97 protein-coding genes and 3 tRNA genes (1 of these 100 running past the window's edge) are annotated in these 115343 nt (G+C 70.2%); 44 read left to right on the top strand and 56 right to left on the bottom strand.

Annotated features, from left to right (window positions below; translation table 11 throughout):
• From ACRWK8_RS13465 to ACRWK8_RS13450, 4 genes are all read right to left on the bottom strand, one after another.
• Positions 1-735 carry the 5' portion of an LVIVD repeat-containing protein gene (locus ACRWK8_RS13465; RefSeq protein ID WP_378735149.1) on the bottom strand. Its footprint begins 630 nt before the window's first position, so the window shows 735 of its 1365 coding nt (coding positions 1-735); it begins with the start codon at positions 733-735; its stop codon lies off the left edge, out of view.
• 94 nt (positions 736-829) lie between these two features.
• Positions 830-2248: an LVIVD repeat-containing protein gene (locus ACRWK8_RS13460; protein ID WP_431870561.1), complete on the bottom strand. Its 1419-nt coding sequence runs from the start codon at positions 2246-2248 to the stop codon at positions 830-832.
• A 139-nt stretch (positions 2249-2387) separates the two neighbouring features.
• Complete coding sequence (locus ACRWK8_RS13455; RefSeq protein WP_431870559.1) at positions 2388-3797, bottom strand: LVIVD repeat-containing protein; 1410 nt, start codon at positions 3795-3797, stop codon at positions 2388-2390.
• A 186-nt stretch (positions 3798-3983) separates the two neighbouring features.
• Positions 3984-5339, bottom strand: a complete 1356-nt coding sequence (locus ACRWK8_RS13450) for an LVIVD repeat-containing protein (protein WP_431870557.1) — start codon at positions 5337-5339, stop codon at positions 3984-3986.
• A gap of 252 nt (positions 5340-5591) precedes the next feature.
• Between ACRWK8_RS13450 and ACRWK8_RS13445 the strand changes: the two genes are divergently transcribed.
• Entirely contained in the window at positions 5592-6302 is a 711-nt protein-coding gene (locus ACRWK8_RS13445; RefSeq protein ID WP_378735157.1) for a DUF305 domain-containing protein, read from the top strand.
• Between the two features lie 113 nt (positions 6303-6415).
• Here ACRWK8_RS13445 and clpX read toward each other — a convergent pair whose 3' ends face one another.
• From clpX to ACRWK8_RS13420, 5 genes are all read right to left on the bottom strand, one after another.
• The gene (gene clpX, locus ACRWK8_RS13440) at positions 6416-7699 is read right to left on the bottom strand and encodes an ATP-dependent Clp protease ATP-binding subunit ClpX (RefSeq protein WP_378735160.1); all 1284 of its coding nucleotides are present in this window, start codon (positions 7697-7699) and stop codon (positions 6416-6418) included.
• Between the two features lie 293 nt (positions 7700-7992).
• Entirely contained in the window at positions 7993-8649 is a 657-nt protein-coding gene (locus ACRWK8_RS13435) for an ATP-dependent Clp protease proteolytic subunit (RefSeq protein ID WP_017545193.1), read from the bottom strand.
• 58 nt (positions 8650-8707) lie between these two features.
• Positions 8708-9256 carry a ClpP family protease gene (locus ACRWK8_RS13430; protein WP_082206236.1) on the bottom strand — a complete coding sequence of 183 codons (549 nt, stop codon included), beginning with the start codon at positions 9254-9256 and terminating at the stop codon, positions 8708-8710.
• A gap of 316 nt (positions 9257-9572) precedes the next feature.
• A complete protein-coding gene (tig, locus tag ACRWK8_RS13425; RefSeq protein ID WP_378735162.1) occupies positions 9573-11015 on the bottom strand; it encodes a trigger factor in 1443 nt (480 codons plus the stop codon).
• 227 nt (positions 11016-11242) lie between these two features.
• Positions 11243-11317: transfer RNA gene (locus ACRWK8_RS13420), tRNA-Pro, on the bottom strand.
• Positions 11318-11434: 117 nt separating this feature from the next.
• On the opposite strand from ACRWK8_RS13420, the gene ACRWK8_RS13415 reads away from it, so the two are divergent.
• A tRNA-Gly gene (locus ACRWK8_RS13415) sits at positions 11435-11508 on the top strand.
• Between the two features lie 118 nt (positions 11509-11626).
• On the opposite strand, the gene ACRWK8_RS13410 is transcribed toward ACRWK8_RS13415, so the two are convergent.
• Complete coding sequence (locus tag ACRWK8_RS13410; protein WP_431870554.1) at positions 11627-11917, bottom strand: hypothetical protein; 291 nt, start codon at positions 11915-11917, stop codon at positions 11627-11629.
• A gap of 215 nt (positions 11918-12132) precedes the next feature.
• Here ACRWK8_RS13410 and ACRWK8_RS13405 point away from each other — a divergent pair, with 215 nt between their 5' ends.
• Positions 12133-12636, top strand: a complete 504-nt coding sequence (locus ACRWK8_RS13405) for an adenylyltransferase/cytidyltransferase family protein (protein WP_378735166.1) — start codon at positions 12133-12135, stop codon at positions 12634-12636.
• Positions 12637-12751: 115 nt separating this feature from the next.
• Positions 12752-14614: an ABC transporter ATP-binding protein gene (locus ACRWK8_RS13400; RefSeq protein WP_378735168.1), complete on the top strand. Its 1863-nt coding sequence runs from the start codon at positions 12752-12754 to the stop codon at positions 14612-14614.
• A 45-nt stretch (positions 14615-14659) separates the two neighbouring features.
• Here the strand turns inward: ACRWK8_RS13400 and ACRWK8_RS13395 are convergent, their stop codons facing one another.
• The 10 genes from ACRWK8_RS13395 to ACRWK8_RS13350 all read right to left on the bottom strand — a co-directional run bounded on the left by ACRWK8_RS13395 (position 14660) and on the right by ACRWK8_RS13350 (position 22979).
• Positions 14660-15202: a (2Fe-2S) ferredoxin domain-containing protein gene (locus tag ACRWK8_RS13395; RefSeq protein ID WP_378735171.1), complete on the bottom strand. Its 543-nt coding sequence runs from the start codon at positions 15200-15202 to the stop codon at positions 14660-14662.
• Positions 15203-15222: 20 nt separating this feature from the next.
• A complete protein-coding gene (locus ACRWK8_RS13390; RefSeq protein WP_431870551.1) occupies positions 15223-16089 on the bottom strand; it encodes a peptidoglycan DD-metalloendopeptidase family protein in 867 nt (288 codons plus the stop codon).
• Between the two features lie 54 nt (positions 16090-16143).
• Entirely contained in the window at positions 16144-16356 is a 213-nt protein-coding gene (locus ACRWK8_RS13385) for an antitoxin (RefSeq protein ID WP_378735175.1), read from the bottom strand.
• Between the two features lie 77 nt (positions 16357-16433).
• The gene (gene mgtE / locus ACRWK8_RS13380) at positions 16434-17771 is read right to left on the bottom strand and encodes a magnesium transporter (protein ID WP_378735177.1); all 1338 of its coding nucleotides are present in this window, start codon (positions 17769-17771) and stop codon (positions 16434-16436) included.
• 271 nt (positions 17772-18042) lie between these two features.
• Positions 18043-19146 carry a PP2C family protein-serine/threonine phosphatase gene (locus ACRWK8_RS13375; RefSeq protein WP_378735179.1) on the bottom strand — a complete coding sequence of 368 codons (1104 nt, stop codon included), beginning with the start codon at positions 19144-19146 and terminating at the stop codon, positions 18043-18045.
• Between the two features lie 619 nt (positions 19147-19765).
• The gene (locus ACRWK8_RS13370; RefSeq protein ID WP_378735181.1) at positions 19766-20233 is read right to left on the bottom strand and encodes a ribose-5-phosphate isomerase; all 468 of its coding nucleotides are present in this window, start codon (positions 20231-20233) and stop codon (positions 19766-19768) included.
• Positions 20234-20334: 101 nt separating this feature from the next.
• Positions 20335-20481, bottom strand: coding sequence for a hypothetical protein (locus tag ACRWK8_RS13365; RefSeq protein ID WP_378735183.1), 147 nt, complete (start codon positions 20479-20481; stop codon positions 20335-20337).
• 126 nt (positions 20482-20607) lie between these two features.
• Positions 20608-22029 carry an aldehyde dehydrogenase family protein gene (locus tag ACRWK8_RS13360; protein WP_431870547.1) on the bottom strand — a complete coding sequence of 474 codons (1422 nt, stop codon included), beginning with the start codon at positions 22027-22029 and terminating at the stop codon, positions 20608-20610.
• A 139-nt stretch (positions 22030-22168) separates the two neighbouring features.
• On the bottom strand, positions 22169-22324 hold the full coding sequence (locus tag ACRWK8_RS13355; RefSeq protein WP_378735187.1) for a hypothetical protein: 156 nt from the start codon (positions 22322-22324) through the stop codon (positions 22169-22171).
• A 19-nt stretch (positions 22325-22343) separates the two neighbouring features.
• Positions 22344-22979, bottom strand: a complete 636-nt coding sequence (locus ACRWK8_RS13350) for a mycothiol-dependent nitroreductase Rv2466c family protein (RefSeq protein ID WP_431870545.1) — start codon at positions 22977-22979, stop codon at positions 22344-22346.
• Between the two features lie 262 nt (positions 22980-23241).
• Between ACRWK8_RS13350 and pepN the strand changes: the two genes are divergently transcribed.
• The gene (gene pepN / locus ACRWK8_RS13345) at positions 23242-25785 is read left to right on the top strand and encodes an aminopeptidase N (RefSeq protein WP_431870543.1); all 2544 of its coding nucleotides are present in this window, start codon (positions 23242-23244) and stop codon (positions 25783-25785) included.
• A gap of 101 nt (positions 25786-25886) precedes the next feature.
• Here pepN and malQ read toward each other — a convergent pair whose 3' ends face one another.
• Positions 25887-27920 carry a 4-alpha-glucanotransferase gene (malQ, locus tag ACRWK8_RS13340; RefSeq protein WP_378735193.1) on the bottom strand — a complete coding sequence of 678 codons (2034 nt, stop codon included), beginning with the start codon at positions 27918-27920 and terminating at the stop codon, positions 25887-25889.
• A 201-nt stretch (positions 27921-28121) separates the two neighbouring features.
• Between malQ and ACRWK8_RS13335 the strand changes: the two genes are divergently transcribed.
• Positions 28122-29504 (top strand): MFS transporter, encoded by a 1383-nt coding sequence (locus ACRWK8_RS13335; protein WP_431870541.1) that lies wholly within the window; start codon positions 28122-28124, stop codon positions 29502-29504.
• On the opposite strand, the gene ACRWK8_RS13330 is transcribed toward ACRWK8_RS13335, so the two are convergent.
• Positions 29401-30840, bottom strand: coding sequence for an amidase (locus tag ACRWK8_RS13330; RefSeq protein ID WP_431870539.1), 1440 nt, complete (start codon positions 30838-30840; stop codon positions 29401-29403). The genes ACRWK8_RS13335 and ACRWK8_RS13330 overlap by 104 nt on opposite strands.
• 210 nt (positions 30841-31050) lie before the next feature.
• Between ACRWK8_RS13330 and ACRWK8_RS13325 the strand changes: the two genes are divergently transcribed.
• Both ACRWK8_RS13325 and ilvD read left to right on the top strand, forming a co-directional pair.
• Entirely contained in the window at positions 31051-31836 is a 786-nt protein-coding gene (locus ACRWK8_RS13325) for a nuclease-related domain-containing protein (RefSeq protein WP_378735389.1), read from the top strand.
• A gap of 231 nt (positions 31837-32067) precedes the next feature.
• Positions 32068-33930, top strand: coding sequence for a dihydroxy-acid dehydratase (gene ilvD / locus ACRWK8_RS13320; protein ID WP_431870537.1), 1863 nt, complete (start codon positions 32068-32070; stop codon positions 33928-33930).
• A 10-nt stretch (positions 33931-33940) separates the two neighbouring features.
• Here the strand turns inward: ilvD and ACRWK8_RS13315 are convergent, their stop codons facing one another.
• Entirely contained in the window at positions 33941-34147 is a 207-nt protein-coding gene (locus ACRWK8_RS13315; protein ID WP_378735201.1) for an FmdB family zinc ribbon protein, read from the bottom strand.
• A gap of 149 nt (positions 34148-34296) precedes the next feature.
• On the bottom strand, positions 34297-34797 hold the full coding sequence (locus ACRWK8_RS13310; protein WP_378735391.1) for an HNH endonuclease: 501 nt from the start codon (positions 34795-34797) through the stop codon (positions 34297-34299).
• A 378-nt stretch (positions 34798-35175) separates the two neighbouring features.
• On the opposite strand from ACRWK8_RS13310, the gene ACRWK8_RS13305 reads away from it, so the two are divergent.
• Together ACRWK8_RS13305 and ACRWK8_RS13300 are read left to right on the top strand one after the other, a co-directional pair.
• A complete protein-coding gene (locus tag ACRWK8_RS13305; protein ID WP_431870535.1) occupies positions 35176-37269 on the top strand; it encodes a prolyl oligopeptidase family serine peptidase in 2094 nt (697 codons plus the stop codon).
• A 167-nt stretch (positions 37270-37436) separates the two neighbouring features.
• The gene (locus ACRWK8_RS13300; protein ID WP_378735205.1) at positions 37437-37871 is read left to right on the top strand and encodes an acyl-CoA thioesterase; all 435 of its coding nucleotides are present in this window, start codon (positions 37437-37439) and stop codon (positions 37869-37871) included.
• Between the two features lie 9 nt (positions 37872-37880).
• Here ACRWK8_RS13300 and ACRWK8_RS13295 read toward each other — a convergent pair whose 3' ends face one another.
• The 8 genes from ACRWK8_RS13295 to cobT form a co-directional block, all read right to left on the bottom strand.
• Positions 37881-38432, bottom strand: a complete 552-nt coding sequence (locus ACRWK8_RS13295) for a globin (RefSeq protein ID WP_378735206.1) — start codon at positions 38430-38432, stop codon at positions 37881-37883.
• A 128-nt stretch (positions 38433-38560) separates the two neighbouring features.
• Entirely contained in the window at positions 38561-40225 is a 1665-nt protein-coding gene (ettA, locus tag ACRWK8_RS13290) for an energy-dependent translational throttle protein EttA (RefSeq protein ID WP_378735208.1), read from the bottom strand.
• A 212-nt stretch (positions 40226-40437) separates the two neighbouring features.
• Positions 40438-41646, bottom strand: coding sequence for a DUF4192 domain-containing protein (locus ACRWK8_RS13285; protein WP_431870532.1), 1209 nt, complete (start codon positions 41644-41646; stop codon positions 40438-40440).
• A 96-nt stretch (positions 41647-41742) separates the two neighbouring features.
• Positions 41743-43098, bottom strand: a complete 1356-nt coding sequence (locus ACRWK8_RS13280) for a GGDEF domain-containing protein (RefSeq protein ID WP_431870530.1) — start codon at positions 43096-43098, stop codon at positions 41743-41745.
• 609 nt (positions 43099-43707) lie between these two features.
• Positions 43708-46704, bottom strand: coding sequence for a YfjP family GTPase (locus tag ACRWK8_RS13275; protein WP_431870528.1), 2997 nt, complete (start codon positions 46702-46704; stop codon positions 43708-43710).
• Positions 46701-48593 carry a dynamin family protein gene (locus ACRWK8_RS13270; protein ID WP_378735217.1) on the bottom strand — a complete coding sequence of 631 codons (1893 nt, stop codon included), beginning with the start codon at positions 48591-48593 and terminating at the stop codon, positions 46701-46703. The genes ACRWK8_RS13275 and ACRWK8_RS13270 overlap by 4 nt, the downstream gene beginning before the upstream one ends.
• A gap of 72 nt (positions 48594-48665) precedes the next feature.
• Positions 48666-49946 carry a uroporphyrinogen-III C-methyltransferase gene (gene cobA / locus ACRWK8_RS13265; protein WP_378735219.1) on the bottom strand — a complete coding sequence of 427 codons (1281 nt, stop codon included), beginning with the start codon at positions 49944-49946 and terminating at the stop codon, positions 48666-48668.
• A 327-nt stretch (positions 49947-50273) separates the two neighbouring features.
• Positions 50274-52811, bottom strand: coding sequence for a nicotinate-nucleotide--dimethylbenzimidazole phosphoribosyltransferase (cobT, locus tag ACRWK8_RS13260; protein ID WP_431870526.1), 2538 nt, complete (start codon positions 52809-52811; stop codon positions 50274-50276).
• Positions 52812-53437: 626 nt separating this feature from the next.
• Between cobT and ACRWK8_RS13255 the strand changes: the two genes are divergently transcribed.
• Positions 53438-54571, top strand: a complete 1134-nt coding sequence (locus ACRWK8_RS13255) for a peptidoglycan recognition protein family protein (RefSeq protein ID WP_431870524.1) — start codon at positions 53438-53440, stop codon at positions 54569-54571.
• A 148-nt stretch (positions 54572-54719) separates the two neighbouring features.
• Positions 54720-55295 (top strand): GNAT family N-acetyltransferase, encoded by a 576-nt coding sequence (locus ACRWK8_RS13250; RefSeq protein WP_378735225.1) that lies wholly within the window; start codon positions 54720-54722, stop codon positions 55293-55295.
• A 194-nt stretch (positions 55296-55489) separates the two neighbouring features.
• Here the strand turns inward: ACRWK8_RS13250 and ACRWK8_RS13245 are convergent, their stop codons facing one another.
• On the bottom strand, positions 55490-55777 hold the full coding sequence (locus ACRWK8_RS13245; protein WP_378735227.1) for a DUF6504 family protein: 288 nt from the start codon (positions 55775-55777) through the stop codon (positions 55490-55492).
• 341 nt (positions 55778-56118) lie between these two features.
• On the opposite strand from ACRWK8_RS13245, the gene ACRWK8_RS13240 reads away from it, so the two are divergent.
• The gene (locus tag ACRWK8_RS13240) at positions 56119-58380 is read left to right on the top strand and encodes a serine/threonine-protein kinase (RefSeq protein WP_431870521.1); all 2262 of its coding nucleotides are present in this window, start codon (positions 56119-56121) and stop codon (positions 58378-58380) included.
• 71 nt (positions 58381-58451) lie between these two features.
• The gene (locus ACRWK8_RS13235; protein WP_431870519.1) at positions 58452-59417 is read left to right on the top strand and encodes a quinone oxidoreductase family protein; all 966 of its coding nucleotides are present in this window, start codon (positions 58452-58454) and stop codon (positions 59415-59417) included.
• A 135-nt stretch (positions 59418-59552) separates the two neighbouring features.
• Here ACRWK8_RS13235 and ACRWK8_RS13230 read toward each other — a convergent pair whose 3' ends face one another.
• The 3 genes from ACRWK8_RS13230 to ACRWK8_RS13220 form a co-directional block, all read right to left on the bottom strand.
• Positions 59553-60641 (bottom strand): SPFH domain-containing protein, encoded by a 1089-nt coding sequence (locus ACRWK8_RS13230; RefSeq protein WP_431870517.1) that lies wholly within the window; start codon positions 60639-60641, stop codon positions 59553-59555.
• A 96-nt stretch (positions 60642-60737) separates the two neighbouring features.
• The gene (locus ACRWK8_RS13225; RefSeq protein WP_378735235.1) at positions 60738-61220 is read right to left on the bottom strand and encodes an NfeD family protein; all 483 of its coding nucleotides are present in this window, start codon (positions 61218-61220) and stop codon (positions 60738-60740) included.
• Between the two features lie 163 nt (positions 61221-61383).
• The gene (locus ACRWK8_RS13220) at positions 61384-64260 is read right to left on the bottom strand and encodes a penicillin acylase family protein (protein WP_431870566.1); all 2877 of its coding nucleotides are present in this window, start codon (positions 64258-64260) and stop codon (positions 61384-61386) included.
• Between the two features lie 317 nt (positions 64261-64577).
• Here ACRWK8_RS13220 and ACRWK8_RS13215 point away from each other — a divergent pair, with 317 nt between their 5' ends.
• Positions 64578-65087, top strand: a complete 510-nt coding sequence (locus ACRWK8_RS13215; protein WP_431870515.1) for a hypothetical protein — start codon at positions 64578-64580, stop codon at positions 65085-65087.
• 528 nt (positions 65088-65615) lie between these two features.
• Positions 65616-65691, top strand: a tRNA-Arg gene (locus ACRWK8_RS13210).
• A 765-nt stretch (positions 65692-66456) separates the two neighbouring features.
• Here the strand turns inward: ACRWK8_RS13210 and ACRWK8_RS13205 are convergent.
• The 4 genes from ACRWK8_RS13205 to ACRWK8_RS13190 all read right to left on the bottom strand — a co-directional run bounded on the left by ACRWK8_RS13205 (position 66457) and on the right by ACRWK8_RS13190 (position 70791).
• The gene (locus ACRWK8_RS13205) at positions 66457-66687 is read right to left on the bottom strand and encodes a hypothetical protein (RefSeq protein WP_431870564.1); all 231 of its coding nucleotides are present in this window, start codon (positions 66685-66687) and stop codon (positions 66457-66459) included.
• A 1135-nt stretch (positions 66688-67822) separates the two neighbouring features.
• The gene (locus tag ACRWK8_RS13200; protein ID WP_431870513.1) at positions 67823-68320 is read right to left on the bottom strand and encodes a hypothetical protein; all 498 of its coding nucleotides are present in this window, start codon (positions 68318-68320) and stop codon (positions 67823-67825) included.
• A 1379-nt stretch (positions 68321-69699) separates the two neighbouring features.
• Positions 69700-70245, bottom strand: a complete 546-nt coding sequence (locus ACRWK8_RS13195) for a hypothetical protein (protein ID WP_431870511.1) — start codon at positions 70243-70245, stop codon at positions 69700-69702.
• A 267-nt stretch (positions 70246-70512) separates the two neighbouring features.
• Positions 70513-70791 carry a hypothetical protein gene (locus tag ACRWK8_RS13190; RefSeq protein ID WP_431870509.1) on the bottom strand — a complete coding sequence of 93 codons (279 nt, stop codon included), beginning with the start codon at positions 70789-70791 and terminating at the stop codon, positions 70513-70515.
• 215 nt (positions 70792-71006) lie between these two features.
• On the opposite strand from ACRWK8_RS13190, the gene ACRWK8_RS13185 reads away from it, so the two are divergent.
• The 3 genes from ACRWK8_RS13185 to ACRWK8_RS13175 are packed head-to-tail and all read left to right on the top strand — an operon-like array spanning position 71007 to position 73356.
• On the top strand, positions 71007-71579 hold the full coding sequence (locus ACRWK8_RS13185; protein WP_431870507.1) for a copper resistance CopC family protein: 573 nt from the start codon (positions 71007-71009) through the stop codon (positions 71577-71579).
• The gene (locus ACRWK8_RS13180; RefSeq protein ID WP_431870505.1) at positions 71576-72136 is read left to right on the top strand and encodes a copper chaperone PCu(A)C; all 561 of its coding nucleotides are present in this window, start codon (positions 71576-71578) and stop codon (positions 72134-72136) included. The genes ACRWK8_RS13185 and ACRWK8_RS13180 overlap by 4 nt, the downstream gene beginning before the upstream one ends.
• Positions 72136-73356: a Dyp-type peroxidase gene (locus ACRWK8_RS13175; RefSeq protein WP_431870503.1), complete on the top strand. Its 1221-nt coding sequence runs from the start codon at positions 72136-72138 to the stop codon at positions 73354-73356. Before ACRWK8_RS13180 ends, ACRWK8_RS13175 begins: the two co-directional genes overlap by 1 nt.
• 191 nt (positions 73357-73547) lie before the next feature.
• Here ACRWK8_RS13175 and ACRWK8_RS13170 read toward each other — a convergent pair whose 3' ends face one another.
• Positions 73548-74480: a DUF2797 domain-containing protein gene (locus ACRWK8_RS13170; protein WP_431870501.1), complete on the bottom strand. Its 933-nt coding sequence runs from the start codon at positions 74478-74480 to the stop codon at positions 73548-73550.
• 329 nt (positions 74481-74809) lie between these two features.
• Entirely contained in the window at positions 74810-75655 is an 846-nt protein-coding gene (locus ACRWK8_RS13165) for a universal stress protein (RefSeq protein WP_431870499.1), read from the bottom strand.
• 410 nt (positions 75656-76065) lie between these two features.
• On the opposite strand from ACRWK8_RS13165, the gene ACRWK8_RS13160 reads away from it, so the two are divergent.
• Both ACRWK8_RS13160 and ACRWK8_RS13155 read left to right on the top strand, forming a co-directional pair.
• Positions 76066-76485 carry an Hsp20/alpha crystallin family protein gene (locus ACRWK8_RS13160; RefSeq protein ID WP_378735273.1) on the top strand — a complete coding sequence of 140 codons (420 nt, stop codon included), beginning with the start codon at positions 76066-76068 and terminating at the stop codon, positions 76483-76485.
• Between the two features lie 65 nt (positions 76486-76550).
• Positions 76551-78917 (top strand): glycoside hydrolase family 65 protein, encoded by a 2367-nt coding sequence (locus ACRWK8_RS13155; protein ID WP_431870497.1) that lies wholly within the window; start codon positions 76551-76553, stop codon positions 78915-78917.
• A 78-nt stretch (positions 78918-78995) separates the two neighbouring features.
• Here ACRWK8_RS13155 and ACRWK8_RS13150 read toward each other — a convergent pair whose 3' ends face one another.
• Positions 78996-80030, bottom strand: coding sequence for a universal stress protein (locus tag ACRWK8_RS13150; protein WP_431870495.1), 1035 nt, complete (start codon positions 80028-80030; stop codon positions 78996-78998).
• A 312-nt stretch (positions 80031-80342) separates the two neighbouring features.
• On the opposite strand from ACRWK8_RS13150, the gene ACRWK8_RS13145 reads away from it, so the two are divergent.
• The 3 genes from ACRWK8_RS13145 (at position 80343) to ACRWK8_RS13135 (ending at position 82867) form a co-directional block, all read left to right on the top strand.
• Positions 80343-81023, top strand: a complete 681-nt coding sequence (locus tag ACRWK8_RS13145) for a pyridoxamine 5'-phosphate oxidase family protein (RefSeq protein WP_431870493.1) — start codon at positions 80343-80345, stop codon at positions 81021-81023.
• A gap of 162 nt (positions 81024-81185) precedes the next feature.
• Positions 81186-81857: a response regulator transcription factor gene (locus ACRWK8_RS13140; RefSeq protein ID WP_431870491.1), complete on the top strand. Its 672-nt coding sequence runs from the start codon at positions 81186-81188 to the stop codon at positions 81855-81857.
• A gap of 110 nt (positions 81858-81967) precedes the next feature.
• Positions 81968-82867: a universal stress protein gene (locus ACRWK8_RS13135; protein WP_431870489.1), complete on the top strand. Its 900-nt coding sequence runs from the start codon at positions 81968-81970 to the stop codon at positions 82865-82867.
• Positions 82868-82951: 84 nt separating this feature from the next.
• Here ACRWK8_RS13135 and ACRWK8_RS13130 read toward each other — a convergent pair whose 3' ends face one another.
• Both ACRWK8_RS13130 and ACRWK8_RS13125 read right to left on the bottom strand, forming a co-directional pair.
• A complete protein-coding gene (locus ACRWK8_RS13130) occupies positions 82952-83707 on the bottom strand; it encodes an HAD family hydrolase (protein ID WP_431870487.1) in 756 nt (251 codons plus the stop codon).
• Between the two features lie 84 nt (positions 83708-83791).
• Positions 83792-84802, bottom strand: a complete 1011-nt coding sequence (locus ACRWK8_RS13125; protein WP_431870485.1) for a zinc-dependent alcohol dehydrogenase family protein — start codon at positions 84800-84802, stop codon at positions 83792-83794.
• A 145-nt stretch (positions 84803-84947) separates the two neighbouring features.
• On the opposite strand from ACRWK8_RS13125, the gene ACRWK8_RS13120 reads away from it, so the two are divergent.
• Positions 84948-85802 carry a universal stress protein gene (locus ACRWK8_RS13120; protein ID WP_431870483.1) on the top strand — a complete coding sequence of 285 codons (855 nt, stop codon included), beginning with the start codon at positions 84948-84950 and terminating at the stop codon, positions 85800-85802.
• A 119-nt stretch (positions 85803-85921) separates the two neighbouring features.
• On the opposite strand, the gene ACRWK8_RS13115 is transcribed toward ACRWK8_RS13120, so the two are convergent.
• A complete protein-coding gene (locus ACRWK8_RS13115; protein ID WP_431870481.1) occupies positions 85922-86854 on the bottom strand; it encodes a universal stress protein in 933 nt (310 codons plus the stop codon).
• Between the two features lie 447 nt (positions 86855-87301).
• On the opposite strand from ACRWK8_RS13115, the gene ACRWK8_RS13110 reads away from it, so the two are divergent.
• From ACRWK8_RS13110 to ACRWK8_RS13095, 4 genes are read left to right on the top strand one after another with little or no spacing between them, the layout of a single operon-like run.
• Positions 87302-87688 carry a universal stress protein gene (locus ACRWK8_RS13110; RefSeq protein ID WP_431870479.1) on the top strand — a complete coding sequence of 129 codons (387 nt, stop codon included), beginning with the start codon at positions 87302-87304 and terminating at the stop codon, positions 87686-87688.
• A 31-nt stretch (positions 87689-87719) separates the two neighbouring features.
• A complete protein-coding gene (locus tag ACRWK8_RS13105) occupies positions 87720-88730 on the top strand; it encodes a Bug family tripartite tricarboxylate transporter substrate binding protein (RefSeq protein ID WP_431870477.1) in 1011 nt (336 codons plus the stop codon).
• A 25-nt stretch (positions 88731-88755) separates the two neighbouring features.
• Positions 88756-89301 carry a tripartite tricarboxylate transporter TctB family protein gene (locus ACRWK8_RS13100; RefSeq protein ID WP_378735297.1) on the top strand — a complete coding sequence of 182 codons (546 nt, stop codon included), beginning with the start codon at positions 88756-88758 and terminating at the stop codon, positions 89299-89301.
• Between the two features lies 1 nt (position 89302).
• A complete protein-coding gene (locus ACRWK8_RS13095) occupies positions 89303-90859 on the top strand; it encodes a tripartite tricarboxylate transporter permease (RefSeq protein ID WP_431870474.1) in 1557 nt (518 codons plus the stop codon).
• A gap of 74 nt (positions 90860-90933) precedes the next feature.
• Here ACRWK8_RS13095 and acnA read toward each other — a convergent pair whose 3' ends face one another.
• A complete protein-coding gene (gene acnA, locus ACRWK8_RS13090; RefSeq protein WP_431870472.1) occupies positions 90934-93690 on the bottom strand; it encodes an aconitate hydratase AcnA in 2757 nt (918 codons plus the stop codon).
• Positions 93691-93771: 81 nt separating this feature from the next.
• Here acnA and ACRWK8_RS13085 point away from each other — a divergent pair, with 81 nt between their 5' ends.
• Both ACRWK8_RS13085 and ACRWK8_RS13080 read left to right on the top strand, forming a co-directional pair.
• The gene (locus tag ACRWK8_RS13085; protein WP_378735303.1) at positions 93772-94452 is read left to right on the top strand and encodes a GntR family transcriptional regulator; all 681 of its coding nucleotides are present in this window, start codon (positions 93772-93774) and stop codon (positions 94450-94452) included.
• Positions 94453-94674: 222 nt separating this feature from the next.
• Positions 94675-94869 carry a hypothetical protein gene (locus tag ACRWK8_RS13080; protein WP_378735305.1) on the top strand — a complete coding sequence of 65 codons (195 nt, stop codon included), beginning with the start codon at positions 94675-94677 and terminating at the stop codon, positions 94867-94869.
• Between the two features lie 320 nt (positions 94870-95189).
• Here ACRWK8_RS13080 and ACRWK8_RS13075 read toward each other — a convergent pair whose 3' ends face one another.
• The 4 genes from ACRWK8_RS13075 to ACRWK8_RS13060 form a co-directional block, all read right to left on the bottom strand.
• Positions 95190-96011 carry a hypothetical protein gene (locus ACRWK8_RS13075; RefSeq protein ID WP_431870470.1) on the bottom strand — a complete coding sequence of 274 codons (822 nt, stop codon included), beginning with the start codon at positions 96009-96011 and terminating at the stop codon, positions 95190-95192.
• 29 nt (positions 96012-96040) lie between these two features.
• A complete protein-coding gene (locus ACRWK8_RS13070; protein WP_431870468.1) occupies positions 96041-97801 on the bottom strand; it encodes an alpha/beta hydrolase in 1761 nt (586 codons plus the stop codon).
• Between the two features lie 26 nt (positions 97802-97827).
• Positions 97828-98160, bottom strand: a complete 333-nt coding sequence (locus ACRWK8_RS13065) for a hypothetical protein (RefSeq protein WP_431870466.1) — start codon at positions 98158-98160, stop codon at positions 97828-97830.
• 735 nt (positions 98161-98895) lie between these two features.
• Positions 98896-99165 carry a hypothetical protein gene (locus tag ACRWK8_RS13060; protein ID WP_431870464.1) on the bottom strand — a complete coding sequence of 90 codons (270 nt, stop codon included), beginning with the start codon at positions 99163-99165 and terminating at the stop codon, positions 98896-98898.
• 196 nt (positions 99166-99361) lie between these two features.
• Here ACRWK8_RS13060 and ACRWK8_RS13055 point away from each other — a divergent pair, with 196 nt between their 5' ends.
• Positions 99362-100390: a helix-turn-helix transcriptional regulator gene (locus tag ACRWK8_RS13055; RefSeq protein WP_378735309.1), complete on the top strand. Its 1029-nt coding sequence runs from the start codon at positions 99362-99364 to the stop codon at positions 100388-100390.
• Between the two features lie 19 nt (positions 100391-100409).
• Here the strand turns inward: ACRWK8_RS13055 and ACRWK8_RS13050 are convergent, their stop codons facing one another.
• Positions 100410-101231: an AfsR/SARP family transcriptional regulator gene (locus ACRWK8_RS13050; protein ID WP_378735311.1), complete on the bottom strand. Its 822-nt coding sequence runs from the start codon at positions 101229-101231 to the stop codon at positions 100410-100412.
• Between the two features lie 31 nt (positions 101232-101262).
• Positions 101263-101403 carry a hypothetical protein gene (locus ACRWK8_RS13045; RefSeq protein ID WP_378735313.1) on the bottom strand — a complete coding sequence of 47 codons (141 nt, stop codon included), beginning with the start codon at positions 101401-101403 and terminating at the stop codon, positions 101263-101265.
• A gap of 676 nt (positions 101404-102079) precedes the next feature.
• On the opposite strand from ACRWK8_RS13045, the gene ACRWK8_RS13040 reads away from it, so the two are divergent.
• From ACRWK8_RS13040 to ACRWK8_RS12995, 10 genes are all read left to right on the top strand, one after another.
• Complete coding sequence (locus tag ACRWK8_RS13040; RefSeq protein ID WP_378735315.1) at positions 102080-103402, top strand: AMP-binding protein; 1323 nt, start codon at positions 102080-102082, stop codon at positions 103400-103402.
• Positions 103403-103407: 5 nt separating this feature from the next.
• Positions 103408-103668: a phosphopantetheine-binding protein gene (locus tag ACRWK8_RS13035; RefSeq protein WP_378735317.1), complete on the top strand. Its 261-nt coding sequence runs from the start codon at positions 103408-103410 to the stop codon at positions 103666-103668.
• Positions 103669-103711: 43 nt separating this feature from the next.
• Positions 103712-104089 (top strand): ectoine synthase, encoded by a 378-nt coding sequence (locus ACRWK8_RS13030; RefSeq protein ID WP_378735319.1) that lies wholly within the window; start codon positions 103712-103714, stop codon positions 104087-104089.
• Positions 104090-104104: 15 nt separating this feature from the next.
• Positions 104105-105268 (top strand): acyl-CoA dehydrogenase family protein, encoded by a 1164-nt coding sequence (locus tag ACRWK8_RS13025; RefSeq protein WP_378735396.1) that lies wholly within the window; start codon positions 104105-104107, stop codon positions 105266-105268.
• 13 nt (positions 105269-105281) lie between these two features.
• Positions 105282-105968, top strand: coding sequence for a transglutaminase-like domain-containing protein (locus tag ACRWK8_RS13020; protein WP_378735323.1), 687 nt, complete (start codon positions 105282-105284; stop codon positions 105966-105968).
• 11 nt (positions 105969-105979) lie between these two features.
• Positions 105980-106939: a pseudouridine-5'-phosphate glycosidase gene (locus ACRWK8_RS13015; RefSeq protein ID WP_378735325.1), complete on the top strand. Its 960-nt coding sequence runs from the start codon at positions 105980-105982 to the stop codon at positions 106937-106939.
• Positions 106936-107625 carry an HAD family hydrolase gene (locus ACRWK8_RS13010; protein WP_431870460.1) on the top strand — a complete coding sequence of 230 codons (690 nt, stop codon included), beginning with the start codon at positions 106936-106938 and terminating at the stop codon, positions 107623-107625. Before ACRWK8_RS13015 ends, ACRWK8_RS13010 begins: the two co-directional genes overlap by 4 nt.
• On the top strand, positions 107622-109016 hold the full coding sequence (locus ACRWK8_RS13005) for an MFS transporter (protein ID WP_431870458.1): 1395 nt from the start codon (positions 107622-107624) through the stop codon (positions 109014-109016). Before ACRWK8_RS13010 ends, ACRWK8_RS13005 begins: the two co-directional genes overlap by 4 nt.
• Complete coding sequence (locus ACRWK8_RS13000) at positions 109013-109753, top strand: hypothetical protein (RefSeq protein WP_378735331.1); 741 nt, start codon at positions 109013-109015, stop codon at positions 109751-109753. The genes ACRWK8_RS13005 and ACRWK8_RS13000 overlap by 4 nt, the downstream gene beginning before the upstream one ends.
• Before the next feature lie 186 nt (positions 109754-109939).
• Positions 109940-110827 carry a dihydrodipicolinate synthase family protein gene (locus ACRWK8_RS12995; protein WP_431870455.1) on the top strand — a complete coding sequence of 296 codons (888 nt, stop codon included), beginning with the start codon at positions 109940-109942 and terminating at the stop codon, positions 110825-110827.
• A gap of 229 nt (positions 110828-111056) precedes the next feature.
• On the opposite strand, the gene ACRWK8_RS12990 is transcribed toward ACRWK8_RS12995, so the two are convergent.
• Positions 111057-111833, bottom strand: a complete 777-nt coding sequence (locus ACRWK8_RS12990) for a MerR family transcriptional regulator (RefSeq protein WP_378735335.1) — start codon at positions 111831-111833, stop codon at positions 111057-111059.
• A gap of 145 nt (positions 111834-111978) precedes the next feature.
• Here ACRWK8_RS12990 and ACRWK8_RS12985 point away from each other — a divergent pair, with 145 nt between their 5' ends.
• Entirely contained in the window at positions 111979-112599 is a 621-nt protein-coding gene (locus tag ACRWK8_RS12985; protein WP_431870453.1) for a stage II sporulation protein M, read from the top strand.
• 15 nt (positions 112600-112614) lie between these two features.
• On the opposite strand, the gene ACRWK8_RS12980 is transcribed toward ACRWK8_RS12985, so the two are convergent.
• Both ACRWK8_RS12980 and ACRWK8_RS12975 read right to left on the bottom strand, forming a co-directional pair.
• On the bottom strand, positions 112615-113193 hold the full coding sequence (locus ACRWK8_RS12980) for an NADPH-dependent FMN reductase (protein ID WP_378735340.1): 579 nt from the start codon (positions 113191-113193) through the stop codon (positions 112615-112617).
• A 59-nt stretch (positions 113194-113252) separates the two neighbouring features.
• Complete coding sequence (locus ACRWK8_RS12975) at positions 113253-114218, bottom strand: TIGR03557 family F420-dependent LLM class oxidoreductase (protein WP_431870451.1); 966 nt, start codon at positions 114216-114218, stop codon at positions 113253-113255.
• A 148-nt stretch (positions 114219-114366) separates the two neighbouring features.
• Here ACRWK8_RS12975 and ACRWK8_RS12970 point away from each other — a divergent pair, with 148 nt between their 5' ends.
• Positions 114367-115221 (top strand): SDR family oxidoreductase, encoded by an 855-nt coding sequence (locus tag ACRWK8_RS12970; RefSeq protein ID WP_431870449.1) that lies wholly within the window; start codon positions 114367-114369, stop codon positions 115219-115221.
• Positions 115222-115343: the final 122 nt, after the last annotated feature.

Genomic DNA, 115343 nt, shown 5'->3' with positions numbered 1-115343 from the left:
CGCGGCGATGTCCTTGGACGGGAAGACCGTGATGTCGTGGCAGCCGGTGGTCGTGCGGTGGCCACCGTCCGGGAACAGCACCGGCTCGTTGACCAGGGACGCCTCCGAAGGAGCGTCCAGCGGCACCTCGATGATCCCGATCTTGTCGTGCGGCGGCTGGCAGTTGGGGAAGCTGGCCGAGGGCGAGTACGAGGACACGTACACGTACTCGCGCTCCGCGTCACCCGGCACGAGGGTCAGGGTGTGCGAGCCGCAGTCGGTGCGCACGGCCGAGACGTACTGCGGATTGGCCTTGTCCGAGATGTCGAAGATCCGGACGCCCTCGAACCCGTTCGGGTCGGTGACCGGGACGGAGGGGGCGCCGCACTCGTCGTTCGCGCGGGGGTAGTCCACAGCGAAGTACAGGAGGTCACCGCTGACCGCCACGTCGCCCTGGCCACCGGGGCACAGGACCTCCGAGACGATCGTCGGGGACTCGGGCTCGGAGATGTCGTAGATCACGAAGCCGTCGTAGTTGCCGCCGATGGCGTAGTCGCCGGTGAAGGCCAGGTCCGAGTTGGTGTTGCTGATCGCGTCGGGCTTGGGGACGTTCGCGACGTGCTCGACGTTGTCGCTGGAGATCTGGTCCGAGGGCGGGGTGTCCGCGTACGCGGCCGCCGGGCCGAGGAGCCCGGCGAACAGCGTCGCGGCCGCGGCGGTCGCGAGTGCGGCGACACGGCGCGAGGAGGAGCGCATGGGTCGGCCTTTCCTGGTGGGGGTTCGGGGATGGGTGACAGCACGCGGGGGTGCCGCGCGTGGCCCGCGCGGCACCCCGGTGCGTCGTGGCCGGTTACCGCCCGGGACGGTAGGCCGGCTGGGTCTGCGGGTTGAACTCCTCGTAGGTCACCCGTTCCGCCGCGCGCAGGCGCGGGTCGGTGAGCTTGAGGACGTCCAGGCCGCGACGCATGTCCGAGGAGTAGACGTGGCCGTTGTAGTAGTACGCGGACCAGGTGCTGCCGTTGTCGATGTCCGGGTCGATCCGGTCGTCGGGGTCGAAGTAGCCGATCTCGCGGGGGTTGCTGAGGTCGTTGAAGTCGATGATCGAGACGCCGCCCTGGTACCAGGACTGCACGAAGTAGTTCTTCCCCGGAACGGGGATGAGCGACCCGTTGTGCGCGACGCAGGTCTGCTGGTCGCCCTGGTGACGGTCGATCTTGAAGTAGCTCGCGAACTCGAGGCTGTGCCCGCCGTCGGCGGTCTCGTCCAGGGCGTAGATCGCGTTGGCGCCGCGCTCGGGACCGATCTCCTCGGTGCAGGTGGCCGCGCCACCGCCGCCGAGCTCGTCGGTGAACAGGACGGCCTCGGCGTCGTTGGTGAAGGTCGCGGAGTGCCAGAACGCGAAGTTCTCGTCCTGGACCACCTCGGTGACCACCGGCTCGATCGGGTCTGAGATGTCCATGATGATGCCGTCACCCATGCAGGCCCCGGCGGCGAGGTCCTTGGACGGGTAGACCGTGATGTCGTGGCAGCCCTCGGTGGGACGGAGCAGACCGGGCTGGTCGTGGTTGCCGCCGTCCGGGAACAGCACCGGCTCGTTGACGATCGCGGCCGACCCCGGGTCGTCCAGCGGGACCTCGATGATGGCGATCTTGTCGTGCGGCGGCTGGCAGTTCGGGAACGCGGCCGAGGGCGCGTAGGACGAGACGTAGACCAGCTCGGTCGAGGGGTCCGCGCCGGGCACGAGGGTCAGGGTGTGCGAGCCGCAGTCGGTGCGCACGGCCGAGACGTACTGCGGATTGGCCTTGTCCGAGATGTCGAAGATCCGGACGCCCTCGAACCCGTTCGGGTCGGTGACGGGCACCGCGGGGGCGCCGCACTCGTCGTTCGCGCGGGGGGAGTCCACCGCGAAGTACAGGAGGTCGCCGCTGACGGAGACGTCGCCCTGGCCGCCGGGGCACACCACCTCGGTGACGATCGTCGGGTCGGCGGGGTCCGCGACGTCGTAGATCACGAAGCCGTCGTAGTTGCCGCCGATGACGTAGTCACCGGTGAAGGCCAGGTCCGAGTTGGTGTTGCTGACCGCCGCCGGCTTGGGGACGTTGGCCAGGTGCTCGACGTTGTCGCTGGTGACGCTGTCGGAGGGCGGGGTGTCGGCGTACGCTGCCGCCGGGCCGAGGAGCCCGGCGAACAGGGTCGCCGCCGCGGTCAGCGCGACGGCCGTCGCACCGCGCGGGACGCGACCGGCCCGTGACGGGGGAGCTGCGGGCATGGTTTCTCCAGATCGGTTGGGGGACGGGGAGTGGAGGGGGCGGGACGCGGCGGGGCCGTGGCCGTCGAGCCACGGCCCCGTTCTCTCCCGTTTGCCCTGACTCCCCAGGAGGAGCCACCGGGAGAGGTCGTGGCCCGCGTCAGCGGCCCGGTCGGTAGCTCGGCTGCGACTGCGGGTTGAACTCGTCGTAGGTGACGCGAGCGGCGGAGCGCAGGCGGGGGTCGTCGAGTCGGATCACGTCGAGGCCGCGCGTGATGTCGGAGGAGTAGACGTAGCCGTTGTAGTAGTACGCCGACCACGAGCCGCCCAGGACGAGGTTGTCCTCGTCGATCGGGGCCCGGTCGAAGTAGCCGATCTCGCGGGGGTCGGTCGGGTCGTTGAAGTCGATCACCGAGACGCCGCCCTGGTACCACGACTGCACGAAGAAGTCCTGGCCCGGGACCGGGATCAGCGAACCGTTGTGCGCGACGCAGTTCTCGGTGTCGCTCTGGGTGCGCGGGATCTTGTAGTAGCTCTCGAAGTCGAGCTCGGGCGCGCCGTCCTCGCCGCCGATGGTGTAGATGGCGTTGGCGCCGCGCTCGACGCCGTAGTCCTCGGTGCAGATGGCGCCGCCACCGCCGCCGAGCTCGTCGGTGAAGATCACGGTGCCCGCGTCGTTGGTGAAGGTCGCGGAGTGCCAGAACGCGAAGTTCTCGTCCCGGACCACGTCGGTGACCACCGGCTCGATCGGGTCGGAGATGTCCATCAGGATGCCGTCACCCATGCAGGCCCCGGCGGCGAGGTCGATCTCCGGGTAGGCGGTGATGTCGTGGCAGCCCGTCGTGTTGCGGTTGCCGCCGTCCGGGAACAGCACCGGTTCGTTGACCAGCGCGGCCTCGGAGGGGTTGTCCACGGGGATCTCGATCACGGAGATCTTGTCGTGCGGCGGCTGGCAGTTGGGGAAGTTGGCCGAGGGCGAGTACGAGGACACGTACACGTAGTCGTGCTCGCCGTCCTTGCCGGGCACCAGGGTGTTGGTGTGCGAGCCGCAGTCGGTGGCCACGGCCGCGACGTAGGCGGGGTTGGCCTTGTCCGAGATGTCGAAGACGCGGATGCCCTCGAACCCGTTCGGGTCGGTGGTGGGGACCGAGGGGGCGCCGCACTCGTCGTTGGCGCGGGGGTAGTCCACGGAGAAGTACAGGAGGTCGCCGCTGACGGAGACGTCACCCTGGCCGCCGGGGCACAGGACCTCGGAGACGACCGTCGGGGACTCGGGCTCGGAGATGTCGTAGACGACGAAACCGTTGTAGTTGCCGCCGATCGCGTAGTCACCGGTGAAGGCCAGGTCGGTGTTGTAGTCACCCATGGCCTCGGACTTCGGGACGTTGGTCACGTGAGTGACGTTCGCGCTGGTCTCGGCGTCGCTCTCGAAGGGGATCTGGTCCGCCGAGGCGGCGGCCGGGCCGAGGAGGCCCAGGGTCAGGGCTGTGGCACCGACGAGAGCGAGGGCCGTGGAGCCACGACGGAACCGCGGGCGTCCTGAACGGGAGGGGACGGGGGACGACGCCATGCGTACTCCTGATTCCTAATGGAGCGAAACAGGAAGAACGTACACAGTTCAACATCAATATGTATAGAGGGAAACAAAAGAAACATGGTTGTTTACAGGGTGTCGAGCCGACCCGATCCCCCTACGCACCGTGTCGAGACCGGCCCGGTTCCGGGTGCGGCGGCCACCGCCGCCGCACCCGTCCGGTCAGCCGTTCGGGAGCTCCGGCTGCGACTGCGGGTTGAACTCGTCCAGCACCACGGACTCCGCCCCCTCGAACCGGGGGTCGGTGAGCTTGAGGACGTCCAGACCGCGCTGCATGTCGGACGAGTAGACGTGCCCGTTGTAGTAGTACGCGGACCAGGATCCGGCGGTGACCAGCTGCCCGGGGTCGAGCGGGCCACGGTCGAAGTGCCCCACCTCGACCGGCGCGTCGGGGTCGGTGAGGTCGATGACCGAGACCCCGCCCTGGTACCAGGACTGCACGAAGTAGTCCTCGCCGGGGACCGGGATCAGCGAACCGTTGTGGGCCACACAGTTCTCGGTATCGGTCTGGTGGCGAGGCAATTTGTAGTAACTCCGAAATTCCAGTTCAGGGCTCTCCCCCGACGTGTCCAACGAGTGGACGGCGTTGGCCCCGCGCTCGGGACCGATCCTCTCGTTGCAGGTCGCGGCGGAACCCGAGCCGAGTTCGTCGGTGAAGACCACGTTCCGCGCGTCGTTGGTGAAGGTCGCGGAGTGCCAGAAGGCGAAGTTCTCGTCCTGGACGCGCTCCACCACCTCCGGCCGGAGCGGGTCCGTGATGTCGAGCAGCAGGCCGTCGCCCAGGCAGGCCGCGGCGGCCAGGCCGCGCGCGGGGTAGGCGGTGATGTCGTGGCAGCCCGTGGTGCTGGTGTGGCCCCCGTCCGGGAACAGCACCGGCTCGCTGACCAGTGCGGCCTTCTCGGGGGCGTCGTGCGGCACCTCGATGACGCCGATCTTGTCGTGCGGCGGCTGGCAGTTCGGGAAGGCCTCCGACGGCGAGTACGAGGACACGTACACCACGTCGCTGCGCCCGTCCGCCCCCGGCACCAGGGTGTTGGTGTGCGAGCCGCAGTCGGTGGCCACAGCCGCGACGTACCTCGGGTTCGCCTTGTCCGAGATGTCGAAGATCCGTAGTCCCTCGAAGCCGCTTGGGTCCGTGGCCGGAACGGACGGCGCCCCGCACTCGTCGCTCGCGCGCGGGTAGTCCACCGAGAAGTACAGGAGGTCGCCGCTGACGGAGACGTCGCCCTGGCCGCCCGGACACACCACCTCGGAGACGATCGTGGGCGACGCCGGTTCGGAGATGTCGTAGACGACGAAGCCGTCGTAGTTGCCGCCGATCAGGTAGTCACCGGTGAAGGCCAGGTCGGAGTTGGGCGACCCGTCCAGCGCCTCGGGCTTGGGCACGTTGGCCAGGTGCACCACTCCCCCGCCGGTGCTCACGCCGTCGTCGGCGCTGGCGCCCGGAACCGTCATCCCGGCCGCCGCGACCACGGCGAGCGCGACCGCCCCGTGACGCCGTCCCGTTGCCGAAGCCATGCGGCCACCCCCCAAAACAACCCAAAGAAGTCATCTGACTACAATGGGTTGTACTATCCGCAGAGTGCACAAGCCAGGCGAAACGCCGAGAACGGACGCCTCGGGGAACCCGGCGTACGGACACGGCGCCGACGACACACCCGCGACACTGGACAAAACACCCTTCGAGTGAGTAGAAAACCCGCAGGACGTCGGGTCAGCCGACACCGGTGGGCGACCGCTCCACCGACCCCCACCCCTGGAGGAGACCTCGTGCGCCGCCTGGCACTCGCAGCCGGAACCGCCCTCGTGCTGCTCGGAGTCTCGGCCTGTTCCGGTGACGAGGGACAGCAGTCCGCCAACGTCATCGCCCCGGGCGCGCCCGGCGAGGCCTCGACGCCCGCCACGGCCGACCAGATCGCCGCACTGGCCGAGGAGCAGGGCCACAACGAAGCGGACGTGACCTATCTGGTGAAGATGATCGAGCACCACCGGCAGGCCCTGGAGATGACCGACCTGGTCGCGGACCGCTACGAGCGCGACGGCATCGAGCGCATCGCGGACCGCATCGCCGCCGCGCAGGGCCCCGAGATCACCGCCATGGAGAGCTGGCTGGAGGTGAACGTCTTCGGCCCCGCCCGGGAGAACCCCGCCCACCAGAACTTCTGCGGCCTGGAGGGTGACGGCACCCACCACTCCACCGACGACGACGTGGTCGCCTGCGACCTCCAGGTCGACCACGACGACATGGAGGGCATGGTCTCCGACGAGGACATGGAACGCCTGGCCGACGCCGACGGCGACGCGTTCGACCAGCTCTTCGTGGAGCTCATGACCGCCCACCACGAGGGCGCGGTCACCATGGCCGAGGAGGCCATGGCGGAGGGCAAGGACCAGGAGGTCCTGCGGATGGCCAACGACCTCATCGCCGAGCAGAACACCGAGATCGCCCGCATGGAGGGGGTCCTCGAAGGCGGAGGGTGACCGGTCCGCGCCGGACACGAGAAGGGGCGCCCTTCCCGCGGGAAGGGCGCCCCTGAGCTCACGGCGGCCGCGCCGCGCGGTCCCAGCCGCTCACGGCGGCGCGGACCCGCCGGTCAGGCCGACTTCTCCTGGCGGCCGTCCTCGTCCGCCTCCAGCTGGGCGCGCGGCACGATCGTCGGGTTCACGTGCTGCTCCACCGACTCACGGGTGATGATCACCTGGCCGACGTCCTCCCGGCTGGGCACCTCGTACATCACCGAGAGCAGGACCTCCTCGATGATGGCGCGCAGACCACGGGCACCGGTCCCCCGGATGATGCCCTGCTCCGCGATGGCCTCCAGGGCGTCCTGGGTGAACTCCAGCTCGACGTTGTCCAGCTCGAACAGCCGCTGGTACTGCTTGACCAGGGCGTTCCGGGGCTCGGTGAGGATCTGGATCAGCGCGGCCTTGTCCAGGTTGTGCACGCTGGTGATCACCGGCAGACGGCCGATGAACTCCGGGATCATCCCGAACTTGAGCAGGTCCTCCGGCATGACCTCGCCGAACAGCGCGGTCCCGGCCATCTCGCTCTTGGGCCGCAGCACGGCGTTGAAGCCCATGCCCTGCTGCCCCGTGCGGGACTCGATGATCTTCTCCAGCCCCGCGAAGGCGCCACCACAGATGAACAGCACGTTCGTGGTGTCGATCTGGATGAACTCCTGGTGCGGGTGCTTGCGGCCGCCCTGCGGGGGCACGCTCGCGGTGGTCCCCTCCAGGATCTTCAGCAGCGCCTGCTGGACGCCCTCACCGGAGACGTCGCGCGTGATCGACGGGTTCTCGCTCTTGCGGGCGACCTTGTCGACCTCGTCGATGTAGATGATGCCGGTCTCGGCCTTCTTGACGTCGTAGTCAGCGGCCTGGATCAGCTTCAGCAGGATGTTCTCGACGTCCTCGCCCACGTAGCCCGCCTCGGTGAGGGCGGTGGCGTCCGCGATGGCGAAGGGGACGTTGAGGATCTTCGCCAGGGTCTGCGCCAGCAGGGTCTTGCCCGAACCGGTGGGACCCAGCAGGAGGATGTTCGACTTGGCGATCTCGACGTCCTCGTCACCGGGACGGTCGGTCTCCGAACGCACTCTCTTGTAGTGGTTGTACACCGCCACGGAGAGGGCCTTCTTCGCCTGCTCCTGACCGATCACGTACGAGTCCAGGAAGTCGAAGATCTCCCGGGGCTTGGGAAGGGAGTCCCACGTGAGCTCGGTGGCGTCGGCGAGTTCCTCTTCGATGATCTCGTTGCACAGATCGATGCACTCATCGCAGATGTAGACGCCGGGGCCAGCGATGAGCTTCTTCACCTGCTTCTGGCTCTTACCGCAGAATGAGCACTTCAGCAGGTCCCCGCCGTCGCCGATGCGTGCCACCCAGCCACTCCTCAAAACTAAGGCCGCCCCGTTCCGGGCGTACTCGGCGCCGAACGGACGGAAGGACTCGACTCCCGTGTTCGTCCGCGACCGGCCAGCCACGAACGGGGCGATCTGTGCGTCGCTCTCCGCCAGACTAAGCGAAAAACCGGACCGGCTTCACCACCGGGCTGTCCCAGGCGGGTCAGAAACCGGACCGGTGAGTACTTCGTGGCGCCGGATTCCCCCCGGTGGGGCGCCGTTCGCTCTCGCGAGACGCCCCGGCCGGGAGGGAACGGCCGCCGTGGTCCCCGTTACTTCAGGGAGGCCTTGCGGTAGGGCAGGACGAAGTCGATGAGACCGTACTCCACGGCCTCCTCGGCGGTGAGGATCTTGTCCCGCTCGATGTCCTTCGAGACCTGCTCGTGGGAGCGACCCGTGTGCTTGGCCAGAGTGGTCTCCAGCTGCGTACGGATACGGGTGATCTCGTTGGCCTGGATCTCGATGTCGCTGGCCTGACCGTGCATACCCTCGGTCGCGGGCTGGTGGATCATCATCCGGGCGTTGGGCAGGGCACCACGCTTGCCCTTGGTGCCGCCCGCCAGCAGGATCGCGGCGGCCGACGCGGCCTGTCCGATGCACACCGTCTGGATGTCGGGGCGCACGAACTGCATGGTGTCGTAGATCGCCATGAGGGAGGTGAAGGAACCCCCCGGCGAGTTGATGTACATCTGGATGTCCCGCTCGGAGTCGAGCTGCTCAAGGGTGATGAGCTGGGCCATCAGATCGTTGGCCGAAGTGTCGTCGATCTGGACGCCGACGAAGATGATCCGCTCTTCGAAGAGCTTGTTGTACGGATTCATCTCCTTGACGCCGTACGACGTACGCTCCACGTAGGACGGCAGGACGTAGCGGCTCTGGGGAGCCATCGAGGCCGCGCCGCCGATGAGACTGGGGTTGAACTCGGTCATTTCACGCCTTCCACGCACTGCGCCGATTCATGGACTGGGCCAGGTCAGCTCAGGACTGTCAGCTGGTCACGTCGAGCGTGCCCTCGAGCACCTCGTCGATGAAGCCGTACTCCTTGGCCTCCTGAGCCGTGAACCAGCGGTCCCGGTCGGCGTCCTTCTCGATCTGTTCGACCGACTGCCCGGTGTGCTCGGAGATCTTCTGGATGAACATCTTCTTCACGTAGAGCAGCTGGTCAGCCAGGATCCGGATGTCGGAGGCGGTGCCCCCGATGCCACCGGACGGCTGGTGCATCATGACGCGGGTGTGCGGCAGCGCGTAACGCTTGCCGGGCGCACCGGCGCACAGGAGCATCTGGCCCATCGACGCGGCCATACCGATACCCACGGTGCGCACGTCGTTGGGGATGTACTGCATGACGTCGTAGATCGCCATACCCGCCGTCACGGAACCACCCGGCGAGTTGATGTACATCGTGATGTCCCGCTGGCGGTCCTCCGCGGACAGCAGCAGGAGCTCACCGACGAGGCGGTTGGCGATGTCATCGTCGACCTGCTGGCCGAGGAACACGATTCGCTGGCGCAACAGGCGCTGAGGCGTCTGCTCAATAAAAGGGGAAAGCTGCTGATCCGACGTACGAGCGTCGAATCGCTGGGACTCATCAAAGGTCGGCGGCACTCTCGTCACCTGCTCCGGAATCGAAACGGTTGCGATACAGCGACACTAACGCCGACAGACGCCAGGCTCGTCCGGATACCGTCCCTGTTCGCTTTGAGCGCAGGGTGGGGCCGGTCGGGAACACACCCTTTCTCCTGACAGCGAACACCGTGCCGGGAGCGGAAGGGAAAGGGCCCCGACCGTCCCGTAACGGGTCGGCCAGGGCCCCTGGGAGCCATGGTGCCTCGCGGCGCCGTGAAGCCTCGGACTACTTGGAGTCGGCCTTGTCGGCGTCCTCGTCGGCCTCGGCCTTCTCCTCGGCCTGGTCGGCCTCGGTGACCTCGGCGGAGGCAGCGGCGGCGGCCCTGACGGCCTCGGCCAGGGCCTGGTCGTCGGTGGCCTCGACGATCTCCTGCTCGACGACGTTGCCGTCCTCGTCGGTCACCTTGGCACCGGCCAGGACGACGTCCATGGCCTTGCCGCGGACGACCTCGGTGAAGGCGACGCGGATCTGGTTCGACTCGACCAGGTGCTGGGCCAGCTGGTCCGGGCTGACGCCCATGCGCTGGGCCTGCTCGAACACGTACTGGCTGAGCTCACCCTGGTCGGCGCTGAGGTCCTCCTGGAGGGCCAGCTGGTCGAGGATGAAACCGGCCTTGACCGCCGAGTTGGCGCCGGTCTTCAGCTCCTCCTCGAACTCCTCCTCGGTCTTCTCCTGCGACTCGAGGTAGGCCTCCTTGGTCAGACCGCTCTGGGCGAGCTGCTGCTCGAGGCTCTGGCGACGGCGGGTGATCTCCTCGTCGACGACCGCGTCGGGCAGCGGGATCTCGACGGACTCGATCAGCTTCTCCAGCGCCTTGTCACGGGCGGCGGACAGCTGCTGCATCCGACGGACGTCGGCCATGCGCTTGCGCACGTCCTCACGCAGCTCGTCGATGGTGTCGAACTCGGAGGCCAGCTGGGCGAACTCGTCGTCCAGCTCGGGCAGCTCCTTCACCTTCACCGAGTGCACGGTGACGGTGACGTCCGCCTCCTTGCCCTCGTGCTCACCACCGACGAGGGTGGTCTTGAAGGTGGCCTCGCCACCGGACTCCATGCCGCGCAGGGTCTCGTCGAGGCCCTCCAGCATGGTGTTGGTGCCGACCTCGTAGGAGTAGCCGCTGACGGCGACGTCCTCGAGCTTCTCACCGTCGATGGCGGCGACCAGGTCGATGGAGAGGTGGTCACCGTCCTCGACGGGACGGTCGGCGCCAACGAGGGTGGAGAAGCGCTCGCGCAGGGTGCCGATCTGCTCGTCGACCTGCTCGTCGGTGACGGTCGCGTTGTCGACGGTCACCTCGATGCCCTTGTAGTCCTTCACCTCGAACTTGGGTCGGATGTCGACCTCGGCGGTGAAGGCGAGCTCGTCGTTGTCCTCCAGCTTGGTGACCTCCACGTCGGGCTGGCCGAGCGCGAAGATCTCCTCCTTCTGGATGGCTTCGTTGTAGAGCTCCGGAACGGCGTGGTTGACCGCTTCGCTGATCACCGCGCCACGGCCGACGTAGCGGTCGATCAGACGCGCCGGTGCCTTGCCCGGGCGGAAGCCCTTGATCCGAACCTGCTTGGCGAGCGACTTGTAGGTCACGTCGAAAGCGTGCTCGAGCTCCTCGAAGGGCACCTCGATGGTCAGCTTGACCCGGGTCGGGCTGAGCTCCTCGACATCGGTCTTCACGGGGCGGTACTCCTAGGTTTGCCGGCTGGTGTCCGCGTCGGCCCGCAGGCGCACCACACGAACGGCGAATGCACGCGCGCACCCCCGGTCGGTGATGACCACGTTCCTCGGGGTGCCCTGCGACGGGCTGGGACTTACAGTTTCCTGCTGATCGCACCAAGTCTAGGGCAGACAGACAGGGGGCCACGGCGCTCGGCCCGGAGGCCGAACCGCCGTGGACGGTTTCGTCGGGGTGGCGGGATTCGAACCCGCGGCCTCATGCTCCCAAAGCATGCGCGCTAACCAAGCTGCGCTACACCCCGTCACCCGGCGCGGACACACCTCACCGAAAACGGGTGTGCGACCAACGCCCCAGAGACTGTACTCTTGTCTCCGTCGGCTCCACGAGTCTAGAGGAAACTCAGGGGCTCCGATGCCACGCGGGCGTAGTTCAATGGTAGAACCCCAGCCTTCCAAGCTGGTCATGCGAGTTCGATTCTCGTCGCCCGCTCCACTCGAAGCGAGCTGCGTGCCTGACGGCACCAGCTCGTTTCGTCGTCCCACCCGGGGAGCGACCCCCGCACCACCCGAAACGAACCGTGCGCCTGACAGCACCCGTTCGCTTCGCCGTCTCACCCCGGAACGATCCGCTCGGCCACGGTGAGGCGGAAGTGGAAGTCGCTCGTGGCCCCGTCCACGTTCACCAGGTACTCGTCGGGCGAGATCCGGTAGGCCTGTCGGTCCCGCTCCGACCACGGATGCCCCGGAGCGTGCGCCGAGGTCAGACGCAGCGCCTCCGCCCTGGCCTCCTCCCGGGTCGCGAACTCGGTGTCACGTCGCCCGTCGAACGACGGCGGGACCAGGCCCCAGCGCTGGCGGTCACCGCTCCCCCGGATCTCCTCGATCAGCACCACCCAGGACATGGACACCTCTTCCTCTCGACGCGGATTCCGGTGATGGGACTCACCTCCGCCCCCGGGGGTTCCCGGTGACGTGGCGCACACCGTCAGAACTCGGTTCGGTTTCACCGGCCCACGAGGCGGAATACCGAGCTCGAACGGGTACGTTGACCTTTCGGGCGGACCCGTCGGCGCGACCTGGAACGGGCGCCACTCGGGTTCGGTGGAACGGGGGCCAGATGACGGACACGGACGGCACGGGCGAGCAGGCGACGCCGCTCCGCCTGCTGTGGTTCCAACGACCGGAGCCGCCGGAGCGGCCGGTCGTCGTGACCGGTGTCTTCGACGTCCTGCACGTCGGGCACGTGCGCTTCCTCCAGTCCATCGCCGCCCGCGGCCTCCCCCTCGTCGTGGGGATCGAGTCCGACGAGCGCGTCCGGGCCTGGAAGGGCCCCGGACGCCCGGTCAATCCCGACGCGGAACGGTCCGAGACCATCGCCGCCCTGGGCTGTGTGGCCGGATCGTTCGTGATCGAGGGCCCGCCCTCCGTGGCGGACTGGGCTGCCTACGCCGAACTGCTGCGCCCCCTCTCCCCCGCCGCCCTGGCCTTCACCGCCGGAGACCGCTACACCCAGGCCAAGATCCGGGGCGCCGACGCCCTGGGCGCGCAGACCTGGGAACTGCCGTTCACCCCCGGCCGGTCCACGACCGCCGCGCTCGGCCGCCTCGCCTCGTCCCTCTGACCGCCCCGCATTCCCGCGGACTCCCTCGGTCATCCCACACCGGACCAGGGAAGCAGCGCCCTCCCTCCGGCGTTGAGGCTTGGGTGGCGAGTGGCGAACGGAAACGAGGCTGCGGATGATGTCAGGGAGGCCCTCCTACAGGGCACTGGTCAACGACGGAAGCGCGCGGGGGCAGGAACTGCCCCCGGGGCTCACCAGGCGCGTGATGTCCTACGCGACACCGCACTGGCGGCAGATCCTGCTCTTCCTCGCGGTGACCGCGGTGGGCGCGGCCGTGGTGGTGGCCAACCCGCTGCTGCTGCGGGCCATCATCGACCAGGGCATCCTCCCGGGGAACACCTCCGTGGTGGTCTGGTTGGCGGTGGCGGCGGCGGTTCTGGCGCTCGTGGAGGGCGTCATCACCCTGACCGGCCGGTGGCTGTCCTCCAGGATCGGTGAGGGCGTCATCTACCTGCTGCGTACCCAGGTGTTCTCACACGTGCAGCGGATGCCGATCTCCTTCTTCACCCGGACCCAGACGGGCTCGCTGATCAGCCGCCTGAACACGGACGTGGTCGGCGCGCAGCGCGCCATCACCTCGGTGCTCCAGTCGGTGGTGTCCAACCTGATCAGCGTGGTGGCGGTGCTCATCACGATGCTGGCGCTCTCCTGGCAGGTGACCCTGCTGGCGCTGGTCCTGGTACCGCTGTTCATCGTCCCCGCGAAGCTGCTGGGCCGCCGGCTCGCGAACATCTCCCGTGACGCGATGGACAACAACGCGTCGATGAGCTCGCTGATGACCGAGCGCTTCAACGTGGGCGGCGCCATGCTGGTCAAGCTCTACGGCCGCCCCGACGAGGAGTCCCGCGCCTTCTCCGACCGGGCGGCGCGCGTGCGCGACCTCGGGGTGCGCCAGTCGGTGATCGGCGGTCTGCTGTTCACGATGCTGGCCACCATCACGGCGCTGGCCATGGCGATGGTCTACGGCGTGGGCGGAGTGCTCGCGGTGGACGGTTCGTTCGAAGTGGGCACCCTGGTGGCGCTGACCACCCTCCTGGCCAGGCTCTACGGTCCGATCACCACGCTGTCCAACGTGCACGTGGAGATCATGACGGCCCTGGTCTCCTTCGACCGGGTCTTCGAGGTGCTGGACCTGGAGCCGCAGATCAAGGAGAGCCCGGACGCGGAGCCGCTGCCCTCGGGGCCGCTGAGCGTCGAGTTCGACCGGGTGTCCTTCCGCTACCCGGGCGCCTCGGAGACGTCGGTGGCGTCCCTGGAACTGACCCCCCAGGCCGAGGCGGCCGACGACACCCAGGTGCTGAGCGAGGTGTCCTTCCGCGCCGAACCCGGCCAGATGGTGGCCCTGGTGGGCCCGTCCGGGGCAGGCAAGTCGACCCTGACGCACCTGGTCTCGCGCCTGTACGACCCGAGCGAGGGCGCGGTGCGGATCGGGGGGCTCGACCTCCGGGAGACCACCGGCGACTCCCTCAGGGAAGCCGTGGGAGTGGTGACGCAGGACGCGCAGCTCTTCCACGACACCGTGGGCGCCAACCTGCGCTACGCCCGGCCGGAGGCGACCGACGCGGAGCTGGAGGAGGCGCTGCGGATGGCGCGGTTGGGCGTGCTCCTGGAGCAGCTGCCCAACGGGCTCGACACGATGGTCGGGGACCGGGGGTACCGCCTCTCCGGCGGGGAGAAGCAGCGTCTGGCGATCGCTCGGCTGCTCTTGAAGGCGCCGTCCGTGGTGGTCCTGGACGAGGCCACCGCCCACCTGGACTCCGAGTCGGAGGCGGCTGTGCAGGAGGCGCTGGCGGTGGCTCTGGAGGGGCGCACCTCGCTGGTGATCGCGCACCGGCTGGCCACCGTCCGTGAGGCGGACCAGATCCTGGTGCTGGAGGACGGTCGCGTCCTGGAGCGCGGGACACACGAGGAGCTGCTGGAGGCGGGGGGCCTGTACACGGCGCTGTACCGCACCCAGTTCGCGTCCCAGTCGGGCTAGGGGTCGAGGGGCGGCTGCCATCGGGAGGAGTGCGTAGCCGCCCCCTCAGGCCTTCCCGGCCTTCTTCCCGGCCTTCTCCTTCTTTTTCTTTTCGGCCTTCTTCGCCCGCTTCTTGTCCTTCTTGGCCTTCTTGCTCTTCTTCTCCTTCTGGACGGATCCGGGACCGGGCTCCCCCGACTTCGCCCGCTTCTTCGCCTTCTTCGATTTCTTCGGCTTCTTGGCGTCCTTGGAGGTGACGTGCTCCTCCAGCGCGGCGGGGAGCGGGGCGATTCCGGGACCGCCGTCGAAGATCCAGTCGTCGAGCTCCTCCAGGAGGCGGTCCTCGGTCATCCGCCCCAGCCAGACCGGTCGCCCACCGGCGGCGCGGCCCTCATGCGAGGGCTGGACCACGACGACGTTGGCCTCGAAGCAGATGTCGAGGCACTTGCTGGTGCGGACCGGGACACGGCGGGCGGCATGGTCGTCGATGGCGCTGAGGCGGGCGAGCTGCGCCTTGTGGTCGACACCGGGCACCTTCTTGCGCGTGCCGCAGCAGCAGCCCCGGCAGACCGTGAGCTTGCAGGGCGCACCGTCGATCGCGCTCACCACACCTCCTCGTTAGGCTTGCCTTACCTCAGTCCAGGATATTCCGCCGCGGCACCGACCCGACCAGGTGGTACGTACTCGGGACCGGCCACCTCCACCGGCCGCCAGGTCTCCGGAAGCCCCTCGAACTCCGGGTCCCCCGCCTTCCAGCCGCGCCGCCAGACCATGGGCAGCCCGGCCGCGAAGAGCGGGTGCGACAGGTCCATCAACTGCACCCGTACCTGCGGTTCGGTGCAGGCGCCCGAGTTCCCGCACGCGGCGATCGGCTGGCCGGACGCCACCCTCTCCCCCGGGGCCACCGTGACGGAGCCCCGCCGCAGATGACCGAGGAGCACGTGAGCGTCCCCGACGTCGATGACCACGTGGTTGCCGATCAACCCCGAGGGGCCGCGTAGCTCGCGCAGGGTGTTCTCGACGACGGAGCCGAGCAGCCACGGCCAGGAGTTGCGGCTGCGGTGGTCCCGCTGGCGGTCGTGCACCCGGACGACGGTGCCCCCGGCGGGCGCGTAGACGGGCGCGCCGAAGGCCGGAAACTCCTCCGGGGGGCGGCTGAGCGGTCGCCACCCGATGTCCGGCCGTGTGCCGTCCTCGGCCACGAGGCCGAGGGCGTGGGTCTGCCCGTAGGCGTGTGTGCCCTGGCTCGGGACGGCGTCCACGGGGCTGGTCAGCGGCATCCAGCGGCCGCGCACCGGTGGGTCCAGCACGCGCGGGGCGCACTTCGGGGTGCCCAGCCGCAGGTGCACGGCGAGAGCCACCACCAGCAGCGTCCCGCCGACCCACCACGACAGGCCGAGGTACCCGGCCAGGAGCGCGGCCATCGCCGCCCACATCAGGGGCATGCGGATCCGGGCGAGCAGGACGGGGAGGGGGCGCGGAGCGGAGGAGGCCATGCCCCATTGTGAGGCAGCCGTCCCCGCTCCGTGCCACGGGACGGAGCTCCCCCGCTACTCCTGGCCCTTGTCCCTCTTGTTCTCCTGTGCGCGCTTGCGCAGGTAGTCGGTGGCGGCCCCGGCTCCCTTGTCGATCTTGTCGTCGTGGGACCCGCCGGTCGCCTTCTTCGCGGCGTCCGCCACCTTCCCGACGACCCCCTCGGCCTTGTCGGCGTGGTCGTTGACGGCCTTCTTGAGCCGGTCGAACGTTCCTCCGGTATCGGACATGGAATCCCCCTAGAGCGTTCTGCCTGGTGGTGCGATACCCGTTTCACGTGGACTTCAAGCGAAACGTCCGCACCGGGTCACAGCCCCAGCACCATACGCGCCACCGAGAAGTAGATGAGGAGTCCGGTGGCGTCCACGAGCGTCGCGACCATCGGTGAGGAGACCACGGCGGGGTCCACCCCCACCTTGCGGGCGAGCAGGGGCATGGCGGAGCCGATGATCGCCGCCCAGGTACAGATGGCGATCACCGAGAGGGCGACCACCACGGCGACGTCGAACCCGACCAGGAGCGACCCGATGGCCAGGGCGATCCCCGCGAGCATGACGCCCAGGAGCAGCCCGACCCTGCCCTCCTTCCAGATCACCGCCGGGAGGTCGCGCACCCGCACCTCACCGACCGCGAGGGCGCGCACGATCGCCGTCGCGGACTGGGCGCCCACGTTCCCGCCCGTGCCGATGAGCATCGGCACGAAGATCGCCAGGGCCGTGACCTCCTCCAGGGTGGCCTCGTAGGCCTGCATGACGTTGACGGTCAGGGTCGCGGCGACGATGAGCAGCATCAGCCACACCGAGCGGGCGCCGACCAGGCGCAGCACCCCGACGGACACGTAGTGGTCGTCGATGGGGCTGGCACCGGACTGGCGGGCCATGTCCTCGGAGTCGGCCGCCTCGATGACCTCCAGGGCGTCGTCGAAGGTGAAGAGGCCGACGAAGCGGTCCTCGGAGTCCACCACCGGGAGGGAGACCAGGTTGGCCTCCTGGATGAGCCGGGCGGCGTCCTCGACCGGTTCGCTCACGCCCACCCGGGGGGCCAGGACGTCCACCAGGTCCTTGAGGAGGCGGTCGTCGTCGCTGACGACGAGGTCGCTCAGGGTGATGGTGCCGACCAGGCGGCGGCCGTCGCTGACCACCGGCAGGGTGTAGATCGTCTCGGCGTCGGCTCCTTTGGCACGCACCACCTCCAGGGCGCGGCCCACGGTGAGGTCCCGGTGCAGGATGACCGTCTCCGGTGTCATGTACCGGCCGACCGAGTCCTCGGGGTAGCCCAGGAGCGCGGCGGTCATCTTGCGTTCGGCGGGGCTCAGCCCGGCGAGGGCCCGGGTGGCGATCTTGGCCGGGGCCTCCCCGATCAGACGGGCCCGGTCGTCCGGGTCCATCTCCTCCAGGATGTCGTGGAAGTCCGTGCCGCGCAGGCCGAGGAGGATGGCCTGCTGTTGGCCCGGGTCCAGTTCCTCGAAGACCTCCAGTTCCCGGTCCTTGTCCAGGAGGCGGAAGGGGATGATCGCCTCTCCGCTGGACATGCGGGCCAGTTCGTCCGCGATCTCGTGGGGCCGGTGTTCGGCCAACCAGAGCCTGATCCCGGTCAGGTCGTTGTTCTCGACCAGATCGATGAGTTCTTCAGCGCGCTCGTCCATGCGAAGCACCCCCTTGCGTCTCCATCGCCCGGCGGGCACGCCCGCGGGGCCGCGAAAATCCGGTGAGTCCGGGTCCTGGGGACCGGTCCGGCCCCTCGTCACTGGTGTGGTGGTCCGTGCGGGCGTCGGCGCCCAGGGGGCGGAGAGGGGCGGGCACGGAGGTCCGTGAACGGGTACGAAGACCTCGTACCGGGGTCGGGGAACATGTCGACCCTACCGTCAGGAAGGGCTCGTACGGCTCACACCCTGCCGGTGCCGGAGCCGGTTCGGGTCAGGTGCGCCAGAGGACCACGAGCGCGCAGTCGTCGTTCTTGTCCTTGCTGAGGGTGTCCACGACCTCGCTCGCGCCGGTGGCGAAACCCTGCGTGACCAGCGTGTCGGCGGCTCCCAGGAGACGGTCGATGCCCGCGTCGAGATCCTCTCCGGGGGTCTCGATGAGACCGTCGGTGCACAGCATGATCGCGTCCCCGGGACGGAGCTTGCCCGGGACTGAGGTGTACGTCATCTCGGGGATGACGCCCAGGACCACGCCCTTGGCCTCCGTCGTGCTCCACACACCGCCCCCGCTGTCGAAGTGCAGGGCGGGCGGGTGTCCGGCGGAGGTGACCTGGTACTCGCCGGTCTCGGTGTCCACACTGAGGTGGACGGCGGTCACGAACCCCTCACCGCCGCTGTTGCGCATGAGGTAGTCGTTGCAGTGGGCGAGGAAGTCGCCCGCGGGAACGGCGCCGATGAGTCCGCTGAACGCACCGGAGAGCATGAGGGCGCGGGTGCCGGCGTCCACGCCCTTGCCGGAGACGTCGACGACAGCGATGTCGAGCCGGTGCTCGCGGCGGATGGAGACGACGAAGTCACCGCCGAACGAGGAGCCGCCCGCCTGGCGCAGGACGGCGGTGCGCCCCCAACCCGAGGGGACCTGCGGGAGTTTGCCCTGGTCGCGCAGGCGGTCGCGGAGGTCCAGCAGCATCATCTCGCCGCTGAGGCCCTGGACGCCCAGGCGTTCGCGCACGCCGGACAGCAGGTAGGACATGACCGCGGTGACGCCGATGGTGACCACCAGGCCCGGGCCGACCTGGCCGAAGTCGAGCATGAAGGCCACGAACAGCAGGACGGCCACGACGACCCCGAGCAGGAAGGCGAGGCTCTTGCGCTTGAGCAGCAGCCCGCCGGCCAGGACGGTGAGGATGGTGGAGCTGGGCGGGAACCAGCCGGTGGGGCCCCAGACGGCGCCCACGCCGATGCCCACGGCGATGGCGACCAGGGTGATGAGGACGAGGCGATAGCGGAAGAGCACCTTGCGCCTGAGCACCGCGACGATGCGCTGCACGGTGGATCGCAGCAGTCGGGTGGCCCTGGCGGTCGGTGTGGGGTTCATTGATCCTCTAGGCTCGGCACGCCCGCTCACCGCGGGGGTCACTCCTGGTCGTGGTACGGCACACCGGTGCGTTCACGGTCGCGTCGGGGGCCGGGTCTGGGGTCGGCGGAGGGGGCGCTGTGTGGGGGCACGGCCCGGTTCGCGGAGGCTGGTTCCGCCGAGGGGCGGGCACCGATGGACGCGGACAACACGGTGTCTCGGACTACGATGGCCCGCCGCTGTGCACGAACTGTAGCGCTTGGGGTGCTGGCCTGGCACGTACGACCAGCGGCGATCCGCCCCATAACCCCGGGTTTGGGTTCCGCCTAAACCCGTGTGCGCGGGGTCGGACTCACGCACCCGTAGGGGAACTTCCCGGTGATTTCGGGAACTCACCCCTCTCTCGGACACGACTCGTGGGCCGGGTGTGTCCCGGACGCGGTCGCGCGCTTCACGAAGAACCCACACCGGACGGAGCGGGCCACTCCCGGACAAGGATCCCACAACGCCCCGACCAAGGACAGGTCCTCTGTCCCGAACCGGACACGGCCCCCGGGGCTCCCGAGACAGGTCCGCCCCCGCGTGCCGGGCACGCGGGGGCGGGCTGGCGGCCCCGCACGGAGGCGGGACCACGGACGGGTTACGGAAGCGGGGGCAGCTCGCCGGTGTGCTCGTAGTCGCTCAGCATGGCGATGCGACGGGTGTGCCGCTCCTCGTCGCTGTACGGCGTGGCGAGGAAGAGCTCCACGAACCGGGTCGCCTCCTCCAGGGAGTGCATCCGGCCACCGATGCCGAGCACGTTCGCGTCGTTGTGCTCACGCGCCAGCTTGGCGGTGTCCTCACTCCAGGCCAGGGCGGCGCGGACGCCGGTGACCTTGTTGGCCGCGATCTGCTCTCCGTTGCCGGAGCCGCCGATCACGATGCCCAGGGACCCCGGGTCCTTGGCGACGCCCTCGGCGGCGCGCAGGACGAACGGGGGGTAGTCGTCCACCGCGTCGTAGACGGCCGGACCGGCGTCGACGACCTCGTGGCCGTTCTCCTTCAACCAGGAGACGAGGTGTTCTTTGAGCTCGAAGCCCGCATGATCTGATCCAAGGTAAACACGCACGTCACCAGTGTGACACCTCCCGGGAACGAACGGCGCCGCGCCCCCGGACCGGTCGGAGTGACCGTCGGGGGCGCGGCGCGCGTCGTGTGGGTCGCGGGGGTTCAGGCCCCGGCGGCGGCCGCCGCCACGCTCAGACCGAGGGCGGCGAAGCCGGCCATCGACAGGATCGCGATCAGGTTGTACACGAGGATCGACTTGAGGTCCTTACCGAGAGGACCTGCCTTGGAGACCGCGGGCTTGTTGCTCAACTCACACCTCGATTGGGTTCGACCAGGGGATGACCAGTCGGAATCTTTCCACACGGCACAACGCGCGCGTCACCGGGTCCGATTCCGCCGGGGTGGGGCTCGCAGCGGTGAGTCCGGCCACAGGGATCACCTCTGCACGGCCTTGACCTCGCAGAACTCCACCAGTCCGGGCAGGCCCCACTCACGCCCGTTGCCGGAGCGCTTGTACCCGCCGAAGGGAGCGCGCGGGTTCAGGGCACCGCCGTTGAGCTCCACCTGACCTGCCCGCAGTCGGCGGGCGACCGCCAGCCCCTCGTCGGGGTCGGCGGCCCACACGGCGGCGCTGAGGCCGTAGACGGTGTCGTTGGCGATCCCCACCGCCTCCTCCACCGTGTCGTAGGGGATGAGGACGAGCACCGGACCGAAGATCTCCTCCTGGGCGATACGCATGTCGTTGCGCACGTCCGCGAAGACGGTCGGGCGGACGTAGTAGCCGGTGCCGGGCTCCTCGACGGGGTCGGAGCCCCCCACGACCAGACGGGCGCCCTCCGCGACGCCGAGGTCGACGTAGGAGCGGACCCGGTCCCGCTGCGCGGCGGAGACCAGCGGACCCAGGCGGGTGTCCCCGTCCGTGGGGTCACCCGGCACGTACCTGGCGGTGGAGGCGGCGGCCAGCTCGACGGCCTCCTCGTAGGAGTCGCGGTGCACGAGCATGCGGGTGAGGGCGTTGCAGCTCTGCCCGGTGTTGCGCATGACGTCCGCGACACCGCGCTTGACCGCCTTGGCGAGGTCGGCCCCGGGCAGGATGACGTTGGGCGACTTCCCGCCCAGTTCCAGGGCGACCCGCTTGACCGTCTCGGCGGCGACCTGGGACACCCGGGTCCCGGCCCTGGTGGAGCCGGTGAAGGAGACCATGTCCACCCGGGGGTGGGCGGCGATCGCCTCGCCCACCACCGGCCCCGTACCGGAGACGAGGTTGAACACGCCCGCGGGCAGCCCGGCCTCGTGCAGGACCTCGGTGAGCCAGTAGGCGCTGAGCGGCGCGACCTCGCTCGGCTTGAGGACCACGGTGTTGCCCGCGAGGAGGGCGGGGACGACCTTCAGGACGACCTGGTGGAGCGGGTAGTTCCACGGGGTGATGGCGCCGACCACGCCGACCGGCTCGTGCACCACCAGGGAGTTGTCGACCTCCTCGCCACCGAAGTAGCGCTCGCCGTGCTCCTCGACCAGGTCGATGTAGGTGCGGAACATCCGCGCGGGCAGCCCTGCCTGGACCTTGGTCGCGAAGGTCGCGGGCGCGCCCATGTCGGTGGTCAGCAGGCGTGCGACGTCGTCGAGCCGCGCGTCGAACAGCTCCAGCGCGCGGGCCAGGTGGGTGACGCGCTGGCCCGGGGTGAGCGCGGACCACGCGGGAAGGGCGGACGCGGCGGCCTCGACCGCGGCGTCGACGTCGGCGGTGGCACCCGCCGGAACGGTGTCGATGACCTGCTCGGTCGCCGGGTTGACCACGTCCAGGGCCTCGTCGGAGGCGGAGTCGCGCCAGGCGCCGTCGATGTAGAGGGATCGCATGGACCCCACTGTCGCAGAACGCGATTCGGGTTGGCCAGGGGCGGAGCGGCCCCGGAAACGGAGGCGGGCGGGCACCCGTGGTTCCACGGATACCCGCCCCGATCGGGCGCCGGGGGTCGGCCCCGGCGCGGCTCCCGGGTCAGCCCCAGTGCGGGGGGCGGTCGGCGATCAGCCGCGCCGAGGAGTCCTCGTCGCTGTCCCCCCACCCCTCGGAGCGTTCGTCGCTCGTGGTGTCGGGCAACAGGTCGAGGTCGTCGAGGAAGGTGGCGCGGCGGTCGTCGTCAGGCCCTGGCATGGGTTCTCCCGGTGAAGTGTCAGTCGAAGATGGGTGAGCGCGTACGGGTGCGCTTGAGCTCGAAGAACCCGTCGGTCCCGGCGACCAGGCGCACACCGTCCCACAGCTTCCCGGCGGCCTCGCCGCGCGGGATCGGGGAGACCACCGGGCCGAAGAAGGCCACGTCCTCCACCTGGATGACGGGTGTGCCGACGTCCTCTCCCACCAGCTTCATCGCCTCGCCGTGCGAGGCGCGCAGGGCCTCATCGTACGCGGTGGAGTCGGCGGCCTCGGCCAGGTCCTCGGGCAGACCGGCGTCGATCAGGGCCCCCCGGACGGTGTCCGTGTCCTTCGCCTCGTCACGGTCGTGGTAACGGGTGCCGAGCGCGGTGTAGAGGGCGCCCAGGACCTCGGGGCCGAAGCGCTGTTCGGCGGCGACGCACACGCGCACCGCACCCCAGGCACGGTCGAGGAACCACCGGTAGTCCTCGGGAAGGTCCCGGCCCTCGTTGAGCACGCTCAGGCTCATCACGTGCCAGCGCACGGTCACGGGTCGGACCTTCTCGACCTCCAGCAGCCAGCGGGAGGTGATCCAGGCCCAGGGGCACGCCGGGTCGAACCACATGTCGGCGTACACGTTCTCGCGCTCGCCCGCCTGCGCGGGGGTCTCGGTCATCGCTGCTCCTCGGCTGGGGCCTCTGGGCGCCTGTGGGCCGGGCCCGGGGGAAGGTGTTCTCCGTCGTCCGGGGCCCGAGTGACCGGACCCCGCCATGGATCGACAACCACGGTGATCGGTTGCGCATTCCACCCCCGCGCGTGACAGGATCGAACCGACTACAACGACCTCAGGCCCGACGGCCCACCCCAGCCGGCGGGCTCGACGCGGTCGACAGACGATTTCCGGCCGACGACGAAGACGGCCGTGGAGGGAGCGTGGCGTGGCAGGGAACCTGACACGGGACGAGGCCAAGGAGCGGGCCCGCATTCTCGGCGTGGAGTCCTACGCTGTGGAGCTGGACCTGACCACTGGTGCGGAGACCTTCCGGTCCAGCACCGTGGTGCGCTTCTCCAGTACGGAGCCGGGCGCGCGGACCTTCGTCGACCTCGCCGCGCCGAGAGTCCACAGCGCCGTGCTGAACGGGCGCGCGCTGGACGTGGCCGAGCTGTTCGACGGCGAACGGCTCACCCTGCCGGACCTGGCCGCCGAGAACGAACTCACGGTGGTCGCGGACGCGGCGTACATGCGCACCGGTGAGGGGCTGCACCGGTTCGTGGACCCGGTGGACGACTCCGTCTACCTGTACAGCCAGTTCGAGACGGCCGACGCGCACCGCATGTTCACGTGCTTCGACCAGCCCGACCTCAAGTCCACGTTCGAGCTCACCGTGTTCGCGCCGCCGTCGTGGGAGGTCGTCTCCAACAGCGCCCCCGACGTGGAGCGCGAGGCTGCGGGTGAGGAGCGGGTGCGCTGGCACTTCCCCGCCACCGAGGTGATGTCCACCTACATCACCGCGCTGATCGCCGGTCCCTACCACGTGGTCCGCGACGAGCACGACGGCATCCCGCTGGGCCTGTACTGCCGTGCCTCGCTCGCGGAGCACCTGGACTCCGAGGCGCTGTTCGAGGTCACCAAGCAGGGCTTCGACTTCTTCCACGGCCTGTTCGACCTGCGCTACCCGTTCGGCAAGTACGACCAGCTGTTCGTGCCCGAGTTCAACGCGGGCGCCATGGAGAACGCGGGCGCGGTCACGTTCCTGGAGGACTACGTCTTCCGCTCCCGCGTGACCGACGCACGCTACGAGCGCCGCGCCGAGACGATCCTGCACGAGATGGCGCACATGTGGTTCGGTGACCTCGTCACCATGCGCTGGTGGGACGACCTGTGGCTGAACGAGTCGTTCGCGACCTACGCGAGCGTGTACTGCCAGGTCAACGCCACCCAGTGGTCCGACGCCTGGACGACCTTCGCCAACGTGGAGAAGGCGTGGGCGCTGCGCCAGGACCAGCTGCCGTCCACGCACCCCATCGCCGCCGACATGGTCGACATCCAGGCGGTCGAGGTGAACTTCGACGGGATCACCTACGCCAAGGGCGCCTCGGTGCTCAAGCAGCTCGCCGCGTACGTGGGCGTGGACGCGTTCTTCGCGGGCGTGCGGGCCTACTTCAAGGAGAACGCGTTCGGCAACACCGAGCTGAGCGACCTCCTCAAGCACCTGGAGTCCGCCTCCGGCCGCGATCTGTCCGCCTGGTCTAAGGAGTGGCTGGAGACCACGGGCGTCAACACCATGCGCCCGGAGTTCGAGGTGGACGCGGACGGGAACTTCGCGTCGTTCGCGGTCCTCCAGGAGGCCGCCTCCGAGCACCCCACGCTCCGCTCGCACCGGCTGGCCGTGGGCCTGTACGACCGCACCGACGAGGGCATCGTGCGCCGCGAGCGCGTGGAGCTGGACGTCAGCGGCGCCCGTACCGAGGTCCCCGAGCTGGTCGGGAGGGCCCGGCCTGACCTGGTGCTCATCAACGACGACGACCTGACCTTCACCAAGATCCGCCTGGACGAGCGCTCCCTGCGCACGCTGGTGGAGGGCGCCGGTGAGATCCGCGAGTCGCTGCCGCGCGCGCTGGCGTTCAGCGCCGCCTGGGACATGACCCGCGACGGTGAGATGGCGGCCCGGGACTACGTGGCCCTGGTGGCCTCCGGGATCAGCGGCGTCAACGACGTCACGGTCGCCCAGACCCTGCTCCGCCAGGCCTCGGGCGCGCTCTTCAACTACGCCGACCCCGCGTGGCGCCCGGTCGGGTTCGAGCTGCTGGCCGACCGGCTGAGCGAGCTGCTGTCGGCCGCCGAGCCCGGCGGCGACCTCCAGCTGGCCTACGTCAACGCCCTGGCCGACGCCGCCGTGACCGACGCCCACCTGTCCCTGCTGCGGGGCCTGCTGGACGGCGCGATCACCGTGGACGGCCTGGAGGTCGACACCGACCTGCGCTGGACCCTGCTGCGCCGCTTGGTCGCCGCGGGGAAGGCGGGCGAGGCGGAGATCGCCGCCGAGCTGGAGGCCGACCCGACCGCCGCCGGTCAGCGCAACGCCGCCGGCGCCCGGGCCGCGATCCCCACGGCCGAGGCCAAGGAGACCGCCTGGGAGCGGATCGTGGGCGGGGACCTGGCCAACGCCGAGTTCCGTGCCACGCTGCTGGGCTTCACCGAGCCGCGCCAGGCGGAGCTGTACCGCCCCTACCTGGAGCGGTACTTCGCCCAGCTCGCCCCGGCCTGGGAGAAGTGGACGGGTGAGTTCGCGCAGACCTTCGCCGAGGTGGTCTACCCGAGCCAGCTGGTGGAGGAGGCGACCCTGGAGCGCACCGACGCCTACATCGCGGACAACTCCCCGGCCCCGGCGCTGCACCGCCTGCTGATCGAGGGGCGGGCCGGTGTGGAGCGCGCCCTGCGCGCCCGCGCCACGGACGTCGCCGCCGGTCGGAGCCGCTGACGACCACGGCGTACGCGACGGTGTGACGGCCCCCGGGGAACGCGTTCCCCGGGGGCCGTCCCGTGTCCTGCGGCGGGCTGGTTCCCGTGACCGTCTCCGGTCTACAGGCCCCGACCCTGGTGTCCGAGCGGACCCAGCGTGCGGCGGACGCGGGCGACCATCCTGGGGTCGGCCAGCAGCTCGTCGACCAGGACCGGCTCACCCTCGCCGCTGGTGAGCGGGATCCGCCAGTTCGGGTACTCGGTGCTCGTGCCCGGCTGGTTCTGCATCCGCCGCTCCCCGACCACGTCGGTGAGAGCCACGCCCAGCATCCGGGCCGGTGTCGCCGCCAGGTAGGCGTGCATCGCGGCGACTACTGAGGCCGGGTCGCCCACCGGATCGGCGTCCTCCTCCAACAACCCCAGGTACACCAGCAGCGCGCACCACTGGGCCACGCGGGCCTCGGAGGCGGTGCGCTCCTCGGCCACGGGCCGGTCGAGCAACCCGAGGCGGTCGCGCAGCTCCACGTGCTCGGCGGACAGGTACGAGGAGACCGGTGGCAGGTCGTGCGTGGCCACGGTGGCCAGGCAGTCCCTGCGCCATCTGTCGGGAGGGAGCGGTTCGCCGTCCCGGTCGTTCTCGAACCACAGCACGGAGGTTCCGAGGACGCCCCGGTCGGCGAGGTGGTCGCGGACCCAGGGCTCGACGGTGCCCAGGTCCTCGCCGACGATCACCGCGTCGGCGCGCCGGGCCTCCAGCACCAGCGTGCCCACCATGCCCTCGTGGTCGAAGCGGAGGTAGGTGCCCTGGTCGGCGGTGGCCCCCTCGGGGACGCACCACAGCCGGAACAGGCCCATGACGTGGTCCATCCGCAGGCCGCCCGCGTGCCGCAACCCCTGGGAGAGGATCTGGCGGAAGGGGCCGTAGCCCAGCTGGGCCAGGCGGGTCGGGTTCCAGGGGGGTTGCCCCCAGTCCTGTCCCCGCTGGTTGAACTCGTCCGGCGGGGCGCCCACGTGCAGGCCGTGGACGAGGGCGTCGCCGTACATCCACGCGTCCGCCCCGCCACCCTGCACGCCGATGGCGAGGTCGTGCACGATCCCCACGTCCATGCCGCTGTCCAGGGCGCTTCCCTGCGCCTGGCCGAGCTGTTCGTCCAGGATCCACTGGAGCCAGCGGTGGAACTCCACGCGCGGCCACAGCTCCAGGGCCTTCCGGCCGACCGTGAGCGAACCGACGTCGCGCAGTTCCGAGGGCCAGGTCCGGAAGTCGGAACCGTGCTCCTCGGCCAGCGCGGACCAGGTGGCGAACTCGACCAGGGGCTGCCCCTCGCGCTCCAGGTAGTGGCGGAGCGACTCCTCCCGGCCCGGTGCGCGCGCCACCTGGAAGAGGATCTCCAGCGCGGTGCGCTTGGCCTCCCAGACGGCGTCGCGGTCGAGGAGGTCGGCGGTGCGGCCCCGTTCACGCAGCGGCCGGGCCAGACGTTGGATGCCCTCGCGCTGGGACGGGTCCAGCCGCGCGTACTCGGGCACGTCCTCCACGCGCACGTAGAGGGGGCTGGCGTAGCGGCGGCTGACCGGCAGGTAGGGCGAGGGTTCGAGCGGTGTGTCGGGTTCGGTGGCGTGCACCGGGTTGATCAGGGTGAAGTCCGCGCCGAGGTCCCGGGCGCTCCATTCAGCGAGCTCGGAGAGGTCACGCAGGTCACCGGTGCCCCAGGAGGCCCGGGAGCGGACGCTGTAGATCTGGGCCATCAGCCCCCACAGGCGGGGGTTCTCCCGCAGCGCGGACGGATCGATCCGGTCGGGGACCACCAGCAGGGGCGCGTCGTGCTCGGTCCCCTGGTCGGTCACCCTCAGGGTGTGCACGCCCAGGGGCAGGCCGGGATCGAACGGCAGCAGCGCGCCGTCCGAGGTCTCCACGGAACTGCGGGCGCCTTCGGGCAGCACCAGGTCCGGTGCCTTGCCCTCGCGGACCACCACGGCGGGCGGCAACGGCCCGCGCCCCGGCGCCGCGTCGGGGTCGGTCGGATCCACCCCCAGGGCGGTCAGCACATGGCGGATCGTGTCAGGGCTGACGGGCACCCGTCTGCCCCGCCAGTCCTCGTACGCGGTCGCGACCCCGTGGCGCTCGGCCACCCGGCTCAGCTGAACGTCCCTCACAGACACCGATCATGCCCCACGGCGGCGCGCGTACACCGCAGGACGACCCGGCGTGGGCTCGGAACATGTGTCCCTTCCCCGTTCCTGGGCCGTGGCTCTACCTCCCCTTTCCCCTGGCTTTCCCCTGGCCCCGCGCGCACCCCCGGTCCGGGCGGGGAAACCCTTGGCGGAGTGCCCGGTGGGAGCTGCATAATCGAACACGTGCTCGCCAACTACCGACGGCTCTTCGCCGTGCCCCACGTCCTGTCCCTGTTGACCTGGTCCCTGGCCGCCCGGTTCTACACACCGGGACTGATGATCGCGGTCACCTTCCTCGTCCAGGGCTGGACCGGTTCCTACACCCTGGCCGGCCTGGTGGCGGGCGCGTTCACGCTGGGCATGGCGATGGTGGGGCCGTTGCGCGGGCGCATGGCCGACCGGGGCGACAGTGATCGCCTGGTGCTGGTGTGCGGTGTGGTGTTCACCGTCGGTCTGGTCACGCTGGCGCTGCTCCCCGCCTCGCTGTGGTGGGTCTCGATCCCTCTGGCTCTGGGCACCGGTCTGTTCGGCACCCCGGCCAACCAGATCGTGCGCGCGCTGTGGCCCCGGCTGACCACGGGTTCGGAGCGGCAGGCGATCTACGCGGCCGAGGCCACCACCCAGGAACTGGTCTTCGTCTTCTCACCGATCCTCACCGCCGGTGTGGTGGCGCTGGCCGGACCACGCTGGGCCCTGTTGCTTCTGGGAATTCTGGGGCTGATGGGCGCGGTGGGGTTCGCCCTGTCCCTGCGCCGCGCGGGCGTGACCGGCCCGGCCGAACCAGACCGTCCCGGGGCCGTCCCGCGGGACGCGGGCGACGGGGCCGACCGCACGGCCGCCCCGGCGGACCGCAGCCTGCTCTTCCACCCCGCGCTCTGCCTGCTGTTCGTGATGTGCGCGACGATCGTCTCCGGCGTGGTCGGCATGGACCTGGTCATCGTGGCCTGGGCCAACGAGCTGGAGGCCCCCCACTACGTGATGGTGCTGGCCTCGATCTGGGCACTGGGCTCCCTGGTGGGCGGTGCGGTGGCGGGCGCGCTCCGAGGCACGCCGAGGCTGCCGCTGCGCGCCTTCGGCGCCGCCCTGGGCATCGCGGTGCTGGTCCCCTTCCTGCCGCCGGTCAGCCACCTGCCGACCCCGCTGCTGATCACCCCGCTGCTCTTCGTCTCGGGCCTGGCGCTCGCACCCACCCTGGCCGCGGTGATGGGGCGTCTGGGCGACGCGGCCCCCGCCCACCGCAGAGCGGAGGCCTTCGGCTGGATGGCGACGGCCATGGGCATCGGCGCCGCGCTCGCGGGGCCGTTGACCGGTGCTCTGGTGGACACCAACGGGATCGCCGGAGGTGCGCTGGGCGCGACCGTGCTGGTGCTGGTGGCCGCCGTCCTCAGCCTGTTCCTGAGCCGGCTGTCGGGGTCCACCTCACCCGTCCCGGCGGAGCGGAGCGCCGCCCCGTCGGGCCCGGTCAGTCCGTCCAGCCCCCGGGAACCCGGTGTGCCCACGGACGGGCCCGCTCCAGCTGCGCCGACAGGGACAGCAGGGTCCCCTCACCGCCCATCCGCCCCGTGAGCATGGAGCCGATCGGCAGACCGCTCGGCGACCAGTGCAGCGGGACGCTCACCGAGGGCTGCCCGGTCACGTTGTAGATCGAGGTGAACGGGGTGAACTCGGTCATGAGCCGGAACTCCTCCTCCGGTCCGCCCGAGGTGAAGTGCCCGATCGGCACCGGCGGCCGGGCCAGGGTGGGGCTCAGGACGGCGTCGAAGCGTTCGGTGGCCGTGAGCATCGCTCGGGTGCCGCGCTGGAGGCGTGCGACGGCCCCCACGTGGTCGGGCACGGTGGTCTGGCGGGCGCGTTCGCGGAGCCACCGGTAGATCGGTGTGAGCTCGCCCTCGCGGGCCGGGTCGACGGGTGTGGCCGAGGCGATGGCCGCCCACAGGTACGGGAAGTCCTCGGCGAAGGCCCCTCCGAAGGCGGACTCGAAGGGGTTGTCGATCTCCTCGACCTCGTGGCCCAGCTCCAGGAGCAGCCGGGTGGTCTCCTCGTGGGCGGCGAGCACGTCGGGGTGGACGGGGATGCCCGTGGACCCGGTGTCGGAGTAGCGGGCGAGGCGCAGCCGTCCGGGTTCGCGCCGGGCGTGGTCGGCGAAGGTCTCGCCGGGGGGCAGAGGCGGAGCGGTGAACAGGTCGCCCGGGAGGTTGACCGCCATGGCGTCCAGCATCAGGGCGGCGTCCAGGACCGAGCGGGTGATCGGTCCCGCCGTGGACAGTCCGTTGAGGTCGGCGCGGTCGGGTCCGAGAGAGATCCGCCCCCGTGTGGGCTTGAGCCCGAAGAGGCCGCAGACACTCGCCGGAATGCGGATGGACCCGCCGCCGTCGCTGCCCTGGGCCACGGGCGCGAGCCCGGCGGCCACCGCCGCGGCGGCGCCCCCGCTGGAGCCGCCCGGTGAGCGGCTGGTGTCCCAGGGGTTGCGAGTGGGCGGGGCGACGGCGTTCTCGGTGTGGCACGTGGCGCCGAACTCGGGGGTGTTGGTCTTGCCGAGGAAGACCGCGCCCGCGTCGCGCAGCTGGGCGACCACCGCGGAATCGGTGGGGGCCACGAGGTCGGGGAAGGCGCGTGAGCCGAAGGTGACGAGGACACCGGCGACGGTGTCGAGGTCCTTGATGGGCAGGGGGACGCCGAGGAGCGGGGGCAGATCCTCCGGCGTGTCGCTCATGGCGCGTTTCTGCGCGTTTCGGGCCTGCTCCAGAGCCAATTCTTCAGTGACCGTTATATAGGCGCCATATCGGTCGTCCAACCTCCGAATCCGCTGGAGGTAGTGCTCAGCGATCTCAACAGGCGACAGTTCACGACTGCGGACCAACGCGGCGAGTCGGTGCGCGGGAAGTTCATGAATTCTGGTCATGGCACCCGAGGTTAACCGGGTAGGGCAACGGGCACCACGCCGAAGAACGGTACTTCTCCAGAGAGGTGGCGAAAGGTCAATCCTTCCCCGTTCCGGCGCCCCGGACACGCTTGGGCGCCAGAACACCAGGGAAGAAAAGTGTGAGAAGTCATGCACTAGGACTCGGATATGGATGGAACTAACCTGTCCGTCGTGGAATCGGCAACCAGAGTGAACGGTCGTAGCTCGTCGTCCGAAGGGTCGGAGCCCGAACGACCCGAGGCCCTCTTCTTCCCCAACCAACGCAAGGAAGGCGGCGCGGCCAGCACCAAGGCCCTCTACGGGGCCCTGAGGTCGAACGACTCCGTCCGCCGCTGGATCTTCCGGAGCGTTCCGGCGGGGGCCGTGGCGGGCGCCTTCGGCATGCTCACCGGGGACTGGAGGGTCGGCGTCACCCTCGGCCTCATCGTCCTGGTGGCGGTGATGGTCTGGAGCGCCCGTCGCGAGTCGGAGATCCCCCGCTGGCGCAAGCCCTCGGCCGCCCAGCGACGCACCGAGGCACAGCTCAAACTCATGAAGCAGCTCGGCTACCGCGTCCTCCACGCGCGCGCCGTCCCCGGCGGCAACGGCCAGATCGACCACTTCATCGTGGGTCGTCGCGGCGCGTTCGCCATCGACTCGGAGTCCTGGGACAAGCGGCTCCCGCTGCGCAACAAGCTGGAGAAGCTCTACCACGGCCGCTTCAGCAAGAACGAGCGGATCGACGAGGCCCTGGAGGAGGCCAAGCGCGCGGAGGAGCTCATCAGCAAGGAGCTCGGCCGCGACATCTCGGTGCGCGCCTCCCTGGCCATCTACGGTCCGGGCATGCCCTGGGACAGCCACCGGCTGCGGGGCGTGGACATCATCACCGGAACCAAGGTCCGCAAGTGGCTGCGCAGCGGGCGCGATCGTCTGAGCGAGACCGAGATCGAGGAGATCTATCAGGCCGCGAAGAAGGCCCTGCCGCCACGTTACTGACCCCGTCCCCCCTCGTCCGTCCCGGGCCCGGAGCCAGCCACACCGTCGTGGCCTCCGGGCCTCTCGCGTGTCCGGCCTCCGCCGACGACCCCGCGGGCAGGCCTCGAACCGGAGCCCCCACCTCGGTTAATCTCACCATCCGGGACTCCTGTCTCTTCCGGCGAGACCGAAGCTGTCCCTGGGGGGGACTACCATCGTGGGGAAACACCCGTAACGATGGGAGTGCACCCCATGCCAGCCCTACGCTCACGCACGGTCACCCACGGCAGGAACATGGCAGGTGCCCGCGCCCTCATGCGCGCCACCGGTGTGGAGCGCGAGGACTTCGGCAAGCCCATCGTGGCCGTGGCCAACAGCTTCACGGAGTTCGTGCCCGGACACGTGCACCTGCGCGAGGTCGCCGAGGTCGTCGCGAACGCCATCCGCCAGGCGGGCGGCGTGCCCCGCGAGTTCAACTCCATCGCCGTCGACGACGGTATCGCGATGGGCCACGGCGGCATGCTCTACTCGCTGCCCAGCCGCGAGCTGATCGCCGACTCCGTCGAGTACATGGTCAACGCGCACTGTGCCGACGCCCTCGTGTGCGTCTCCAACTGCGACAAGATCACCCCGGGCATGCTGCTCGCCGCGATGCGGCTGAACATCCCCACCGTGTTCGTCTCCGGCGGCCCCATGGAGGCCGGGAAGGTCACGGTGGTCGACGGCACCGCCACCACGGTCCGCAAGCTCGACCTCATCAACCCCATGATCGCGGCGGCGGACGAGAGCGTCTCCCAGGCCGAGCTGGACGAGATGGAGGAGAACGCCTGCCCCACCTGCGGCTCCTGCTCGGGGATGTTCACCGCCAACTCGATGAACTGCCTCACCGAGGCCATGGGGCTGGCCCTCCCCGGCAACGGCACGGTCCTGGCCACGCACACGGCGCGGCGGGCCCTCTACGAGGACGCCGGGCGCCTGGTCGTGGAGGCCGCCCAGCGCTACTACCGCGACGACGACGCCTCGGTGCTGCCGCTCTCCATCGCCACCCCCGCCGCCTTCGCCAACGCCATGGCGCTGGACGTCGCCATGGGCGGCTCCACCAACACGATCCTGCACCTGCTGGCCACCGCCACCGAGGCCGGTGTGGACTTCGGGCTCCCCGAGATCGACGCGATCTCCCGCCGCGTCCCGTGCCTGTGCAAGGTCGCGCCGAACACCGAGAAGTACCACATCGAGGACGTCCACCGGGCGGGCGGCATCCCCGGCATCCTGGGCGAGCTGGCCCGGGGCGGCCTGCTCGACACCTCGCTGCCCACCGTGCACGGCAAGACCGTGGGCGAGTTCCTTGCCGAGTGGGACATCACCTCCGAGACGGCGCTGCCCGAGGCCGTGGAGCTCTTCCACGCGGCCCCCGGCGGCGTGCGCACGACGAAGGCCTACTCGCAGAGCGTCCGATGGGACACCCTGGACGAGGACCGCGAGAAGGGCTGCATCCGCTCCGTGGAGCACGCCTACACCAAGGACGGCGGCCTGGCCGTGCTGTTCGGCAACCTCGCCCCCGACGGCGCGATCGTCAAGACCGCCGGTGTCGAGGAGGAGCTGTGGACCTTCTCCGGGCCCGCGAAGGTGTTCGAGTCGCAGGACGACGCCGTGGACGGCATCCTCAACAAGCAGATCGAGCCCGGTGACGTGGTCGTCATCCGCTACGAGGGCCCCAAGGGCGGCCCCGGGATGCAGGAGATGCTCTACCCGACCAGCTTCCTCAAGGGCCGCGGCCTGGGCAAGGCCTGCGCGCTCATCACCGACGGCCGCTTCTCCGGCGGCACCTCGGGACTGTCCATCGGCCACGCCTCACCCGAGGCGGCGGCGGGCGGCGACATCGCCCTGGTCGAGGACGGCGACACCATCAGCATCGACATCCCGAACCGGGGCATCGTCCTGGAGGTCTCCGAGGACGAGCTGAACGCGCGCCGGGAGCGCCTGCTCAAGGAGCTGGGCCGGTTCCGGCCGCGCGACCGCCAGCGCCCGGTGACCGCCGCGCTGCGCGCCTACGCGGCGATGGCCACCTCGGCCTCCACCGGCGCGGCGCGTGACGTCACCCAGATCGAGAGGTAGGGCCCCGGCCTCAGCCGCAGCAGCCGCCCCCGCAGCACCCTCCGCCACCGGAGGTGGCGGGGGCGGCGGCGCGTCCGCCCACCGCCACGGTGGACAGCAGGCGCACGGTGTCGTCATGCCCCCGGGGGCAGTCGGCGGGGGCGTCGGAGTCGGCCATGGGGCGGGAGAGCTCGAAGGTGTCGCCGCACTCGCGGCAGCGGAAGTCGTATCGGGGCATGGGACCCAGGATAAGCGGGGGCGGGGCCGTTCTCCAGCCCCCGGCGGGCGCCGTGCACGGGGGCGCCCCCGGCGAACCGACGAGGGGTCGGCTCCCCGGGGGCGTCGTCCGGGCCGGGTGGGACGCCCGGTTCCGACCCTTGTCGCCGCCTAGGCGGCCAGGTGTGCCATGTACGGTTCCCACTGGGGGTCGCCGTGCAGATCACCGTTGATCAACCGCCAGTGGGGGCCCTTCGGCACCTTCGGGGTGATGTGCAGTTCCCAGCCGATCTCGTCCAGGAACTTGTCCGCCTTCCGGTGGTTGCACGGCTTGCATGCCGCCACCACGTTCTCCCACACGTGCGCGCCACCGCGGCTCCGGGGGATGACGTGGTCGATCGTCTCCGCCTTCTTCCCGCAGTAACCGCAGGTGTGCCGGTCCCGCCGCATGAGCGCCACCCGGGTGAGGGGCACCCTCCGGCTGTAGGGGACGCTGATGTAGCGCCGAAGCCTGATCACCGACGGTACGTCGTAGGAGCGCGTCGCCGAGTGCAGCACCGCCCCCGCGCCGTCGTCGTGAACGACCTCCGCCTTCTCGCGCAGGACGAGCAGGATCGCTCTGCGCAGCGGCAGTGTCGTCAGTGGTTCAAAGCTGGCGTTGAGCAGCAGCACGTGGCGGCGGGCGGTGCCTGGACCACCCTCCCGGCTGCGTCGGGCGCTCATCGCGTCGCCCCGGCGGCCGCGTGCGACCGCCATGTCTCTTCCCCGGCCAGCCGATCAGCCAGCCAGGTGACCTCCCTGTGCACCGACCCGAGGATCGGTGTCTCCGTACGCCTTGCCACACGGACCTCCCGGTGGTTCCCGCCGAGTTGCGTCCCGCATTCAGTTTGCTTGTTCGGACCACTCCGGCGCCACCCCAATTTACGGCGGGCCGCCCAGAAAACGCCCGTTGTCGCTTTCTGGAACCCATTGTGCGTCCGGTGAACCCGGATTCATCCTCCCGCCGCGCCGAACACACACAGTGAGATACCGGTGGATAGGGTGCGAAGTATGCGCGAACTCCGCTATCCCCCGGCCACACGGCTGGACATCAACGAGACCCTCCACGGACACTCCGTCCACGACCCCTACCGGTGGCTGGAGGAAGCCGACTCCACGGACACCAAGGCGTGGTCCGACGCCCAGGACGACCTGTACGAGAAGCTGTCGAGCGACTACGTGACCCGCGACTGGTTCGCCGGGCAGGTGCGCTCGCTCATGGGCGCCGGACACGTGGGCACCCCCCTCTGGCGCGGCGAGCGGCTCTTCGTCACCCGGCGCGCACCCGGGCAGGAGCACGCCGTGCTCCACGTGCGGGACGGCGACGGCCCCGAACGCGTCCTGATCGACCCCGGAGCCCTGGACCCCTCCGGTCTGACCACCCTCGACGCCTGGCGCCCCTCCCCCGACGGCCGTCTGCTCGCCTACCAGCTCTCCGAGGGCGGCAACGAGGAGTCGTCGCTGCGCGTCGTCGACGTGGACTCCGGCGAGCTGGTCGACGGTCCCCTCGACCGCACGCGCTACAGCCCGGTGGCCTGGCTGCCGGACGCGTCGGCCTTCTACTACGTGCGCCGTCTCCCCCCGGAGGAGGTGCCGGAGGACGAGACCTCCTACCACCGCCGCGTCTACCTGCACCGCCTGGGCACCTCCGGAGACCAGGACGCCCTGGTCTTCGGGCAGGGCCGGGACAAGACCGAGTACTTCGGCGTGGACGTGAGCCAGGACGGCCGGTGGCTGGTCCTGACCTCCGTCCGGGGCACCTCGTCCGCGACCAACGCCTGGGTGGCCGACCTGGAGGAGGGCCCGCTGGAGAGCCCCCGGCTGGTCACCGTCCAGGAGGGGGTCGACTCCGACCTGCACCCCAGGATGGGGCGGGACGGCCGCCTGTACCTGTTCACCGACCGCGAGGCCCCGCGCGGTCGCCTGTGCGTCGCGGACCCGGCCGAGCCCGGGTACGAGAACTGGACCACGCTGATCCCCGAGGACCCGGAGGCGGTCCTGGAGGGCCACTCCCTGCTGGGCTGGGACGGGCACGGCACCCCCGAGCTCCTGGCCGTGTGGAGCCGCCACGCGATCAGCGAGGTCACCCGGCACGACCCGGCGACCGGTGAACGGCTCGGTGCCCTGCCCATGCCCGGTCTGGGCAGCCTCGCCGGGCTGACCACCAGGCCCGAGGGCGGGCACGAGGCGTGGTTCGGCTACACGGACAACACCCACCCCTCGTCCGTGTACCACTACGACGCGCGGACCGGGCGGGTCGAGCTGTGGGCCGACTTCCCGGGCGAGATCGACCTGCCCGAGGTCCGGACCGAACAGGTCGCGTTCACGTCCGGGGACGGCACCACCGTCCGCATGCTGGTGATCTCCCCCGCCGCACCCGTGGACGGGCCCCGGCCGACCATCCTCTACGGGTACGGCGGCTTCCAGATCTCCCTCACCCCGGGCTACTCCGCCGCGATCCTGGCGTGGGTCCGCGCCGGGGGCGTGTACGCCGTCGCCAACCTGCGCGGCGGTCTGGAGGAGGGCGAGGAGTGGCACCGGGGCGGCATGCTCGCCAACAAGCAGAACGTGTTCGACGACTGCGCCGCGGCCGCCGAGCACCTGATCGGCAGCGGGGTCACCACCCCGGAACAGCTGGCGGTCATGGGCGGCAGCAACGGCGGGCTGCTGGTGGGCTCGATGGTCACCCAGCGCCCGGACCTGTTCGCGGCCGCCGTGTGCTCGGCGCCGCTGCTCGACATGGTGCGCTACGAGAGGTTCGGGCTGGGCCAGCTGTGGAACGTGGAGTTCGGCAGCGCCGAGGACCCCGAGCAGCTGGGCTGGCTGCTCGGCTACTCCCCGTACCACAACGTGCGTGAGGGGACCCGGTACCCGGCCACCCTGTTCACGGTGTTCGACAACGACACCCGCGTGGACCCGCTGCACGCCCGCAAACTGTGCGCCGAGATGCAGTGGGCCACCTCGGCACCGGTGGAGGAGAAGCCCATCCTCGTGCGGCGTGAGGCCGAGGTCGGGCACAGCTCGCGGTCGGTGAGCCGGAGCACGGCACTCACCGCCGACCAGCTCGCCTTCCTCGCACACCACCTGGGCCTCTCCACGCCCTGATCCCGCGGCTCTCCTCCGGGTCGCACGCCCGGAGGAGAGCAAGGACACAGAACGGGAGCCTCCCGCGCCTGGGCCCGACCAGGTGGTCTTTGGGACAATCTTCGGAGGCCGGGGCGGTTCCGCACCACGTGGTGCGGGGCGCGCCCACCCCGCGGAGAGGATGCAGCGTGACACAGACCGAGGTCGAGAACACCGCGACCACCGGGCCCCAGCGGTACGTACACCTGGCCCAGGTGCGCTACGCCGACCTCGACCCGCAGCAGCACGTCAACAACGTCCGGATGCTGACGTACCTGGAGGACGCCCGCGTCGGCTTCCTCCACTTCGGAGTGGGGGATCACCCCGAGGCGTTCGGTGCGACCGTGGTGGCCCGCCAGGAGGCCGACTACGTCGCCCCCCTGCTGCCCCGCGTCGAACCCGTGCGCGTGGAGCTCTGGGTGACCGAGGTACGCAACGCCAGCTTCACCATGGACTACGAGATCCTCGACGACGACCGCGTCTACCTGCGTGCCCGGACGGTCCTGGTCGGCTTCGACGTGGCGACGCAGAGCGCCCGGCGCCTCAACGACGCCGAGCGCTCGCTCCTTCACCGGTTCTCCTGAGGGAGCCGGTCACCGTTTGAGGGAGATGGTGACGGCCTCGCCGTCGTCATCGTCGCCCGCGTCCCCGGAGTCGCGCCGCACCTTCCCGTCGCCGCCCACCCGCAGTGAGGTCGGCTTGGTCACCGCCGGGGGCGTGGCGTCCTCGGCGACGTTGACCATGCTGTGCGCGGCCATGACCATGTACTCCCAGAGCTGACGCTCCAGGGCCTCGTGCAGGTCCAGGGAGTCCACGGCGTCACGCATGTGCCTGAGCCACAGGTCGCGCTCGGCCGCTCCGATACGGAACGGCACGTGGCGCATGCGCAGGCGCGGGTGGCCGCGCTGCTCGTTGTAGGTGCGGGGGCCGCCCCAGTACTGGATGAGGAACAGGCGCAGCCGTTCCTCGGCGGGCCCCAGGTCCTCCTCGGGGTACATGGGCCGCAGCACGGGGTCGTCGGCGACGCCCTCGTAGAAACGGCGGACCAGGCGGGTGAAGGTCTCCTCACCGCCCACGGCCTCGTAGAACGTCATTCGCACGGGCTCTTCGCCCGCGCCCTGGTGGTCATCACGCGCGGAAGTCATCGACCCCAGGGTATGCCACGTCCGCGTCCCCTCCCCTGGGCCTTCCCCGAGGGAGTATCCAGGGGAACAAACGAAGGGCCCCGCCGTCCGGAGGTCCGGTCGGCGGGGCCCTGACGACGCACCCGTGACTAGTCGCGGGTGAGCTTGCGGTGCGTGACCGCGTGCGGGCGCGCGGCCTCCGGACCGAGGCGCTCGACCTTGTTCTTCTCGTAGGACTCGAAGTTGCCCTCGAACCAGAACCAGGAGGAGCCGCCCTCCCAGGCCAGGATGTGGGTGGCGACGCGGTCCAGGAACCAGCGGTCGTGGGAGGTGATCACGGCACAGCCCGGGAAGTCCAGGATGGCGTTCTCCAGCGAGCCGAGGGTCTCGACGTCCAGGTCGTTGGTGGGCTCGTCCAGGAGCAGCAGGTTGCCGCCCTGCTTGAGGGTGAGCGCCAGGTTCACCCGGTTGCGCTCACCACCGGAGAGCACACCGGCGGACTTCTGCTGGTCCGAGCCCTTGAAACCGAAGGCGGCGACGTAGGCGCGGCTGGGGATCTCGACCTTGCCGACCTCGATGAAGGTCTCCCCGTCGGAGATGGTCTCCCAGACGTTCTTGGTGTCGTCGATCCGGCCCCGGTACTGGTCGACGTACGAGATCTCGACCGTGTCACCGACGGTGATCTTGCCCTCGTCCGGGGTCTCCTCACCGACGATCATCTTGAACAGGGTCGTCTTGCCGACACCGTTCGGACCGATGATGCCGACGATGCCGTTGGGTGGCAGCGAGAAGCTGAGGTCCTCGATGAGCACCCGGTCCTCGAAGCCCTTGGTGAGGTTCTTGACCTCGACCACGGTGTTGCCCAGACGCGGACCCGGCGGGATCTGGATCTCCTCGAAGTCCAGCTTGCGGGTCTTGTCGGCCTCGGCGGCCATCTCCTCGTAGCGGGCCAGACGCGACTTGCTCTTCGTCTGGCGGGCCTTGGCGTTGGAGCGGACCCACTCCAGCTCGTCCTTGAGGCGCTTGGCCTTCTTGACGTCCTTCTGTCCCTCGACCTTCAGGCGGGCCTGCTTGGTCTCCAGGTAGGTGCTGTAGTTGCCCTCGTAGGGGTAGAACTGGCCGCGGTCCAGCTCCAGGATCCAGGTGGCGACGTGGTCCAGGAAGTACCTGTCGTGTGTGATCGCGATGACGGTGCCCGCGTACTTGGACAGGTGCTGCTCCAACCAGTTCACGCTCTCGGCGTCCAGGTGGTTGGTGGGCTCGTCCAGCAGCAGGAGGTCAGGGGCCTCCAGCAGCAGCTTGCAGAGCGCCACGCGGCGCTTCTCGCCACCGGACAGCTGGGTGACGGAGGCGTCCCCGGGCGGGCAGCGCAGGGCGTCCATGGCCTGCGCCAGCTGGCTGTCCAGGTCCCAGGCGTTGCGGTGGTCGAGCTGCTCCTGGAGCTTGCCCATCTCCTCGAGCAGGTCGTCGGAGTAGTCCGTCGCCATCTGCTCGGCGATCTCGTTGAAGCGGTTCAGCATCGCCTTGGTCTCGGCGACGCCGTCCTCGACGTTCTCCAGGACCGTCTTGCTCTCGTCGAGCCGCGGTTCCTGGGCGAGCAGACCCACGGTGAACCCGGGCATGAGCCGCGCCTCACCGTTGGACGGCTGCTCGATGCCGGCCAGGATCTTCAGCAGCGTCGACTTACCCGCCCCGTTCGGGCCAACGACACCGATCTTGGCTCCGGGCAGGAACGACCCCGAGACATTGTCAAGGACGACCTTGTCGCCGTGCGCCTTGCGCACGTTTTGCATGGTGTAGATGTACTCCGGCATGCCTCCAAGCCTAGGGCGTCCGGGCCGGTGCCCCCGCCATCACAGGCGATCAGGGTGCGCGGCGGTACCGGCCGGAGGACCCCGGGGAAGGGTCACCGGGCAGAGGGCACCCAGGGCCCCGATCCCCTCGGCCCTCGTGCGACGGACTCAGGCGGAGGGCACCGAGACCTCCACACGTTCCCGTGTCCCCCGGTCCGCGACCCTTCGGCAGCTCAACATCGCGAAGAGGTACGGGGGACGCGGCACCCACATCCGCCGGACCGGCACGTCCGTGGGCGGCGTGGACGAGTCGCCGCACAGTGCCGGGGACGCGGTGCCGGGAGCGCGGCGCCGGGAGCGCGGTGCCGGAGACACCAGTCCCCCACGTGACGCGGGGTTCTCTCCGGGTCCTCGGGGACGTCCCCGTCGTCGGTGCGGGCGGCCAGGAAGCCCCGCCAGCGCTCGGCGGGCAGCCCGGTCTCCAGGGCGCGGGCCATGAGTACCGCCATCGCGTACCCGGGCTCCGCCTCCAGTGCCACGTTCACGGCGGCGCGGGCCAGATCGAGGTCGTCCACCTGCCAGGCGGCCACGGCCAGCAGGGCGGCCGGGGCCGGTCGGTGGCGGTCCGGGACGTGGCGCACCACCCGGGACCAGAGCCGGACGTGGAGTGCGGCGGTCTCCGGGGTGATGCGGGTCCACACGGCGTCCCGCACCGGAACGCGGGTGAGGTGGACGCCGAGCCGGGCGAGGGCCGCCGGGGCGGTGACCCGGTGACGCGCCTCCTCGCGCAGGGTCTCCAGCACCACGGCGGTGTGCCGTTCCACCTGGTCGGCGCCGCCCAGGCGCTCCTCCTCGGCGGCGGCCTCCTCGGCCACCTCGGACCGCACCGACGCGTGCACGGGCTCCAGCAGGAACCCGACCCGCGCGGAGGGATCCCGGACGACCGGAACCAGTCCGCGCACCACCGCCCCGGCCGGGACCGGGGACGCGTCCGGGTCGAAGCGCCTCCCTTCGGCGGGGCAGCAGTCGGGGTCGTGGCAGAGGTAGGACCAGTAGCGGTCCCCGGCCACCCGCAGCGCCTCCAGGACGGGGAGTCCCCGGGCGCGGGCCTCGTGCAGGAGCGCGCGCACGTGCGGGGTGATCCGCGCGGAGTGACCGAAACCGGCCACCAGCAGGGCACCGCCGCCCTCGCCCAGCGCGGCGTCCACCGCCGCCCGGCCGCTGCGGTCCGGGGTCAGGACGTGGTCCAGGTGGTCGAGTCCGCCGTACAGGACCCCGAGGACGCTCTCCTGCCTGAGCACCAGGGCGACCACCGCGTCGTCCAGCGGTTGGTGCACCAGGTAGGGCAGGGCCGCGAGGAGGTCGGTGGGGGTACGCAGGCGCAGTGGAGCGGAGGTGGGGTCGTGGGGGCCGGAGGAGGGGTCGTGCTGTTCACCGGGCATGGTTCCACGTTCGGTCACCGGGGGTGGCGGCGCAACCGGTGGGGCGGGCCTGTGGACAACTCGCCCGGAGCCGCGTCCTCCTCGCCGGTCAGCGGATCAGAAGGGTTCCCCCGGGCTGTTGGCGGGGTCGGTGATCTGTCCCTCTCGGGGGCCGGGGATCTGCCCGGACACCTCGGAGCGCCCGGCGGGCAGGCACACGCGGTCGCGGCCGGTCTCCTTCGCCCGGTAGAGCGCGAGGTCGGCCGCGGTCAGCAGTTCGACGAGGTCGTTGCCGTGGTCACCAGCGACGGCGACGCCGATCGAGATGGTGATGGAGACCTGGACGTCCTCCACGGCGATCTCCATCCGCCCGACCTGCGAGCGCAGCCGTTCGGCCGCCTGCCAGGCCTCGGTCACGTCGGCGCCGGGCAGGAGGACCACGAACTCCTCACCGCCGAACCGGCCGAGCAGGTCCGACTGGCGCAGCTGCTGGGCGATGGTCGTCGCGACGCCCAGCAGGACCTGGTCACCGAAGAGGTGGCCGTAGCTGTCGTTCACTCGCTTGAAGTGGTCGATGTCCACTATGAGCACCGCGGCACGGCCGCGCGTGGCGCGGGCCCGGACGATTTCGGCGGCCGCCTCCTGCTCCCAGGTCGGGGCGTTGAGCAGGCCGGTCTTCGGGTCGGTCCGCGCGGCGGTCTGGAGTTGCTGGTAGACCAGGCTCCGCTGGAGCAACAGGACCGGCGGAACCGCGATGACCAGGAGGAACATCGACAGCTGCGCGAGGATGGCGACGGTGACGCCGACACATAACTCGGCGGAGTCCACCAGGAAGGCCTCGCGGTCCCACATGGTCCGCATGCTGTCCGACCCGCCGCTGAGCCTGGTGCCCAGGAACACCAGGAGCGTGTTCATGACGGTGAACCCCGCGCAGCAGGCCAGGGCCAGGACCACGCCGCTGAGGGAGAGCAGGGACTCGTGGGCGTTCGGGAGTCCGCTGATCCCGGCGAGCAGTCCGCCCTGCGAGCCGTGCCAGACCACCGAGGCGAGGAACCCGGAGACTCCGATGGAGGCGGCGTTGAAAACGCGCCGGTGCGGCAGCGTGCGCCTGCTCCGGCGCTGGAGCAGCAGGTAGGCGGGGACCGGGATGAGGAGCGAGTACACCGGGGGCAGCAGGAGCATCGCGGGGAACCACCAGGCTCCCAGGAGGTCGCGGGTGATTCCGGCGGGGAGGTCGATCCGGCGAATCGCCTCGACGCACACCACCGCGGAGATCACCAGGGCGAGGAACAGGGAGAGGTCGGAGATGGTGGGAACCGTCTGCGCGGCGGCCACCCCGAAGAGGAACAACGCGACGAAGACCAGCAGGAACAACAACAGGACCATGCCCAGGGGCTGCTGGAAGATCGGCCAGGACCGGCGCTCCCCGAAAGGGACGCCCTCGGCCGCCATCGGCTTCTCCGAGATGCTCACCGTTCCCTCCTCCCTCCCTGTGTCACCCGCGGCCTCCGGACCCCCGCACTCGACTCTGATGCGCTCACCGCCTCTCACGGTTCTCCTTTCGACGAACCGGACTCGCCCCGCGTTCCCTCACGGTGCCACTCGGTGACCAGGGAACCCGCATCATCCCTGGTAGGCGACTGGGAAGTACACCCCCCTCACTTTACATTACTTTGGGTAATAACTTAATCGCCTATTGTATGTGACCCGCAGGCCGAGGCTACCTTAGTGGTCACCCTGTGTTCCAGGGGGGTTGGTTAGCGTCACGTTGTAGGGCATCCTGCCAGAGGGCATCGCCGGTTTCGGCCAGAAGCTGGCCGGTCCGCCTCTCGCTGCCGTCCGCCGTGCCGACCGCCCGATGATCCAGTAGTTCTCAGCACTCAACCGAAGGAGCATCACATGGCCAAGAAGGTCGTCAACTGGACGTAGGTCCCCCTCCATGACGCGAGACGGGGACCGGCGGTCCATGCCGCCCGTCCCCGTCTCACCGGGCCGGCCGGGGCGCGTCCCCGACCGGCCCTCCCGTCGTCCGGCCCCGTCTCACCGCTCCGCCCGGTCCGTGCGGACCGCCGGGGCCGGGACTCACTCCTGGACCCGCGCCACCTCGTAGGCGGCCCGGAAGGCCCGGTAGCGGGCCAGCTCCTCCTCCATCGGAGCCACGACCCGCAGTCCGGCGATCTCCCGGACCCGCGTCTGGGCCGCGCGCTCCACCTCCTCGCGGCGCTGGACGGCGGCGACCTCCACGAGGTTCCCGCAGCCCACCCCGGTCAGCCAGCCCACCAGCAGACCGGCCACGACCACGGCGCCCGCGTAGGCGGCGAAGATCGGATCGTCGAACGCCCGCAGCCCGGTGATACCGCCGCCGAGCCAGCTCAGCAGAGACACCACGGCCCAGGCGAAACCGGCTCCGGCCACCGCGAGCAACGCGTACTGCACGGTCCGGGCCATCCGCCACCACGAGGGGCTGCTGTCGGGGTCCCCGACCGCGCCGGAGACCGCCTCGCCGAGTTCGCTCGGCAGCTCGGCCACCCCGCTGCGGGCCGCCGCGCGCATCCTCCGGCGCCACGGTCCGGGCATCCCCTCGGACACCTGGTCCGCCGCCTCGCCCAGCGCGGTCTCCAGTTCGGCCTCGTGCGCGTCGACCGGTCCGCCCACACCCGGTTCGTCCCGGCGCAGGAAGTCCAGTTGGACGGCGGCGAGCGGATCCTTGCGCAGCTTGGCTGCCCTGCGGGCCACCGGCCAGCCGACCCTGCGCCTGCCCCGGCGCACGTCGTTGGTCTCCACCACGTCGGCCACGGCCGTGACCCCGGCCGCGTTGGCCAGGCCCTCCTGCACCTGGGACCGCACCTCGGCGGAGACCGTCGCGGGCACCTCCCCTTCGCCGTAGAACTCCTCGAAGGGCGCGATGACCTGGTCCAGGTCCGCGACCAGACGGTCGACCAGGGCCCGGCGCTCGACGACGGTCTCCCCCAGGAACTCGCGCACGTCACGGATGCCCTGCCCGGTGACGGTGGAGGTCGTGATCACCCTGGGGTGCACCCCGGACTCCGTCTCCAGAAGGCGGCGCAGGTCGGTGAGGAGCTCCTCCAGCTCGTCCGGGGCCACCCGGTCCACCTGGTTGAGCACCGCGACGGTGACCGCCCCGTGCCCCGCCATCTTGGCCAGGTAGCGGTGGTGGACGGCGGCGTCGGCGTACTTCTGCGGGTCGAGCACCCACACGAGCAGGTCCACCGAGCCGATGAGCCGGTCGGCCTCGGCGGTGTGCAGGCTGCGGACCGAGTCGTGGTCCGGCAGGTCGAGCAGGACCAGCCCGGTCAGCTCCGAGTTGCTGGTGTCCAGGACCCCCGTGCGCGAGTGGCGGTAGCGGTTGGGGACCCCCAGCCAGCTGAGCAGCGCGTCGGCGCCCTCGTGCCCCCACACGCAGGCGTGCGCCTTGGAGGTGGTGGGGCGGGTGACGCCGGTCTGGGAGAGTTCGAGCCCGCACAAAGCGTTGAACAGCGAGGACTTCCCGCTTCCGGTGCCTCCGGCCAGCGCCACCACGGTGTGGTCGCCGGACAGGCGCAGGCGGGCCCCGGCGTGGTCGAGCAGCTGCCCGGCCTGGCCGAGGACCTTCTCCGGGAGGTCGCCCTGGCCGAGTTCGGTCAGGGTGCTCAACGCGTCCAGCCGCTCGATGAGCTCGGCGCGGCTGGTGGTGCTGGTGGGTTGCCAGTGGTCGCCACTGGTGGGGCGGTACTCCTCGTCGTCGTCCTCCTCTGGAGCGGAGCCCGCCGGTGCGGGCACGGAGTCGGAGACCGGTTCCGGAGCGACGGTGTCGGCACCGATCGCCCGGAAGGCGCCCGAGACCGCCGAGGGTCCGGGAACCCGGCGGGGCAGGGGTTCGGGGCCGTCGTCGGCCGCCTCCGCCGGTTCCTGGGTGTCGGCGGACCCCTCCGTGCCGGAGGTCGCGGGGCCCACCGGGACCGTGGCCGTCCGCGCGGCACCGGTGCCGTCGCCGTCGAGCAGGTCGAACCCGGTCTCGGCGGCTCCCTGTGGGGCGGCCTCGGGTGCTTCCCCGGAGTCCTCCCCGGCCTCGGTGCTCTCGTCCTCGGGTTCGGGCACCCAGGTGGCGGTGGAGGGACGTGCCGGACCGGGCTCCGGACGGGAGGTGTGGCGACGCGGCGTCCCCTCGCCCTCGGGGGCCTGCTCGTCCTGCTCCCGTTCGTCCCCGTCGGTGCCGTCGACACCGTCCCGACCCGCGTCGATCCGGTCCCGCCTGCTGCGGGCGCGATCGCCGCGTCCACCCTCGGTCCGGTCGCGCCCGCCGCGCGTACGCCCGTCCTTGCCGCCCCCGTTCCGGGTGCGTTCTCCCTGTTCGTCGGGGCGTTCGGTCTCCGGTGTGATCACCGGGAAGCTGCCCGTGTGGCGTCCGGCGATCCGGGTGTCGTCGGCCGCCTCCGTGAGGCTGCCGACCCAGCCCGCGAGCCCGTCCGGGTCGTCGTGGTCGTCGTCGCCCTGACGGCGTCTCTGCGCGGCCCCGTTCGCCTCCGTGTCCTGGGCCCCCGGGGAGGAGGAGCGCGCGTGGCGTCCGAACCTCCGCTGACGGGCCCCCGCGGACTCGGCGGACTCGGACCGGGGGTCCGGCGCGGCGCCGTCGTCGGTGTCGGTGCCGGTCCCCTCCTCGTCCGTGTCCTCCGAGGGAGCGGTCCTCTGCGACGCGGCCTGCACGGCACCGGCTCCGGACGGGTCCGGGTAGCCGGTGATCCCGTCGTAGGCGGGCGGGTCGTAGGCGGAGGTGGGGTTCTCCTCGGCCGCCCGCTCACGCTCCTCGGCGTGCTCGGGGTGCTCGGGCACCGGCATCGTGTAGCCGCGCCAGGGGCCGCTCTGGTAGGGAGTGGGGTCCTCGTCTTCGGCGGACCGGTCCGGGTCCCGCGCCGGCGAGGGACCGTCGTTCCACGGTCCGCTCACGGCGGAACCCCGTGCGGCGGAGCCGCGCTGGTCCGTACCCCGCCCGGCGGGCGCGCCCTCGCGCTCCTCGCCCTCGGCTCGGTCACGGTCCGGGCCGGTGCCCCCCGCGTGCGCGGGGTTCCACTGAGTTGTCATCGTGCGATCTCAAGGTTGTACGTGGCCTGATAGAGCTGGACGGCGCTGTCGTCGGACGGGATGCCCGCCTTGGACAGGGCGTGGTCGAAGGGCACGCGCTCGTGGGAGAGCAGCCCGAGGACCCGCTGGCGCAGGTTCTCCCGCGCCGACCCGCCGATGCTGCGCAACGACTGGGCGCCGAACAGCCCCTTGAGCAGGCGCTGTGGGGATGGGCCGGAGGCGTCGGCCGCGCGGGCGCCGCCTCCGGAGTGGGAACTTTCGAAGCCGAGCAGGTCGATGATGAGGACCAGGGCGACGACGTCGTGGTCGAAGGTGACGAAGCGGGCCACCGACCTCTTGGTGGCACCGTTGGCCGCGGTCATCTCCGCGATCTCACGCTGCCACTCGGTGATCTCCTGGCGCACCTGTTTGGCGATCAGGCCCCTGCCGGGCTGGTCGAGGGCGCGGTCCACGAGCTCACCGCCGCCGGGGACCTCCCGCCACTGCTCCTCGATCTGCTCCCAGGCACGGTCGTTGGCGGAGACCACCAGGGCCTCCAGGGAGTCGCGTACGGCGCGCTCCAGCGCGCTGACCCGCTGGCCGCGCTCGGCCTGTTCGGCACGGCCCTTGCGGGCCTTCTTGCCGCGCAGGCGCAGGCTCTTGGCGAGCTCTCCGCTGGCCGCGACCTCCTGCCACCGGGCGAGGAGCGAGCCGCGCAGCAGGGAACCGTCTCCCAGGGCCGTGTCGATCCTCTCGGTCGCGCCCGCGTAGGCGTCGTCGACGGAGGCGCCCAGCGAACGCCCGGTCTCGATCTGCGCCTCGACCTGGCGGGCCAGCTCGGGGACACGGGAGCGGAAGCTGTCGATGACCCCGATGAACGTGCGTCGGGACACCCGGTCGCGCTGCTCGGCCTCGCCAGCCACGTCCGCCAGGTACTCGCGGATGTGGTCGGCGACGTTGGAGGTGAAGCGCTCACCCTCGATCTGGTCGGTCTCCGGGATCGCGAAGCGCGCGGCGGCGCCCAGACCGTTGGCCTCCAGCATGGCGCCGAAGTGGTCCAGCAGCTGGCGGCGTCCCTTGCGGGGCACCCGGGAGAGCACGACCGCCAGTGAGGTGTCGCGGTCCCGGGCCACCTGGAGGAACTCCCACACACGGGCGTCCGCGTACCGGCCTGAGGTGGTGACGAACACCCACAGGTCGGCCGCGTCCAGGAACTTGGCGGCGAACTCGTGGTGCGCGGCGACGGCGGAGTCGACGTCGGGAGTGTCGAGCAGGGCGACGCCCGGGGGCATGGCCTCGGTGGCGGCGAGCACCAGCATGCCGTCCTTGCCGGGCATCGCCAGACCCTGCTGGCGTACACGGGGCAGGGACGGGATGAAGGAGGCCTCGCTGAACCAGTCCACGTCGGCCGGGTTGCAGGCCAGCACCGGGCTGTTGGTGGTGGGCCTGCGCACGCCGGTGGTGGTGACCTGCTCACCGACCAGGCTGTTGACCAGGGTCGACTTGCCCGCGCCGGTCGAACCGGCGACGGCGATGAGCAGCGGGATGTCGGGGCGGCGCACGCGGGGCAGCACGTAGTCGGAGAGCTGGGCCAGGACGTCGGCCTGGAGAACCCGCCCCTCCTCGGCTCCGGCCAGTCCCTCGGCGAACTCCAGGTCCCGGATCTGCTTGCGCAGTGACTCCAGGACCTGCTCGAAGCGGTCGTCCTCGTTGGTGGGGGCGCGGTGCTTGGCGGGCCTGACGGGCACGGGGACGGTGGGCCCCCGGCGCTCGCTTTCAGGGACTCCGGCCAGCGGCGCGGATGCGGGGCCCGGTGCGGCGGGCGGGGCGGAGGCGGCGTCCGGTCCGGTTCCGAACCGGTCCGAGGCACCCTCGCCCGAGGCGTTCGGTGCGGCCGACGGCCGGGTCATGATCGGTAGGCCCTCCTCATCGGTACTGGGAATCCCCCGGCGGCGTGGCTCGCGCGCACCGCCACGGGGGTCTCACTGAAGATCGCGCCCGGTGGCCAGTCGATCGGTCTCGAACTGGACTCCCGTGTGCAGTATGTCAAGATCCCGCGCAGTTTTGACCACTTCTCCGATGATCACCACGGCGGGCGGCCGCACTTGGGCCGATCGGACCGAGGCGGCGATGTCCGCCAGCGTACCCGTCACCGTTCGCTGACCCGGCAGCGTGGCGTCCTGGACCACCGCCGCGGGCGTGTCCGGGGAGCGCCCGTGCTCGACGAGGGCGGCGGCGATGGCCTCGATGCGCTGGACTCCCATGAGGACGACCACGGTCCCGCCCGCCCTGGCCAGTCCGGCCCAGTCCACGGTGGAACGTTCGTCGCCGGGGGCGACGTGCGCGGAGACGACGTGCACGTCCTGCGCCACACCACGGTGGGTGGCGGGGATCCCGGCGCTCGCCGGGCCGGCGAGGGCGCTGGTCACACCCGGGACGACGATCACGGGGATCCCGGCCGCCGCGCACGCGGCTGCCTCCTCGCCCCCGCGCCCGAAGAGGAAGGGGTCCCCGCCCTTGAGTCGGACCACGAACCGGCCCTCGCGGGCCCGTTCGACGAGGACGGCGTTGATGTCCTCCTGGGTCATGGAACGGCCGTAGGGGACCTTGGAGGCGTCCACGATCTCGACCTCCGGAGGGAGGCGGTCCAGGAGCGGGGTGGGGGCGAGGCGGTCCACCACCACGACGTCGGCCTGGGAGAGCAGCTGCTGGCCCCGGACCGTGATGAGACCGGGGTCGCCGGGTCCGCCGCCGACGAGGGCGACGCCCCGCAGGCGTTCGCGCCCGCGTCGGGCGTCCAGGGTTCCGTCGGCCAGACCGTCGACCACGGCGTCCCGCAGCCCGGCGGAGCGGCGGGGGTCACCCGAGGCGACGACGCCCACGGTGACACCGTTGGCGGAGCCGCTGGCCGGGGTCCACGCGGAGGAGGCGTGGCGGTCGTCGGCACGGACGCTCCAGATCCGGGACGCCTCGGCCTCCTCGGTGACGGCCGCGTTGGTCTCCGGGGAGTCGGTGGCGGCGTGCACGAGCCAGTAGGCGGGGGCACCCGGTCCGCTGACGTCCCCGGGGCGCCAGGCGCGACGGTGCCAGGTCAGGCGCCCCGCGTCGGCGAGGTCCTCCAGCGCGGCGGACGCCTCGGGGGAGACCAGGGTGACGCGGGCACCGGCCTCCAGCAGGACGGGGACCCGGCGTTGGGCCACCCTCCCGCCTCCGACGACGAGGACGTCGCGGTCCCGCATGCGCAGGCCCAGGAGATAGGTCACGGATCGCACCCCTTCGGTCGTCCGCACCGGCCCCCGGCTCCGTCGACGGGGTGCGCGCGCGGACGGGCCCGGCGCGCCGCCAGCGATGTTCGGTGATGGCTCCAAAGTAGCTTGTCAACGCGGCATCACATGGAGGTAAAGGGTGACGGCGGTCCGGAGTGACACGCGCCGCATCGGGGCCCGCCCGGAGTGTGGGCCGAGGTGACCCGCCCGGAGTGTGGGCTCGGCGTGTGCCCCGTCGCGGCGCCCGGACGGCGCGGGACCCCGCCACCCTCGTCGGTGGCGGGGTCCCGTCGTCTCACCGGGCGCCCCGGCCCGGACCGCGACTCACCGGCCGGTGGTCACACCGGCGTTGTCGAAGGTGGCGACGTCGCGCAGCGCGCGCACCGCACCCTGGAGCAGCGGCAGGGCGAGCAGCGCACCGGAGCCCTCGCCGAGCCGCATCTCCAGGTCCACCAGCGGCGTCAGGCCCAGGTGCTCCAGGGCGATGGCGTGGCCCGGCTCGGTCGACCGGTGACCGGCGAAGCAGGCGCTCAGGGAGTCCGGTGAGATCGCGGCGGCGGCGAGCGCGGCCGAACCGGCGATCACGCCGTCCAGGAGGACCGGCACCCGCAGCGCCGCCCCGCCCAGGACGTACCCGGCCAGTGCGGCGTGCTCCAGGCCGCCGAGCGCGGCGAGGGTCCCGATCGGGTCCGCCTCGTCCACCGGGTTGGCCTTGAGCGCCTGACGGACCGCCTCCACCTTGCGTTCGTAGGTGGGATCGTCCACGCCGGTGCCCCGGCCGGTCGCCACGGCGGGGTCGGCGCCGGTGAACGCGCAGATCAGGGCGGCGGCCGGGGTCGTGTTCCCGATCCCCATGTCCCCGGTGACCAGGCAGCGGTTGCCCGCCGAGACCAGGTCCCGGGCGATCTCGATGCCGCCCTCCAGCGCCTGGAGTGCCTGGTCCCGGGTCATCGCCGGACCCTGGGTGAAGTCGGCGGTGCCCCGCGCGACCTTGCGCGGGAGCAGGCCCGTGCCGCGGGGCAGGTCACCGACCACACCGACGTCGACGACGGTCACCTCGGCGCCCACCTGCTTGGCGAAGGCGTTGACCACGGCACCGCCGTCGAGGAAGTTGCGCACCATCTGCGCGGTGACCTCCTGCGGCCAGGCGGTCACCCCCTGGGCGTACACGCCGTGGTCACCGGCGAACACCGCCACCGCGGCGGGCTCGGGAACCGGCGGCGGGCACTCCCCGACCAGCCCGGCGAGCCGTACCGAGACGTCCTCCAGCACGCCGAGGGAGCCCTGGGGCTTGGTCATCCGGTCCTGCCGGTCCCGGGCCTCCTCCACGGCTCGGGCGTTGAGCGCTCCGATGGCGGTGATGGTCTCCTCCAGCAGGGTGGTCGGCTCCTGGCCGGGCAGACCTCGGCGCCCGTAGCGGTCGCGGTGCACGGCCCAGGACAGGGGGCGTCCCCTGGCCCAGCCGGCGAGGCCGAGTTCGGGTTCGGTGGGGAAGTCCTCGACGTAGCCGACGCACAGGTACGCGACGAGTTCGAGGTGGGAGGGGAGTTCGAGGACACTGGCGACGTCGCGTTCGTCGGTGAAGGCGACCCAGCCGACGCCGAGCCCCTCCGCGCGGGCCGCGAGCCACAGGTTCTCCACGGCGAGGGCCGCGGAGTAGGAGGCGGGTTTGGAGTGCCGTCCGGGGCTGTGCGGGCCTCGGCTGGGGTCGACGGTGACGGCGACGTTGATCGGGCTCTCAAGCACCGCCTCGACCTTGAGCCCGGAGAAGGCCTGCGCGCGGGTGCCGGGCCGGGTGTGGCCCTGGGCCTCGCGCTGGACCCGGGCGAGCTCGCGCACCTGCCCCCGGATCTGGGGGTCGTCGATGACCAGGAAGTCCCACGGCTGCGTGTGTCCGACGCTCGGGGCCTGGTGCGCGGCCTCCAGGACGCGGGTGAGGACGTCGGCGGGGACCGGCTCGGGCAGGAAGCCCGCCCGGACGTCGCGCCGCTCTCGGATGGCGCGGTAGACGGCGGCGCGTTCTGCGTCGTCGAAGGCGTGGCCGGATCCTCCTCTCCATGGGTCGGCGGGAGTGTCCGCCGCTTCGGGAGTCCGCTCGGCTCCCCGTGTCTCGGCGTTCAGCGCCTCACGAGCGGCCTGGATGGCGGGGACCAGGGCCGGGGCCGCCGCCGTCCGGGTTTCCTCCGGTTCGGGCCGCTGGTGCGGACCCGAGTGCTGCGGTACCTCCAGGGGTGCCGCTGCTTCGTGTGCGTGCACGGTGTCGCTCTGCTTCGGTTCGGCGGCCGCGCGGTTCTCTTCCACGGGGCCGGGGTTCGTGATGGGCTCGGGCCGCTCGGTCCCGGTCCCGGCGGCCTCGGGGGGCGCGGGGTCGGGCTGGGGGGCTTCGGCCGGGGTAGGGGGTTCGGGTTGCGCGGGGCCGGAGTGGCGGCTGCCCGAGCGGAAGGGGATGACGTTGAACCGGGGGTCACGCTCAGGGGCGACGGGAGGCTCGTGCTGCTCGGCGGTCCGTGTCTGACGTGGTTCGGCCTGTGCCGCTCCGGTCGGGGGCCGGGGTTCGGGGTGGGCCTGGTGCCTGGCCTGCTGCGGGCGTGTGGTGAAGGCCGTGGGCGCCGGAGCCGGGGGCGTGGGCTCGACGGCGGAAGGGTGGCCGGGCGCGTGCGGCGGAGGCTCGGCCCCCGGGAACGAGTTCCGGAACGGGTTCTGCTGCGGTGCGACCGGGCCGGGAGCGCGCGCTTGGGCGCCCTTGCCGCTCTCGGGCAGTCCGTCCAGGAGGCCGCCGAGGCCGGGCAGGGGGCCGGTGCCCCTGTGCCACGAGCCCTCCTGCTCACCGCGACGGAGGTCCTCGCGGTCGTCGTTGGTCATGGTCACTCCCCGAAGAAGAGAAGAGAAGAAGAGGTCAGTGAGCTGCCCGGTTCCACCTGGTCCGTGACGATCCGGCCCAGCGTAGTCCGCGGCGGTCATGCCGCTCGCACGGGTCCCCCCGACCCGGCGCGGCTCGCCCCGGCAGAAATGCCGGGGTCCTCAAGTCACCATCAACTGTGCCAGAGTCCGCCCCGGTGCGGGCTGTGTACGGGAGTCACGGTCCGCGACCGGAGGGGGTTCGCACCCCGTCCACGGGCGGTCGCCGCCCGTCCGGGGCGGGGCACGGACGGGCCGAGCCCTCCCTGGCGGGACGCGCCACACCGCCCCCACCAGGCAAAACTTGGAACCGAGTACCGACCTTCCACCCCGCCACCGCACTGAGCAACGACTCGAACACCCTCCGTATATTTTCTGGTCTCCGGGGCCGGGCATCGGTCCAGGTAAGGGCTTTCGGTTCGGGCAGACCCACGGTTACGGCCAGGACCTGACCCGGCGCCGCGACCCATGACGGGATCGTCAACGCCCGCGCGGCGGGCGCCGGGCGTCACTCCCCTGTGGCACGCTTTTCCGTACCCGAAAGCCCCTGAACCCGGCATCAGCCCCCACAAGAACGGAACGAACCCTCCATGCGACGGCGTCACTTCCTCGCCGGTGCCACCACGGTCACCGGCCTGTCCGCGCTCGCCCCCGCACTGCTCGCCTCCGCCAGCGCCTCCGCACGGACCACCACGGAGACCTCCACGACCCTGACCGCGCCCAGGGTCCTCGCCGAGGAGGCCCGCTCCACCGGCACCCTCGTACGCCCCGAGCGCCGCTTCGACCTCGTCTCCGTCACCCAGGCGCCCACGGCCGTCTCCGAGGGGGCCGCCGTGCGCTTCGAGACCGCCGGGGGAGACCTGAGCGACTGGCGGGAACTGCACTTCCACACGGCCGGACCCGAACACCTGGCGCCCACGGCCTCCGCCATGGCGCGGGCACCCCAGGGCGCGACCGGCTACGAGGTGCGCGGCGCGGACGGCGCCGACCTCACCGCCGTGAACCTGCACGACGGTGAGGAGCTGCGGTTCGGCGGACAGGAGCGGGTGTCCCTGTCCGCCGAGGACGACGGGGTCACCACCCTCACCGGCGGATCCACCCTGCGGGTACGCACCCGGGCGGGGTGGGGCGCCGACGAGTCGCTGCGCTTCGGCGACGACGGCGAGGACCTCTGGCCCGCCCAGTTCCACCGCGTGCAGGCGCTGACCGTGCACCACACGGCGATGGCGACCACCGACGACCACGCGGCGGACATGCGGGCCGTGTACCACCTGCACGCCGTCCAGCAGGGGTGGGGCGACGTCGGTTACCACCTGCTGGTGGACCCCCGGGGCGTGGTCTACGAGGGGCGCCACTCGGGCGGCGGTCTCCCGATCTTCCGAGGGGTTCCCCTGCCCGGCCTGGCCGAGTCCGTGACGGCCGGCCACGCGTTCGGGTTCAACCACGGCAACATCGGCGTGTGCCTGCTCGGTGACTTCACCGACGAGCTGCCGACCCAGGCGGCCCAGGACTCCCTCGTCGACGTCCTGCGGATCCTGTGCGCGCTCACCGGCGTGGACCCGTCCGAGAGGATCGAGTACGTCCACCCGGACACCGGTGCGGCGACCGAACAGGAGGCGGTGGCACGGCACCGGGACTGGCTCCAGACCGAGTGCCCGGGCAACGCCTTCTCCGAGGTGTTCGACACGGTCATCCGCCAGCGGGTCGCGCGCGGCCTGCTCTGAACCCCCGCGGTGGCGGGACGTTCCGGCGTTCCGCCACCGGGCCGGTCGGGTGCGGGGGACGGTGCACCGCCGTACCCCGCACCCCCGGGAGGCGTATCTTGAGCGATGCCCGGAACGGCCGTCCGTACGCAACAGGGGGAACACTCGCATGGCCACCGTCCAGAGCGCTCCGATCATGCCCGCGGTGATCCTGGAGACCGAGCGCCTGCGCCTGCGGTCCCTGCTCGAACGGGACATCGACGACGTCCACGCCTCGTGCGTGGACCCCGAGCTCCAGCGGTGGATCCCGCTGCCCGCGCCCGGGCTGCCCTACACGCGGGAGTCGGCCGAGCACTTCTGTCTGCGCCTCGCCCCGGCCATCCGCACCGGAGGCGACGGCCAGCACTGGGCCGTGGTCGACCGGGAGTCCGGTCGGTTCACGGGGTCGGTGGCGCTGCTGCGTACGCAGTGGGCGGCGATGGTCACCGAGATCGGCTACTGGATCTCGCCGTGGGGCCGGGGTCGCGGACTGGCCACCGAGGCCGTCGTGGCGGTGTCCCGATGGGCCCTCGGCCAGGGGTTCCAGCGCGTGGAACTCAAGGCCGCCACCGGAAACACCGGCTCGTGCCGGGTGGCCGAGGCCGCCGGGTTCCAGCGGGAGGGCACCGACCGGAACGCGATGCCCCTGCACGAGGGCCGCTCGGACCTGGCCTCGTACGGACTGGTCCCGAGCGACATCCTCTGAGGGGGCCGCACCCGACGAGCCTTCCCGCCGCTCACCGCGCGCGCGGGAGCCGGCTCCCCGCCCGGGGGCACCCGAACCCGCCCGAGGACGCGCGGGAACCGGCCGGGTGCACGAGAGCCGCCCGAGGACGCGCGGGAACCGGCCGGGTGTGCGAGAAGCGGCCCCGGGGCGTGCGGGGAGGCGGCGTCGTGCGCTCAGCCCCAGACGCGGCTGAGCGTCCACTCGCCGGTCGTGCCGTCGTGCCGGAGTTCGTACACGCCCTGCGCGTAGGCGGAGCCCGCCTCCACCCGCCAGTGTCCGCGTTCGGGAACCTGTGACCCGTTGCCGGGAGTCCAGTCACGCCGAAGGGTGACCCAGTGGTCGATGATCCTCCGCACCCCGTACACGCGACCGTCCCAGGTGAACCGGGTGGGTCGGCCCCCGTCCTCGACGACCGTGACCTTCGCCCCGAAGTACCGTCCCACGACAGTTCCCCCCAGCATCGACCGACTCCTCCTGGCTGGTGTCCGGCCGCGCGTACGAGGCACGCCGCCGGAGCGCCCGTCCGTGGGGAAGTACGGCCAGGCGTTCGAACACGTATTCGAATCCTAGCGAAGGCGGGGGTTCCGTGGAACCTATTCCGCGTTCCCGACATCACCTCCCGTAGCACCCCCGCGCCCGAACCCGACCGGCGTCGCGGAACCGTCCGCCACGACTCGCATCGGCCCAGTTCCGACCCGCTTCCGCGCCCGGAACGGCCGTCAACAACCGGAACGCGTCGGCGTGTCGAGATCGGTACGCTGTTAGACGCGAATCACACGATCCATACAAGGGACCCCCAACTGTGACGTCCAACGGACACGAAAGCGGCAAACCCCTGCGCGCCGGAGACCCGCGCGAACTCGACGGCTACCGCATCGTCGGCCGTCTGGGACGCGGTGGCATGGGCACCGTGTACCTGGCCAGGGACGCCGCCGACCGTGCCGTGGCCGTCAAGCTGATCCACCCCGACCTGGCCGACGACGAGTCCTTCCGACTGCGCTTCGCCCGCGAGGTCGCCTCCGCGCGCCGGGTCGCCCGCTTCTCCACGGCCGGGGTCATCGACGCCCGCCTGGAGGGAGAACCCCTCTTCATCGTCTCGGAGTACGTGCCGGGCCCCAACCTGGACCAGGCGGTGCGCGGTGGCGAGCCGATGCACGGCGGGACCCTGGACGGGCTGGCGATGGGCGTCGCGGCGGCGCTGACCGCCATCCACGGTTCGGGGATCGTGCACCGGGACCTCAAGCCCGCCAACGTCCTGCTGTCCCCGGTCGGCCCGAAGGTGATCGACTTCGGGATCGCCCGTGCCCTGGACGACGCCAGCGACGCGGTCACCCGCTCCAGCCAGCTCATGGGCACCCCCTCCTACATGGCGCCGGAACTGATCCTGGGCGAACAGGCCACGGCGGCGGCCGACGTCTTCGCGTGGGGCTGTCTGGTCGCCTTCGCGGGCATCGGTCGGGCGCCCTTCGACGCGGGCACCGTCCCGGCGGTCCTGCACAACATCTCCACCGCGTCACCCAAGCTGGACGGGCTCGACCCCAGCCTGGTGGACCTGGTCACGGCGGCGCTGGACAAGAAGCCCGAGAACCGCCCCACCTCCCAGCAGCTGCTGGCCCACCTGACCGGGCAGCAGGATCCGGAGGAGGCGGAGGTGCGTCGGACGATCACCACGTCGTGGGCGCCGCCGAGCAGCACCCCGGTGCCGGGCCAGCCTCCGGAGCCCACCGAACCGGGCCTCCAGGAACAGGGGCGCCAGGAACAGGTTCCGGCCGAGGCCGCCTCGACGCCGCCCGACGGCCAGCCGTCGGCCTCCGACCCTGGCGCCGTCCTGCCAACCCGGCACGAGGACACGCACCAGCGACCCACGCCGCCACAGGCCCCGCGGACCCAGCTCCACCAGGCCCCGTTCCCTCCGCCCGTGCCGCCCGGTGAGCACCCTCAGCAGTACCCCCCGGTTCCCTCCCACCCCCAGGCACCGTGGTCCGGCCCACAGCAGGGTGGATACGGACACCAGGGCCCCAGCGGCGGCTACCGGCCGCCGCACCACGACGCCGGGCACGGCCCCGTGCCGCAGAACCGTGTCGGCCCGGGCCAGTACCAGCAGCCCGGGTCGGGGAACTCCCCCTCCCACGGGATCCCCGCCCACACCGGGCACGCCGGGTACCCGCCCCCCAACGGTCCGAACGGCCCCCGCGGCCCCGAGCAGCCCCCGGCCCCGCCCCACGGCGGGGACCCGGGCCGCAGGAAGGTGCTGCTCATCGGCGGCGCCGTCCTCGCGGTGGTCCTCGTCGCGGGGGTGGGCGCGACCGTCCTGCTCTCCCGATCGGACGAACCGCCGGTGGACACCACCAGCATCTACGTCACGGACTTCGCCACCGACCCGGGGTGGTCGGACACCCGGACCTTCGACCCCGGGGACCCGGACTACTCGGACGGCTACTGGGCCGAGCAGAACGCCGTGGTGTTCCAGCTCGACCCCACGCTCTACCCCTCACGGGGCACGATCGTGCCCTTCGACAGGGAGACGCCGGACCGCGTCCTCATCAGCACCAACGTGGTACCGATCCAGGGCCCCGCCGAGTCCAGCCTGGGCGTGCGCTGCTGGGACCAGGACGGCGAGGAGGAACGCACCATGTACGAGGCCCTCCTGCGCTTCGACGGCGCCCAGGCGCAGATCCGCCGGGTGACCGAGGAGAGCGGGGACACCGCGATCGCCGAGACCACCGAGGTGGCCGGGTTCGAGCCCTTCGACCTCCACGACGAGGAGTCCGCGGTCGAGGGCCTGCCCTACGACGTCCGGGTCGAGGACCTCGTCACCAACAACCTCAAGTTCGCCTGTGAGTACGTGGCCGAGGAGGGCGAGGACCCGTACATGGACCTGCGCATGTGGGTCAACGACGAGCTCGTGCTCTCCAGCACGGACCAGCAGCCGCTGCCGGACGACGGCGACCTCGACGACGAGGAGCGGCGCCGGGTCGGTGTCGTCATGCGCCCCGGTGCGGGCACCGAGCCGCTCGCCGCGCTCTACACGGACTACGCTCTCCACAGGATCAACGTCGACTGAGCCGGGCCTCCGACGCGGGCGCCGTGACGGCCCCGCACCGGCCCGGCGGTGTCCCGCCCCGGAGGAGAACCATGCGCGCGATCGTGATCGAGGAGTACGGCGGACCCGAGGTCCTGCGACTGACCGAGGCCGAGAGCCCCGCTCCGGGCCCCGGTGAGGCGCTCGTGGACGTCGAGGCGCGAGGCGTCAACTTCATCGACGTCTACCAGCGCTCGGGCGCCTACCGGGTTCCGCTCCCCTACGTCCCCGGGATGGAGGCCGCCGGGACGGTCTCCGCCCTGGGTGAGGGCGTCACCGACCTCCGGGTCGGCCAGAGGGTCGCCTGGGCGATGGCGCCGGGCGGGTACGCCGACCAGGCCGTGGTCAGGGCGTCCCTGCTCGTTCCGGTCCCCGACGCCGTCAGCACCGAACAGGCCGCCGCGCTCATGCTCCAGGGCATGACCGCCCACTACCTCACCCACGCGGTCCACCCCGTGGCCGAGGGCGAGACCGTGCTGGTGCACGCCGCCGCGGGCGGCACCGGGCTGCTCGTCACCCAGCTGGCCAAGGCCCGCGGCGCCCGGGTGATCGGCACCGTGTCCACCGACGAGAAGGAGCGGATCGCCCGGGAGGCGGGTGCCGACGAGATCATCCGGTACACCCGGACCCCGGTGGCCCCGGCTGTCCGCGAGCTCACCGGCGGCGAGGGCGTGGCGGCGGTGTACGACGGGGTCGGCCGCGACACCTTCGACGCCAGCCTGGAGTCCCTGCGCCCGCGCGGTGTCCTGGCCCTGTTCGGGCAGTCCAGCGGCGCGGTGGAACCCGTGGACCCGCAGCGGCTCAACAGCGCGGGCTCGGTGTACCTGACCCGGCCTTCGCTCGCCTACTTCGTGGCCGACCGCCAGGAGCTTCTGGGACGCGCGGGTGACCTGTTCTCCCTGGTGGAGAAGGGCGGCCTGGACGTGCGGATCGGTGGCCGGTACGCCCTGGACGAGGCGGGGGAGGCGCAGTCCGCGCTCTCCTCGCGGGGCACCAGCGGCAAGCTTCTGCTGGTCTGAGCCCCGCCCGGCGGTCACGGAACGGCCCCTGGGGCTGCTCCTCGGGGCCGCTGAGCCCCGCCCCGGCGGTCACACGACCCCTCACCACACGACGGCGGGCCCCCTCACGGAGGCCCGCCGTCGCAGTTCCACCCCTCACTCCTGCTCGCGCGGGTCCGGAGGCGTTCCCAACCGCGCACCCGCCTTGCGCACGTCGTCGCGGGCGTCGGCGACGGCCTGCTCGGCGGCCTCGGCGGCCTCCTGCGCCGCCTGCGCGGAGGCGGAGGCCCGGGCCGGATCCGGGCCGGTGATCTGCGCGGGACGATCCGACTCGCCTTCCTGGGCCTGTTCCTTGGTGGTGGAGGGCGCGGACATGGCGGCGTCACCGGCGAAGGCGTGGCTCACGTTCTTCACCGCCTCGGTCAGCTCACCCGGGATCACCCAGAAGGTGTTGCCCTCGCCCTCGGCCAGGCTCGGCAGCGTCTCCAGGTACTTGTAGGCGAGCACCTTGGCGTCGGCGTTGTTGGTGTGCACGGCCTGGAAGACGCGTTCGATCGCCTTGGCCTCACCGTCGGCCCGCAGGATGGCCGCCTGCTGGTCACCCTGGGCCTCCAGGATCGCCTGCTGGCGCGCGCCCTCCGCCTTGAGGATGCGGGCCTGCCGCTCACCCTCGGCGTGCAGGATGGCCGCGCGCTTGTCGCGGTCGGCCCGCATCTGCTTCTCCATCGCCTCCTTGATGGTGGGCGGCGGGTCGATCGCCTTGATCTCGACCCGGTTGATCCGGATACCCCACTTGCCGGTGGTCTCGTCCAGGACCCCGCGCAGCCGGGTGTTGATCTCCTCGCGCGAGGTGAGCGTCTTCTCCAGGTCCATGGAACCGATGACGTTGCGCAGCGTGGTGACGGTGAGCTGGTCTATGGCCTGTATGTAGTTGGCCACCTCGTAGGCGGCGGCCTTGGGCTGGGTCACCTGGTAGTAGAGGACGGTGTCGATGTTGACGACGAGGTTGTCCTCGGTGATGACCGGCTGGGGGCGCGAGGTGAAGACCTGTTCACGCAGGTCGAACTTGGTGTTCACCCGGTCCACCCCCGGGATGATGAAGTTCAGTCCCGGGTCGAGGGTGCGGATGAAGCGCCCGAAGCGCTCGATGTTGTAGGCGCGCGCCTGCGGGACGATCCGGATCGCCGACAGGGCGACGGCTACCAGCAGGACGGCGAGGATGATGAGCGGTATCGCAGATTCCATGTTCCGCACCTCGTCCGGGGATGTGGCTGTGGTCGTGGTTCCGTGTTCGGTTGGGGAGCTCGCGGCTCTGCGGCGGGTGCGCCGCGCCCGTCCCGGTCAGTCCTGGTCGGGACGGTTCCGTTCGGGCAGTTCGGGTGGGTCCGGCAGGGCCTCGCGCGGGTAGACGACGGCGGTCGCGCCGTCGATCTCCATGACGTCGACGTGCGCCCCCACCGGGATCACCAGGTCCTCGTCCAGGCTGCGTGCCGACCACTCCTCTCCTTGGAGCTTGACCCTGCCGCTGTCGGCGTCCACCTTCTGGAGCACGACGCCGGAGCGGCCCACGAGCGCGGCCGTGCCGGAACGGACGTCCGGACCGCGCTTGAGCTGGCGGTCCATGATCGGTTTGACCAGGATCAGTCCGGCGGCGGACGCGGCGGCGAAACCGATGATCTGCACGACCACCGGGAGGCCGATGGCGCCGAGGACTCCGGCGACCAGGGCGGCGGCCGCCAGGAGTCCCAGCACGAAGGTCAGGGTGAGGAACTCCGCGACGCCGAGACCGGCCGCGAGGATGATCCAGATCAGCCAGACAGGCATGTTCCCGTGGCCCTCCCGCTGTGGTTTCGGGTAGTCCTTAAGCTACCCACACAAACCCGTCACACCACAAGATCCCCCCAACGGATGCACGATCGCGGCCCGCGACTCCCCCGTCGTCGAGGGGTCGCGGGCCGCGTCCGTCACCGCCGGGACCGGCCCCCGGTCACCTGCCGCCGGAGAACTGGTAGACGAGCTGGTAGGTGGGCCTGTTCTGCCAGGCGATCGGCCACATGTCGATGCCGCCCACCGACTGGTGGATCACGGTGTCCGCGCAGAGCTGGTCACCGGCCGAGCAGTGGCCGTCACCGGGGTAGACGTCGCCCGCCGGGGTGGCGGCGGCCGCCGCGAGGCTGTCCAGGAGCACCGTGCGGCAGGAGTCGACGTCACCCTCGCCGCAGTAGACCTGGTCTCCGAGCGTGCCGTCCACCTCCTGGCCCAGGACCGAGCGCAGGTCCTTGTGCACGTAGGACCACCAGCCGTACTGGAACGCCGAACCCCGGTGCGCCTGGCTCTGGTTGACGCTGCCGGGTTCTCCGCCGCCGATCGCCCCGGAGGGTGACTCGTCGGTTTGGGCGGCGCGGGTCAGCTGCGTGTACAGGTCCTCGCCCAGACCGGGCTCGAACTGCGCCCGGACCAGCCGCGGCCACCAGGCGTCCAGCACGCGGATGGCGTCCGCGTGGTCGTAGTGCCCGGCGTCGCGCCGGGGTTCGCGCCGCAGGGAGCCGGACTCGGTCCAGGCCCGCAGCGACTCGACCGTCCCGGCCAGTTCCGGATCGTCCACGGCCTCGGTGTCGATGACCTCCAAGAGCAGGGGGAGGACCTGTTCGGCGCGCAGGTCGGCGACCCCGGCCTCCATCATCGTGGCGGTGAGCGAGGCGGGCGTGAACTGGTGCCCCTCCCCGATCAGCCCGGCCACCCTGGCGTCCAGCAGGTCGTTGCGGTGCACCGACCCCGTGGACCAGCCCGACGTGTACCCCTGCGCGGGCTTGTTGTTCCAGTTGACGATGTAGTCCGGGTTGATCTCCTGCGGGTGGTCGGACTGCGGGTGGTACTCGGCCTCGTTCGTGGCCGGGTCCCAGCCGGACCAGCCGGAGCCGGAGTAGGCGTCGATCGGCAGGGTCGGGTTGGTGCCCGCCAGCCGGACCGGGTTGGCGCCGGAGTTGATGAAGGCGATGTCCGTGTCGTCCACGTAGTGCCAGTTGAACGCGTACCCGATGTCCTCCGCCGCCTCGGTGAAGGTCGCGGCGGAGGTGACCTGCTCGGGGTCGTTGAACCGCTGGAACCCGAGGATGGAGTCCACCTCGCGCATGTAGGTGGACCGCAGCTCGGTGAAGGCCACCGGTGCGCCGTCGACCGTGGCGAACGACCGCACCAGCCCGAACTCGGACCGCAGGGAGGTCAGGGTGTAGCCCCCGGCCGGAGTCCCGTCCGCGATGGTGGGCGTCCAGTCGTTGCTGACGCTCAGCTCCTCGAACTCCGTGCACCCGCCCGAGGAGTCCACGTAGGCACGCGAGGAGGTCGACGGGGCGGAGCCGTCCGTCTCACACAGCTCCACCGCGAAGGTGTCGGTGATGTCCTGGCCCGCCGAGGTGGCGCTCCAGGCGTAGTCGGCGCCGCGGCCCATCTGCACGTAGAAGCTCACGCCCGCGAAGGAGGCGCCCCGGGCGCTGATACCGGGCCCCTGGAGCTCTTGGAGCATCAGCAGCTGCGGCGAGAAGTAGCCGGTCTGCGGGCCCATCACCGCGACGGGGTTGCCGCTCTCGGTGTGCTGTCCGGAGACCAGCAGGGCGTTGGACATCCCGCGCGGGTCGAGGAAGCCCTCCGGCAGGACGCCGTCCTCGAAGATGCCCTCGGCGGCGGACAGGTCGCCGTCCTCGACCATCTGCTCCAGCTCGGCCCGCTGCTCGTCGGAGAGCTCCTCCACGGTCGGGGCGTCCGCGCCGGGCGCCTCGCTCTGCTCGGCCTCGGCCCTCTGCGCCGTGGCGGCGGCGGACCCGTACTCGTCGTGGACGATGCTGTAGGGCTCGACGGAGCCGTCGTCCGGGACGACCTCGCCCACCGGGTCGTCCGGGGTCTGGGCGTAGGGGAACTCGCCGTCGACGCTGACCACGGCCTCGGGGTCGTTCTCCATGCGCCAGGCGTGCCAGAGCTCCAGGCCCTCCTCGGCGCCGTAGCGGTCCTGGAAGTTGGCCAGGACGACCGCGGCCTGGACCTCCCCTCCCCCGCCCCCGCCGAAGATCCCGCCGACCATCGCGGCGATGCCGACGACGTCCGTGGGGGTGAAGGGCTCGATCTCCCCGCCGTTGGTGATGGCGTCCTTGTGACCGGTGAGGACGTACTCGCCGGGGAAGTACCGGCCGCTGTCGGCCTCGTCGATGTAGGCGTTGACGCCCGCGAGATAGGCGTCGACGTCGGCCAGTGCCTGGGCGCCGCGTTCACCGCTGTCCGCGACCCGGTCGATCTGGGCCTGCTTGTCCTCCTCGGTGTAGGGCGCGGTGCCCCACAGGTCCTGTTCGAGCCCGCGGTTGCCCTCGGCACCGCCGGCGAAGGAGGTGAGCTCGCCCCGGCCGACCCGGCGCAGGACGTCCATGAGGAAGAGACGGTCCTCACCGGCCGCGTACCCGGCACCGAACATGGTGCCCTCGCGGGTGGTGCCCTGGACGTGCGGGATGCCGTGCTGTCGGTCCCGGGTGATGGTGACGTCGTCGCGCGGCTGGTAACGGCGGTCGACGTCGCCCTCGTCGACACCGAAGGTGGCGTCGATGAAGAAGTCGTCGAGGCTCTCGTCCGTGAGCCCGTCGTAGTGGTGGACCAGGTTGTCGTACATGTCGAGCTGGCTCGACGAGTGCTTGGGCCGGGTGCCGAAGACCTGGTGGCCGAGGATCTCCACCAGGGTGGCGCTGCCGTTCTGGCCCGGCGGCAGGATGTCGAGGCAGGCCCCGGGGGCGCAGTAGTCCTCCGGTGCGGCCAGGGCGGGGGTGGCGGGAAGCGCGGCGACCAACGAGGCGGAGATCGCGAGGGCCGCTCCCGCGGCTCCCATGCGGAGCCGTCGGGGCGGTGCGGGTCGGAGGTACGGGGGCATGTGGGGTCACCACCTGGGGGTGCGGGCGATGGATCAGCCGCATGGTACGTAAAGGGACGCAAATTGCGAAAGACTTTCACGTTTTTCCGCAGAAACTGGACCCCGGCATCCGAGGAGTCGGGTTTGCGGTGACCCAGGCCACACCTGCGGAAACCCGTAGGAGCACCCTGCACCGCCACTGACACGCACCGTGGACACTGGCCACATCCGGCCACAACCCGTCGCCCGCCCGGGCGGACACCGGACACGGCCACGTCCTTTGACACAATCGGCCCATGAACCAGTACCCCGACCCCCATCAGGGTGAGCCCTGGCAGCAGCCCAGCGGCGGCACCCCCGGGTGGGGCCCGCCCCCCGATCCGCACACCGGCGGCCAACTGGAGCCCTACGGCACACCGACGGGCGGATACCAGCCCTTCGGCGGCGGCACGCCGCACGAACCCACCCTCGACACCATCGGGGACATCGCGATCACGCAGAACACGGTGATCACCCCGTCCGGCCGTTTCCCCATCCAGGGGACGGTGTGGACCGTCAGCGACATGAGCCGCACCGAGCGCAGCACCCCCGTGTGGGCGATCATCGTCGCCATCCTCATCTTCTGGTGGACCTGCCTCCTCGGCCTGCTGATCCTCCTCGTCAAGGAGGACCGGACCACCGGGCACGTCCAGGTCACCGTGCAGGGCGCGGGCCACTACCACTCCACGCAGATCATGGTGAGCAACCGGTCCTACGTGCAGCACGTCAACCAACAGGTCAACTACGCGCGCAGCCTCGCGGCCTGACCCGCCAGGATCGGCCACCACGGCGGCCGATCCTGGATTCCAACCCCACCGGCGTTCGAGCACCCTCCGCCGGCCAACACGTCACCAAACCCCGGCAAACCCATGTTTGCCACGCATTGTATTCGCTCATACACGTAGAGCAGCCTAGAGTCTTTCCTGAAGGGGAGCGCATGCTGTTCACGGTGGCGTCGCTCGCGATCCTGCTCGGCCAGTGGTGGATCTTCTGAACCGGGGCACCCCGACGGGGCCGAGAACCCTGGAGTTCACGAAACGCCCGCCACACAGCAGCACACCAGGGGTTAATCACCGGTAACGTGGTGCGCGAGGCCCATAGCGCCCGGTTTGGTGGAACACACGTGGTAACGAGACGCAACTACGAATCACCGTAGTTGGTCAGACTTTGCCCTCTCTTGGGTGACATCCTCCGAATGCCCTAGGATGTCTCCCCGAGGGCAGCAGCCACGCAGGTCGCCACCCCCGGGCCACGATCCGGGCACACAGCGCGACCAGGCGCTACAACTTAAGCGAGCACCCATAGCTCAGTGGATAGAGCATCGGACTTCTAATCCGACGGTCGCAGGTTCGAATCCTGCTGGGTGCACCACAAAACCCCAGGTCAGACGGGGTACACGAGGACCTCGGGAGAGGTCCTCGCGGCGTTTGGGGGCCATGTGTGCTCCTGGTGTGCTCCCCCCATCGGAGCACAGTCGCAGCAGCACCCGCGAAACCCCCATCGGACTTGGCCACCTCGTAGCCACGCCACCTCTCGGATTCTCGACTGAGTCCTCCACACCGAACCTCCTGGGCCAGCCCACCCGCCTCATGACTGCCTGCGGGAAGGCCTTCTGGCAGGATCTGGGGCGCTTTGAGAGCGCCTCGTTCCCTCAAGCGCCCTCCCCCACCCCTCCGCTGGCCCAACGACGAGCGCGTGTTGAGGCAGTGCCGACGGAGCAAGCACAAGAACCTATCGGACCCTGAATCCGACGCAGCGCTTCCCCTGAACGAAGCCGACATTTGGGACTTGTCCGCCCCCATCGGCCGACCTCGTTGGCCACCCGCTCAAGAGCGCGGAACAGCATCCTGGGCAGCCCATCACCAGTCGACCAGCTGTGCCTCGAGAGCACACGGAGCCGCTCGGACCTCGTGGAGTCAGAGCTTCGAGACAGCCACTTCCAGGAGAAGCGTCCACGGCATCCCGGGGAACTCCGGGTAGCCCGACCCCCCGGTTCTGCGAATCCCGAACGAGAACGGAACCCGCACCCCTCCGCGCTTCCATGCAGTGGCCCTGCTTACCGCTGTAGCTCAACGTTCACCAGGTCGTGTCCACGGTTATTCTCCTCACAGTGACGCGATGAAGTGCTGGCTTTCCTCAGGGTAGAGCGCGAGACTTCTCAGATGCCGGTACTGCTGGTGGCAGTTTCCCACGGTCACCTGGACGGTGAGCACCTGACCCGATCCGGGCGTCTACGCGTACACGAGCGAGTCCGCATGGGTCCATGTCGAGGACGACCAAGGGGATGTTCATCGCGCTGTGCGCACCACGACTGAGCGGGAGCACCTGAATCTGCGCGGCGGGATTCGAGACCCGCCACAGCAACATCTGGAACTTCTCTTTCATTACCCCATCCCCCGACCAAGCTTCACGCAGCGCCCTCATCGATCAGGAACAGAGTGAGTAGTGCCAGGCCCCGGTCGAAAATCTTCTGACGCCCCAGACTAGCTTCAAGCTCACGTTGAACCGCCAGCGTGCAGGGGATGGAGGCTTGCAAACGCTAGCGCCTAGTTCCTCGGTCTGCAACGAGCACAGGTTCGCTTGCGGCTGGAATCCACAGATGACCCGTGCTTGCGCCTTCAATTCCAAGAAGTCACCAGCCTGGTCGCCACCTTCCTTTAGCTCCGGGGCACAGTTTCTTAATCCGCCAGCGAACGCCCTACGCATCCGACAGTTGGAGAGGAACTTGAACGGACATCGAATACCAAACTCCGTCGCACCTACCTGCTGTTTCGACAATTCGTGAAAGGACCTAGTTCCCCAACCAAAGAGCGAGGTAGCGCCGCACGCTCGGCAGGGTTCACCTTGGGAGGCAAGGAACCAGGCAACCACAAGAGGTCTGGATGAACAGCCAAGGCCCTCGTTCGAATTCAGCAGCCAACTTCAGTGACGGCCAGGCGCTCCAACCCTTGGTACGGGGTGTCCCCGCCGCCCGCCCGTCGCGCCCGAACTTCTTCACGACCGTCCCGACCTGGGCCACGATGATCCTGCCCCGGGCATCGTCACCGCCACCGCGTCCGCGCTAGTACTCAAAGTGGTCTTCAACGGCCTGGGCGGTACGGATCGACCACAACGGTCCGAGCCCGCTCCCGAGGACTGAGCCTCTTCCTGTGCGGATCCTGGGACCATGAGGAGGTACGAGTGGAACCAGCCACCCCTCTCAGGATCGATGAGTTCTGAGGAACAACCAAGTAAGGCCACCTCAGCAAGGGTTCGCCCCGTTCACACCTTGTCCAGTCGTAGGACCTCGCATCGAACGTCAAATATCAGAACATATAAACCCGATTCCATCGAACGCGTCCCCCAAATCGATCCCAGATGAGCTGATCACCACCAAGCGCAACCTGATCCGCAGAGGCACAGATGGAGACTTATCAAATTCTCCTCAGGGAATTTTCATTCGCGACTCATCATTTCTCCAACCACCAACCTCACCAACGCCAGAAGAACGGTGAGTCTGCCCTCAAAAATGACCAACGAACCCACTAAGCGCCCAATATGTGGCGAATGAGACAGCCCAGATGATCGGGAGCTTCAGAAGGCCGAAATTCGTGGATCTCGAGATTTCCGCGCGTCCATCATCGCCTCCCCCGCCAGCCCACGGCAAGTGCGCGTTGATTCCCTCTGCTGCCCTGGAGGCACTGGGACTCCCAAACACGGAGGCCAACAAAGATCCTTCGAACGCCGGCACATTCAACATATCTCCGCCGTTAAGCTCAACAAGCAACTCTCCGCCAACCACCCAAACCCTGGAAACCTGAGCCATCGCAACGGCCTTCTTCAGGAAGAAGCCTCGAACAACAATTCGACCGTTGTCAATGGATACATCTCTCCAAAAAGTCATCTTCAGACTAAACCAGAGATAGACAGAGAATGTGGTTGCTAAAACCAAGACACCAGTCAGCGCCAAGGGCTCACCAATAATCGCAAGCCCAAACAGGAGCCAAACGAGGGAGCTCACGAACAAACCTAGACAAATCGCCCCCCTGCTACGAAAGGTGACTCTACGTTCGGGCAAACCTAGTTCCTTGCAAAAGGATTACTGTACGGAACGGGCACACCGAATGTAGAACCGCTGGTGATATTGATCGCGTATCCGGCAGACGACGCACCCCAGTCCACCGGTCCTGAATTCATATCCCATCCTTGGAAGATTCCCTCACGGCGCTGCGGGTTTCCCGGCCTTGGATTTCTATCCCATTTCTGACTGCCAGCGCGAACCGTCGGTCTTGACCGCATGGACGCCACAGCACCCCTCCAAGCCCCGGAGGCCAAGCGACCAACCCCATATCAGCACCTCCCCCGAAACCGAGCATCAAGGCACTCCAACCATGCTCTTTCCAATTAAGCGAACCGTTTACCGCGTGATCCATGCCAATATTTGTGGCCAGAATACCGCCTCCGATAACCAGGCACGTGCCGGCGGATACTACCACACAGGCACCAAATCCGACCCAGCCAGCAACCTTCGAGATCGTACGGCTCGCCGGTTGGAGCGACCAGATCCTGACACACCCTTGGGATTACTAGAGACCCGAATCGAATGCCTCATACCAGCGAGTGTCTTGCCCCCTAGAAAAAACCCTTCCCGCTACCCCTGAGACAATTGCACCAGCAATGCCCCAAACACTATTCACCGTATCTCCATTCCGCAATTTCCAAACCCCATGGCCCACACTCCACACAGCAGTTACTACAGCACACGCAGCACAGAGCAGACCCGCCACCAACATGACGCCGTCATTATTATTTCCCAAATTCAGCCCGGACGCGTTGTTCCAGAAGCCAGCACCGGAATCTCAAAACCCATATCGATTCTCAATCTAACTTGATTCCTGAATAGCCTTATCCTCTTTCGAGACCGTTGCACTGACAAGCGGCGGTCGAGGCTTCGACTTAGGGACGTAGATGTTTGTGTCGCACCTCCACCCAGTCCAGGAGTTGGTGTTGAAATACCAACGCCCCGTCGGTGGGTACGGGAAGCTCACACCATCACAGATCGTCCGTAGTACTCGGTCTGCAACAGACCCGAGATCACATGTGACTGGCATCCATGGATGACCTGGGCTTTGGTCCAGTTCCACGAACTCTTCCAGCCACCCAAGCTGAGCTTCCTGGCACCAGATCACAGATCCTGCAGTCCATGGACATCCACTGCTTCGTCCACGAGTTTCGCGAACAGTTGGAAGGGCGTCGAATCCCCCACTTCACCACACCGACCTGCTGTTTTGATGTTCCGGAAATTTCCCGATAGTTGATTCAAATATATCAGGAAACTCTCGCAAGGGTCTTCAGAGCTCATCCGATAGGACCCTCAGGCATCCTTGAGGCCTGGTACAACTACCCCTGAACCAGGAGCTCAACCGAAATATTCAACACAAAAGACGAGGCGACAAAAGCCAGCAGGAATGAAAGATTCAAGTAGCTCATACGCGAAGCCCGGAGGGAGCCCTCACCCTCACCGCGATCAACCTCATCCAGGATTTGGGTTTTTATTCTACGAACGCGTTCGAGGTTTGATGATTTCGCGAAAATATCGGCTAGCAACGATCCACCAAAACCAAAAGAATCTATTCTTTTACCATTCTCGAGATACAGAGTCAGTCCACCATCCCAACGAACTGCACGCACTGCGAAAACGGGTATCTGGTAGGCCCTGAAAATGTTCTTAACCACAACCCTTCCAGGGGCCAGTTCAACTCCAGGAAAGTAGCAAAACTTAAGCGCAATCCAGACATTGAAGGGGAAGAAGAGAGACACGAAATAAATTTCCCACACCCCCGAATCCGCCGGCGCCAAGGACCTCTCCAGGCTCCATGTCAACCACAGCATTACAAGCGGGAAGGAAATCGCCAACCCAAAAGTAGCGGTCCACCAGTTCTTCATAGCACCCTCCACCAGAACTGCACCGAATCGTCATTTTCGGCATTCGCCTTTAACTGCAATCATCCCGTACACCAAGACCGAACTCTTGAGGCCCGAACACCCACAACTCGCCCCGATACAGGCTTCTGACACCAGCCAACCCTGGAGAACCCTGCATCTCTCACGAAAGCCGAAATCCATGGCGTGGGCGACATTCGCATTACTTAACCCGTTTCCCGCTCACCTCCCGGCACGATAAAACTGCCTGACAGGACTGCCCGCAGGGGCTCATCGGATCACTGAGAGTCCCTCCAGCAGGAAGTAAACAGGATGGCTTCCCTCCTCGATAACCTCTCTGGGGTCCGCACCATCGACGCCAGCAACACTGAAGAGTAGTTCCGCGTCGTCGATCGTCGAAACGACACCCCCGTATTTGTTCACGAGGCGAAAACAGTCCTGTGGGAGAGGCCGGCCCCGAACACGCTCTATCGATTCAGCGGCGAGCCACTGTCCAGACACCGAATCTCCCATCATCCGACTGATCTCCTCGAAGTACTCATCACTCATCGGGTCCTCCTTCGTGTCTTGCTCCGCTCCCCCGGTACGCGGCCGGACACCTCGTTTCGCTGATCCCTGCGACGGCCAGTGTGATCCCTCCACGCCCGCCGATCGCGGTCCCGCGGCTCCACGGGAATCGATGGGAACTGCCGGGAACTCCTGGCGGCTGACGGACGACTTCTCGTAGTGCCGACCACGTGGTCGGCCCACGACGAGGAGGATCCATGCGGGGCACCCTCGCCCTACTCTGCGCCGTCACCACCGCCCTGGTGCTCACACCCGCACCAGCCCTCGCCCACGACACCCTGCTCTCCTCGACCCCGGAGGACCAACAGGCGCTGCCGTCCGCTCCGGACGAGGTCCGGCTCACCTTCAGCGGTCCACCGATGGACGTCGCCACCGCCGTGCTGATCCTCGACTCCGCAGCGGAGCCCGTCACCACCACGGAGCCGCTCGTGGACGGCCATGAGGTCAGTGTCGAGCTTCCCTCCGACCTGGCGGACGGCGGGTACGCGGTCCGCTGGCGGGTGGTCTCCAGCGACGGACACCCGATCAGCGGTGCCCTCACCTTCCAGGTGGGCGAGGGCGGGCCACCTCCGCCGGACCTGGAGGCCGCCCCGCCCGACGAGTCCGACGACGGGGGCGCGGTCGCGGGCCCCTCCACGACCCTCGCCCCTCCACGCGAGGCCGTCCTCGCCCTGGTCGGCGCACTGATCGGGGTCCTCCTCTATGCCGCTGCCCTGCGCCTGCGGCGCCCCAGGTCCCAGCACACTCCAACCGAACAGGAAGTCCGATGACCCTCACCGCCCGCTCGCTCCTGATCCCGACCGCCCTGGGCGTCTCCCTGCTCCTGGGCGCCTGCGCCTCCCCGGCGGAGGAGGACACCGCCGTCCAGGAGGGGTCCGCCGCACAAGCCGACCTGGTCTCCGTCTCCGACTCGTGGGTCAAGGCCGCCGCGGCCGACGACGGCATGACGGCCGCGTTCGGCGTCCTGACCAACGAGGGCGGAGCCGATGCCGTCATCGTGGCCGCGAGCGCTGAGGAGGTCTCCGACATGGTCGAACTGCACGAGGTCGTCAGCGGCGGGGACGACGGCACCATGGTGATGCGGGAGAAGGACGACGGCTTCTCCGTTCCCGCCGGATCCGAACACGAGCTCTCCCCCGGCGCCGACCACATCATGATCATGGGTCTGGCCCAGGACCTGGAGCCCGGCGCTGAGGTCACCGTCACGCTGGAGTTCGAGGACGGCTCCACCCACGAGTTCACCGCCCCGGTGAAGGACTTCGAGGGAGCGAACGAGAACTACGACGGTGACCACGGGGACTCCGACGACGGCCACGGGGACCACTGATGGATCGCCCCGAGGAGGAGGGTGCCCAGCCCTCGCGCAGAAGCGTCCTGTGGGGTGGTACGGCCGCCGCCGGAGTGGGCGCGGTCGCGCTCAGTGGTGGTGACGCCCTCATCCGTTCCCTGCGTTCTCCAGGGGAAGCGGTCTCGGCGGACCAGGTGCACGGTGATCGCACCCACCCCTTCCACGGCGCCCGTCAGGCGGGGATCGCGACGCCGCCGCAGGCCCACGCCAGATTCGTCGGTGTCGACCTGCGCGAGGACGTCGACTCCGACGGGGTGCGTCGGCTGCTCACCCTGCTCTCCGACGACGCCGCACGGCTCACCCAGGGCAGATCCGCCCTGGCCGACACCGAACCCGAACTCGCCTCCTCCCCCGCCGGACTGACCGTGACCCTGGGCTTCGGCCCCGGCCTGGTGGAGCGGGTCGACCCGGGGCTGGTCCCGGACTGGCTGGGGCCGCTGCCGGAGTTCGACACGGACCGGCTGGAGGACGGCTGGTCCCACGGAGACCTGCTGCTCCAGGTGTGCGGCGACGACCCGTTGACGCTCTCCCACGCCGTGCGGATGCTCCTCAAGGACACCCGTGCCTTCGGTTCGGTGCGCTGGTCCCAGGACGGCTTCCGCCGCTCCTACGGCGCCGAACCGCAGGGGACCACGATGCGCAACCTCTTCGGCCAGGTCGACGGCACGGTCAACCCCGAGCCGGAGGAGGCGGACTTCGACCCCCTGGTCTGGTGCGGGGAGGGCGCTCCGGCCTGGCTCCGGGGTGGGACGGCGATGGTGCTGCGGCGGGTCTCGATGGACCTGGACGAGTGGGACCGCCTCGACCGCCCCGGCCGGGAGGACTCAGTGGGGCGGCGTCTGGACAACGGTGCCCCGCTCACCGGGGAGGAGGAGCACGACGAACCGGACCTGGACGCGATGACGCCGCTCGGCTTCCCGGTGATCGCCGAGTACGCGCACATCCGCCGCGCACGCTCGGAGGACCCCGACGAGCGGATCTTCCGTCGCGGCTACAACTACGAGTCGGAGGGCGACGCCGGACTGCTGTTCGCCTGCTACCAGCGGGATCCGAGCCGACAGTTCGTACCGATCCAGCGCCGCCTCGACGAGTTGGACCTGCTCAACGAGTGGATCACCCACATCGGCTCGGCGGTGTTCGCGGTCCCTCCGGGCTGCGCGGAGGGCGGCTTCGTCGGGCAGACCCTGTTCGAGGCCTGACCGGGTCACCGATACGCGAGGCGACTCCTGGAGACCGATCCCACCAGCGGGTTCTCCAGGAGTCATGTGTCCCGGGAGCGGCCCCGGGTCTGCGGTCCGGGGCCGCGTCCCGGGGCTCCGCGTGCCCTTGGCCCCACGGGTCCCCGTCCCGGGGCTCCTCGTTCCCCCAGTGAGCCCCACGGGTCCCGGGGTCAGAACAGGGTGAGCGCGCCGCCGGGCGCGTCCTCGGCGGTGACCGGGGCGAGGGTCCGGCCGACGAGTCGGCTCAGGTCGGCGCAGTGGCGGGGCGCGTCCGGTCCGGGTTCGGTGGAGAACACGGCCACGGGGCCCGCTACCCCGGTGACGAGCGGCCGGTGGGTGCCCCGCGTGAGGTCGCCGGGGTAGGCGAGCACGGGTGCGGTCGCGAAGACGGCGGTGGAGCAGGCGGGCCGAACCCAGGGTTCGGGGGCGGCGAGCACCTCGGTGCCGGACCCCTGGTCGGTGACCGTGTCCAGGTAGGGGGTGACGCGGGCGGCGAGGGCCGTCAGCTTCCCGAGGAGCGCGGTGGTGTCGACGCCGGTCTGGAGGCCGAGGACCTTGCGGCGGGTCTGGACCTGCTCGGGCAGCCCGAAGTGCCGGGAGACGGCCGATTCCAGGGTGCGGACGGTGAGGCCGTCCGTCGTCCGGGCCAGGTAGAGGGCGGCGACGGGTCCCTGTTCGGCCAGGCGGCTGTGGCGGCGCGCGTCGGCGGCGGTGCCTACCTTGGTCGTGCCGTCGGCGAAGACGTCCAGGTAGAGCCAGTGCGGCTGCCGCAGGTAGTCGCGGATGTTCTCGGGCAGCGCGTCGGGGGTGCGGTGGGCCTGATGGGCGGCGACGAACCCCTCCCTGTACTGGCAGCGTCGGCACTGCCTGCCCCGGGTGACGGTCTCGTCGGTACGGCAGCGCACGTGCCTGCCCTCGGCTCCGGTCAGGTCGAACCAGCCGACGCAGCGCCGCTGCTCCCCCTCCACACGGAAGGAGTGCTCGCCCAGGAGGGGGTGGAGCAGGCTGTGTCCGGGGCGGTCGGGGTCGCTGGTGCGCAGGCGGGGAGTGTCGGGGTCGCTCCAGTCCAGGCCGAGAAGGGTGAGGGGTGCGGTCGGGTGCATACCGGGCTCCGGTGCGGGGTCGCTTGGATACGAGGTGGGGCGTACGGGGCTTGGTCGAGGATGCCGATGTGCCGGGAGGAGTGTGCGCGGGCGGTCGTCGTGGTGAGGTCCCCGCTCCGGTCCTCCGGTTCACCACGACGAAGTGTGCCGGAACTCCGGAGGAGGAACGCACGGGGTGAACCAGGAGGGCTCCCCTCCCCGTGGGGGTGACGAGGAGACGTGAGTCCCCTGACAGGCTGGGTGCCGCCGGGTTCAGCCACGCCGAGAGGTCCGCCCCGAGAGCGAGGATGACCGCTGGCGGTTGCACACCGTTCCCCATGACCCGCCCGTCAGTCCCTGGAACCGTGCACCACCATCACCGGCCGATCGGACCGGTTCAGGACTCCGCGGGCGACCCCTCCCAACGCGAGTTCGGCGAATCCGTGCTCCCCGCGCGCCCCCACCACCACCATCCGCGTGTGCCGGTCGTCGGCCAACAGCGCCGTCACCGGGTGCTCACGACGGACCTCGCGCAACACGACGACGTCGGGGAACTCCTCCAACACTGGCTTCAGCGCCGACTCCAGGTTCTCCCGGCGCCAGCGTTTCAGTTCCTGTTCCGCCTCCGACCCCCTCGGGACCATGGACTCCGGAGCAGTCCAGGCCCACACCGCGCGGACCCGATCTCCGTGTCCTTGAGCCGTCTCCACGGCCGTGAGGGCCGCGTGCTTGGAGCGGGATGAACCGTCCACCCCCACCACGACGTCGCGAGCCTCCGTCGGCACCGGCTCGTGCGGGACCAGGACCACCGGGACCGGGGCGTGGGCCGCCACCTGGTCGGCCACGGTGCCCGGCCAACGGCCGGGGAGGTCACTGGTGCCGTGTCTGCCGAGCACGACCAGCGAGACCGACGCGGCCCGCTCCAACAACACCTTGGAGGGTGAGGAACCGGCGAGTTCCTCTCCCACCACCTCGACACCGGGCATGAACGCCGACATGCGGTTCCTCGTCCGCTCCACCACGCTCTCGGCCTCCTGTCTGAGGCGTTCCGTGGCCCGGGCCGTCGGCCAGCCCGGGTCAAAGACACACACGACGACGGCCCGGGCTCCCCGGTCGCGCGCCTCCTCACTCGCCCACACCGCCGCTGCCAGCGCCGCCCGTGATCCGTCGGTTCCGACGAGGACGTCCCCGCTCATCGGCCACCCCCTTATCTGCCCTGGTGTCCAGTGTGTGCCCGAACACGCGCGCCCCGCCCAGCCCAACGTCCGCGCCGACGGGCCCTGTGTCCCTCTCCCCCGGGACCGTCGTCCCCTATGCGGGACTCCGCCCGGTGTGCCGCGCGGCGCACCCGCGCACCGTCGACGAACGCCTGGGCTGGGAGACACCCCGACGCCCGTGGCGCTCCGGAACGTGACGTCGCCGTCCACACCAGCGCCGGGCGCCCTCCCCCGGCGTCCGGAACGCAGGCCCGCGTCACGACGAAGGTCCCGGTCGCTCACAGCCTTCGCCCCCTGACGGAAACGTGGTGGGAGCGTTGAATGGGAGATCAGCGGTCGGGACCGACCGGCCCGAGGAGCCCGCCGGGCCCTGACAGAGGAGGTGCGACATGAACGCGGTCTCCCGTGGGGAGGGGCTGACACGCTTCCCGGATCCGTGGGACGTGGATCCTCCGTCCCCGTCATCACGTACGTCGTCGTACCTGCGGGTGGAGACCTCGGTCAACGATCACCTCTACGTCGTTCGAGTGGAGGCACCCGGCGTGGACCCGCAGCGCGACCTCAAGGTGACCGTCGAGCGCGGCACGATCACGATCGAGTGCGTGCGTACTGAGGGCACGACCGCACCGCTGTACACGGAGTTCCACTACGGCACCTTCAGCCGTACGCTCGTGCTGCCGGCCGAAGCCGACTGGGAGGACGTCACCGCGTCCTACGACCAGGGCATCCTGGAAGTGCGCGTGGGCCTCTCGCGGGAGCCCGGGAGCAGCCGCACCGTGCCCATCTCCCGTGAGTCTCCGGAGGAGTAGCCCTCAAGCGCCAACGGTCGGGGCGGCGTTCCTGGTCGCGCGGACCATACGCGGGAGGTGACCTCGTGGACCCCTGGACACTGGAATACGAGGGGCCGGATCCGCAGGGGGCTCTGGTGCGGGAGACCCTGTGCACCTTGGGCAACGGTTACTTCGCCACGCGTGGCGCGCCCCCGGAGGCGGGCGCCGGTTCGACGTGTTACCCGGGGACCTATGTGGCGGGCTGCTACGACCGCGCCGTTTCCACGGTCGCCGACCGCCGTGTGGACAACGAGGACCTGGTCAACGTGCCGAACTGGCTGCCCTTGACGTTCCGCCCGGAGGACGGCGACTGGTTCGGAGAACCCGCTGCGGGCCTCCCCCAACGCACCGAACTGGACATGCGTCGAGGAACACTGACCCGTACCTTCCACACGGTGCACGCGGGCAGGAGGACCCACGTGACCCAGTGTCGGCTGGTGTCGATGGACGACCCCCACCTGGCGACCCTGCGGACCACGCTGACCCCGGAGAACTGGGCCGGGACCGTGGTCGTGCGCTCGGCCCTGGACGGCACCGTGTCCAACCGTGGGGTGGCCCGCTACCGGGACCTGAACGGGAGGCACCTCGCCCCGCTGGGCGCGGGGTCCGAGAACACGGGGACCGCGTGGCTCCGCTGCCGGACCCTGACATCGGGGGTCGAGATCGTGCTCGCCTCCCGGACCCTGGTGACGCGGGACGGACGTGCCACGAGCTGCGCGACGCCGACCTCGGATAACTGGGCGGCCACGGACCTCACCCTGAACGTGCGCACGGGCGAGCCGACCACGGTGGAGAAGACCGTTGCCCTGTACACGTCCCGCGACCGCGCCGTCGGCGACTGCCTCGACGCGGCCCTCCACGCTCTGGACCGGGCCGGGGACTTCTCCGAGCTGGCCCGTCGCCACGAGGCCGCGTGGCGGCACCTGTGGGAGACCTGCGCCGTGGAGGTGGACGCGGAACGGGACCAGCGCCTCCTCAACCTCCACCTCTTCCACCTGCTCCAGACCCTGTCCCCGCACACGCCCGACCTCGATGTCGGGGTCCCCGCGAGGGGGCTGCACGGCGAGGCGTACCGGGGCCACGTCTTCTGGGACGAGGTGTTCGTCCTCCCGTTCCTCAACCTGCGGTTCCCGCAGACCGCTCGTGGCCTGCTGAGGTACCGGTGGCGAAGGCTCCCGCGAGCGCGTGCGAGCGCCCGCGCGGCGGGGCTGCGGGGCGCGCTCTTTCCCTGGCAGAGCGCGAGCGACGGTCGAGAGGAGACACAGGCACTCCACCTGAACCCGCGATCCGGTCACTGGCTTCCCGACAACTCCCACCTGCAGAGGCACGTCGGCCTCGCCGTGGCCTACAACGTCTGGCAGCACTACCGGGTGACCGGCGATGTCGCCTTCCTGTGCGAGTTCGGCGCCGAGTTGCTGCTGGAGGTCGCACGTGCCTTCGCGGACATGGCTGTCTTCGACGAGGAACTGGACCGCTTCGTGATCCGTGGCGTCATGGGTCCCGACGAGTACCACGACGGTTATCCGGGGAAGGCGGTTCCCGGCCTGGACGACAACGCCTACACCAACGTCATGACCGTGTGGGTTCTCCTGCGCGCTCTCGACATCCTCCGAACGCTGCCCGGCCCGTTCCGCGAGGAGCTTCAGGAGTCCCTCGGCCTCGAAGCCGACGAGATCGCTCGGTTCGAGTCGGTCTCACGCGGGTTGCACGTCCCCTTCCATGAGGGAGTCATCAGTCAGTTCGCCCACTACGAGGACCTGGACGAGCTCGACTGGGAGGCGTACCAGGGCGTCCGGCGTCTGGACCGCGCGCTGGAGGCCGAGGGGGACGACTGCAACCACTACCGGGCCGCCAAACAGGCCGACGTCCTCATGCTGTTCCTCCTCCTCTCCGAGGAGGAGATCACCGACATCCTGGAACGCCTCGGACACGCCCGCGACCCTGAGCTCGTCCCTCGCACGATCGACCACTACCTCGCACGCACCGCCCACGGGTCCAGCCTCAGCTCGGTGGCGCACGCCTGGGTACTCTCCCGAACCGATCGCGAGGCCTCCTGGGAGTTCTTCCGCGATGCGCTGGGCACGGACGTCGAGGGCGCTCCGGACGGGAGCACGGCCGAGGGCATCCACATGGGGGCGATGGCGGGCACGGTCGACATCCTGACCCGGTGCTACACCGGACTCGCCGTTCGGGAGGGCGTCCTGCACCTGAGCCCGCGGCTGCCCGCCGACCTGGACAGGCTCTCCTTCGGCCTGCGCTGCCTCCGGCAGGGGCGGGTACGGGTCGAGGTGTTCCGGGACCGCGTCCGTGTCTCCGTCCCCGCTTCGGGCGGACCGCCGGTCACCGTGCGGGTGGGGGTCCACCTGGTCCGTGTCCGTCCCGGAACGGCCTGTCTGCTTCCGTTGGCGTGAGCGTACTTCCGTAAGGTGGCGCGGTCGACCGTGGCGCGCTCTCCGACGGCCCGGAGCACCACCGGTCCCCCGTACCTCTCAGGGGTTCGGCACGACCACCACCGGCACCCGGGAGTTCTGCAGGACGGATTGGCTGACGGATCCGAGCAGCAGCCCGGTGATCCGACTCCGCCCTCGTGATCCCACGACGATGACGGCCGCGTCCGTCCGGCTCAGGAGCGCGTCGACCGCCCGTCCGGTGACCACCTCCACGTTCACGGGGACGTTCTCGGTGTTCGCACGGCGTGCTTCGTCCACCCACGCGAGGATGCGGGCCCTGGCGGTCCCCTTCCAGCTTTCCTGTGCCGCGGCGTCGATCTCCGGGTCCAGTGTGGTGTCGTCGATGGGCATCGGCAGCTCCAGCGCGTACAGCGCCACCAGTTCGCGTCCGGGCCGGGCCGCCTCCTCCAGCGCGAAGCGCAGGGCGACCATCGAACCGGAGGATCCGTCCAGACCGACCACCACGCGCCACCGGCCGTCCCCCGCCGCCGGTCGTGTGTCCGCGTCCGCGCCGCGTTCGGCCCGCTCCTCCGGTGGTGTCTCCACGCCCCCGTGCCGCTCGGGCACCACGGCCACGGGGCAGTGGGCGTGGGCGCTGACACGTGCGCTGACGGAGCCCAGCAGGACCGCGAAGGCGCTCCCTCGGCCACGGGCGCCCACGACCACGAGAGCGGCGCCCTTCGAGGCGTCGATCAGGGCACGCGACGGCTCGGAGGACGAGAGCTCGGTACGCACCGCCAGTCCGGGACGCACCGGCGACGCGACGTTGTCGACGGCTTCGCGCAGCAGCTGTTCCCCCCACCCGTGGAGTTCCCGCCGCAGCGTGCTGATGGTGAAGCCCGGGGGCGTGGGGACGTCGGGGGTCCACACAGCGTGCAGGACCACCAGGCCCACACCTCTGGCGTCGGCCTCCCGGGTCGCCCAGCGGAGGGCCTCCAGGCTCGGCGCCGAACCGTCCACGCCCACCACGACCGGTCCGTCGTGGCGCGGTTCGTGACGGATCCCGTCGTTTTCGGCATCCGTGGACGCGGCGGCCGCCGCGTCCGCTCCTCGACTCTCAGGGCCGGTGATCATGGTCCCCCCGTTCCGTCACCACGCTTCCCGACGAGGCGCGTGACCGTCTCCGTGGCTGAGCCTCCCTCCCATTCTTCTCCCTCGCCCCGCTTCGGGGCCCGGGACGGAGGTCGCCGGGCCCGGGGACCGGCGTCCCGAGCCGCCCCTGTCACCAGCCACTCGGCGTCGTACCAGGGTGATACCGAAAGCGGACCGGGACCTCCGGCGCACGCGTCGGGCCGAACGCCTCGTGTACACGCACCTCGCAAACGGTGAGGACCCCGAGGGCAGGGCCCGGGCGAAGGGCCGTCAACGGCCAGGGAGGGAGTGGTCATGAGCCAGGAGGCCGACACGGACGGATCAGGCAGCGATCTCGGTCGCCGGGCGGCGACGCGCCGCAGAGAGCTGGGATTGACGAGGGAGGAGGTCGCCCGTCTCGCTGGCATGGACCCCGGATACGTGGCCTACCTCGAGGAGCACCCCTCCCGGATGACCCGGCCGACACTGGACCACCTCGCCGGGGCACTGGACACCACCCAGGACCACCTGTTGGGCGCGGACACCGATCTGCCACCCGGGACCGCGACCACCGCCGCGCCGGTGGCGACCACGACCTCCCTCCCGCCTTCACGGTGCATGCGCCTGATCGGCCCGGGGGGTGTGGGACGCATCGGGTTGAGGTCGGGCTCGGCCCCCGCCCCAGTCATCCTTCCGGTCAACTTCCTGGTCCGTGACGGCGCCATCGTCTTCAGGACCGCGGTCCACGGACTGATCGCGGGGAACCTCCCCGACGAGGTCGCCTTCGAGGTCGACCGCGTCGACGCAGCGACCAGTGAGGGGTGGAGCGTGCTCGTCGTCGGCCGCGCCGAACCGGTGACGGAGGAAGCGGAGACGGCTCGCCTCCGCCAGAGCGCCCCCCTGCGTCCCTGGGCGGGGGGCGAACACGACCTCTACGTGCGGGTGACGCCCCGAGACGTCAGCGGGCGGAGGGTGGGAGGTCGCGCGCTCCACTGAAGTGCACCCGCCGGTGCCCGCACGCGACACGAAGCCGCAGGTCAACGGATTCCGCGCCATCGACATGGGTATGAGCAGTGAAGACGTGACGCGACCCGGTCCCGTGGTGGGATACGGCCAAGCAGGCGTGTGAGCCCGTCACGGGTGGGAGAGTGTCGGCTGATGTCCGGTTCCGGTGGAGCTATCCGTGTCTTTCTCGTCGACGACCACGACGTGGTCAGACTGGGACTCCAGGCCCTCCTCCAGGGTGAGGAGGACATGACGGTGGTGGGCGAGGCCGCCACGGCTTCGGAGGCTCTGGGGCGCATACCCGCGGTGCGACCCGACGTCGCCGTCCTGGACGTGCGCCTACCCGACGGGGACGGGGTGGAGGTCTGCCGGGACCTGCGGGCCCGACTCCCCCGGTTGGCGTGTCTGATCCTCACGTCGTACTCCGACGACGAGGCCCTCTACGGTTCGGTGATGGCGGGTGCCGCGGGCTACGTCCTCAAACAGATCCACAACTCCGAACTGGTCGACGCCATCCGGACGGTGGCCTCCGGGGAGTCCCTGCTCGATCCCCACAGCACCACCCTCGTGTTGCGTCGGCTGCGTGAGGGAGCCGAGGCAGACGACCCCCTGAGCGGATTCTCCGAGAAGGAGCGCCGCGTGTTCGAACTCATCGGTGAGGGCCTGACCAACCGGCAGATCGGGGAACAGATGTTCCTGGCGGAGAAGACCGTCAAGAACCACGTCTCCAGCGTCCTGGCCAAGCTGGACATGCAGCGCCGCTCCCAGGCCGCCGCACACGCGGCGCGTCTGGGCGTTCGTCCTCTGCCCGACCGGCGTACGTGACCCCTGGTACGGACGCACGGGCCACCGCGCCGGGACGTCCGTCTCTGGAAGGGGAGTCCCCGCGCTCCTAGCGTGGTGTAGGGAGTTCCCGTTCGATCTGGGAGGCAGGAATGGCGGGAGGGACCCACGCGCCCGTCGTGGCGGCGGTCAACGGGTCACCAGCCAGTGAGCGAGCTGTCGACTGGGCAGCGGACGACGCCCACCGGCGCGGCCTCGGACTCCGTGTCGTCTACGCCTTCGACTGGCCGCTCTACCATTCGACACCGCGCGACCTTCCCGGCGGCTTCGACGCCGAGGAGTACGCACGGCGCATCGTCGACGACGCACGTCGGCGTGCGCTGGAGCGCGCGCCCGCGCTCGCGGTGGAGGCGGCCCACGTCACCGGCGACCCGGAACCGGTCCTGCTGGCCGAGAGCCAGCGGGCGCACAGTCTCGTGGTCGGCACGCACCACTTCTCGACCGTGGATCTCGTGATCCCCGGTTCGCTCACCATGGCTCTGCTGCTCTCGTCCTCCTGCCCGGTCGTGGCCGTACCCGACGTGGAGACCCTTCCTCTCAGGAATCGCGTGACCGTCGGCGTCGACGGTTCGGAGAACGCGCGGACGGCGTCCGAGTGGGCGTTCGAGGCGGCCGACGCCCGCGGCGCGGAGCTGTGCGCGATGTCCGTGTCCGAGGGGGTGTCCTGGGAACGGTTCGGCGGGGTCGAGGAACCGCCCGATCCCGGGATCGTCGACAGCCTGATCGCTTCGGCGGTCCAGGAGACCCACAGGATGCTCTCGGAGTCCATCGCGGGCGACAGGGACCGGTGGCCCCGGGTCCGGGTCGAGGAAGTGGTCAGGGTGGGGCACCCGACCGAGGAACTCCGGACCGCCTCGGGTGACAGCGACCTCCTGGTCGTGGGATCGCGCGGACGCGGGGGCTTCGCGTCGTTGCTCCTGGGGTCGGTCAGCAGGAGCATGATCTCGCACAGCCGCTGCCCGGTCGCGGTGGTGCGGACGCCCCGGCCTTGACGTCCGTCCAGGGGCAGGCTCGGACCGGGTCGGCCCCGCGTGACTTCGGCTCGGTACGCGTCCGGTCGCGGCGCCCGCGCCCGCTCACCCGCTCAAGGGCAGTAGTTCGGCCAGGTCGGACACCACCACGTGCGCCCCGCGCGCCACCATCTCCTCGCGAACTCCGCCGCGGTCGACCCCGATCACCAGACCGAATCCGCCCCGCACTCCCGCTTCCACGCCGACCACCGCGTCCTCCACGACCGCGGACTCACGCGGATCACGGCCCATCCGCCGGACCGCCTCCAGGAAGAGTGCCGGGTCGGGCTTCGGGGACAGGCCCAGCCGGGCAGCCTCCACACCGTCCACCGTGACGTCGAAGAGGCCGTCCACCCGGGCCGCGCGCAACACCCTCGCGCAGTTGCGGCTGGCCGAGACGGCCGCGACCGGAACACCCCACGAGCGCAGCGCGCGTACGAAAGCGACGGTTCCCTCGAAGGCTCGGACCCCCCTTCGGCGCACGAGGTCGAGGAAGCGGCGGTCCTTGCGGGCGGCCAGCTCCGCCACCGTCACCACGTCGCGCTCGCCCGGACCGGCCTCCTCGGGCAGGTGGAGTCCCCGTGACGCGAGGAAACCGCGTACCCCCTCCTCGCGCGGGCGACCGTCGACATGGAGAAGGTAGTCCCAGCGGGAGTCGAAGGGACGGAACGGAGGCCCCTCGGAGACCGACCGGTCCAGGAGGTAGGCGTCGAACACCTCCTTCCATGCCTGCGCGTGCACCGACGCGGTGGCGGTGATGACGCCGTCCGTGTCGAGGACCACGGAGCGTAGGCGGTCCCACGGCACACCCGCGTCACGCATGGGCTCCGTCCCCCTGGTCGTCGCTCTCTCTGATCGCGGACGCCGGCGCCCGCTCCCCCGGTCTCGTAGCCAGGGCGTCCCGTCTCAGGGCAGCAGCACCGCGGCGCCCCTGACCCGGTCGGCGGCGAGGTCGGCGAGTGCCTGGTCCGCCTCGTCCAACGGGTAGGGCGTCGTGGCCACGGTCAACGGGTTCCGCGCGGCGAAGTCCAAGAACTCCCGGGCGTCCGCCCGGGTGTTGGCCGTGACGCTGCGCAGTGTCCGTTCCTGGAACAGGTCCCTCTGGTAGTCGAGCCGGGGGATGTCGGTCAGGTGGATCCCGGCGACGGCGAGTGTCCCGCCCCGGTCCAACGCCCTGAGCGCGGCGGGTACGAGGTCACCGACGGGAGCGAAGAGAATCGCCGAGTCCAGCCGTTCCGGTGGGTCGTCGTAGGCTCCCGTGGCCGAATGACATCCGAGTTCCAGGGCCAGAGCACGGGCTTCTCGGGACCGTGTCATGACGTGAACCCGAGCGCCTCCGGCCAGGGCCACCTGCGCCGTGAGATGAGCGGACGCGCCGAAGCCGTAGATGCCCAGGACCCCCTGAGCGGGCAGCTCCGCGCGCTTCAGTGCCCTGTACCCGATCACACCGGCACAGAGGAGCGGCGCCGCCTCGATGTCGGAGAGGGTGTCAGGGAGGGGGTGCACGTACCTCTCGTCAGCGGTCAGGAACCGCGCGAAACCGCCGTCACGGTCCCACCCCGTGTAGGTGGAGTACGGACACAGGTTCTCGCTCCCACGGCGGCAGTAGGCGCAGACCCCGCACGTGGAGGCCAACCAGGCGACACCGACCCTGTCCCCGCGTGCGAACAGGCTCGCTCCTGGGCCACGAGCCTCGACCCGGCCGACGACCTCGTGTCCGGGCACCGTCCCCGGGTGCCGGGGCGGGAGGTCGCCTTCCGCCAGATGCAGGTCCGTTCGGCAGACCGCGCAGGCCAGGAGCTCGATCAACAGCTCACGATCTCCCGGTGCGGGAATCCGTCGGCTCACCCGTTCCAGGGGTTCGGTCTCGATCGCGCCCGGGGCCGTCACGGCCCAGGCCTGTGTCAGGCGTTCCACCCCTCAAGCGCACCATACGAGCCCCGGTGGGCCCAAGGGACGACGGTCCCGTGCCCGCAGGCCCTGTGGCCTGGCCTCCGGAACCTTCGTTCGTGTTCGACTCCGTGGCCCGGGAGTGACACTCGAGATGAGGAGAGGAGACCACATGACTGGGAACATCCTCGTCGGGACGGACGGCTCCAAGGCCGCCAGGACCGCCGCCGACTGGGCCATCGCCGAGGCACGGAGGAGCGGTGCCCGACTCACCGTCCTCTGCGTCTACGACCCCGACGCGTTCCACCGCCACGTGGTACGCCCCGCCAGTCTTCTGGAGGAGGAGGCGCGCAAGGCCGTGTGGGTGACGTCGGATCTCATCAGGGAGGTCGCCCCCGAGGTCGACGTCACCGGGGAGGTGCTCCCCGGGGGATCGCCCGCCAGGGAGATCCTGCGCGGGGCCGAGTCGAGTTCCCTGGTCGTCCTCGGCACCCATGGACTGAGCTCACTGCCCGGAGAGTGGCTGGGTACGGTGGCCGATCAGGTGGCGGCGCACTCGGCGGTTCCCGTCGTGCTGGTGCGCCCCGAGCCGGTACCCGAGCAGGCCCGCGACGTCGTCGTCGGAGTGGACGGATCACCCGGTTCCGCACACGCGGTCGAGGTGGCGCTGGAACACGCCGCGTCCGGCCGCGCTCGCGTCCGGGCGGTCTGGGCCTGGACCGCTCCGGAATCCCTGGTCCCAGCGGGGTCCACCGAGGAGGACGAACTGCGGCGGTGGCGGCACGAGAATCTGGAGTCGGTCCTGGACCCCCTGGTGGCCCGGGTACCGAGTGTCGAGGTCGTGCGGGAGGTCCGGCGCCAGCATCCGGTGAGCTCCCTGCTGGCGCACCCCCGCGACACGTGCCTGGTCGTAGTCGGCGCCCGTGGAGAGCACGGGTTCGCCCACCTGGCGCTGGGCGGTGTGGCCAGCGGTGTCATGCACCGGTCGATCCGTCCCGTCATGGTGGTGCACAGGCCCAGAACCTGAGAGGCCAGGGGCACTGTCCGACACGGTGTCGGATCCGGGCGTCTCGCCCGTCGCCGTGACCGACGAGGAAGTCGAGGCGAGAACCGGTTCCAGGGGGTCCTCACGCTCCGCGCCGGGGATCAGGCGGGAGCCCGAGCGACCACGACCGGTACCGTCGCATGGTGCAGGACCGTCCGGCTGACCGACCCCAAGAGCAGTCCGGCGAAACCGCCGCGTCCTCGGGTACCCACGACGATGAGGCCCGCCCGCTCCCCTCGGACCAACAACGCGTGGGCGGGTTGGTCACGGACCACCTCGACACTGCAGGGGACCTGCTCGGTGTGGGGCCCCCGAGCCTCCCGCACCATCGCCCGCACACTCTCCTGAGCGCCCGTTGCCTGGGCTTCGAGGACGGCTGTGTGAGGAGCGGGGTCCCACGTGGAGCCCCCGATGAGCACCGGCGCCTCCCAGGCGTGCACCACCACGAGGCCCGTCTCCGTACGCGCGGCCTCCTCGAGTGCGAACCGCAGGGCGACCTTCGCTCCGGACGATCCGTCCACGCCCACCACCACGGGTCGCCCGCCACCATGGCCTTCCGTGCCGGAGGCCGCTGAGGCGGGGACGACCGCGACGGGCGAGAAGGCGTGCGCACTGACCCGCGTACTCACCGACCCCAAGGAGAGTGGTGCGGCTCCGTTCGAGCCCCGCGAACCCACGACGACCATCGCGGCCGTGCGGGAGGCGGAGACCAACGCCTGCGTCGGAGCCAGGTCGGAGGTCTCGGCGCGCACATCCAGGCCGGGTCCGAACCGGGTGGCCACCCGCTCCGTCGCCGCCCGAAGAAGTTGCCTGGCCACGGCAGCGAGATCCCGTTTCGGGCTGCTTCCCTTCACGGAACCCGGTAGGGCGGGAACGTTGACCGAGTGGAGAACCAGCAGTCCCAGGCCACGGCTCTGGGCTTCGCCCGCTGCCCAGTCCAGAGCGGACTGACTGGCGGATGAATCGTCCACCCCCACGACGATGGCGTTCTCGCGGTTCCGAGGTTGGCCCCGCCCGTCGTCACGCGTACTCATCGAGAACTCCTTCCTCCGATTCGCGCGCATCCACCACCGCGCCCTGGAAGAGCGTCCGCGTCGGCCTCCGGCTCCTGCGGGAGCCCGCGAGAAAGCATCGCCACCGTGCACGGGGCCCCTCCATTCTCGCCAGCACTCCCCCTCGCGTTCGGGCGACGTCCGTCCCCGGATCACGCGACCTTCGTCCCGCGCCGTGTCCCGCGCCCGATCCGGAAGGGCACGCGCGAGCCCCCGGCCGCAGATGCGCCGGTGCGACAGACGGTCGCGCCGGGTCCACGACGGCCGTGGCCTTCGGCGCCGCAACACCTACGAGCGACCAGGGCGCACCGTGACGTTCCACGACGGTTTCCGCACGTTTTCCAGGGAGTTGACGAGATGCGACAAATGATACAGCCTATACACTACAGGCTGTGACGCTGGTCACGGCAGTGTTCGAGGAGGAACAGGATGACGGTTGTACTGGCCCACGCCCCGGCGGACTCCGCCGAGGCCGCGTTCGAGGCCGCGGTGCGCCAGGCCGCGCTCCAGCAGTGGGAGCTGGTGATCGCCAACGCCGTCTCGAACGACGCCCCGGCCGATACCCACGCGGTGGACGGGGCGGCGCTACGAGACCTGGCCGAGCGGGCACGGGGGGAGGGCGTCCGGGCACGTCCGGTGCACCTGACCGACTCCGACGCGGCGGCGGCGCTCCGGGACCTGACCGAAGACGTCGAAGCGAACCTCCTGATCATCGGCGTCCGACGCCGCTCCGCGGTCGGCAAGCTCCTCATGGGCAGCACGGCCCAGCGCCTGATCCTGGAGGCCCGGTGCCCGATCCTCGCGGTGAAGTCATGACCGGCGTGGCGACGACGGGGAGGGAGGGCTCATGATCGGCGACAGGGGACTCATCGCCCCCGCCGTGGGCGCGGTCCTGGTACTGACGACCGGCTTCTTCGCGGTCCAGGACGCGGTGGGCCAGGAGGACGGCTCACGAGCCCGTTCCGCTCTGACCGTGATCGCCCCGGCCGCTGCCGGGGGCGGCTGGGACCTGGCCGCCCGTGAGTTCCAGCAGGCGACCAGGACCGAGTCGATCGTCAACAGCGTCCAGGTGGTGAACGTCCCCGGCGCTGGAGGCACCATCGGTCTGGGCCAGTTGCGGCGGTTGGAGGCCGACCCCACCACGGTGATGATCACCGGAGCGGCGATGGTCGGCGGCGTGGAGATGGGCGGCTCCTCCGCCCGGCTCAGTGACGTGACCCCGATCGCCCGGCTGACCGACGACTTCCAGGTCATCGCGGTGCCCGCCGACTCACCGTGGGAGACGCTCGACGACTTCCTCGAGGACTGGCGGGAGGACCCCGACATCCCCGTCGGCGGAGGGTCGGCGGGCTCCCCCGACCACCTGGTCGCCGGTCAGCTGGCCGAGGCGGCCGAACTTGACCCTGCCGGGCTGCACTACACCCCGCACGCGGGCGGCGGCGAGCTCACCCTGTCCCTGCTCTCGGACGCCCACGGCACGGTGCGGATCGGCGTGAGCGGGTTCAACGACTTCCGTGACCTCATCGAGGGCGAACGCCTGCGCGCCCTGGCCGTGGTCGCCCCCGAGCGACTCGAAGGGGTGGACGTACCCACCGCCGCCGAGCTCGGCTACCCCTCCGTGAACCTGGTCAACTGGCGCGGCGTCGTCGCGGCCCCCGGCATCTCCGAGGAGGAGCGGTCCGAACTGCTGGAGATCACCGAGGAGATGTACCAGGCGCCGTCCTGGCAGGAGGCGATCGACCGCAACCGGTGGGACCCCAGCTGGGCGGGGCCGGAGGAGTTCGGCGGCTTCATCTCCGAGGAGGAGACCCGCATCCGCGCGCTCATGATCGACCTCGGCCTCATCGACGAGGCCTGAGGACCAGGACCCCACGGAGGAGAACATGTCCGACACCACGCTCGACCAGTCCCCAGCCGCCGACCCCCCGGAGGAAGCCGGACCCGCCCGCCCCCTCTCCTTCTGGGAGGGGCGCGGCGAACTGCTCATCGGCGCCGTCCTGCTGCTCATGGCCGTCGTCCTGACCCTGGGCAACCTCGGGATGGACGTCATCGGTGACGGAGGCCCGCTGGGCCCGCAGGGCTTCGGCTGGTTCGTCGCCGCGCTCGCGACGGTCATCGGCACGCTCCTGATCGCCGCGGCACTGCGGCGCACCCCCGAGCGCCGTCGGGCCCTGGCCACCCAGGAGCGCACCAACTGGCGCGCCGTGGCCCTGGTGATGCTCGGCCTCGTCGCCTTCAGCGCGCTGATCGACGTCGTCGGCTGGCTCGTCATGGCCACCGTGATGTTCGCGGCCGTGGCCACCGGGTTGGGAAACCGCAACCTGACGCGCAACCTCACCGTCGGCTTCGTCATGGCGGCGACCATCCAGATCGTCTTCAGCGGCCTGCTCGACCTCAACCTCCCCTCCGGTCTGCTGGGGGGTTGGTGACATGGACCAGCTGACCCACCTGCTCGGCGGGTTCGGGGACGTCCTCACCCCGATGAACCTGGTGTGGATCACGCTCGGCGCGTTCCTGGGCACCGCGGTGGGCGTGCTGCCCGGCCTGGGATCGGCCATGGCGGTGGCGCTGCTCCTGCCGATGACCTTCACGCTGGACCCGCTGGCGGCCCTGATCCTGTTCAGCGGCGTCTACTTCGGTGGCCTCTTCGGGGACTCCACCGCGGGCATCCTGATGAACACCCCGGGCAACAGCACCGCGATCGCCACCACCTTCGAGGGGCACGCCATGGCCCGCGCGGGGCGGGCCCCGCAGGCCCTGGCCACGTCCGCCATCGGCGCGTTCCTCGGCGGCCTCCTCGCCACCGTCCTGGTGGTGTTCTTCGCTCCGACCATGGCCGACCTGGCGACCCGGTTCGGCCCCGGCGAGTACTTCGCGCTGGCGTTGTTCGCCTTCGTCGCCATCTCGGCGATCGTCTCCGAGTCCCCCCTCAAGGGCCTGGCCGCTCTGGCGATCGGCCTGGCCCTGGCCCTGGTGGGCACCGACCAGTCCACCGGCACGGCACGCTTCACCTTCGAGGTTCCCGCGCTCTTCGACGGCATCAGCATCGTGGTGATCACCGTGGCCGTGCTCGCCGTGGGCGAGGTGCTCCACGCCGCCGGACGGGTGGGCCACCGAGGCGCGCACGAACTCGTCTCCTCGAAGGGACGGCCCTGGCTGTCGGGGCGGGAGTTCCGGGCGGCGCTGCCCGCCTGGCTGCGCGGCGCCGGCATCGGGGTGCCCTTCGGCATCATCCCCGCCGGCGGCGCCGAGGTCCCCACCTTCCTCGCGTACAGCACCGAACGCCAACTGGACAGGCGGCGCGGGAAGCCGCAGTTCGGCAAGGGCGCCATCCAGGGCGTGGCCGCGCCCGAGGCCGCGGGAAACGCCACGGCGGGGAGCGCCATGGGGGCACTGCTGTCCCTGGGCCTGCCGACCTCGGCGACCGCCGCCGTCCTGCTGGCCGCCTTCCAGCAGTACGGGATGCAGCCGGGCCCCCTGCTGTTCGAGCGCAACGGCGACGTCGTCTGGGCTCTGCTGGCCGGGCTCCTGCTGGCCACGGTGGTCCTGCTGATCATCAACCTGCCCTTCGCCCCGCTGTGGGCCAAGCTGCTGTTGCTGCCGCAGTCCTACCTCTACGCCGGGATCACCGTCTTCGCCAGCCTCGGTGTCTACGCCACTGGCGCCAGCAGGACCGACCTGGCCATCATGTGCGTCCTGGGGGCGCTGGCCTTCGTCATGCGACGCACCGGTGTTCCGCTGGCCCCGATCCTCATCGCGGTCATCCTGGGCCCGCTGGCCGAGTACTCCCTGCGTGACGCCATGGCCAACTCCGGCAACGACCCGCTCACGCTCATCAGCAGCCCCATCACCATCGCCCTGTACGGCCTGCTGCTGCTCGGGCTGGTCTGGACGGTGTGGCGACGGCTGCGTCCTGCCCACCCGGCCCGCCCCGTGGCCGAGGGCGAGGGCGAGACGGAGGAGACGGGAGAACACGACAGGGCCTGACGAGGACGCGCTCCACGTCGAGGGCCGCCCGGAGCGATCCGGGCGGCCCTCGGGTGTGCGAGGTCATGGTGGGGTCAGTCGCTTCGCGGCCCCTGAAGCACCTGTTCCAGGATGTAGGGCAGGAGTCCGCCGTGGCGGTAGTAGAGCTGCTCACGCGAGGTGTCCAGCCGGGCCCGTACCGTGAACTCCACGACCTCACCGGTGCCCAGACGCCGTGCGGTGGCCCGCAGGACGGCCGGGACCTCCCGGCGCCCCTCCATCCCGGTGAAGGCGTACTCCTCCTCACCCGTCAGGCCCAGGCTCCGAGCGCTCTGGCCGTCCTCGAACTGCAACGGGAGCACTCCCATCCCGACCAGGTTGGAACGGTGGATGCGCTCGAAGGACTCGGCGAGCACGGCCCGCACGCCCAGCAGGGTGGTGACCTTGGCCGCCCAGTCACGGGAGGAGCCGGTTCCGTACTCCCTTCCGCCGATCACGATCAGGTCCTGGCCCCGCTCCATGTGGCGGTCCGCGACCACGTGGACGGCGTCGACGACGCGGTCCCGTCCGTCGGCGCCGAAGTCCACGGCCCTGCCGCCGGGCAGGTCCGGGGTCATGCGGTTCTCCAGCCGGGGGTTGGCGAACCCGGCCAGCCGCATCACCCGCCAGTTGCCGCGCCGCGAGGCGTAGGTGTTCAGCTCCCGCGCCGCCACGCCCGCGTCGGTGAGGAGGGTTCCGGCCGCGCTCGTGGAGGGGATGCGACCAGCGGGACAGATGTGGTCGGTGGTCACCGAGTCACCCAGGAGTTGCAGGACCCGGGCCCCGACGACGTCACGGTGCCCACCGGGTCCGGTGGCTGCGGAGCCCGCCGCGCCGTCCAGGAACGGGGGGCGCTGGAGGTAGGTCGACGCGGGGTCCCAGGCGAAGACCGGCCCCTCGGGGGCGGTCAGCTCCCGCCAGTTCTCGTCGCCGTCGAAGAGGGTGCGGTAGACCTCGGTGTACATGGACGGTTCGACGGAGGCCGAGGACACCGCCGCCACCTCGGCCTCGGTCGGCCACAGGTCGGACAGCATGACGGGTTCCCCGTCCGACCCCGTGCCGAGCGGTTCCTTCGTCAGATCGGCGTCCACCGTGCCCGCCAGGGCGAAGGCCACCACCAGGGGCGGTGAGGCGAGGAAGTTCAGGGAGACGTCGTTGTTGACGCGACCGTCGAAGTTGCGGTTCCCGGAGGTCACCGAGGCGGCCACCAGACCGTGCTCCCTGACCGCGGACTCCACCTCGGGGAGGAGGGATCCGGAGTTGCCGATACAGGTCATGCAGCCGAACCCGACCAGGCCGAACCCCAGGCGTTCCAGGTCGCCCATCAGGTCGGCGCGTTCCAGGTAGTCCACCACCACGCGGGAGCCCGGGGCCAGACTGGTCTTGACCCAGGGCCGGGGACGCAGGCCGCGCCGCACCGCGTTGCGTGCCAGGAGCCCGGCGGCCACCATCACGGCGGGGTTGGAGGTGTTGGTGCAGGAGGTGATCGCCGCGATCGCGACCGCTCCGTCACGTGGACCGTCGGCGGCGCCGGACGCGGCGCCGGACGCGGCGCCGGACACGGCGTCAGCCCCGGGCTCCGGCTCCACGGAGGGCTCGGCGGAGTCGTCGGACCCGGCCGTCGAGCCGCCCCCGGCCGGTACCCGGCCCAGCGCGGACAGGGAGCGGTGCAGCGCCCGCGCGGTGTCGCGCAGATCCACCCGGTCCTGGGGGCGGCGCGGACCGGCCAGGCTGGGCACGATCTCCCCCAGGTCCACCGTCACCGTCCGATCGAAGCGCGGACGGTGGGCGGGGTCGTGCCACAGGCCCTGCTCCTTGGCGTAGGCCTCCACCAGCTGGACCCGCTCCTCGTCGCGCCCGGTGAACCTCAGGAAGTCGAGGGTGCGCTGGTCGACGGGGAAGATCGCGGAGGTCGACCCGAACTCCGGGCTCATGTTGGCCAGGGTGCACCGGGTCGCCAGGCTGGTCGCCGCCACCCCGGGGCCGAAGAACTCCACGATGGACCCGACGACGCCCAGGCGACGCATCCGTTCGGTCACGGTGAGGACCAGGTCGGTGGCGGTCACCCCGGGCGGCAGTTCCCCGACCAGTTCGACTCCGACCACCGGGGGGATGAGCAGGGAGACGGGCTGGCCCAGCATGGCCGCCTCGGCCTCGATGCCGCCGACACCCCAGGCCAGCACCGACAGGCCGTTGACCATCGTGGTGTGGGAGTCGGTCCCGGCCACGGTGTCGGGGAAGGCCAGGCCGTCGCGGACCTCGACCACCCGGGCGAGGTGCTCGACGTTGATCTGGTGCATGATCCCCGCGCCGGGCGGGACGACCCTCAGCGTGTCCAGCGCCTGTTGGCCCCACTTGAGGAAGCGGTAGCGCTCGCCGTTGCGCTCGTACTCGCGCCGGACGTTGAGCCGGGGGGCGTCGGGCCGGGCGAAGAAGTCGGTGGAGACCGAGTGGTCGACCGTGAGCTCGGCGGGGACGACGCCCTCGATGCGGCCCGGGTCCCCTCCCTGCGCGGCCACCGCGTCCCGCAGCGCGGCCAGGTCGGTGAGGACGGGGACTCCGTTGGTGTCGTGCAGGAAGACCCGCGAGGGGTGGAAGGCGATCTCGTGCGCACCGGACCGGCCCTCGACCACCGCCCTCACGTCCTCAACGGAGACCAGGTCCCCGTCCTCGTGCCGAAGCAGGTTCTCCACCATCACCTTGTGCGCGAAGGGCAGCTCCCACGCGCCCGGCACGGCGTCGAGACGGAAGAAATCGAGCTCGCCCGCAGGGGTTCGCAGCCTCCGTCGGCTGCGGTGTGAATCGATCGACATCGCACCTCCTAGCCTATAGGCTACACGATGTAAGTAGGCGCGCTCAGCCGGTATCCTTGCTCCGCAGAGAGGACGGGACACGTGGCACCGAAGCAGGTCTTCAGCAAGAGCGAGTACGCCTACGAGGAGATCAAGCAGCGCATCCTCGCCGACGAGTTGAGCCCCGGGGAGGCGGTGAACCAGGAGGGCATCGCGGCGGAGCTGGGCATCTCGACCACCCCGGTACGCGAGGCGTTCAAACGGCTGGCCAGCGAGGGGCTCATGGCCCTGGCCACGCACAAGGACGCCCGGGTCACCGAGCTGACCCTCACGGAGGCCCAGAGTCTGTACGAGGTGCGCCTCAACATCGATCCCCTCGCCGCCCGGTGGGCCGCCGAACGGCGCTCCGAGGCCGACATCGCGCTCGTCCGCCAGGCCGTCAGCGCCCTGCATCCGCTCACCGGCACCTCCGAGCTCCCAGCGCTCATCGCCCACCGGGAGTTCCACCGGGCGATCTACCGGGCCTCCCACAACGAGCCGATGATCGAGATCCTCGACAGCCTGTGGGACAAGGCCGACCGGTACCGCCAGTTCACGCTGAAGTACAGGGCCGACACCGAGGCGGAGATCGAGCGCGTGCGCGGTGAGCACCAGGCGCTCGCGGACGCCGTGATCGACGGTGATCCCTCAGGGGCCGAGGACATCATGCGCCAGCACATCTCCCGCAGCCTCGGCCGCCAGGCGGTGGAGAAGCTCCGGGCCGGGGAGACCGCCGACGGCTGATCGCTCGGAGCGGGTGAGGCGGCCCTCGGGGCGACGGCGCACCTCTGACGACGCCCCGAGCGTGTCGAACTCCCACGGGGTGGGCCGACCAGGGGCGCGGAAACCGGGCGGGTACGCTGCTGATCAGGGAGGAGCCGCGGAGCTGACCGCGATGGACTCTCTGCCCGATTGCACTCTCGCGGCGTGTGACCGCGACCCCGGTGAACAGTGAGGCGAACGGCCATGGACAAGCCGCAGGGGAAGGACTCGTTCTCGTTGCTGTACAGGACGGGGTTCCGGATCAACTACGCGCTCCTGCAGGTCATGGGCCCGGCCGCTCTGAGCCCCGAGACCGACCCGCGCGTGCGCGCGAAGAAGGAGTTCGAGCGTCGGCGCGCACTCCACCGGGAGTGGAAGGCGCACCAGCGCTCCGCGTAGCGCGACGTTCACGGACACCGGCCCTGTCGCGAACGGGGGCCGAGTGCCTGCCCGCCGCCAAGGCACCCCCACTGCCCAACCAGGCTCACGCCCTCATGACTCCGAACGACGCAAGGGCCAACACGGGGACGCCAGCGCCCTGGATCCTCGGGCTGCCCGTGATGCGAGACCCCGCCTCGGACGTGCGTTCGGTGCCCGCTCGTCCGGCTGAGCCCACAGGGGCGTTGCGCTCGTCTGACGTAGCCCTGAGTCCCGGTGAACGCCGCATTCACCGCCCGTGGTGCTGACCCCGGACTCCGCGACACGCCCTCGGGCTCGCACTACGGTTCATTCATCTTCACGCCCTCCGCCCGAATGATCTGCCATGCCCGTGCGGTCGGCCAAATCAGTGGAAGAGCCACTCCGAGGCACAGGAGCAGGCCGAACCCGCCGAAGACGGACATGAGCGCTGGGATCATGATCACCAGCGAAAGCAGACCTGAGGCAAGAAGGGGACGCGCCCTCTTCGTGTGTCTCGCAAGCGCGGAGGAAAGACCGCAGGAATAGAAGACGAAGGGAAAGCACATGGCGATCGCACCGAGGACCACTGTTTCGGGCATGTAGTCAGTCGAGAACGCTGCGGTGAGACCGAACAGGAGAACTCCGAGGACCGCGTATACGAGGGTTGCCACCACACTCGACATGATCGGCACGGGCACCGCGGTCCGCTCCGGCTCTGGCGGATCACCCGGAGGTCCGTCACCCTCCTGGGTGAGCGTGGACCAGACACCGAAAACCACAGCTAGGAGGGCTGGGGCGACCCAGAGCGTGTACAGAACCCATGAGGTGTGAGCCAGGGCCGGCGGTATGGCAACGGGCACCACCAACCAGTGCAGGAAGACGGCCACCAGCACCGGAGCGCACGCGAGAGGGACGAAGATCGAGTTGTGGCTCCTCTTCGCCCGATGGAGCCCCCAGCCAGCGGAGGCAGCCGATCCCGCGAGAATCAACATCGCCACGAGACTGGGGGCCGAAGCGTATTCCTCCGGGGACCTCACCTGGGCGTAGAAGAGGACGGCCCAGAAGGCTCCGTGCACGGTCATGGTCATCGCGGCCCAGAACCGCGCGATCAGGGCGATGCGATGGTCATACACTCCTGCCACAGCCCATCATGCGCATCGCGAAGACCTCTCTATCTCCCCCCGACCACACCACCCATGTAGGTGAGCACGGATTCCTCGTAGAAGTAGCCGGAATGCCCATGCTTCTCCATTTCACTCTCTCCGTTCTGAACGTGCTGAGAATCATGATAGTTCCCCTTGATTCCCCCCGGGGAACCCGGGTCGCTCGTGAAGAACTCTTCATCATAGAAGGAGGTGCCGAGCGACTCTTCGAGCGTTCCGGGGAAACGAAAAGGGTCGACGGCCGCGATGATGTCCTTGTCCGCCATGATGACATGCACGTTCTCCTCCGGCGTGCTGAACTCCGCAGCAGATTCCACACCCGCTCCCGGACCCCCCACAAAAGCGATAGAATCCGCATTCAACCCGTGTTCACCAGTTTTACTGTCCCCATGGCCGACGACCATCGTACCCCAACTGTGACCGAAGACTGAATTGTTCGAGGGCTTATCTTTCTCGTGGGTCGCCCTCAATCCCTCCTGAAAAGCAGCAAGGTCCTCACCGGCAGCACCGTAATTGAACTGGTTCTCCGAACCCTCCCCGTTAAAGGGCGCCGCATAACCGTGCCACGAGATAACCGCAGTATCGCCACCGGGAACGTGGGAGTTCAGATTCTCTCCCCGCGCCATTGTTTCCGGAATATCCTTCCAGCTATTGGTCATCCCAGGAACGAGGGTGGCTACGTTATCGGCGAAATCGGGATTGCCTTCCGAAATGATCGACCGGCCGGAACCTTGGCCGTCAAGGGCCAGCAGGTACATGTCCTTGGTCTCGTCTTCGAGACTATTCCGCAGTTCGGTCAGCAGTTCGAGGTCTTCTTTGAGTTCGGTGAGTTCATTCTGGGCACTGTAGGCAGCAGTGCCGCCCTCAGTGTCAGTGACAGCACCCATGGCCTCGTCACGTTCCTCCTGCGCTCGAGCGACCTCCTCCTCCAACTCCTCGATCTCGGTGTCGAGGTGCTCGCGGTTCAGTCGGTCTCGCACCGCCGCCGGAATACCATCCAGGTCGCGCAGGAGGTCTGGGTGCTCCGCCATCGCCGACTCACGCTCCGAGTCACTCAGGGAGTTCCACCATGTATTCACGGCACCGGGGTTGGCGTTCCCTGCTATTTCCCCCAGCGGAACGTCACCGAAAGAAAGGAAACCGACCTGGTTCCAACCCAGGTAGCCAGCAGCGATGAGTCGCTCCAGCGTCGCCTCACTCGGCCCTTCCCTCAGGTCCTTCCGCACCTGCTCCGCTTGGTCCATCAGGATTCCCCAAGCGGTGTCGTGTTCAAGCGCCAGTTCACAGGCCAGGCCGATAAGCGCTGTCTTCTCCGACGCCTCACGAGTCGCCTTGGTACTGGTGGCGGCGTTGAAGAGTCCTTCGGCCAAACCACCGGTGCGACCGCTCGTGCCGGCGGAGACCACCGGGCTGTCCACCCGGGACTGGGCTTCGGTCTTGGCAGTCTCCCAACGCTCGTACAACCGGGCGCGCGCCCGACGGTACTCCTTGATATCCTCCGCCCAGAGCCGTAGAACCGCCGCCCCGTGGGTGAGGGATCCGCCAGCGTCTCGCCACGATTCCAGTTCCTTGGCGGAGGCCGAACTGATGTCCCAGGCGATGAGATCGGTGAACTGGTTGGCAGCGCCGTTGAACTGGCCGTCGAGTCCCTCGGACCGGCCGTACATCGTGAGGCATATCTTGTCCAGGTCATCCGCGCCACTCTCAATCGCGAAGACTTCGGCGTCGATGTCCGGAGGCAGGCCCAGTGACATGGCAGCGATCGACATGGACAGTGGTCCGTTTCTCGTGGTGTTCAAGTGATGTCATTGATTTTGAGATTCAGCGCCTCCAATCCCTCTTGGTAGGCCTCCGCATTCTCGTGGTCCGTGTCGACGATATCGATCGTGGCGCCCTGAACATTGAGAGCAAGCGCGATACCGTTGTCCGCGACCGACCGAATATGCTGAAAGGTATCGACCTCGTAATCGTTCAGCCCCGGAACCACTTCGGGCGATACCACACCACGAAGGTCATCAATCGTCGTCTGAAAGTCAATGCCGAGGTACACCATCGCCTCGGACATCTCCTCGGCCCTCTCGGCGGCAGGCATGGATTCATACGGATTCACACCCGCTTCAGTGGACATGCGAACTCCCGAGGCGCAAAGGATATTATGGACTGCCTGCACCATAAGCAGGAGATATGAGCCACCCCATGTGTACCAGAAGGTAACCAGGCACGCACACAGCCTCACTCCGGGGCCGAGGTTCAGTGAACCGTTCGGATCAAACGCCACACCTCTGACATGGGAGAAGTCCCGCAGATTCGAGTTTCTGTCCGATTCCGGCCACACTCCCTCGCCCCGGAGCCAGTTCGATCCACCGGGACAGAAGAGGCTGGTACACGCGTTGGCGGAAAGGCCTTACGGATAGAAGGACTCCCCTCACCGGCCACCGTGCAGAGTGAGGGGCTGTTCCGCCTGTGGGGGTCGTACGAGGACGCGCCCGACCTCCGCCCCGGCGAGACGGGAGACGATCCCCGCCCGCCGCGGCCGACGCCGACAGGTCACGGCGGACGGGGACCAGCGCCTGTGTGAGGTGTGATCCCACCCGCGCTCGGCGGAGGGGCTCGAAGGATGCCGGAAGGCGGCCCGGGACCGAGAAACGGACTTCTTCCGCCCCATTACCCGCAGGCCTCTCACAACGTGACGGAATGAGCACGGAACGACCTTTCTCCACTTCGGCTCACCCTCACTCGTCAAAACCGGACGGAGAGAAGGGGAACCGCTTCATGATTCACCCACCATGGCCTTTCCCGGTCTGATCTTCGGGGAAAAGCATGATCATTCCGCGTCCGTCCACGTCAGGCACGGGAAAACGGCTCACGGCCGCCCGGGATCGACGGTGCGGGCGGGGACGACCCCCAGGACGGTCCAGGCCTCAAGAGCGGGATGGCCGCGCACAACCCTTGCCCACAGGCCCATGACGGTTCCCGTCGCGTGGCCCCCGACGTCCTCGTGGAGGAAGAAGACGAGTTCTGCCTGATCGGCGGCCATTTCGATATAGAGGTGCTCCAACATGTCACCGGGAACGGAAGAGGAGTAGAGCGCCGTCCTGATCTGTTCAGGGGGAAACGGGTCGCGGACGGACAACCGCAGGAGTATGATTCTCATGTTTTCCGACTGTTCATCGAGGCACGGGCAAGTGATTCCTGAACGGATCGTGAACCACTCTTGCGGTGGGGCCCCGCGGACTCCACACTTGGCACGAATGTTTTCGCAGGGTCTCCGTCCCGGCATGCCCGACGGCCCAGGAGATCGATAGGGAAGAAGCGGCTGGAGGAAGGTCGTGTTCGGATCGATCGGCATCGGCCAGGACGCGGTGAGTGTCTATCGAGCGATGTTCGCCGAGCCCCGCGCGGGAGTACGGGACCTCGGACGCCTCCTGGACTGGCCCGTGGAACGGGTGCGGTCGGCGCTGGACGAACTGGCCCGGCTGTCCCTGGTCCGGCGGTCCTGGGAGCAGACTGACGAGCTGGTCCTGGTACGGCCCGAGTTCGCCCTCCAGTCGCTGCTGGTCCAGCAGGAGTCCGACCTCCTGGAGCGGCAGCAGCAGCTGGCCACCGCCCGCTCGGCCATCACGCAGCTGATCTCCGAGTTCGAGGAGAGCCACCGCATCCGCGCGACCATGGACATCGAGCAGCTCCACGGGATCGACGCGATCCGGCTGCGCATCGAGGAGTTCGTGCACGAGTGCCGCCACTCGTTCTGGACGTTCGCGGACGGGGGCGCGCAGACGCAGGACAACCTGGAGGCGAGCCTTCCCCTGGACCGGATGCTGCTGGACCGGGGCGTCGAACTCCGCGACGTCTACCTCGACAGTGTGATGAACGACCCCAGGACGGTCCGGTACATCTCCCAGCTGACCGAGCTCGGAGCGCAGATCCGCACGGCTCCCACCCTGCCGACCAGGATGATCCTCTTCGACCGCACCACCGCGCTGATCCCCACGGACCCCGACGACTCCTCCGCCAGCGCCCTGGTGCTGCGCGGCCCCGGTGTCGTCACGGCCCTGCTGGCCCTGTACGAGTACGTGTGGGAGGGCGCAAACCCCCTCGGGGCCAGCGCTCCACGCGGCCGTCATGGCCTGAGCACACAGGAGCAGGCGGTGGTGAACCTGCTGGCCGAGGGCAACACCGACGAGACCATCGCGCGCAAGCTCGGGGTGTCGGTGCGCACCGCGCGCCGGATCACCGCGGACCTCAGCCGTCGGCTGGGGGCCCGGAGCAGGTTCCAGGCGGGCGTCCTCGCGACCGCGCTGGGCTGGATCGACACGTCCTCGCTGGACGGGGTCACGGAACGGGAGGGCGTGGTCTGAACGCCGATCGGCCCGGGGGTCACTCGGCGGCCAGGGTGAGAGGGGTCTCCCGCCGAACGCGGGGCCGCAGACGGCGGGTGAGGGGCACCGGGCTCTCGCCCAGCACCTCCTGGTGCAGGGACTGGAGCTCGCGCGAGGGCTCCAGGCCGAGTTCCTCGGAGAGGGCCAGCCGCAGGCTCCGGTAGGACGTCAGGGCCTCGTCGCGGCGCCCGGCTCCGTTGAGCGCGCGGATGAGCTGGCCGTGGAACCACTCGTTCAACGGGTACTCCATCACCAGGGACCGCAGCTCGCAGATCGACTCCCGCTCCCGGCCCAGCAGGAACTCGGCCCGGATCCGCAACTCCTGCGCGTGCAGCCGCTGTTCCTCCAGCCGAACCGCGTGCGAGCCGATCAACGGGCCCCGGGGGACGTGGGCGAGACAGGGGCCGGACCACAGGTCCAGCGCCTCGCCCAGGCGCCGTGACGCCGGGTCGGGGTGACCCTCCTCCAGGAGGCGGCGCCCCTCGATGAGGAGCCGTTGGAACTCCAGGGCGTCGAGCTGCTCGGGGGCGACCCGCAGGAGGTAGCCCGAGGAGCGCGTGACCAGGAGCCCGGGTACCTCCGTCGTAGCGTCCGCCCGTTCGACGGCCTTGCGGAGCTGGCAGACGTAGGTCTGCACGGTCGTCACCGCGCTCTTGGGCGGGTGGTCCCCCCACAGTTCCCTGATCAGGACACCCATGGGCACGGGGTGGTTCGCCCGCAGCAGCAGCATCGCCAGGACCTGGAGGACCTTCGGCGCCTTGGGCGTGCACGTCCGGTCCTCCCTGAGGATCTCCAGCGTGCCGAGAATCGTGAAGTTCACCGGGCCACCCCTCCTCGTCCCCATTCCGGTCTCACTGCCATCCGGCGCCGCACTCGACGCTGGAGCACTGCGAAGGCGAGTTCGCGTCCTGGGCGAGGACCGAGCCGCCGGATCCGAGAATGGCGATGACGGTGAAACCGGCCGCGCAGAGGAATCGCTTGATACCAACCATGAAGGTCACTTCCCTTTTCTGTGAACCGTGGGTGACCACGGAGTGTCTTTTCTCGGGATCCGCGTCACGGACGGGATTCGTGAATTCCGTTCTCCGGTCCGTCGATCTGATTTCCATCATCGACGCTCGGATGGGGAATGTCAGCAGGATCGACTGGCATACTCCTGCAATGGCACCTAGCTGCCAGGTGCGATGTGGCCTCCACCTGCCAGGAGGCCCGGACGGGGAGGGCGCGGGGACCCCCGCCGGGACACCGGGGGCCGTCACATCCCCTCTCCCACGGGGTTCCGGGCTACCTCGCGTACACTCCCGCACCGCCTGCCCCAGGCTCGCGTTCACGGCCCGCACCCCGCCGCACCGCGCGGCCAGGAGTCGCCGAAACCGCGTTCAAGGATCGCTCAAGCCCTCGTCCAGGCACGTTCGAGCAATCGTCCCGGGAAATGAGAGTTTCCTTGTCCGGGGTTCGCGGTACCTGGTACCCGAAACCGGCTGAAAGGAATCTCCCACAACGCTATTGCCAATACGTGGCGGCGTTACCTAAGTTCTGCTCTGGCAGCCGAACGACCACCGGATTCGCCAGCAGAACCAGCCCCGCACCGGCGTCTCGCACTCGCCAGAAAAACCGTACGAACCTCCGGACCCATCCGCCGTTCTCGTGACCGAGGAGCCGATAACCGTGGCTACTCCCGCCGTCTGGGAAATGATCCAGGAACACGCCCACCACCGACCGGAATCCGTGGCGCTGAGTCTCGCCGAGGACACCATGACCTTCGGGGAACTGGTCGCCGCGGTGCACGCCACCGATCCCGGCGAGCCCCCCTCCGGCGTCCACGTCGTGCGCGCCGGACGTGACGGACGGGCCGTGATCGACACCCTGGCGGTCCAGCGGCTCCGACGCCCCGCGCTCCTCGTCCCCCACGACGCGGGCGCCGAGTACACCGCCCGGATCAGTCAGGACCTGCGCGACCGCACCGAGGACTTCGCGAACGCGCACGGTCTGTGGACCACCACCTCCGGCTCGACCGGCAGGCCCAAGATCGTCGCCCACGACCCCGAGGGCGTCGACCGCTTCGTCGACTGGGCCCGCGGCCACTTCGGCCTGGGGACCGACACGGTCTCCCTCAGCCTCTCCCCGATCAACTTCGACATCGCCACCCTGGACGTGTGGGCGGTCCTGGCCGCCGGTGGCCGGGTCGTCTTCGCCCCTCAGGACGACCTCACGAACGGTCCGGCCCTGGCCGAGGCGGCCCGGACGCACGGTGTCACCCTCCTCCAGGCCGTACCGGTCGTGCTCACCCTGATCGCCCGTGCGGGTCTGCCCGCGCCACGGATAGGCACGGTGATCTCCACCGGCGACTTCTACCCCCTGGAGACCCTCCCCGACCTGCGGGCGGCCTTTCCCGAAGCCGACCTGTGGAGCGTCTACGGCAGCACCGAGACCAACGACAGCTTCGTCCTTGACCTGTGCCGCGCGACCGCCGGGGACCTGGGCCGCCCCATCGACGGGGTCCACCACCACGTCGACGGGACCGGTGAGCTGGTCGTCTCCACCCCCTTCCAGGCGCTGGGCTACGTCAACGCCCCGAACGACGCCTGGCGCACCGTCGGGGGGCGGCGCGAGTTCCGCACGGGCGACCTGGTCACCACCGCCCCCGACGGCACCCTGCGCCTGTCCGGACGGAGTGACCGCCAGGTCAAGGTGCGCGGTGTGCGCCTGTCCCTCGACGCCGTCGAGGCCGTGCTGCGCCACCAGACCGGTGTGGCCGACGCCGTGGTCACCGCGCGCGGCCGTGGCTCCGGGGACAGGGAGCTCCTGGCGGCCGTGCTCGTCGAGCCGGGAGCCGCCGTCTCCAACCTGGCCCTGCGCTCGGCCGTCTCCTCGACCCTCACCCCGACCGCCGTACCCAGCCGGACCTTCCTCACCACGGAGCCCTTCCCGGTGACCGGAACCGGCAAGACCGACCGCGACGGCGCCATCAGCCGACTCCTCGAAAGGTGACCGACATGACCACCGACATCCGCGACCGGATCCAGGAACGCATCGTGACCGCCCACGCCCCGGACCTGGCGGGGGAGCGCATTCCCAGCGACTACGACCTGCTCGCCAACGGTGTCGTCGACAGCCTCTCCCTCCTCGCGCTCGTGGAGTGGATCCAGTCCTCCTTCGACGTCCCCGTCACCGACGTCGAGATCTCCCCCGCCGACTTCCGCACCATCGACGCGATCGCGGACTTCATCGGGACCAACACCGGGCAACGGATCTGACCCGCCGCCCGCCCGACCCCCTCCGAACCGAAAAGAGAGAACCGTGTTCAAGCGCTCCCGTGAGAAGACCGAGACCATCGACTGGGGCAACGGCACCAGCGACCGCCTGCTGGTGGAGGACGACAACCTGGGCTTCACCGTCGCCCACACCGTGGTGCGGGCGGGGACCGTCTCCCGGCTCCAGTACGCCAACCACCTGGAGGCCTGCTACTGCATCGGCGGCAGCGGCTTCGTCGAGAGCAAGGACGGCGGAACGCGCATCGACCTCACCCCGGGCGTCCTCTACGCCCTGGACCAGCACGACCCGCACCTGCTGATCGCCAGCGACCACGAGGACCTGGAACTCGTCAGCGTGTTCAACCCCCCTCTCTGCGGCGACGAGCGGCACGACCTCGACTCGCCCGAGTTCTCCTCCTACTGACCGGACGTGAACAGCATGGTGACCACCACCGCGGCACCGCCGCGAGACGAGGACACCGCGCTCGCCCGGGTACGCGAGCGCGTGGAACTGGTCGCCCCGGCCATCAACCGGGGCCACCTCGACCGGGACCGCGAGGCGGTCTTCTCCCGGGACGCCTGGCGGGAGCTGGCGGGCACGGGCCTGTTCGGCTCCTGCCTGCCCGAGGAGGTCGGAGGGCACGCCGGTTCCCTGACCGACCTCATGGACGTGGTCGAGGGCCTGGGCTACGCCGTCCGTGACTCCGGCCTGAACTTCAGCGCGGCCACCCACCTGGCCAGCACTGGGTTCGCGCTCAACGGCTTCGCGGGCCCCGAACTCCGCCGCCTTCACCTGCCGTCCGTCGCCGCCGGGACGTCCATCGGCTGCCACGCCATCACCGAGCCGGAGACCGGCTCGGACGTGCTGTCGATGTCCACCACCGGCCGCTTCGACGGTGACCAGGTGGAGCTGGACGGCCTGAAGACCTACGTCACCAACGGTCCGGTCGCCGACCTCGCGGTCGTCTACGTCCGCACCTCCGACACCCCCGGCCCGCTCGGCCTGAGCGCCGTGCTCGTCCCGAGGGGCACACCCGGTGCGGACTTCGGCCCCGCGCTGGACAAGACCACCCTGCGGACCTCCCCCTTCGGACAGCTGCGCCTGACCGGGTGCCGGGTCCCCAGGGCCAACGTCATCGGTGGTGTGGGGACCGGCTTCCTGATCCTCGACCGCGTGATGACCTGGGAGATCCTGATCGCCTTCGTCATCAACGTGGGCGAGATGCGCCACCGCCTGGACCGGGTCGTGGAACGGGTCGGCGGCCGACACCAGTTCGGTCGGCCGCTCTCCGACTTCCAGGGCGTGCGCAACACCGTCGTGGAGATGCACATCGCCACCCAGACCGCCCGCCAGGCCCTGCACGCGGCGGGGGCGGCGGTCTCCGCGGGGCACAGGGCCACCGCCGAGACCGCGGTGGCCAAGATCCTCACCAGCGAGGCCAACATCCGCACCGCCCAGGCCGCCGTGGAGTTGTTCGGCGGCGAGGGCGTGCTCACCGACACCGGAATGGAGATCGGGGTCCGCGACGCCCTCAGCGGCCCCATCTACTCCGGCTCCAACGCCGTGCAACGGCAGAAGATCGCCAAGGCCCTGGGCCTGTGACCGGAGGATCACCGTGACCGAGACCGACACCCACACCCTGACGGAACCGACCTACTTCCTCGACCACGAGAGCCCCGAGGTCCGGGAGTTCGTCGACCGCGCGCTGCCCGACCGGAACGCCCCACCCCGGGAGATGGCCGTGCGCCTGCACGACGCGGTGCGCGACGGCGTCCGCTACGAGGTCTACGACGCCGATCTCACCCGCGAGGGCGTCCGCGCGTCCAGCATCCTCAGACGCGGCCAGGGGTTCTGCGTCCACAAGTCCATCGTCTACGCGGCGGCCGCCCGCTCGGTGGGCATCCCCACGCGACTGGTCTACGGGGACGTCCGCAACCACCTGGCGTCGGACCGCCTCCTGGAGCTCATGGGCGACGACCTCTTCACCTTCCACGCCCTGGTGTCGGTGCGGATCGACGACACCTGGATCCGCGCGACCCCCGTCTTCAACACCCTGCTGTGCCGTCTCTACGGCATCCGGCCGCTGGAGTTCGACGGCCGCGAGGACAGCTACTACCACCCCTTCGACAACCAGGGCCGCCGCCACATGGAGTTCGTCCGCTGGCGCGGCGAGTTCGACGACTTCCCCTACGAGACCGTGGTCGGCGGTATCACCGAGAACCACCCGAAACTGGTCGGCCCGGAACTGGTGACCGCCCAGGGGTCGCTGACCGACGACGCCCGCCGTGAGCGTGGAGAGTGAGAGGAACGGACATGACCGGAACAGTCGAGTCGAACGTCATCGTCTCCGACGAGGTCCGTGCCGCCGTCGAGACCGGGGCGGCCGTCGTCGCCATGGAGACCTCGGTGGTCGCCGGGGGTTCCTACCCGCACAACCTGGAGACCGCGCTCGCGGTGGACCGGTGCGCGCGTGACGAGGGGGCGGTCCCCGCCCGCGTCGCGGTGATCGACGGCGCCCTGCGCGTCGGGGTCTCCGACGACGAGCTGGAGCGCCTCGCCAAGGCCGCGGACAGCCAGAAGATCAGTACCCGGGACCTGGCGGTCGCCCTGCACGGCGGCCGCACCGGGGGCACCACGGTCTCCTCCAGCCTCATCGCCACGGTCGCTGCGGGGATCAGGGTGTTCGCCGTGGCCGGGATCGGCGGCGTGCACCGGGGAGCCGAGGTCTCCTTCGACATCTCCACGGACCTCACCGAGTTCACGCGCTCGCCCGTGGCGGTCGTCTGCGCGGGGGCGAAGTCCCTGCTCGATCCGGCGCTGACCCTGGAGTACCTGGAGACCGTGGGGGTGCCCGTCATCGGGTACCGGTCCGACGACTTCCCCGGCTACTACACGCGCAGCACCGGTCAGCCGGTCCCCTACCGGATCGACGACCTGGGAGAGCTGGCCGCTGTCATGCACCGGCACTGGGGGGCCGTCTCCCGCTCCTCCGTGGTGGTCACCCACCCCATCGAGGAGGAGTGGAGCATCGACGCCGACCTGCTCAACACGATGGTGGAGGACGCCCTGCGCGAGGCCCGCGCGACCGGTGCGACGGGGCCCGCGCTCACCCCGTTCGTCCTGGCGGCCATCTCCAAGGCGACGGACGGTCGCAGTGCCCTGGTCAACCGGGCGGTCCTGGAGTCCACGACCCGGCTGGCGGCCCGCCTCGCGGTCGCGGAGGCCGCCGTGTCCGCCGGTGGGCGGCTCACGGGAGCGGCGGTGCGGGCATGACGCGCGTACGCGGTGTGCTCCTGGACCTGGACGGGACCCTGGTGGACTCGCCCTCGGTGATCCTGGCCGCCTTCCACGACGCCTGCGCCCCGTACGGCGCGGTGCCGCTGCCGGACGGCGTTCGCGGGCTGATCGGCAGACCGCTCGACGCGATCCTGCCCCGGCTCCTCCCCCGGGCCGACGACGCGGTCCGGGAGGAGGCCAAGGCGCTCTTCCGGGAGTCCTTCGCGCGCCGCAGCCGGGAAGCGGCCTCGTCCCTGGTGTTCCCGGGGATCCCGGAGCTGCTGACGGACCTGGCAGCCGAGGGGCTGAGGATCGCGGTGGTCACCAGCAAGATCACGCGGAGCGCCCACGAGCTGCTGGAGTCCACCGGGCTGGACCGCCACCCGGATCTGGTGGTCGGGCACGACCGGTCCCCCCGGGGCAAGCCCGCCCCCGACCCGGCCCTGCTGGCCGCGCGCTCCCTCGGGCTGCTGCCCGAGGAGTGCGTGGTCGTGGGCGACTCCCCCGACGACGTCGCGATGGCGGTCGGGGCCGGGATGGCGGCGATCGGGGTGGACTGGGGCGTCTCCGACGCCGACACCCTGTTCTCCGCCGGCGCCGACCACGTCGCCACCACCGTCAACGAACTCGCCGGTCACCTGCACGGACCGGTCACGCAATCCGCCAGGAAGGTGACTCAGTGAACACGGTTCGCACACTGACGGGGAGTCCCCAGGCGATGGGCGCGCTCGGCGTCCTGTGCCTGGCGCAGTTCCTCATCGCGCTGGACTACTCCATCATCTACGTGGCCATGCCCAGTATCGGGCTCGACCTCGGCCTCTCGTCGTCGGTGCTCCAGTGGATCGTGAGCGCCTACGCCCTCCTGTTCGCCGGTCTCCTGCTGGTGGGCGGACGCGTCTGCGACCGGGTCGGCGCGAAGCGGGTCTTCCTGGTCTCGGTCCTCGTCTTCGGCGCGGCCAGTGCCCTCGGCGGGTTCGCCCAGGAGGGGGTGGCGCTGCTGGTCAGCCGGGGCGCGCAGGGGCTGTCGGCGGCCTTCCTCCAACCGGCGACCATCGGCCTTATCAGCGCCACCTTCGCGGCCGGACCGGCCCGGTCCCGGGCCCTCGCGGTCTGGGGCGCCATCGGAGCCTCCGGGCTCGCCGTCGGCGCCATCCTGGGCGGTGTCCTCACCGAGTTCTCCTGGCGCCTGACCTTCCTCATCAACATCCCCCTCACGCTGCTGGCGGCCCTGGGCGGCCTGCTGTGGCTGGCCGCTGCCTCTCGGACGGAGCGGGGGGCGCGCGTCCCCCTGTCCGCCGCGATGATGGGGACCGGCGCACTCCTGGCGCTGGTCATCGGTCTGACCCTGGTAGCGGACCCGGAGGCCTCGGACACCTACACCGGGGGCGCGTTCCTGGTCGCGGTGGTGCTGGGGCTGGCCTTCCTCACCCACGAGTCGCGGGCCGACAACGTGATGGTGGACCGTTCACTGCGCCGTACCCGCTCCCTCGGGGCCGGTGTGGTGGCCACCTACCTGTACATGGCCAGCGTGGGCTCGGAGTTCTACCTCGTCACCCTGCTCCTCCAGAAGCTGGAGGGCTTCACACCGCTCCAGGCGGGGCTGGGATTCCTTCCTCTGGCCGTCATGGTGACCTTCGGGAACATGGCCGCGGGCCGCGCGGTGGAACGCGTCGGCGCGGGAACGACCATGACGGTGGGCTTCCTGCTCAGCCTCGTCGGCCTGGCGCTGCTCGCCGCCATGCTGGGGTCGGGCACGTACACCACCCACCTGCTGCCCGGCCTGCTCCTCAGCGGGTTCGGCCACGGGGTCATCTACACGTCCATGTTCGTCATCGGCACCCGGGACGTGCCCGACCGGCACCAGGGCACCGCCGGCGCCCTCATGACCACGTCCCAGTACCTGTCGGCGGCGGTCACGGTGGCCCTGCTGACGATCATCCTGGGCACCGACCCGACCGGGGTGGAGTTCCGGTGGGCGTTCGGCCTCACCGCCGCCTTCGCCGCCGCGGGCATGCTCATCTCCCCGCTGATCCTGCGCCGCCCGGAGAAGCGGAAGGTGGAGGTCCGGGTATGAGGACGAGGCTCGGCATCCTGGTCATCCACAACGACCCCGTGCCCGAGGCGGAGATCTGGCGCTCGGCCGGGCCGGACACGAGTGTGCACACCGCGCGGTTCTGGACGCCGCGTCCCTTCGGCACCGAGTTCACCGGCCTCGACCTGGGGGTGCTCCTCTCCGAGACGGGGCTGGACACCGCCGTGCGCCAACTCGGCGATCTGGGCGTGCACGCGCTGGGCTACTGCTTCGCCAGCAGCAGCGTGTTCGGTGGGACGGCGTTCGACGACGCCTTCGCCGCGCACGTCGAGGAGCTGTCGGGCGGGGTCCCCACCGTCACGGCGGGCCAGGCCATCCGGGAGGAACTGGACGGCACCGGAGACGACGGGGTCGCGGTGGTCGCCCCACCGTGGTTCAGCGACGGCACGCTGGAGGCCATCCGCGCCTACCTGCCGGTGCGGGTGCGTCAGGTCGTCCGGTTCGAGCTGCCGCCGGAGTGGGACGGCATCGAACGGCCGGACCTCTTCGACCGGGGAGCGCGCTTCGCCGTGGACCAGGCCGAGCTCGAACGCCAGGTCCTGCGGAGGTTGGCGCCGGGGGTCGGGACGGTCGTCGTGCCCGGCGGCGGGTTCGCGAGCCTCGCCGCCGCCGAACGGCTGCGGGCGCGGGGGCTGAGGGTGGTCTCGTCGAACTCGGCCCTCCTCGGCGCCATGGAGCGGCGGGCGGCCTCGGCCGCACGGGCGGTTCCCGCGCCCTGACACGGCTGAGCCGCGAGCACCCCCGGAGGTACCGGAGGACGCGAACGGGGGCGGCGCACCGCCGCCCCCGGTCCGCCCGCGCGCCGCCCCGCACCGTGCGGGCCCGGCGAGGGGCCACCCCGCTCGGAACCCTGGTGGGGCGCCTGTGCCACTCTGGGGCGCCGACGCGGACGAACGGAGTTGACGATGGGTGACCTGATGAGACCGGGCGTGTGGGGTGTGCTGGCCACACCCTTCAGGGGCGAGGCCCTGGAGGTGGACACGGCGGGGATCGAACGACTGGTCAAGCACGCTGAGGGCGCCGGGGTCACCGGGTTCACCGTGCTGGGCGTCTTCGGGGAGGCCGCGCAGCTCAGCCGTGAGGAACGCCGCCTGGTCCTGGAGACGGTCCTGGCCACCACCGACCTGCCGTTGGTCGTGGGCTGCACGAGCCTGGGGACGGCCCCGACCGTCGAGGAGGCGACGACCGCAGTGGAGCTGGTCGGTGACCGGCTCGCCGGGGCCATGGTCCAGGTCAACAGCGCCGACCCCGCCGTACTCGGCGCGCACCTGGACGCCGTCCACGAGGCCACCGGCGCCGACCTGGTGGTGCAGGACTACCCGGTGGTGAGCGGGGTCCGGATCTCCGCCGCCGTCCTCGGAGACCTCGTCGCGAGCAGGTCCTACGTCAGCGCGGTCAAGGCCGAGGCGCCGCCCACCCCCGCCGCCGTGGCCGAGCTGACCGCCCGCTGCGACGTGCCCGTCTTCGGCGGCCTGGGCGGAATCAACCTGCTCGACGAGCTCGCCTGCGGCGCGGCGGGCGCGATGACCGGCTTCTCCTACCCGGAGGCCCTGGTGGCCTGCGTGGACGCCTGGGACCCGGCCGACCCGGGCCGCAGCCGCGCCGCGCTGCTGGAGTACCTGCCGCTGATCACCTTCGAGCAGCAGGTCGGGATCGCCCTGGCCGTCCGCAAGGAGTGCCTGCGCCAGCGCGGCCTGATCGACGAGTCCGGTGTCCGTGCTCCGGCCCGGAGCCTGCCCGACTCACTGAGGCCCCTGCTCAGCGGGCACATCGCCCGCGCCCAGGCGCTGTAGGGCCCCGGGGCGGGTCGCCGACGGAACGTCCTGGCCACGGGCCCCCGGGGCGCGGGCTCCCTGGAACAGGCCCGCCCCGAGCCCTCGCCGGGGTTCGCCCGGCCACCGGACGCGGGCGAACCGGGCTCCCCCAGCGAGCACGTCGTCCTCGGCCGCGTCCGGGGAAGGCAGACAGGGCACGCGAACGACCCTCGAAGCCCCTGGGCGCGGACCGCGGTATCAGAGACGGTCAGTCGAACGGGTGACCGGTGCCGCGCTCCGTTTCTCGGTCCGGCGGGCGGTCCGGGTGGGTCGGTGTCTCCCGGAGCAGCTCGTGCAGGCGCTTCAGGACCCGCATCTGCGCGGGGTTGTACAGGTGTGTGACGGCGGCGGCCAGAGTGCGCTCGGCGCGGCGCGCACCACCCGGGGCGTCCGCCGTCGGGTCGGCGGACGCCGGGTTACGCTCGCGCCCCCGGGTGACGACCGGAACCAGACGCGCGGCGAGGGCGTCGACCGCCCCGTCGCCCGCGTCCGGGGGCAGCGCCTCGAAGTCGTCCTCCGCCTCCTCGGGCCGACTGATCTCCTCGTGGAACACCGCCATCGCGTCCTCGCTGAGCACGGACGAGTACACCGTCAGTAGGGACCGCTGGCGCTCGGTGAGTTCGCCGGAGAGCGGGGCGAACGCGGACGGGACGTGCGCGGGGGCGCGGTGGCGGAGGAGGAGCGCGAGTTCCTCCCGTACCCGGTTGAGCCGGTCGACGGTCGCCTCCAGCTCACGGTCCAGCGCGCGGATCGCCTCGTCCGGTTCCTCGTCGGCCCGGTCCATCCTCGCGATCTCCGACAGTGGAACGCCCAGGTCCCTCATACGACGAATCTGGACGAGTCGGACCAGATGCGGGACCCCGTACTGCTTGTACCCGTTCGCGGCGCGCTCGGGAACGTCCAGGAGTCCGATCCGGTGGTAGTGGCGCACGGCCTTCACCGTGGTTCCCGCGAGTTCGGCCACCTGCCGGGTGCTCCACGCCACGAGTCGCCTCCCTGTCCCCGTGAAACGGTGTTCCCACGCATTCCACACCCTGCCCCCGGGGCAGGGTCAAGGGCTTGACCCTGCCCCGGGGTCATGGTTTCGGATGGGCGCCGCACCGCCCACCACCCCATCCGGGAGAACCACCATGCGGCTCCTCCGCCCGTCCTTCCAGATCATCCGCGCGCACCTCGGCGCCTACCTCGCACTCAACGGTGTCGTGTACGGGCTCCTCCTCCTGGGGATGGGGGCCGCCCTGGCGTTCCCCGAGCTCAACGCGGCCATGATCACCGACCAGGAGGAGGACGGCACCGCCGCCCTGGTCACCGCACTGCTCGGGAACGCCTGGTTGTTCGCGCTGACCATCCTGGCGGTCAACGTGCTGACCGTCGCCCTGGCCCTGATCCTGCTGCCGTCGATGGTCGTGCCCTTCGCGGGGATCGCGCTGTTCGCCCACAAGGCGTTCACCATGGGGGTGGTCCTCGCCCCCATGGACGCGACCGTGGCCAAGACGCTGATCCCGCACTCGTTGACGATCCTCATCGAGCTCCAGGCCTACGTCCTCGTCGTGCTCGGCGCGTACCTCCTGGGCAGGGCCTGGGTGCGCCCCCGGACCGTCGGCGCCGCCACCCGCCGGGAGGGGTACGTCCACGGTCTGCGACAGGTCGGTCGCCTCGTTCCGCCCGCGATGGCGCTGTTCGTGGTCGGCGCCCTCTACGAGGCCCTCTCCCTCATCCACATCGTCCCGCGCCTGGTCGTCGGGGGTTGAGCCGCACCGAAGCGGTCACGCCCCGGCCAGGGGGCCGTGGGCCCGCCTGACCGCGGCGTACCCCAGGGCCTCCTCCAGCTCGGCCACGGCCAGGCGCATCCGTTCCACGACGGACGGGTCGGTGTACTCGCCCCGGGCGTTGGTCCGCGAGCCCGCCCGTGAGACCACCACGCAGTCCACGAGCACCGCGCCCAGGAGCGTGAGTGTGGGCATGAGCGGCGCGTGGGCGCGCATGCCGCCAGCCTGGCCCGGGGAGGCGCTCACCAGGAGTGTCGGCCGCCCCACCAGACCCCCGGAGCCCACCAGCCAGTCGATGGCGTTCTTCGTGACCCCGGCGGGGCCGTGCGCGTACTCCGGGGTCGCGATGATCACGCCCTCGGCGCGTTCCGCCAGCGCGCGGAACTCCCGGACCGCCTCCGGCCAGGAGCCCTCGTCGTTCTCCACGTCCGGGTTGAACAGCGGCAGGCGCCCGGCCAGGTCACCGCCGACCACGGTGGTCCGTGTCCCCACCCTCGGGGCCAGGTCCAGGAGGGACGCGTTGAACGACCCCCTCCGCAGACTGCCGCAGATGCCCAGTACGACGTGGTCCGGCATGAGCCCTCCGTGGTCCGTGTCCCGGAGCACGAGTGTGCCACGCCGATCGGGGTCACGCCCTAGGTCCGCGCGAGGTTCCGGATCGGTTCGGCCAGCTCGGTCTCGAAGAAGGCGAAGAACCCCTCCGGGTCGGGTCCGGCGTTGGTCAGCACCAGGTGGTCGAAGCCCGCCTCCGCGAACCGTCGCACCACGTGGAGGTGGCGTTCGGGGTCGGGCCCGTATCCGAAGACCTCCGCCATGTCGTCGGTCCTGACCAGGGCGGTCGCCGCCTCGAAGTTGACCGGGTTCGGCAGCTCGGACTGGACCTTCCACCCGGTGAGGCCGAACCGGAAGAGCTCCCGCGCGGACTCCAGCGCCGCGCGGTCGTCGGGGGCCCAGGCCAGGGGCACCTCTCCGTAACAGGGACCGTTGCCGCCACGTTCGCGGTAGGTCTCCGTGAGTGTGGAGTCGGGTTCGGTCGCGAAGAGGCCGTCGCCGTGGTCGGCCGCCAGGCCCGCCGCCCGCGTCCCACCCGCGGCCATCACCACCCTGGGCGGGAGCTGGGGGAGGTCGAAGACCCGCGCGTCCTCCAGGACCAGGTGCTCGCCCCGGTAGGAGTGGTACCCCCCGGACCAGAGCAGACGCATGATCTCCACGGCCTCGACCAGCATCTCGTGGCGCACAGTCACGTCGGGCCATCCCCGGCCCACCACGTGTTCGTTGAGGCGCTCCCCCGCGCCCACGCCGAGGGTGAAGCGACCCTCCGAGAGGATCGCCGTGGTCGCCGCCGCCTGCGCGACGATCGCCGGGTGAACGCGCAGGAACGGGCAGGTCACGCCGGTGGCGATCTCGATCCGACCGGTGCGTTCCGCGATGGCCGCCAGCATGGACCACACGAACCCGGAGTGCCCGTGGCTGAACAGCCAGGGGTGGAAGTGGTCGCTGACCTCGACGAAGTCGAACCCGGCCCGCTCGGCGCGCACGGCCTGGTCCACGATCTCCCGGGGCCCGTAGCCCTCGGCGAAGAGCTTGTAGCCGATTCTCATGGATCCCTCCTCCACCCCTGGCCCTGACCCGTGTGGCCTCTACGGAAACTCCGTCAAGCGGAAAGTCGTCCTGTACTCCCCCGACGTGTAGGGGTTCCGCACGTCGGGCAGGGCGGTCAGGGAAGGCCCACTGAAGGGGAGGATCGCCATGGACGACCGACAACCACCAGCGCAGAGCCAGCCCCACCCCGGTCGGACCGAACCGATGGAGCCCCGGCCCAGGGACGAGATGCGCGACTACGAGGGCAGGGACCTGCTCAAGGGAAGGCGCGCCCTGATCACCGGCGGCGACTCCGGGATCGGCCGGGCCGTGGCGGTGGCCTTCGCCAAGGAGGGCGCCGACGTGGTCTTCGGCTACCTCAGCGAGGACGCCGAGGCCCAGCACACCGCGGACCTGGTCCAGGCGCAGGGTCGCCGGGCCGTGGGCGTGCGGGGAGACCTGGCCGACGAGTCCGCGTGCGCGCACCTGGTCGGACGGGCGGTGGAGGAGCTCGGCGGGATCGACGTCCTCGTGGAGCACGCCGCCACACAGACCCCGGTGGACGACTTCACGGACCTGACCACGGAGCAGCTGCGCCGGACCTTCGACGTGAACGTGATGGGGGTGTTCTGGACCGTCCGCGAGGCGCTGCCGCACATGTCCGAGGGTGGTTCCATCATCATCACCGGGTCGATCAACGGTCTGCGGGGCAACACGTCGCTGATCGACTACGCGTCGAGCAAGTCGGCCGTCATGAACCTCTCCGTGTCGCTCTCCCAGCTGCTCATGGACCAGGGGATCAGGGTCAACTGCGTGGCCCCGGGTCCGGTCTGGACCCCGTTGATCCCGGCCACCCTCGGGAAGAGGGGAACCGAGGGGTTCGGTCAACAGGCACCGATGGGTCGGGCGGCCGACCCGGACGAGATCGCGCCGTCCTACGTGTTCTTCGCCAGTGAGAGGCTCTCGTCCTACTACACCGGCGAGACCCTGACCCCGGTCGGCGGGGAGATCCAGGGCAGCTAGGCACCGGGAACCGGCACGCCCGGAGCTCCGAGCGTGCCGGTCGCGGCCGGTTCAGCGGGAGCGGCTCCGTGAGGATCGTCCGCTCCCCGAGGTGCGCCGGTCGCTCTCCTTGCGCAGCGCCT

Origin of the sequence: Nocardiopsis eucommiae, from assembly GCF_965344335.1 — a bacterium.
GTDB lineage: Bacteria > Actinomycetota > Actinomycetes > Streptosporangiales > Streptosporangiaceae > Nocardiopsis > Nocardiopsis eucommiae.
This window is presented reverse-complemented; position numbering and strand designations above follow the sequence as displayed.

What these genes read in the sequence shown, in the direction of transcription:
- ACRWK8_RS13460 (WP_431870561.1), bottom strand. Translation starts at nt 2,248, where the DNA reads ATGCCCGCAGCTCCCCCGTCACGGGCCGGTCGCGTCCCGCGCGGTGCG.
- ACRWK8_RS13455 (WP_431870559.1), bottom strand. Translation starts at nt 3,797, where the DNA reads ATGGCGTCGTCCCCCGTCCCCTCCCGTTCAGGACGCCCGCGGTTCCGT.
- ACRWK8_RS13450 (WP_431870557.1), bottom strand. Translation starts at nt 5,339, where the DNA reads ATGGCTTCGGCAACGGGACGGCGTCACGGGGCGGTCGCGCTCGCCGTG.
- ACRWK8_RS13435 (WP_017545193.1), bottom strand. Translation starts at nt 8,649, where the DNA reads ATGACCGAGTTCAACCCCAGTCTCATCGGCGGCGCGGCCTCGATGGCT.
- ACRWK8_RS13410 (WP_431870554.1), bottom strand. Translation starts at nt 11,917, where the DNA reads ATGTCCTGGGTGGTGCTGATCGAGGAGATCCGGGGGAGCGGTGACCGC.
- ACRWK8_RS13405 (WP_378735166.1), top strand. Translation starts at nt 12,133, where the DNA reads ATGACGGACACGGACGGCACGGGCGAGCAGGCGACGCCGCTCCGCCTG.
- ACRWK8_RS13400 (WP_378735168.1), top strand. Translation starts at nt 12,752, where the DNA reads ATGATGTCAGGGAGGCCCTCCTACAGGGCACTGGTCAACGACGGAAGC.
- ACRWK8_RS13390 (WP_431870551.1), bottom strand. Translation starts at nt 16,089, where the DNA reads ATGGCCTCCTCCGCTCCGCGCCCCCTCCCCGTCCTGCTCGCCCGGATC.
- ACRWK8_RS13385 (WP_378735175.1), bottom strand. Translation starts at nt 16,356, where the DNA reads ATGTCCGATACCGGAGGAACGTTCGACCGGCTCAAGAAGGCCGTCAAC.
- mgtE (WP_378735177.1), bottom strand. Translation starts at nt 17,771, where the DNA reads ATGGACGAGCGCGCTGAAGAACTCATCGATCTGGTCGAGAACAACGAC.
- ACRWK8_RS13375 (WP_378735179.1), bottom strand. Translation starts at nt 19,146, where the DNA reads ATGAACCCCACACCGACCGCCAGGGCCACCCGACTGCTGCGATCCACC.
- ACRWK8_RS13360 (WP_431870547.1), bottom strand. Translation starts at nt 22,029, where the DNA reads ATGCGATCCCTCTACATCGACGGCGCCTGGCGCGACTCCGCCTCCGAC.
- ACRWK8_RS13355 (WP_378735187.1), bottom strand. Translation starts at nt 22,324, where the DNA reads ATGCCAGGGCCTGACGACGACCGCCGCGCCACCTTCCTCGACGACCTC.
- ACRWK8_RS13350 (WP_431870545.1), bottom strand. Translation starts at nt 22,979, where the DNA reads ATGACCGAGACCCCCGCGCAGGCGGGCGAGCGCGAGAACGTGTACGCC.
- ACRWK8_RS13330 (WP_431870539.1), bottom strand. Translation starts at nt 30,840, where the DNA reads ATGACCAGAATTCATGAACTTCCCGCGCACCGACTCGCCGCGTTGGTC.
- ilvD (WP_431870537.1), top strand. Translation starts at nt 32,068, where the DNA reads ATGCCAGCCCTACGCTCACGCACGGTCACCCACGGCAGGAACATGGCA.
- ACRWK8_RS13315 (WP_378735201.1), bottom strand. Translation starts at nt 34,147, where the DNA reads ATGCCCCGATACGACTTCCGCTGCCGCGAGTGCGGCGACACCTTCGAG.
- ACRWK8_RS13305 (WP_431870535.1), top strand. Translation starts at nt 35,176, where the DNA reads ATGCGCGAACTCCGCTATCCCCCGGCCACACGGCTGGACATCAACGAG.
- ACRWK8_RS13295 (WP_378735206.1), bottom strand. Translation starts at nt 38,432, where the DNA reads ATGACTTCCGCGCGTGATGACCACCAGGGCGCGGGCGAAGAGCCCGTG.
- ettA (WP_378735208.1), bottom strand. Translation starts at nt 40,225, where the DNA reads ATGCCGGAGTACATCTACACCATGCAAAACGTGCGCAAGGCGCACGGC.
- ACRWK8_RS13285 (WP_431870532.1), bottom strand. Translation starts at nt 41,646, where the DNA reads ATGCCCGGTGAACAGCACGACCCCTCCTCCGGCCCCCACGACCCCACC.
- ACRWK8_RS13275 (WP_431870528.1), bottom strand. Translation starts at nt 46,704, where the DNA reads ATGACAACTCAGTGGAACCCCGCGCACGCGGGGGGCACCGGCCCGGAC.
- ACRWK8_RS13270 (WP_378735217.1), bottom strand. Translation starts at nt 48,593, where the DNA reads ATGACCCGGCCGTCGGCCGCACCGAACGCCTCGGGCGAGGGTGCCTCG.
- cobT (WP_431870526.1), bottom strand. Translation starts at nt 52,811, where the DNA reads ATGACCAACGACGACCGCGAGGACCTCCGTCGCGGTGAGCAGGAGGGC.
- ACRWK8_RS13255 (WP_431870524.1), top strand. Translation starts at nt 53,438, where the DNA reads ATGCGACGGCGTCACTTCCTCGCCGGTGCCACCACGGTCACCGGCCTG.
- ACRWK8_RS13250 (WP_378735225.1), top strand. Translation starts at nt 54,720, where the DNA reads ATGGCCACCGTCCAGAGCGCTCCGATCATGCCCGCGGTGATCCTGGAG.
- ACRWK8_RS13245 (WP_378735227.1), bottom strand. Translation starts at nt 55,777, where the DNA reads ATGCTGGGGGGAACTGTCGTGGGACGGTACTTCGGGGCGAAGGTCACG.
- ACRWK8_RS13235 (WP_431870519.1), top strand. Translation starts at nt 58,452, where the DNA reads ATGCGCGCGATCGTGATCGAGGAGTACGGCGGACCCGAGGTCCTGCGA.
- ACRWK8_RS13230 (WP_431870517.1), bottom strand. Translation starts at nt 60,641, where the DNA reads ATGGAATCTGCGATACCGCTCATCATCCTCGCCGTCCTGCTGGTAGCC.
- ACRWK8_RS13225 (WP_378735235.1), bottom strand. Translation starts at nt 61,220, where the DNA reads ATGCCTGTCTGGCTGATCTGGATCATCCTCGCGGCCGGTCTCGGCGTC.
- ACRWK8_RS13220 (WP_431870566.1), bottom strand. Translation starts at nt 64,260, where the DNA reads ATGGGAGCCGCGGGAGCGGCCCTCGCGATCTCCGCCTCGTTGGTCGCC.
- ACRWK8_RS13215 (WP_431870515.1), top strand. Translation starts at nt 64,578, where the DNA reads ATGAACCAGTACCCCGACCCCCATCAGGGTGAGCCCTGGCAGCAGCCC.
- ACRWK8_RS13205 (WP_431870564.1), bottom strand. Translation starts at nt 66,687, where the DNA reads ATGTTGCTGTGGCGGGTCTCGAATCCCGCCGCGCAGATTCAGGTGCTC.
- ACRWK8_RS13195 (WP_431870511.1), bottom strand. Translation starts at nt 70,245, where the DNA reads ATGAAGAACTGGTGGACCGCTACTTTTGGGTTGGCGATTTCCTTCCCG.
- ACRWK8_RS13190 (WP_431870509.1), bottom strand. Translation starts at nt 70,791, where the DNA reads ATGAGTGATGAGTACTTCGAGGAGATCAGTCGGATGATGGGAGATTCG.
- ACRWK8_RS13185 (WP_431870507.1), top strand. Translation starts at nt 71,007, where the DNA reads ATGCGGGGCACCCTCGCCCTACTCTGCGCCGTCACCACCGCCCTGGTG.
- ACRWK8_RS13180 (WP_431870505.1), top strand. Translation starts at nt 71,576, where the DNA reads ATGACCCTCACCGCCCGCTCGCTCCTGATCCCGACCGCCCTGGGCGTC.
- ACRWK8_RS13175 (WP_431870503.1), top strand. Translation starts at nt 72,136, where the DNA reads ATGGATCGCCCCGAGGAGGAGGGTGCCCAGCCCTCGCGCAGAAGCGTC.
- ACRWK8_RS13170 (WP_431870501.1), bottom strand. Translation starts at nt 74,480, where the DNA reads ATGCACCCGACCGCACCCCTCACCCTTCTCGGCCTGGACTGGAGCGAC.
- ACRWK8_RS13165 (WP_431870499.1), bottom strand. Translation starts at nt 75,655, where the DNA reads ATGAGCGGGGACGTCCTCGTCGGAACCGACGGATCACGGGCGGCGCTG.
- ACRWK8_RS13160 (WP_378735273.1), top strand. Translation starts at nt 76,066, where the DNA reads ATGAACGCGGTCTCCCGTGGGGAGGGGCTGACACGCTTCCCGGATCCG.
- ACRWK8_RS13150 (WP_431870495.1), bottom strand. Translation starts at nt 80,030, where the DNA reads ATGATCACCGGCCCTGAGAGTCGAGGAGCGGACGCGGCGGCCGCCGCG.
- ACRWK8_RS13145 (WP_431870493.1), top strand. Translation starts at nt 80,343, where the DNA reads ATGAGCCAGGAGGCCGACACGGACGGATCAGGCAGCGATCTCGGTCGC.
- ACRWK8_RS13140 (WP_431870491.1), top strand. Translation starts at nt 81,186, where the DNA reads ATGTCCGGTTCCGGTGGAGCTATCCGTGTCTTTCTCGTCGACGACCAC.
- ACRWK8_RS13135 (WP_431870489.1), top strand. Translation starts at nt 81,968, where the DNA reads ATGGCGGGAGGGACCCACGCGCCCGTCGTGGCGGCGGTCAACGGGTCA.
- ACRWK8_RS13130 (WP_431870487.1), bottom strand. Translation starts at nt 83,707, where the DNA reads ATGCGTGACGCGGGTGTGCCGTGGGACCGCCTACGCTCCGTGGTCCTC.
- ACRWK8_RS13120 (WP_431870483.1), top strand. Translation starts at nt 84,948, where the DNA reads ATGACTGGGAACATCCTCGTCGGGACGGACGGCTCCAAGGCCGCCAGG.
- ACRWK8_RS13115 (WP_431870481.1), bottom strand. Translation starts at nt 86,854, where the DNA reads ATGAGTACGCGTGACGACGGGCGGGGCCAACCTCGGAACCGCGAGAAC.
- ACRWK8_RS13110 (WP_431870479.1), top strand. Translation starts at nt 87,302, where the DNA reads ATGACGGTTGTACTGGCCCACGCCCCGGCGGACTCCGCCGAGGCCGCG.
- ACRWK8_RS13105 (WP_431870477.1), top strand. Translation starts at nt 87,720, where the DNA reads ATGATCGGCGACAGGGGACTCATCGCCCCCGCCGTGGGCGCGGTCCTG.
- ACRWK8_RS13100 (WP_378735297.1), top strand. Translation starts at nt 88,756, where the DNA reads ATGTCCGACACCACGCTCGACCAGTCCCCAGCCGCCGACCCCCCGGAG.
- ACRWK8_RS13095 (WP_431870474.1), top strand. Translation starts at nt 89,303, where the DNA reads ATGGACCAGCTGACCCACCTGCTCGGCGGGTTCGGGGACGTCCTCACC.
- acnA (WP_431870472.1), bottom strand. Translation starts at nt 93,690, where the DNA reads ATGTCGATCGATTCACACCGCAGCCGACGGAGGCTGCGAACCCCTGCG.
- ACRWK8_RS13080 (WP_378735305.1), top strand. Translation starts at nt 94,675, where the DNA reads ATGGACAAGCCGCAGGGGAAGGACTCGTTCTCGTTGCTGTACAGGACG.
- ACRWK8_RS13070 (WP_431870468.1), bottom strand. Translation starts at nt 97,801, where the DNA reads ATGTCGATCGCTGCCATGTCACTGGGCCTGCCTCCGGACATCGACGCC.
- ACRWK8_RS13065 (WP_431870466.1), bottom strand. Translation starts at nt 98,160, where the DNA reads ATGTCCACTGAAGCGGGTGTGAATCCGTATGAATCCATGCCTGCCGCC.
- ACRWK8_RS13045 (WP_378735313.1), bottom strand. Translation starts at nt 101,403, where the DNA reads ATGGTTGGTATCAAGCGATTCCTCTGCGCGGCCGGTTTCACCGTCATC.
- ACRWK8_RS13035 (WP_378735317.1), top strand. Translation starts at nt 103,408, where the DNA reads ATGACCACCGACATCCGCGACCGGATCCAGGAACGCATCGTGACCGCC.
- ACRWK8_RS13025 (WP_378735396.1), top strand. Translation starts at nt 104,105, where the DNA reads ATGGTGACCACCACCGCGGCACCGCCGCGAGACGAGGACACCGCGCTC.
- ACRWK8_RS13015 (WP_378735325.1), top strand. Translation starts at nt 105,980, where the DNA reads ATGACCGGAACAGTCGAGTCGAACGTCATCGTCTCCGACGAGGTCCGT.
- ACRWK8_RS13010 (WP_431870460.1), top strand. Translation starts at nt 106,936, where the DNA reads ATGACGCGCGTACGCGGTGTGCTCCTGGACCTGGACGGGACCCTGGTG.
- ACRWK8_RS13000 (WP_378735331.1), top strand. Translation starts at nt 109,013, where the DNA reads ATGAGGACGAGGCTCGGCATCCTGGTCATCCACAACGACCCCGTGCCC.
- ACRWK8_RS12995 (WP_431870455.1), top strand. Translation starts at nt 109,940, where the DNA reads ATGGGTGACCTGATGAGACCGGGCGTGTGGGGTGTGCTGGCCACACCC.
- ACRWK8_RS12985 (WP_431870453.1), top strand. Translation starts at nt 111,979, where the DNA reads ATGCGGCTCCTCCGCCCGTCCTTCCAGATCATCCGCGCGCACCTCGGC.
- ACRWK8_RS12980 (WP_378735340.1), bottom strand. Translation starts at nt 113,193, where the DNA reads ATGCCGGACCACGTCGTACTGGGCATCTGCGGCAGTCTGCGGAGGGGG.
- ACRWK8_RS12975 (WP_431870451.1), bottom strand. Translation starts at nt 114,218, where the DNA reads ATGAGAATCGGCTACAAGCTCTTCGCCGAGGGCTACGGGCCCCGGGAG.
- ACRWK8_RS12970 (WP_431870449.1), top strand. Translation starts at nt 114,367, where the DNA reads ATGGACGACCGACAACCACCAGCGCAGAGCCAGCCCCACCCCGGTCGG.